Annotated in this window: 88 protein-coding genes and 1 pseudogene; 57 read left to right on the top strand and 32 right to left on the bottom strand. The window is 72.2% G+C overall.

Annotated elements, in window-relative coordinates; all coding sequences use genetic code 11:
• The first annotated feature begins 417 nt into the window (after positions 1 to 417).
• Positions 418 to 2,751, top strand: a complete 2,334-nt coding sequence (locus OO63_RS25745; RefSeq protein ID WP_030361079.1) for an FUSC family protein — start codon at positions 418 to 420, stop codon at positions 2,749 to 2,751.
• Between the two features lie 48 nt (positions 2,752 to 2,799).
• Here the strand turns inward: OO63_RS25745 and OO63_RS25740 are convergent, their stop codons facing one another.
• Genes OO63_RS25740 through rpmB form a run of 3 tightly spaced genes read right to left on the bottom strand, consistent with a single transcriptional unit; the run spans position 2,800 to position 3,916 of the window.
• On the bottom strand, positions 2,800 to 3,315 hold the full coding sequence (locus tag OO63_RS25740; RefSeq protein ID WP_030361078.1) for a hypothetical protein: 516 nt from the start codon (positions 3,313 to 3,315) through the stop codon (positions 2,800 to 2,802).
• A gap of 59 nt (positions 3,316 to 3,374) precedes the next feature.
• Positions 3,375 to 3,680 carry a 30S ribosomal protein S14 gene (gene rpsN, locus OO63_RS25735; protein WP_030361077.1) on the bottom strand — a complete coding sequence of 102 codons (306 nt, stop codon included), beginning with the start codon at positions 3,678 to 3,680 and terminating at the stop codon, positions 3,375 to 3,377.
• Complete coding sequence (gene rpmB / locus OO63_RS25730; protein ID WP_030361076.1) at positions 3,680 to 3,916, bottom strand: 50S ribosomal protein L28; 237 nt, start codon at positions 3,914 to 3,916, stop codon at positions 3,680 to 3,682. Before rpmB ends, rpsN begins: the two co-directional genes overlap by 1 nt.
• A 71-nt stretch (positions 3,917 to 3,987) precedes the next feature.
• On the opposite strand from rpmB, the gene rpmG reads away from it, so the two are divergent.
• The 5 genes from rpmG (at position 3,988) to OO63_RS25705 (ending at position 6,436) form a co-directional block, all read left to right on the top strand.
• Entirely contained in the window at positions 3,988 to 4,152 is a 165-nt protein-coding gene (rpmG, locus tag OO63_RS25725; RefSeq protein ID WP_030361075.1) for a 50S ribosomal protein L33, read from the top strand.
• 5 nt (positions 4,153 to 4,157) lie between these two features.
• Positions 4,158 to 4,406, top strand: a complete 249-nt coding sequence (locus OO63_RS25720; protein WP_030361074.1) for a type B 50S ribosomal protein L31 — start codon at positions 4,158 to 4,160, stop codon at positions 4,404 to 4,406.
• Between the two features lie 53 nt (positions 4,407 to 4,459).
• On the top strand, positions 4,460 to 5,590 hold the full coding sequence (locus tag OO63_RS25715; protein ID WP_030361073.1) for a CobW family GTP-binding protein: 1,131 nt from the start codon (positions 4,460 to 4,462) through the stop codon (positions 5,588 to 5,590).
• A gap of 2 nt (positions 5,591 to 5,592) precedes the next feature.
• Positions 5,593 to 5,871, top strand: a complete 279-nt coding sequence (rpsR, locus tag OO63_RS25710) for a 30S ribosomal protein S18 (protein WP_051811178.1) — start codon at positions 5,593 to 5,595, stop codon at positions 5,869 to 5,871.
• A gap of 325 nt (positions 5,872 to 6,196) precedes the next feature.
• Positions 6,197 to 6,436 (top strand): DUF397 domain-containing protein, encoded by a 240-nt coding sequence (locus OO63_RS25705; protein WP_030361071.1) that lies wholly within the window; start codon positions 6,197 to 6,199, stop codon positions 6,434 to 6,436.
• A gap of 106 nt (positions 6,437 to 6,542) precedes the next feature.
• Here the strand turns inward: OO63_RS25705 and OO63_RS25700 are convergent, their stop codons facing one another.
• The gene (locus OO63_RS25700) at positions 6,543 to 7,052 is read right to left on the bottom strand and encodes an ATP-binding protein (protein WP_078619357.1); all 510 of its coding nucleotides are present in this window, start codon (positions 7,050 to 7,052) and stop codon (positions 6,543 to 6,545) included.
• A 315-nt stretch (positions 7,053 to 7,367) separates the two neighbouring features.
• Here OO63_RS25700 and OO63_RS25695 point away from each other — a divergent pair, with 315 nt between their 5' ends.
• The 6 genes from OO63_RS25695 (at position 7,368) to OO63_RS25670 (ending at position 13,111) form a co-directional block, all read left to right on the top strand.
• A complete protein-coding gene (locus OO63_RS25695; protein WP_033264459.1) occupies positions 7,368 to 8,291 on the top strand; it encodes a helix-turn-helix domain-containing protein in 924 nt (307 codons plus the stop codon).
• Positions 8,292 to 8,351: 60 nt separating this feature from the next.
• Entirely contained in the window at positions 8,352 to 9,809 is a 1,458-nt protein-coding gene (locus tag OO63_RS25690; protein ID WP_030361068.1) for an aldehyde dehydrogenase family protein, read from the top strand.
• Between the two features lie 114 nt (positions 9,810 to 9,923).
• Positions 9,924 to 10,475 carry a DinB family protein gene (locus OO63_RS25685; protein WP_030361067.1) on the top strand — a complete coding sequence of 184 codons (552 nt, stop codon included), beginning with the start codon at positions 9,924 to 9,926 and terminating at the stop codon, positions 10,473 to 10,475.
• 26 nt (positions 10,476 to 10,501) lie between these two features.
• Entirely contained in the window at positions 10,502 to 11,146 is a 645-nt protein-coding gene (locus OO63_RS25680) for a PadR family transcriptional regulator (protein WP_030361066.1), read from the top strand.
• A gap of 148 nt (positions 11,147 to 11,294) precedes the next feature.
• Complete coding sequence (locus OO63_RS25675) at positions 11,295 to 12,257, top strand: daunorubicin resistance protein DrrA family ABC transporter ATP-binding protein (RefSeq protein WP_030361065.1); 963 nt, start codon at positions 11,295 to 11,297, stop codon at positions 12,255 to 12,257.
• Between the two features lie 26 nt (positions 12,258 to 12,283).
• Positions 12,284 to 13,111, top strand: coding sequence for an ABC transporter permease (locus OO63_RS25670; RefSeq protein ID WP_030361064.1), 828 nt, complete (start codon positions 12,284 to 12,286; stop codon positions 13,109 to 13,111).
• A 222-nt stretch (positions 13,112 to 13,333) separates the two neighbouring features.
• Here the strand turns inward: OO63_RS25670 and gad are convergent, their stop codons facing one another.
• Positions 13,334 to 14,746 carry a glutamate decarboxylase gene (gad, locus tag OO63_RS25665; protein ID WP_030361063.1) on the bottom strand — a complete coding sequence of 471 codons (1,413 nt, stop codon included), beginning with the start codon at positions 14,744 to 14,746 and terminating at the stop codon, positions 13,334 to 13,336.
• A 130-nt stretch (positions 14,747 to 14,876) separates the two neighbouring features.
• Here gad and OO63_RS25660 point away from each other — a divergent pair, with 130 nt between their 5' ends.
• Together OO63_RS25660 and OO63_RS25655 are read left to right on the top strand one after the other, a co-directional pair.
• Complete coding sequence (locus tag OO63_RS25660; protein ID WP_030361062.1) at positions 14,877 to 15,647, top strand: MerR family transcriptional regulator; 771 nt, start codon at positions 14,877 to 14,879, stop codon at positions 15,645 to 15,647.
• A gap of 149 nt (positions 15,648 to 15,796) precedes the next feature.
• The gene (locus tag OO63_RS25655; RefSeq protein ID WP_030361061.1) at positions 15,797 to 17,020 is read left to right on the top strand and encodes a DedA family protein; all 1,224 of its coding nucleotides are present in this window, start codon (positions 15,797 to 15,799) and stop codon (positions 17,018 to 17,020) included.
• Between the two features lie 23 nt (positions 17,021 to 17,043).
• Here the strand turns inward: OO63_RS25655 and OO63_RS25650 are convergent, their stop codons facing one another.
• Complete coding sequence (locus OO63_RS25650) at positions 17,044 to 18,696, bottom strand: threonine/serine exporter family protein (RefSeq protein ID WP_030361060.1); 1,653 nt, start codon at positions 18,694 to 18,696, stop codon at positions 17,044 to 17,046.
• Positions 18,697 to 18,855: 159 nt separating this feature from the next.
• Positions 18,856 to 19,347, bottom strand: a complete 492-nt coding sequence (locus OO63_RS25645) for an inorganic diphosphatase (RefSeq protein ID WP_030361059.1) — start codon at positions 19,345 to 19,347, stop codon at positions 18,856 to 18,858.
• 85 nt (positions 19,348 to 19,432) lie between these two features.
• Between OO63_RS25645 and dacB the strand changes: the two genes are divergently transcribed.
• The 6 genes from dacB (at position 19,433) to folE (ending at position 26,976) form a co-directional block, all read left to right on the top strand.
• Complete coding sequence (gene dacB / locus OO63_RS25640) at positions 19,433 to 20,965, top strand: D-alanyl-D-alanine carboxypeptidase/D-alanyl-D-alanine endopeptidase (protein ID WP_030361058.1); 1,533 nt, start codon at positions 19,433 to 19,435, stop codon at positions 20,963 to 20,965.
• Between the two features lie 110 nt (positions 20,966 to 21,075).
• Positions 21,076 to 22,200 carry a zinc-dependent metalloprotease gene (locus OO63_RS25635; protein WP_030361057.1) on the top strand — a complete coding sequence of 375 codons (1,125 nt, stop codon included), beginning with the start codon at positions 21,076 to 21,078 and terminating at the stop codon, positions 22,198 to 22,200.
• A gap of 176 nt (positions 22,201 to 22,376) precedes the next feature.
• The gene (gene tilS / locus OO63_RS25630; protein ID WP_030361056.1) at positions 22,377 to 23,435 is read left to right on the top strand and encodes a tRNA lysidine(34) synthetase TilS; all 1,059 of its coding nucleotides are present in this window, start codon (positions 22,377 to 22,379) and stop codon (positions 23,433 to 23,435) included.
• 65 nt (positions 23,436 to 23,500) lie between these two features.
• Complete coding sequence (gene hpt / locus OO63_RS25625; RefSeq protein ID WP_030361055.1) at positions 23,501 to 24,040, top strand: hypoxanthine phosphoribosyltransferase; 540 nt, start codon at positions 23,501 to 23,503, stop codon at positions 24,038 to 24,040.
• Positions 24,041 to 24,203: 163 nt separating this feature from the next.
• On the top strand, positions 24,204 to 26,249 hold the full coding sequence (ftsH, locus tag OO63_RS25620) for an ATP-dependent zinc metalloprotease FtsH (protein WP_030361054.1): 2,046 nt from the start codon (positions 24,204 to 24,206) through the stop codon (positions 26,247 to 26,249).
• A gap of 121 nt (positions 26,250 to 26,370) precedes the next feature.
• Complete coding sequence (folE, locus tag OO63_RS25615) at positions 26,371 to 26,976, top strand: GTP cyclohydrolase I FolE (RefSeq protein ID WP_030361053.1); 606 nt, start codon at positions 26,371 to 26,373, stop codon at positions 26,974 to 26,976.
• Between the two features lie 58 nt (positions 26,977 to 27,034).
• Here folE and OO63_RS25610 read toward each other — a convergent pair whose 3' ends face one another.
• The 6 genes from OO63_RS25610 to OO63_RS25585 form a co-directional block, all read right to left on the bottom strand.
• Entirely contained in the window at positions 27,035 to 27,523 is a 489-nt protein-coding gene (locus OO63_RS25610; protein ID WP_030361052.1) for a DUF3180 domain-containing protein, read from the bottom strand.
• 104 nt (positions 27,524 to 27,627) lie between these two features.
• Positions 27,628 to 28,224 carry a 2-amino-4-hydroxy-6-hydroxymethyldihydropteridine diphosphokinase gene (folK, locus tag OO63_RS25605; RefSeq protein WP_030361051.1) on the bottom strand — a complete coding sequence of 199 codons (597 nt, stop codon included), beginning with the start codon at positions 28,222 to 28,224 and terminating at the stop codon, positions 27,628 to 27,630.
• Entirely contained in the window at positions 28,221 to 28,580 is a 360-nt protein-coding gene (gene folB / locus OO63_RS25600; RefSeq protein WP_030361050.1) for a dihydroneopterin aldolase, read from the bottom strand. The genes folK and folB overlap by 4 nt, the downstream gene beginning before the upstream one ends.
• Positions 28,581 to 28,757: 177 nt before the next feature.
• Positions 28,758 to 29,369, bottom strand: coding sequence for a nuclear transport factor 2 family protein (locus OO63_RS25595; RefSeq protein WP_030361049.1), 612 nt, complete (start codon positions 29,367 to 29,369; stop codon positions 28,758 to 28,760).
• Positions 29,366 to 30,244 (bottom strand): dihydropteroate synthase, encoded by an 879-nt coding sequence (gene folP / locus OO63_RS25590; protein WP_078619356.1) that lies wholly within the window; start codon positions 30,242 to 30,244, stop codon positions 29,366 to 29,368. Before folP ends, OO63_RS25595 begins: the two co-directional genes overlap by 4 nt.
• Before the next feature lie 30 nt (positions 30,245 to 30,274).
• The gene (locus OO63_RS25585; protein WP_030361047.1) at positions 30,275 to 32,101 is read right to left on the bottom strand and encodes a phosphatidylglycerol lysyltransferase domain-containing protein; all 1,827 of its coding nucleotides are present in this window, start codon (positions 32,099 to 32,101) and stop codon (positions 30,275 to 30,277) included.
• 237 nt (positions 32,102 to 32,338) lie between these two features.
• On the opposite strand from OO63_RS25585, the gene OO63_RS25580 reads away from it, so the two are divergent.
• Positions 32,339 to 33,472, top strand: a complete 1,134-nt coding sequence (locus tag OO63_RS25580; RefSeq protein ID WP_030361046.1) for an alpha/beta hydrolase — start codon at positions 32,339 to 32,341, stop codon at positions 33,470 to 33,472.
• A gap of 168 nt (positions 33,473 to 33,640) precedes the next feature.
• Here the strand turns inward: OO63_RS25580 and OO63_RS25575 are convergent, their stop codons facing one another.
• Positions 33,641 to 34,804, bottom strand: a complete 1,164-nt coding sequence (locus OO63_RS25575) for an ABC transporter ATP-binding protein (protein ID WP_030361045.1) — start codon at positions 34,802 to 34,804, stop codon at positions 33,641 to 33,643.
• Positions 34,805 to 34,979: 175 nt separating this feature from the next.
• On the opposite strand from OO63_RS25575, the gene OO63_RS25570 reads away from it, so the two are divergent.
• From OO63_RS25570 to OO63_RS46050, 4 genes are all read left to right on the top strand, one after another.
• Positions 34,980 to 35,720 (top strand): ABC transporter permease, encoded by a 741-nt coding sequence (locus tag OO63_RS25570; protein ID WP_030361044.1) that lies wholly within the window; start codon positions 34,980 to 34,982, stop codon positions 35,718 to 35,720.
• Positions 35,717 to 36,397 carry an ABC transporter permease gene (locus tag OO63_RS25565; protein WP_030361043.1) on the top strand — a complete coding sequence of 227 codons (681 nt, stop codon included), beginning with the start codon at positions 35,717 to 35,719 and terminating at the stop codon, positions 36,395 to 36,397. Before OO63_RS25570 ends, OO63_RS25565 begins: the two co-directional genes overlap by 4 nt.
• A gap of 120 nt (positions 36,398 to 36,517) precedes the next feature.
• The gene (locus OO63_RS25560; RefSeq protein ID WP_030361042.1) at positions 36,518 to 37,483 is read left to right on the top strand and encodes an ABC transporter substrate-binding protein; all 966 of its coding nucleotides are present in this window, start codon (positions 36,518 to 36,520) and stop codon (positions 37,481 to 37,483) included.
• Between the two features lie 242 nt (positions 37,484 to 37,725).
• Positions 37,726 to 39,123 carry a hypothetical protein gene (locus tag OO63_RS46050; RefSeq protein WP_169786633.1) on the top strand — a complete coding sequence of 466 codons (1,398 nt, stop codon included), beginning with the start codon at positions 37,726 to 37,728 and terminating at the stop codon, positions 39,121 to 39,123.
• Between the two features lie 150 nt (positions 39,124 to 39,273).
• Here the strand turns inward: OO63_RS46050 and OO63_RS25550 are convergent, their stop codons facing one another.
• Positions 39,274 to 40,662 carry a PH domain-containing protein gene (locus OO63_RS25550; protein ID WP_234311330.1) on the bottom strand — a complete coding sequence of 463 codons (1,389 nt, stop codon included), beginning with the start codon at positions 40,660 to 40,662 and terminating at the stop codon, positions 39,274 to 39,276.
• Positions 40,659 to 41,174, bottom strand: a complete 516-nt coding sequence (locus tag OO63_RS25545) for a PH domain-containing protein (RefSeq protein WP_030361039.1) — start codon at positions 41,172 to 41,174, stop codon at positions 40,659 to 40,661. The genes OO63_RS25550 and OO63_RS25545 overlap by 4 nt, the downstream gene beginning before the upstream one ends.
• 94 nt (positions 41,175 to 41,268) lie before the next feature.
• Here OO63_RS25545 and OO63_RS25540 point away from each other — a divergent pair, with 94 nt between their 5' ends.
• Complete coding sequence (locus OO63_RS25540; protein ID WP_051811177.1) at positions 41,269 to 42,456, top strand: NADH-quinone oxidoreductase subunit D; 1,188 nt, start codon at positions 41,269 to 41,271, stop codon at positions 42,454 to 42,456.
• On the opposite strand, the gene OO63_RS25535 is transcribed toward OO63_RS25540, so the two are convergent.
• Entirely contained in the window at positions 42,457 to 43,410 is a 954-nt protein-coding gene (locus OO63_RS25535; protein WP_033264458.1) for an SAM-dependent methyltransferase, read from the bottom strand.
• Between the two features lie 172 nt (positions 43,411 to 43,582).
• On the opposite strand from OO63_RS25535, the gene OO63_RS25530 reads away from it, so the two are divergent.
• A complete protein-coding gene (locus OO63_RS25530) occupies positions 43,583 to 44,785 on the top strand; it encodes a sensor histidine kinase (RefSeq protein WP_030361036.1) in 1,203 nt (400 codons plus the stop codon).
• 178 nt (positions 44,786 to 44,963) lie between these two features.
• Positions 44,964 to 45,638, top strand: coding sequence for a response regulator transcription factor (locus tag OO63_RS25525; RefSeq protein WP_030361035.1), 675 nt, complete (start codon positions 44,964 to 44,966; stop codon positions 45,636 to 45,638).
• 91 nt (positions 45,639 to 45,729) lie between these two features.
• Here the strand turns inward: OO63_RS25525 and OO63_RS25520 are convergent, their stop codons facing one another.
• Positions 45,730 to 46,839: a DUF5937 family protein gene (locus tag OO63_RS25520; RefSeq protein WP_030361034.1), complete on the bottom strand. Its 1,110-nt coding sequence runs from the start codon at positions 46,837 to 46,839 to the stop codon at positions 45,730 to 45,732.
• Between the two features lie 265 nt (positions 46,840 to 47,104).
• On the opposite strand from OO63_RS25520, the gene OO63_RS25515 reads away from it, so the two are divergent.
• Complete coding sequence (locus OO63_RS25515) at positions 47,105 to 47,341, top strand: hypothetical protein (protein WP_030361033.1); 237 nt, start codon at positions 47,105 to 47,107, stop codon at positions 47,339 to 47,341.
• On the opposite strand, the gene OO63_RS25510 is transcribed toward OO63_RS25515, so the two are convergent.
• The gene (locus OO63_RS25510) at positions 47,301 to 48,548 is read right to left on the bottom strand and encodes a threonine aldolase family protein (RefSeq protein ID WP_078619355.1); all 1,248 of its coding nucleotides are present in this window, start codon (positions 48,546 to 48,548) and stop codon (positions 47,301 to 47,303) included. The genes OO63_RS25515 and OO63_RS25510 overlap by 41 nt on opposite strands.
• Before the next feature lie 210 nt (positions 48,549 to 48,758).
• Between OO63_RS25510 and OO63_RS25505 the strand changes: the two genes are divergently transcribed.
• The 11 genes from OO63_RS25505 (at position 48,759) to OO63_RS25455 (ending at position 58,130) form a co-directional block, all read left to right on the top strand.
• Complete coding sequence (locus tag OO63_RS25505) at positions 48,759 to 49,823, top strand: Rossmann-like and DUF2520 domain-containing protein (protein ID WP_234311331.1); 1,065 nt, start codon at positions 48,759 to 48,761, stop codon at positions 49,821 to 49,823.
• Entirely contained in the window at positions 49,820 to 50,869 is a 1,050-nt protein-coding gene (panC, locus tag OO63_RS25500; RefSeq protein ID WP_051811176.1) for a pantoate--beta-alanine ligase, read from the top strand. Before OO63_RS25505 ends, panC begins: the two co-directional genes overlap by 4 nt.
• A 142-nt stretch (positions 50,870 to 51,011) precedes the next feature.
• Complete coding sequence (locus OO63_RS25495; protein ID WP_030361029.1) at positions 51,012 to 52,715, top strand: L-aspartate oxidase; 1,704 nt, start codon at positions 51,012 to 51,014, stop codon at positions 52,713 to 52,715.
• 5 nt (positions 52,716 to 52,720) lie between these two features.
• A complete protein-coding gene (gene nadC / locus OO63_RS25490) occupies positions 52,721 to 53,728 on the top strand; it encodes a carboxylating nicotinate-nucleotide diphosphorylase (RefSeq protein ID WP_030361028.1) in 1,008 nt (335 codons plus the stop codon).
• Positions 53,728 to 54,534 carry a type III pantothenate kinase gene (locus tag OO63_RS25485; protein ID WP_030361027.1) on the top strand — a complete coding sequence of 269 codons (807 nt, stop codon included), beginning with the start codon at positions 53,728 to 53,730 and terminating at the stop codon, positions 54,532 to 54,534. The genes nadC and OO63_RS25485 overlap by 1 nt, the downstream gene beginning before the upstream one ends.
• Before the next feature lie 143 nt (positions 54,535 to 54,677).
• A complete protein-coding gene (locus OO63_RS25480) occupies positions 54,678 to 54,989 on the top strand; it encodes a hypothetical protein (protein WP_030361026.1) in 312 nt (103 codons plus the stop codon).
• Between the two features lie 463 nt (positions 54,990 to 55,452).
• A complete protein-coding gene (locus OO63_RS25475) occupies positions 55,453 to 56,112 on the top strand; it encodes a hypothetical protein (protein WP_030361025.1) in 660 nt (219 codons plus the stop codon).
• 13 nt (positions 56,113 to 56,125) lie between these two features.
• Positions 56,126 to 56,305 carry a hypothetical protein gene (locus OO63_RS25470; protein ID WP_030361024.1) on the top strand — a complete coding sequence of 60 codons (180 nt, stop codon included), beginning with the start codon at positions 56,126 to 56,128 and terminating at the stop codon, positions 56,303 to 56,305.
• Between the two features lie 154 nt (positions 56,306 to 56,459).
• A complete protein-coding gene (locus OO63_RS25465) occupies positions 56,460 to 56,963 on the top strand; it encodes a BlaI/MecI/CopY family transcriptional regulator (protein WP_193560849.1) in 504 nt (167 codons plus the stop codon).
• 9 nt (positions 56,964 to 56,972) lie between these two features.
• The gene (locus OO63_RS25460; RefSeq protein WP_030361022.1) at positions 56,973 to 57,566 is read left to right on the top strand and encodes an amino-acid N-acetyltransferase; all 594 of its coding nucleotides are present in this window, start codon (positions 56,973 to 56,975) and stop codon (positions 57,564 to 57,566) included.
• A 225-nt stretch (positions 57,567 to 57,791) separates the two neighbouring features.
• Complete coding sequence (locus OO63_RS25455; RefSeq protein WP_030361021.1) at positions 57,792 to 58,130, top strand: histone-like nucleoid-structuring protein Lsr2; 339 nt, start codon at positions 57,792 to 57,794, stop codon at positions 58,128 to 58,130.
• Here OO63_RS25455 and OO63_RS25450 read toward each other — a convergent pair.
• Positions 58,109 to 58,792, bottom strand: coding sequence for an SCO3374 family protein (locus OO63_RS25450; protein WP_030361020.1), 684 nt, complete (start codon positions 58,790 to 58,792; stop codon positions 58,109 to 58,111). The two genes, OO63_RS25455 and OO63_RS25450, sit on opposite strands and share 22 nt — an antisense overlap.
• 466 nt (positions 58,793 to 59,258) lie before the next feature.
• Between OO63_RS25450 and OO63_RS25445 the strand changes: the two genes are divergently transcribed.
• Together OO63_RS25445 and OO63_RS25440 are read left to right on the top strand one after the other, a co-directional pair.
• The gene (locus OO63_RS25445) at positions 59,259 to 61,781 is read left to right on the top strand and encodes an ATP-dependent Clp protease ATP-binding subunit (RefSeq protein WP_030361019.1); all 2,523 of its coding nucleotides are present in this window, start codon (positions 59,259 to 59,261) and stop codon (positions 61,779 to 61,781) included.
• 211 nt (positions 61,782 to 61,992) lie between these two features.
• Positions 61,993 to 63,474 (top strand): condensation domain-containing protein, encoded by a 1,482-nt coding sequence (locus OO63_RS25440; RefSeq protein WP_078619354.1) that lies wholly within the window; start codon positions 61,993 to 61,995, stop codon positions 63,472 to 63,474.
• A gap of 18 nt (positions 63,475 to 63,492) precedes the next feature.
• On the opposite strand, the gene OO63_RS25435 is transcribed toward OO63_RS25440, so the two are convergent.
• Positions 63,493 to 66,255, bottom strand: a complete 2,763-nt coding sequence (locus OO63_RS25435) for an NACHT domain-containing protein (RefSeq protein ID WP_234311329.1) — start codon at positions 66,253 to 66,255, stop codon at positions 63,493 to 63,495.
• 413 nt (positions 66,256 to 66,668) lie between these two features.
• Here OO63_RS25435 and OO63_RS25430 point away from each other — a divergent pair, with 413 nt between their 5' ends.
• Entirely contained in the window at positions 66,669 to 67,349 is a 681-nt protein-coding gene (locus OO63_RS25430) for a M23 family metallopeptidase (protein WP_030361016.1), read from the top strand.
• A gap of 58 nt (positions 67,350 to 67,407) precedes the next feature.
• Here OO63_RS25430 and OO63_RS25425 read toward each other — a convergent pair whose 3' ends face one another.
• Positions 67,408 to 67,992 carry a TetR/AcrR family transcriptional regulator gene (locus OO63_RS25425; protein ID WP_030361015.1) on the bottom strand — a complete coding sequence of 195 codons (585 nt, stop codon included), beginning with the start codon at positions 67,990 to 67,992 and terminating at the stop codon, positions 67,408 to 67,410.
• A gap of 158 nt (positions 67,993 to 68,150) precedes the next feature.
• Here OO63_RS25425 and OO63_RS25420 point away from each other — a divergent pair, with 158 nt between their 5' ends.
• From OO63_RS25420 to OO63_RS25410, 3 genes are all read left to right on the top strand, one after another.
• The gene (locus tag OO63_RS25420; protein WP_106983452.1) at positions 68,151 to 69,770 is read left to right on the top strand and encodes an MDR family MFS transporter; all 1,620 of its coding nucleotides are present in this window, start codon (positions 68,151 to 68,153) and stop codon (positions 69,768 to 69,770) included.
• Between the two features lie 60 nt (positions 69,771 to 69,830).
• Entirely contained in the window at positions 69,831 to 70,298 is a 468-nt protein-coding gene (locus tag OO63_RS25415) for a helix-turn-helix transcriptional regulator (protein ID WP_030361013.1), read from the top strand.
• A 71-nt stretch (positions 70,299 to 70,369) separates the two neighbouring features.
• Complete coding sequence (locus OO63_RS25410) at positions 70,370 to 70,816, top strand: VOC family protein (protein ID WP_030361012.1); 447 nt, start codon at positions 70,370 to 70,372, stop codon at positions 70,814 to 70,816.
• Positions 70,817 to 70,898: 82 nt separating this feature from the next.
• Here the strand turns inward: OO63_RS25410 and cseC are convergent, their stop codons facing one another.
• The 5 genes from cseC to OO63_RS25385 form a co-directional block, all read right to left on the bottom strand.
• Positions 70,899 to 72,428 (bottom strand): two-component system sensor histidine kinase CseC, encoded by a 1,530-nt coding sequence (gene cseC / locus OO63_RS25405; protein WP_234311328.1) that lies wholly within the window; start codon positions 72,426 to 72,428, stop codon positions 70,899 to 70,901.
• Positions 72,429 to 72,460: 32 nt separating this feature from the next.
• Positions 72,461 to 73,174, bottom strand: a complete 714-nt coding sequence (cseB, locus tag OO63_RS25400; RefSeq protein ID WP_030361010.1) for a two-component system response regulator CseB — start codon at positions 73,172 to 73,174, stop codon at positions 72,461 to 72,463.
• Positions 73,175 to 73,294: 120 nt separating this feature from the next.
• Positions 73,295 to 73,954, bottom strand: coding sequence for a hypothetical protein (locus OO63_RS25395; RefSeq protein ID WP_030361009.1), 660 nt, complete (start codon positions 73,952 to 73,954; stop codon positions 73,295 to 73,297).
• Entirely contained in the window at positions 73,942 to 74,499 is a 558-nt protein-coding gene (locus OO63_RS25390; protein WP_030361008.1) for a SigE family RNA polymerase sigma factor, read from the bottom strand. The genes OO63_RS25395 and OO63_RS25390 overlap by 13 nt, the downstream gene beginning before the upstream one ends.
• Before the next feature lie 301 nt (positions 74,500 to 74,800).
• Complete coding sequence (locus tag OO63_RS25385) at positions 74,801 to 75,733, bottom strand: HhH-GPD family protein (RefSeq protein WP_030361007.1); 933 nt, start codon at positions 75,731 to 75,733, stop codon at positions 74,801 to 74,803.
• A 285-nt stretch (positions 75,734 to 76,018) separates the two neighbouring features.
• On the opposite strand from OO63_RS25385, the gene OO63_RS25380 reads away from it, so the two are divergent.
• Together OO63_RS25380 and OO63_RS25375 are read left to right on the top strand one after the other, a co-directional pair.
• Positions 76,019 to 77,590, top strand: coding sequence for a sensor histidine kinase (locus tag OO63_RS25380; RefSeq protein ID WP_234311327.1), 1,572 nt, complete (start codon positions 76,019 to 76,021; stop codon positions 77,588 to 77,590).
• Positions 77,587 to 78,267: a response regulator transcription factor gene (locus tag OO63_RS25375; protein WP_030361005.1), complete on the top strand. Its 681-nt coding sequence runs from the start codon at positions 77,587 to 77,589 to the stop codon at positions 78,265 to 78,267. The genes OO63_RS25380 and OO63_RS25375 overlap by 4 nt, the downstream gene beginning before the upstream one ends.
• 408 nt (positions 78,268 to 78,675) lie before the next feature.
• Here the strand turns inward: OO63_RS25375 and OO63_RS25370 are convergent.
• Positions 78,676 to 79,278, bottom strand: a pseudogene (locus tag OO63_RS25370) (phosphatase PAP2 family protein); the annotation flags it as partial.
• Positions 79,279 to 79,537: 259 nt separating this feature from the next.
• On the opposite strand from OO63_RS25370, the gene OO63_RS25365 reads away from it, so the two are divergent.
• Positions 79,538 to 80,377 (top strand): hypothetical protein, encoded by an 840-nt coding sequence (locus OO63_RS25365; protein WP_030361003.1) that lies wholly within the window; start codon positions 79,538 to 79,540, stop codon positions 80,375 to 80,377.
• 118 nt (positions 80,378 to 80,495) lie between these two features.
• Here OO63_RS25365 and disA read toward each other — a convergent pair whose 3' ends face one another.
• Together disA and radA are read right to left on the bottom strand one after the other, a co-directional pair.
• The gene (gene disA / locus OO63_RS25360; RefSeq protein ID WP_030361002.1) at positions 80,496 to 81,620 is read right to left on the bottom strand and encodes a DNA integrity scanning diadenylate cyclase DisA; all 1,125 of its coding nucleotides are present in this window, start codon (positions 81,618 to 81,620) and stop codon (positions 80,496 to 80,498) included.
• Positions 81,621 to 81,710: 90 nt separating this feature from the next.
• Positions 81,711 to 83,120: a DNA repair protein RadA gene (radA, locus tag OO63_RS25355; protein WP_030361001.1), complete on the bottom strand. Its 1,410-nt coding sequence runs from the start codon at positions 83,118 to 83,120 to the stop codon at positions 81,711 to 81,713.
• Positions 83,121 to 83,331: 211 nt separating this feature from the next.
• Between radA and OO63_RS25350 the strand changes: the two genes are divergently transcribed.
• Positions 83,332 to 84,993, top strand: a complete 1,662-nt coding sequence (locus OO63_RS25350) for a BACON domain-containing protein (protein WP_248782216.1) — start codon at positions 83,332 to 83,334, stop codon at positions 84,991 to 84,993.
• Positions 84,994 to 85,100: 107 nt separating this feature from the next.
• On the opposite strand, the gene OO63_RS25345 is transcribed toward OO63_RS25350, so the two are convergent.
• Positions 85,101 to 86,081: a DUF3109 family protein gene (locus OO63_RS25345; protein WP_033264454.1), complete on the bottom strand. Its 981-nt coding sequence runs from the start codon at positions 86,079 to 86,081 to the stop codon at positions 85,101 to 85,103.
• A 92-nt stretch (positions 86,082 to 86,173) separates the two neighbouring features.
• Here OO63_RS25345 and OO63_RS25340 point away from each other — a divergent pair, with 92 nt between their 5' ends.
• The 5 genes from OO63_RS25340 to OO63_RS25320 all read left to right on the top strand — a co-directional run bounded on the left by OO63_RS25340 (position 86,174) and on the right by OO63_RS25320 (position 91,138).
• Positions 86,174 to 87,124, top strand: coding sequence for a Ppx/GppA family phosphatase (locus tag OO63_RS25340; RefSeq protein ID WP_030360998.1), 951 nt, complete (start codon positions 86,174 to 86,176; stop codon positions 87,122 to 87,124).
• Positions 87,125 to 87,208: 84 nt separating this feature from the next.
• Entirely contained in the window at positions 87,209 to 88,030 is an 822-nt protein-coding gene (locus OO63_RS25335; RefSeq protein WP_030360997.1) for a sugar phosphate isomerase/epimerase family protein, read from the top strand.
• Entirely contained in the window at positions 88,027 to 88,653 is a 627-nt protein-coding gene (locus tag OO63_RS25330; RefSeq protein ID WP_030360996.1) for a TetR/AcrR family transcriptional regulator, read from the top strand. The genes OO63_RS25335 and OO63_RS25330 overlap by 4 nt, the downstream gene beginning before the upstream one ends.
• 137 nt (positions 88,654 to 88,790) lie before the next feature.
• Positions 88,791 to 90,644 (top strand): dihydroxy-acid dehydratase, encoded by a 1,854-nt coding sequence (ilvD, locus tag OO63_RS25325; protein WP_030360995.1) that lies wholly within the window; start codon positions 88,791 to 88,793, stop codon positions 90,642 to 90,644.
• A 134-nt stretch (positions 90,645 to 90,778) separates the two neighbouring features.
• Positions 90,779 to 91,138 (top strand): SH3 domain-containing protein, encoded by a 360-nt coding sequence (locus tag OO63_RS25320; protein ID WP_030360994.1) that lies wholly within the window; start codon positions 90,779 to 90,781, stop codon positions 91,136 to 91,138.
• Between the two features lie 88 nt (positions 91,139 to 91,226).
• Here the strand turns inward: OO63_RS25320 and OO63_RS25315 are convergent, their stop codons facing one another.
• Complete coding sequence (locus tag OO63_RS25315; RefSeq protein WP_030360993.1) at positions 91,227 to 93,473, bottom strand: serine/threonine-protein kinase; 2,247 nt, start codon at positions 93,471 to 93,473, stop codon at positions 91,227 to 91,229.
• Between the two features lie 284 nt (positions 93,474 to 93,757).
• On the opposite strand from OO63_RS25315, the gene OO63_RS25310 reads away from it, so the two are divergent.
• Together OO63_RS25310 and OO63_RS25305 are read left to right on the top strand one after the other, a co-directional pair.
• Positions 93,758 to 94,276 carry a membrane protein gene (locus OO63_RS25310; RefSeq protein ID WP_030360992.1) on the top strand — a complete coding sequence of 173 codons (519 nt, stop codon included), beginning with the start codon at positions 93,758 to 93,760 and terminating at the stop codon, positions 94,274 to 94,276.
• 99 nt (positions 94,277 to 94,375) lie between these two features.
• Positions 94,376 to 95,212, top strand: a complete 837-nt coding sequence (locus tag OO63_RS25305) for a class I SAM-dependent methyltransferase (protein WP_051811175.1) — start codon at positions 94,376 to 94,378, stop codon at positions 95,210 to 95,212.
• The last annotated feature ends 312 nt before the right edge of the window (positions 95,213 to 95,524 follow it).

Below are 95,524 nucleotides of genomic sequence, written 5' to 3'. Positions count from 1 at the left end.
CACCCACCCACCCATTGCTGTGGGACGCGCCGTACCCCGGGGCGGCAGCCCCCGTCCCGGGACCGCCGTCCCCGCGCGGGTCTCGGCCCGTTTCTGTGGGATGCGCCGTGCCCTGGGGCGGCAGTCCCCGTCCCGTGACCGCCGTCCCCGCGCGGGCCTCGGCCCGTTTCTGTGGGATGCGCCGCGCCCTGGGGCGGCAGTCCCCGTCCCGTGACCGTCGTCCCCGCGCGGGCCTCGGCCCGTTTCTGTCGGATGCGCCGCGCCCTGGGGCGGCAGCCCCCGCCCGCGACCGCCGCCCCCACGCGGGCCCTCGCCCGCCCCAACCGGCCAAGCCGCACCCCCACCCCTCCCACCCCAAACCACCCGAACACCCCCACCCCACCCCAAACCCCCAACCCTCCCCCGTACGATCGCACCGTGACCTGGTGGCGGGCGCTGCGGCAGACGACGCGGTCGGGGCTTGCCGTGGAACGCACGCGCCTCGAACCGCTGGTCGCCCTGCGCGGAGCCGCCGGTCTCGCGGTTGTGATCGGGGTGAGCCTCGCCCTGTTCGGCCCCGCCGTCGCCGCCAGCTCGGCCTTCGGCGCGTTCCAGGCCGCCATCGCCACCTTCCAGCGCAGCTGGCGGCCCCGCCCCGAACTCGCCATCGCCTCCGGCACCAGCCTCGCGATCTCCACCTTCCTCGGCTACCTCACCGGCAGCCACCTCCTCCTCTTCCTCGCCCTCCTCGCCCTGTGGACCTTCCTCGCGGGCCTGAGCTGGTCCGCCGGCCCGACCATCGGCCTCATCGCCACCTCCAACGTGGCGATCATGCTGGTCACGATCACCCTGCCGACGTCCGTCGCCGCCGCGGCCGGGCACGCCGCGATGATGGTCGTGGGCGGCGCGGTCCAGGCCGCCCTGGTGATCGTCTTCCCGGTACGCCGCTGGGGCGCCCACCGCGACGCCCTCGCCGACGCCCTGGCCGCCGAGGCCGACTACGCCCGCCGCCTGCGCCACGACCCGGTCGCACCCTTCGACCCGGCCCCGCTGATGACGGCCCGCGCGGCCGCCCACATCACCCCGCGCCAGGCCCGCACCCGCCCCGCCGAACTGCACGGCGCCCGCGGCCTCGCCGAACGCATCCGCCCCGTCCTCGCGTCCCTCGCCGACCCGGCCCTCGGCGTCCCGGCCGAGGGCCCCGAACGCGACCGGGTCCGCGAACTCCTCGCCGCCGCGGGCGCCGTCCTCGACGCGGCCGCCCGCGCCATCCGCCACGGCACCCCGGTCGACCTCCCCCCGGCGGCGATCTCCACCTTCCGCACCCCCGACACCGGCACCATCCTCAAGGGTCCACCCCACCGCGCGGCCACCCGTCTGGGCACTCTCCTCAGAGACGTAGTGGAGGTGGCGACAGGCACCCCCGCCTCCGCGTCCACTCCGTCCACTCCGTCCACTCCGTCTGCCCCAGCTGTCCCAGCTGCCCCAGTTGCCCCAACTGCCCCGGCTGCCCCGGCTGCGTCAGCTGCGTCAGGTGTGGTCGGCGATCACGGTCCGCCCCCCTCTGTGGGCACAGCCCAGGCCGAGGGCACCGCGATGCCGGAGGAGGGGCGCCCCCAGCCCCCCACCCCGCCCGGGGGCACCCTCGTCCGCCCCGGCCTGGCGGCCCTGGTCCCCGCCGCCTCGAAGGCGATCCGCACCGACCTGAACCGCCGCTCCCCGGTAACCCGCCACGCCCTGCGCGTCACGACGGTCACCGTCACGGGCTACGCCGCCGGCACCTTCCTCCCCCTGGGCCACGGCTACTGGGCCCCCATGGCCGCCGTCATGGTCATGCGTCCCGACTTCTCCCAGACCTACGCCCGCGCGGTCGCCCGCTTCGGCGGCACCCTCGTGGGCGTGGCCCTGGCCACCGCTCTGGTCCAGCTGGCCCACCCGGGCACCTACCTCTCGGGCGCCCTCGCCGCGGCGAGCGCGGGCCTGATGTACCTCCTGATGCGCACGGGCCAGTTCGCCGCCCAGGCCTGCGTCGCCGCGTACGTGGTCTTCCTCCTGGGCATGGGCGGCGAACAGTGGACCCAGACGGTCCCGGAACGCGTCGTCCTCACCCTCATCGGCGGCATCCTCGCCATGGCGGCGTACGCCGTGTACCCGGCCTGGGAGACCCCGCGCCTGCGCACCCGCCTCGCCGACTGGCTCGCCGCGAACGGCCGCTACGCCGCAGCCGTCGTCGCCCACTACGCCGACCCCGCGGGCAAGAACTGCCCCGACGTCCGCACGGCCCTCCTCGCCGCCCGCACCGCCCGCGCCTCCTGGCAGGAGGCCCTGGAACGCGCCGAGCACGAACCCGTACGCCACCGCGGCCTCTCCCGCGCAGCGGCCGCCGACGCCGGGCAGGCCCTGTCCCAACTGGGCCGTGTCGCCATGCTCCTGGAGGCCCACCTCCCCGACCGCGGCACACCCCCGGTCCCGGCCGCCGCGGCCCTCGCGGACGCCCTGCGCACCGCCACCGAACGCGGAGCGCAGGCCGTGCGCGAGCGCCGCGTACCCGAGTGGAACGCGGTCCGCGACGCCCTCGACGCCTGGGATCCTGGCGAGGCCCCCGACCGCGTCGTCCGCCGTGGCGGCACCCTCCTCCTGCGCGCCCTCGCCGACCTCTCCGACGCCCTGGACACCGCGGCCGCACCGATGCTGGTCGACGGCACGGACACCAACGTACGGACGGGAAAAGCCGACGGGCCGCAGGGTCCGGAGGACCCCACGACCCGCTGAGCCGGTGCCCCGGCGTACCTGCCCTAGGGCCTGTCCGATGGGTCGGCTCTAGGACTGCGGAATGTCCGCCGTCGGCAGCCCCTCCGGCAGCTTCCCGCCCTTCGTCCGAAGGAACTCGTCCTTCCCGAAGCCCTCCCAGGTGACCTTCAGCGTCTCGCCGTCGACGGAGTCGATGCGACCCTTCGTGCGGTCCATGTCCCCGTCGGCGCACTTCAGCTTGATCGTCTGGTCCCCGCCGACCGCGGCGAAGCCGTTGCAGACGTGCTCGCCGACCAGCGTCGCGCGGTTCTTGGTGATCACCAGGGCGACCGGCTTGCCGCCGGTCGTGGCGACCCAGCTGCCCTCCAGGTCCTTGCCCGAGGCGCCCGCGCCGTCGGAGTCGGAGCCGTCGTCGGAGCCGGAGTCGCCCGGCGACTTGGAGGCGCTGTCCGACGCCCCCTTGTCCTTGGCCTTGTCGCCGTCGGCCTTGTCGTCGCCGTCGCTGCTGCAACCGGTCAGGACGAGGGCGGCGGCGAGCGCGGCCACCGCGGCGCCGATCGTCGTGCTGCGGACACGGGTCTGCACTGAAGTCCCCCTATGTGGAGCTCTGTTCCGGGCCGTGGCCCGTCGAATCGCGCGCCAAGCTACCAGGAGGATTTGCGGACGCCGGGCAGGAACCCCGCGTGGGCCTGTGCGCGAAGCCGCACCCTGGAGAGCCCGAACGTGCCCACGTATCCGCGGGGACGCCCGTCGACGCTGTCGCGGTTGCGCACGCGTGTGGCGCTCGCGTCCCGGGGCTGGCGTTCCAATTCCCGCCGGGCGGCGAGCCGTTCGGTGTCCGGTGTGTCCGGGCGCCGGATGATCTCCTTCAGCTCGGCCCGCCGCGCCGCGTACCGCGCGACGATCTCGCGCCGCTTCTCGTTCTTCGCGATCTTGCTCTTCTTGGCCATCAGACCTTCACCCCACGCGCACGGATCCTGGCCACAGCGGCCTCGATCCCGATGGTGTCGACGGTCTTGATCCCCTTCGCGCTCAGCCGCAGGCGCACGTACCTGCCCTCGCTCGGCAGCCAGTAGCGCTTGCGCTGGATGTTCGCGTCGAAGCGGCGCGGGGTGCGCCGGTGCGAGTGCGAGATGTGGTTGCCGAACCCGGGCTTGGCGCCGGTGAGCTGGCAGTGGGCGGACATGGTGACGCACCTCTCGGTCGGATTCGCCCCGTCCATTTGGAAACGGGATTCATTTTCATATACTAGCCCTCATGGCTCGCAATGAACTCCGCCCCGTCATCAAGCTCCGGTCCACGGCCGGAACGGGATACACGTACGTCACCCGCAAGAACCGCCGGAACGACCCCGACCGCCTGACCCTGCGCAAGTACGACCCGGTGGCCGGCCGGCACGTCGACTTCCGAGAGGAGCGCTGATCACCGTGCGACCCGGTATCCACCCGCCGTACGGCCCCGTCGTCTTCCGCGACAAGGCCGCGAACTTCGCCTTCCTCACGCGCTCCACCGCGACCAGCGACAAGACCGTCGAGTGGGAGGACGGCAACACCTACCCCGTCATCGACGTCGAGGTCTCCTCCGCGAGCCACCCCTTCTACACGGGGCAGCAGCGCGTCCTCGACACCGCGGGCCGCGTGGAGCGGTTCGAGCGGCGGTACGGGGGAGGGCGCTGATGGGCCGCCACGAGGCCGACGGCGCCCACCGGCCCCACGGCACCCCCGGCCGCATGGACGTCGCCGTCGTCGCGGGGATGCACACCGACGCCCGCGCCGCCGCCGTCGACCGGCTGCTCGCCACCGTGCCGGACAGCGTCGCCCTGCACCACGACCTGTCCACGGCCGCGGGCGGCACCGTCACGCGGACCCTGCGCGACGTCAGCGGAATCCTCGCCACCGGTGAGGCGCCGCTGGTCAACGACTGTGCCTGCTGCGCCCTTCGCGAGGATCTTGTGCCCGAGCTGGAGCGGCTCGCCGAGGGCGGCCTCACCCGGCTCGCCGTCGTCGAACTGTGGGACTCCGTCGAGCCGAAGGCGATGGCCGAGGTCATCGCCGCGCACGGCTCCGACGCGCTGCGCCTGAGCGGCGTCATCACCGCCGTCGACCCCGGCCTGCTGCTGCCCTGCCTCGCCAACGGCGACGACCTCGCCGACGCCGGGATCGCCGCGGCCGCCTCCGACCAGCGCACCGTCGCGGACACCTGGGCGCGCCAGCTCGAATACCCGCCCGTGCTCGCCGTCCTGGAGTCCGAGGTCGCCGACGAAGAGGACCGGGCCTTGCTGGCGCAGCTCCATCCGACAGCCCGCCAGGTCCCGATCGGCCACGGTGATCTGGCGGGCGCCGCCCGTGGCGGCTTCGACGTGCAGGCGGCGGCCGCGGCCCAGCACCCGGCCTGCGCGCTGCTGCCGACCGAGGCCGACGAGAGCGGGGTTGGCACGTTCGTGTGGCACCGCGAACGGCCCTTCCACCCGGAGCGCCTTTTCGCCGCCCTGGAGGACCTGACCTGCGCCGCCGCCCGCAGCCGCGGCCGCTTCTGGCTCGCCGACCGGCCCGACACGCTGCTCGCCTGGGACGCGGCGGGCGGCGCGCTGTGCGTGGAGAACGCGGGGCCGTGGCTGGCCTCGCTGCCCGACGCCGCCTGGGAGATGGTGCCGCCGGTGCGCCGGGCCGCCGCCGCCCTCGACTGGCACCCCGAGCACGGGGACTGCTGCCAGCACCTGGTCTTCACCTCGCCCGGCCTCGACCGCGACGGGCTCGCCGAGGTCCTGGAGTCCTGCCTGCTCACGGATGAGGAGTACGGCGCCGGGCGCGCCGCCTGGAAGACCCTCACCCCCGCTTTCGACGCCCTCCTGGAGGTCTGACGGTGTCCCCTTCATCTGCTTCGTCCTCTTCGTCTCCCTCGCGGTCCGCGCGCCGCTCCGACCGCGGCAAGCCGCTGAAGTCCCGCCCCAACCCGCTGGATCAGGCCGGAATCACGTACATCGACTACAAGGACACCGATCTGCTGCGGAAGTTCATCTCCGACCGGGGCAAGATCCGTAGCCGTCGGGTCACCCGGGTGACTGTGCGGCAGCAACGGCAGCTGGCCAAGGCCATCAAGAACGCCCGCGAGATGGCGTTGCTTCCGCCCGCCTCTCGCTGAAGCGCGCACCCTTTCGCCCCCGTTTGCACACGTACTCACCGCGTCTTCGGCCAAAAACGCAGCCGTTTCGCTTCCCACGGCGTCTGTACCAAGTGCACGAGGTATTCGATCCGGACAACCCGGCGCGGAACTTGACGCGGAAGATCATGGACGGGGGCCGTCGTTCGCATGTCGTGCGGGCACTGGGGAAGCGGCGGGAGGGCTGTAACCAGCTCACCACGGCGCGTGCACGTGCATCTGCCCATGCATCGGCACATGAACACGGCTATGATCCGGGACAGTTGACGGCTACAACGACAGCCACGGCACCACCGGGGAGCGACCTGTGCACCACGTGTTCAACGGCATGGCGGCCACGGATCTTCACGGGGTGGTCTGGCAGAAGAGCAGGCACAGCAACTCGCAGGGCGCCTGCGTGGAGTTCGCGAGGCTGCCGGGCGGCGACGTGGCCGTCCGCAACTCGCGGTTTCCCGAGGGCCCCGCACTCGTCTACACGCGCGCCGAGATCGAGGCCATGCTGCTCGGCATGAAGGACGGCGAGTTCGACGACCTGATCGGCGGCTGACCACCGCCGGTCCTGCTCAGCGGCTTGACCCTGCCGAGCAGGACACCGTGACGGATCGCGGGAAAGAAACGCGGGAGAGAAACGGGGGTGGGCTGTTCCCCTGGCGCTACGCCAGCTGGAACAGCGCCCACACCACCTTGCCGTTCAGCGCGCCCGCGAGCGGGTGCCAGCCCCAGCCGTCGCTGAACGAGTCCACCAGGAAGAGCCCGCGGCCCGACTCCGCGGAGAAGTCGTCCTCCGCCTCCTCGCGCGCGACCGGACTGTCGTCGCTGGGGTCCCGCACCGCGCACACGAGCCGAGAGGTCCAGCGCATCATGTGCAGCCGCACGGGCGCGTCCTCGGTGGCGCCGATGGGACACGCGGCGCGCGGGGTGTCCGCGGGCAGGGCATGCCGCAGGGCGTTCGTGACGAGCTCGGAGACGACGAGCGCGATGTCGTCGAACCGCTCCTCCAGCTCCCAGGAGACCAGTGTCTTGCGGGTGAACTGCCGGGCGCTGCCCACGGCTTCGTACCGGGCGGGAAGAGCGCAGGAGGCCGCGCTGGAGACCGCGGAGGGGTCGAGCGGAGGAAGGCCCTGCCGTAACGGCTCGAGCATGGTCGATCCATTCGTCCCCATGCGAGGCACTCCCCGGTTTTCGCGGTTCGCGGTACAAAGCGATGAAGCGGTGGCGCGGTCGGTACAGCCGGGCGGCACAGCGATGGCGCAGCGGTGACGCGCGGACCATGGTTCCGAATGCGTACAGCAGATGCAAGGGCAGATGCACGTGCACGCGCCGGACTTGACCGTTCCTAGGCTGCTTCTTGCCCATTTCTTCCCACGACTTCTTGTGCAGACCTTCCGGAGGCTTTCCCTTTCCGTAACCGAACGAGTACGGCCTGAAGCGTTTAATGGCAGACTGCGGGTCTCACACCTTGGGGAGGACTGAGCGAAGTGACCGCTGGGGAGTCGAGCGGCTCGGTGGTACGGCGCATCCTGCTGAGCTCGCAACTGAGGCGCCTGAGGGAGTCGCGGGGCATCACCCGCGAGGCGGCGGGCTACTCGATCCGCGCTTCCGAATCGAAGATCAGCCGCATGGAGTTGGGACGGGTGAGCTTCAAGTCGAGGGACGTCGAGGACCTCCTCACGCTCTATGGCGTCATGGACGAGGCCGAGCGCAACGCTCTCCTCTCGCTCGCCAAGGAGGCCAACCTGACGGGCTGGTGGCACAGTTACTCCGACGTCCTGCCCGGCTGGTTCCAGACATACATCGGCCTGGAGGGCGCCGCCTCCCTCATCCGTGTCTACGAAGTCCAGTTCATCAACGGCCTGTTGCAGACCGAGGCGTACGCCCACGCGGTCGTCGAGCGCGGCATGAAGGCCGCCGCCGCAGGCAAGGCGGGTGGAGGCGGCCGGTCCGGTCGCGCCGGGCGCGGCGGCCGCATCAACCAGGCGGACGTGGACCGGCGGGTGGCCCTGCGCCTGGAGCGCCAGAAGCTGCTCGTCTCCGAGCGCGCGCCGCGCTTCCAGTGCGTCCTCGACGAGGCCGCGCTGCGACGCCCGTACGGCGACCGGGAAGTGATGCGCGGTCAGATCCAGCACCTGATCGACATCTCGGAGCGTCCGAACGTGACGCTGCAGGTCATGCCGTTCACCTTCGGCGGACACGCGGGCGAGTCCGGGGCGTTCACGATGCTCAGCTTCCCCGAGTCCGACCTGTCCGACGTGGTGTATCTGGAGCAGCTCACCGGCGCCCTTTATCTGGACAAGCGCGAAGAAGTCGCCCAGTACGAACGCGTGATGGCCGAACTGCGTGAGGACTGTCCGAATCCGGCCGACAGCCGTGACCTTCTCCGTGGTCTACTCCAACTGACCTGAATCGTCAGTAGGATGACGTGAAATCAGGTGTCTGCTCTCTGCGGCAAGGGGTCTCGCGTCATGTCCTTCTTCACCGATCTGGCTCACCAGTACATCGACGGTGAGTGGAAGGCCGGCTCCGGTTCCTGGGACATCATCGACTTCAATCCGTACAACGGGGAGAAGCTGGCGTCGATCACCGTCGCCACCGCGGACGAGGTGGACCAGGCCTACCGAGCGGCACAGCGCGCCCAGGAGGCATGGGGTGCGACCAACCCCTATGCCCGGCGCGCCGTCTTCGAGCGCGCCCTGCGCATCATCGAGGACCGCGAGGCCGAGATCACCGAGGCGATCGTCGACGAACTCGGCGGCACGCTGGTCAAGGCCGGTTTCGAACTGCACCTGGCCAAGGAGTTCCTGCGCGAGGCGATACATCTCGCGCTCGCCCCGCAGGGCCGCATACTCCCCTCGCCCGACGACACCAAGGAGAACCGCCTCTACCGCGTCCCGGTGGGCGTCGTCGGCGTCATCAGCCCCTTCAACTTCCCCTTCCTCCTGTCGATCAAGTCGGTCGCCCCGGCCATCGCGCTCGGCAACGCCGTCGTCCTGAAGCCGCACCAGAACGCGCCGGTGCTCGGCGGCAGCCTGATCGCGAAGATCTTCGAGGACGCGGGCCTGCCCCCGGGCGTCCTGAACGTCGTCATCACGGACATCGCCGAGATCGGCGACGCGCTCATCGACCACCCGGTCCCCGGCGCCATCTCCTTCACCGGCTCCGACGCCGTCGGCCGCCACGTCGCCACCGTCTGCGCGCAGACCTTCAAGCGCTGCATCCTCGAACTCGGCGGCAACAGCGCCCTGATCGTCCTGGACGACGCGGACGTGGACTACGCCGTGGACGCGGCCGTCTTCAGCCGCTTCGTCCACCAGGGCCAGGTCTGCATGGCCGCGAACCGCATCCTCGTGGACCGCTCCGTCGAGGCCGAGTTCACCGAGAAGTTCGTCGCCAAGGTCAAGTCCCTGAAGGTCGGCGACCCGGCGTCCCCCGACACCCACATCGGCCCGCTCATCAACTCCTCGCAGGCCGACGGGGTGTCGTCGCTCGTGACGCAGGCCGTCCAGGCGGGCGCCACGGCCCTCCTGCACGGCCGCACCGAGGGCAACCTGGTCGCGCCGTCCGTCCTCACCGACCTGCCCGAGGACGCCCCGGTCCTGCGCCAGGAGATCTTCGGCCCGGTCGCCCTCATCCTGCCCTTCGACGGCGAGGACGAGGCCGTCCGCATCGCCAACGACACTCCGTACGGCCTGAGCGGCGCCGTCCACACCGCCGACGTCGAGCGCGGCGTCCGCGTCGCCCACCGCGTCAAGAGCGGCATGATGCACATCAACGACGGCACGGTCCACGACGAGCCGATCGTGCCCTTCGGCGGCGAGAAGCACTCGGGCGTCGGCCGCCTCAACGGCGACGCGACGATCGAGGCGTTCACGACGCACAAGTGGATCTCGGTGCAGTACGGGCGGTCGCGCTTCCCGTTCTGACGAATTCCCTTCATCTCCCGGGCCATCGAGGACAGCATCTGTCCTCGATGGCCCGTAGCTTCTGTGGTGTCGGACAGGCCGACGGCCCGGCAGGGCTGGAGAGAGGCGGACATCATGGTCACCCACGTCAACGCGGAAGCTCCCGGCGACGAGCGCGGCGCACTCATCGCCTTCGTCGAGGCCCAGCGCGGCGGCATCCGCCGCTCCGTGCTCGGGCTCAGCGACGAGCAGGCGTCCGGCCGGCCGAGCGCCAGCGAGCTGAACCTCGCGGGCCTGGTCAAGCACGTCGCCGAGACCGAGCTGAACTGGCTGCGCATGGCCCAGCAGAAGCCCAACGAGCGCCAGCGCACCGAGGAGACCTGGGGCGACAGCTTCCGCCTCGTCGAGGGCGAGACGCTCGCCGACGTCCTCGCGTTCTGGGCCGAGGTCGCCGCGGAGACGGACGCGTTCATCCGCGCGGTGCCGAGCCTTGACGACACCTTCCCGCTGCCGGACCAGCCCTGGTTCCCGGACGACGGCGCCGTGTCGATGCGCTGGCTGATGCTGCACCTGGTCGAGGAGATCGGGCGGCACGCCGGGCACGCGGACATCATCAGGGAGTCGCTGGACGGCAAGACGGCCTTCGAGCTGGTGGCGCTGGACCAGGGATACGCTAGTCAAAGTTGATTGGCTGTCTCGGAGAGGTGTGGTGAATGTCGGCGATCCGGCTGCTGGTCCTGGGGGCCGTCCGTCAGCACGGGCGGGCCCACGGCTATCAGGTCCGCAACGACTTGGAGTACTGGGGCGCCCACGAGTGGTCCAATGCCAAGCCGGGCTCGATCTACCACGCCTTGAAGCAGCTGGCCAAGCAGGGCCTGCTGTACGAGCACGAGACCGCGCCGTCCACGGCCGGGGGCCCGCCGCGCACCGAGTACGAGATCACGGAGAAGGGCACCGAGGAGTTCCTCGACCTGCTCCGTGAGGCGCTGGTCTCGACGTACAACCAGAAGCCCGACATGCTCTCGGCCGCGGTGGGCTTCATGGTCGATCTGCCGCGCGCGGAGGTGATCGACCTGCTCAAGCAGCGGATCAGTGGACTCGGTGACTGGCGCGCGTCCGTCACCGAGTACTACACCCCTGAGGACGGGCCCGAACAGCTCGGCCACATCGGCGAGATCATGAACCTCTGGCTGCACCAGGCCGAGGCGGGCGCGACGTGGACGCGCAGCCTGATCGAGCGCATCGAGGGCGGCGCGTACACCTTCGCCGGTGAGGGCGAGCCGTTCGTCGCGGTCCTCGCGGACGGCGAGGAGAACCCGTACGCGACGGGGGAGCGGCACGCGGGCGACGACACCTGAGGCGTGCGACAGCGCCCGAAAGTTTTCAAGATTTCTCGCTAATCAAGTTTGACGAATCGAGGAGCGGGCACTACCTTCGAGGCTCGCAAGGTAGTCAAGCTTGACTAATTGCGTGGGCTGGGCAGTGGTGAACCCCGGAGGGAGACGGATGACGGACGCGATCGTCGTCGAAGGCGCACGGAAGAGGTACGGCGAGAAGCGGGCCCTGGACGGGCTCGACCTGGTGGCCGCGCGCGGCACGGTGCACGGCGTGCTCGGGCCGAACGGCGCGGGCAAGACCACGGCGGTGCGGATCATGGCCACGCTGCTCCGCGCGGACGAGGGGCGCGTGGAGATCGCCGGGTACGACGCGGGGCGGCAGGCGGGCGAGGTGCGCCGCCGCATCGGCCTGCTCGGCCAGCACGCGGCCGTCGACGAGGAGCTGAGCGGCCACCAGAACCTGGAGATGTTCGGCCGCCTCTACCACCTGGGCGCGCCCCGCGCCCGGACGCGGGCCGACGAGCTCCTGGACCGCTTCGGCCTCGGGGACACCGGCCGCAAGGCGGTCAAGCAGTACAGCGGCGGCATGCGGCGCCGCCTGGACCTCGCCGCCTCGCTGATCACGGAGCCGGAGGTGCTCTTCCTGGACGAGCCGACGACGGGCCTCGACCCGCGCGGCCGCGCCGAGGTGTGGGACGCGGTGCGCTCCCTGGTCGGCGCGGGCACGACGGTGCTCCTGACCACGCAGTACCTGGAAGAGGCCGACCAGCTGGCCGACCGCATCTCCCTGGTCGACCACGGCAAGGTCATCGCGGAGGGCACCGCCGACGACCTGAAGGCGCGGCTCGGCGGCGACCGCATCGACGTCGTCGTGCGCGACGGGGCCGAGCTGGTGCGCGCGGCCCGGCTGCTGCCCGGCGCGGCGGACGACGTGACGGTCGACGCCGACCGGCGCCTGGCCAGCGCGCCCGTCACCGACCGCATGGAGGCGCTGACCCGGGTCGTACGGGCGCTCCAGGAGGAGGGCATCGAGGCGGAGGACATCGCGGTGCGCAGGCCGACCCTGGACGAGGTGTTCCTGCGCCTCACGGGGCGCACGGAGGACCAGGAACGCATGAAGGAGGCCGTGTGAGTACGACGACTGGCGGTACGCCGACGATGGTGGCGGGGCCCTCGGCGGGCGGCCCCGGGGCGGGCGGCTCCCGGATCGGCTGGGCCCTCATCGACTCCTGGACCATGTCCCGGCGCGAACTCGCCCACTGGGCGCGCCAGCCCGTGCAGGTCGTCGTCGGGCTCGCCTTCCCGGTGATGCTCCTGCTGATGTTCAACTACCTGATCGGGGGCGGCAAGGGCATCCAGGGCGACTACGCCGAGTTCCTCGTCCCCGGCATGTTCGCGCTGACGATGGTCTTCGGCCTGGACGCCACGATGGTCGCCGTCACCACCGACCTCAACAAGGGCGTCGTCGACCGCTTCCGGTCCATGCCGATGACCAACGGGGCCGTTCTGGTGGGCCGTTCCGTCGCCGACATGCTCCAGTCCTTCGCCTCCCTCATCGTCATGATGGGCGTCGGGCTCACCATCGGCTGGCGCTGGCACGGGTCCTTCGCCGGGGTCCTCGGAGCCGTCGGGCTCCTCATGCTCCTGCGGTTCGCCATGCTGTGGCTCGGCATCTACCTCGCCATGGTCGCCGGCAAGCCGGAGCTCGTCATGGCCGTGCAGATCCTCGTCTGGCCCGTCGGGTTCCTCTCCAACGCCTTCACCGTGCCGCAGAACATGCCCGACTGGCTCGGCGCGGCGGTCGAGTGGAACCCGATGTCCGCGGCCGCCACGGCCGTCCGTGACCTCTTCGGCAACGACCCCGGCGTGACCGGGACGTCCTGGGCCGCCGACCACGCCGAACTCCTGGCGGTCGCCTGGCCCCTGGCCCTGGTGGGGGTGTTCCTGCCGCTGGCGGTGCGGAGGTTCGGGGCGCTGAGCAAGTAGGCCGGGGGCCCTGGCGGGGCATTCCCCAACCCCGCCCCTTCCCGAAACCGGGGGCTGCGCCCCCGGACCCCCGCTGATCGGCGCTTCGCGCCTCGTCCTCAATCGCCGGACGGGCTGGAAAATCCAGCCCCTCCGGCGTTTGAGGAGCGGGGTCTGGGGCGGAGCCCCAGTTACGGGAAGGGGCGGGACTGGGGCGCACCCGCGAGGCCCACCCCCACCCCCCTAGTGATGAAACCCCGTAGCAACCCCCCGATCCCGCGTCAGCGGATGCGGCTGACGGCGCAGCTCGGGCAGGAGCCGCCCCAGGTCCTCCACGAAGAGCTGCGCGAGGTCGGACGAGAACCCGTTCCGGCAGACGACCCGCAGCACCGCCAGATCCTCCCGGTGAGCCGGAAACGTGTAGGCGGGCACCAACCACCCCCGCTCCCGCAACCGCCGGGCCACATCGAACACGTCATAGGCGCCCACGCCCGCCTCCGTGGTGAAGGCGAACACGGGCAACTCGTCCCCCCGAGTGAGCAGCCGGAAGTCCCCGAGGGCCTCGATGCGCGTGGCAAGCCCCCGGGCGACGTCCCGGGACGCCTGCTGGACGGCCCGGAAGCCCTCCCGCCCGAGCCGCAGGAACGTGTAGTACTGCGCGACGACCTGCGCCCCGGGCCGCGAGAAGTTCAGCGCGAACGTGGGCATGTCCCCGCCGAGATAGTTGACGCGGAAGACGAGTTCCTCGGGCAGCTCGGCGGGCGTACGCCACAGCGCCCACCCGACGCCCGGGTAGACGAGCCCGTACTTGTGCCCGGAGGTGTTGATCGACGAGACGCGGGGCAGCCGGAAGTCCCAGACGAGGTCCTCGTCGAGGAAGGGGGCGACCATCGCCCCGGAGGCCCCGTCGACGTGGACGGGGATGTCGAGCCCGGTCCGCTCCTGGAGGGCGTCGAGCGCGGCGCACACGTCGGCCACGGGCTCGTAGGAGCCGTCGAAGGTGGAGCCGAGGACGGCGACGACGCCGATGGTGTTCTCGTCGCAGAGCGCGGCGGCGGCCTCGGCGGAGAGGTGGAACCGGTCGCCCTCCATGGGCACCTGCCGCGCCTCGACCTCCCAGAAGTCGCAGAACTTCTCCCAGCAGACCTGCACGTTGACGCCCATCACGAGATTGGGCCGGGCCTCGCGGGAGGGGTAGCGGTCGGCGTTGCGGCGCGCCCAGCGGCGCTTGAGGGCCATCCCGGCGAGCATGCAGGCCTCGCTGGAGCCGGTGGTCGAGCAGCCGACGGCGGCGGCCGGGTCGGGGGCGTTCCAGAGGTCGGCGAGCATGGCGACGCAGCGCCGCTCCAGCTCCGCCGTCCGCGGATACTCGTCCTTGTCGATCATGTTCTTGTCCCGGCACTCCGCCATCAGGACTCCGGCCTGCGGCTCCATCCAGGTGGTGACGAAGGTGGCGAGGTTGAGGCGGGAGTTCCCGTCCAGCATGAGTTCGTCGTGGACGAGCTGGTACGCGGTCATGGGCGGCAGCGGCCCGTCGGGGAGCCGGTGCTTGGGCGGGGCCTCGGTCATGCCGCCGACGGGGTTCGCCTCGCCGTAGAACGGGTTCACCGAGAGGGCGCGGTCGTCGGGCCGGTCGGGGCCGTGGTGGAGGGGCATCGCGGGTCCTTCCGGCCGAAGCGCGGGTGCTGTCCCTTTCGGGAGGATATGGCCGGGCGTTCGGGCTTGCACCTCACGTGACGTGAGGACTCAGTCTGGGACGCGTACCGAGCAAGAGAGGGCGGAAACCATGAGCTACTCCGTGGGACAGGTCGCCGGTTTCGCCGGGGTCACGGTGCGCACGCTGCACCACTACGACGAGATCGGCCTGCTCGCGCCCAGCGAGCGCAGCCACGCGGGCCACCGGCGCTACAGCGACGGCGACCTGGACCGGCTGCAGCAGATCCTGTTCTACCGGGAGCTCGGTTTCCCCCTCGACCAGGTCGCGACCCTGCTCGACGACCCGGACGCGGACCCGCGCGCGCACCTGCGCCGCCAGCACGAGCTGCTGTCCGCCCGGATCGCCAAGCTCCAGCAGATGGCCGCGGCCGTCGAGACCGCCATGGAGGCGAGACGCATGGGCATCAACCTCACGCCCGAGGAGAAGTTCGAGGTCTTCGGAGACTTCGATCCCGACGAGCACGCGGAGGAGGTGGAGCGCCGCTGGGGCGACACCGAGGCGTACGCCGAGTCGCAGCGCCGCACCGCCGCGTACACCAAGGAGGACTGGAAGCGGCTGACCGAGGAGCTGGACGCGATCCACGCGCGCATGGGCGACCTGCTGGCCGCCGGAGCGCCCGCGGACTCCGCGGCGGCGATGGACGTGGCGGAGGAGCACCGCCTCTTCATCTGCTCCAGCTACTACGACTGCGCGCACGAGCTGCACAGCTGCCTCGGCGACATGTACGTGTCCGACGCCCGCTTCACGGCCACGTACGAGGCCATCCGGCCCGGCCTCGCCGTGTACATGCGGGACGCGATCCACGCGAACGGCGCCCGCGCGGGAGCCCGCGGCGAGTGACCACGGTTCCCGGGGGAACCCGAGGGGGGCCGGTGGAACCTGTCCGCGTCACCTCGCGTTGGTAACTTTGGGCGGCGACCGATGCCATCACACCGCACGGCCCGCCCGCAGAGCCCCACCGCCCCCCTCACCCACAGGAGCCCGGAACCGTGACGACGCTTGCGCTCGGACCAAGCTGGCTGGATCCGGACTACCTGCTGAACCAGTTCGGACTCTGGGGCCTGCTCCTGATCGTCTTCGCGGAGTCGGGCCTGCTCATCGGCTTCTTCCTGCCGGGCGACTCGCTCCTGTTCACCACGGGTCTGCTGATCACGACGAACAAGCTGGACACCCCGCTGTGGCTGGCCTGCGTCCTGATCGTCATCGCCGCGATCCTCGGCGACCAGGCCGGCTATCTCTTCGGCAAGAAGGTCGGCCCGTCGCTGTTCAACCGCCCGGACTCCAAGCTGTTCAAGCAGGAGAACGTGGTCAAGGCCCATGACTTCTTCGAGAAGCACGGACCGAAGTCCCTGGTCCTGGCCCGCTTCGTGCCGATCGTGCGGACGTTCACGCCGATCATCGCGGGCGTCAGCGGCATGCGGTACCGCTCGTTCATCACGTTCAACATCCTCGGCGGCATCCTGTGGGGCGCGGGCGTCACGCTGCTCGGCGCCTGGCTCGGCAAGCACGAGTTCGTCCACAAGAACATCGAGGCGATCCTGATCCTGATCGTCCTCATCTCGGTGGTCCCGATCATCGTCGAATTCCTGCGAGCCCGCTCCAAGGGCAAGAAGGAGGCCGCGCAGTCCCCGGCGGCCGCCACCGCCGCCACTGACGCCGCCGATGACCACGACGACTTCGGCGGCCACGGCGGCACGCAGTACGGGACGCACCAGTCCCAGCAGTCTCCGTACCCGCAGCAGCATCAGTACCCGGGCCAGCAGGGCGGCGGCCAGTACGGCGGCGCGGACGGCCAGAACTACCAGGCCCAGCAGCCGCAGTACGGCGACCACCAGACCCAGTTCCTGGGCCGCCAGCAGCCGCAGCACGTCGACCAGCACGCCCAGAACGCCCAGCACGACCAGCACGCCCAGCACGCCCAGCACCAGCAGCAGGGCTACCCGGCCCAGAACGCCCAGCCCGCGCAGCACCAGCAGTACCAGGGCCAGTACAGCGATCAGTACGGCAACCAGTACGAGGGCCAGCAGGGCGGCCAGCAGTACCAAGCCCCGTACGACCCCGCCGCCCAGCAGTACGACGGCCAGCAGTACCAGGGCCAGCAGCCTCAGCAGCCGCAGTACGGCGACCACCAGACCCAGTACCTGGGCCGCCAGCAGCCCCAGCAGCCCCCGTACCCCGAAGAGCCCCAGCAGCCCGGCAACCCCCGGTACTGACCGGAGGCGCCCTCGGACAGGCCCTAGAAGCCGCGCGTCCGCTTGGCCGCGCGGCGGCCCTTCTGACCTCCGGCCGCCCGCGGCGCCTTGAGGAAGAGGCGGGACAGCTCGCCGCCCAGGTTCACGCCGATCGCGATGGCGAGCGCCAGGGCGGCCGCCTTGGAGAGCGAGGCCAGCCCCGGGTTGAGGTTGTTCCTGGCGATCTCAAGAAGCCCGAAGTACGTGGCGCTACCGGGAAGCAGCGGCCCGATCGCCGCCGTCACGTACGGCAGCGCGGACGCGAACCGGTAGCGCGACAGGAGCTGGCCGAACAGGCCCACGAGCCCTGCCGCGACCGCCGTCGCCGCCACCGGCGAGATGCCCCCGGCGCGGGCGAGTGCGCCGAACACGACCCAGGCCACCCCGCCGTTCAGCGTCACCAGGAGCACGGTGGAACGTTCCTGCTGAAGCAGGATGGCGAAGGCCAGGCTCAGCGACATGGACGCGAGGATCTGGATCCACGGTCGGTCGGAGGAGTGGATCGACGTCTCCGGGTTGAGACCCGCGTCCAGGGTCACGCCCAGATAGAGCACCATCAGCACGCCGCAGACGATCCCGACGATCAGATACCCGACCTCCAGGAGCCGGGCGGCGGCGGTGATGTAGTAGCCGGTCAGGCCGTCCTGCACGCCCGCGACGAGCGCCCGCCCCGGGATCAGCGCGAACAGACCACCGGTGATCACCGCGGACGCCTTCACGTCCGGCAGGTCCAGCAGACTGATCGCCACACCCATCGCGGCCGGAGGCATCGCCGCGACCACGAACTGGTAGAACTCCGGCAGCCCGCGCCCCGCGCACAGCCACGCGAGCCGGTCGCCCAGCATCGCCCCGAGCGCGGCCGCCACGAACACCAGGACGTCACCGCCGACGAGCACGGCCGCCGATCCGGCGAGCAGCCCGGCCGCGCCCGTCAGCGCCCAGCCCGGGTAGGGGTGCCGGTTCCTGCGCAGCTCCGCGAGGCGCCGGTAGGCCTCCTCCAGGGAGATGTCGACGTCTTCGGAGCTGATGTCGTCCACGAGCCGGTAGACGGCCGACAGACGCGTGTAGTCGGTGCCCCGGCGGCGCACCGTGCGCGACGCCGTCACCGGGTCGTCCACGAGGGAGGGCTGGTACGAGATCGCGATCAGCGTGAACGTAACGTTCGGCTCGCACCGGTCCAGGCCGTAGGAGTGCGTGACGGCGAACATCGCCGCCTCCACGTCCTCCGCGCCCTCACCGCCCGCGAGCAGCAGCTCCCCGATGCGCAGGGTGAGGTCCAGGACGCGGGGCACGGCGGGCCCCTCGTCCTCCTCGTGCCGCTGTGTCGGCTCCGGCGCGGGGCGCTCGGCCACCGGCGTGCGCAGGATCGTGCGCATCCGGTCCTGCCAGGGCGCTTCCTTGACGAGCCGGACCACGGGGATCCCGCCGGGCGGGGTGAAGGCGGGCGGTTGCTGGGCGTCGTACGCGGGAGGTGGCGTGAACGCCGAGGACTCCTTGTCCTCGGGCAGCTGCGGGATCCGCAGACCCGTCGGGATCGTGAACTCCGATGACGGGTGGTCCTCCTCGGGCCCGGTCGCCTGGTCGACACCGCCGACGGGGGCGAAGGCGCTGTGCGCCTCGTCCGACTGCGGCTTGCGGTCCTCCTCCGCCTCTGCCACGGGTGTGATGCCTCGTTCCTGTGTACGTACGTGTCGTGCGCACCCTACGTACGTCAGTATGCGCACGAGGCACGTGAGTATGCGCACGCATCTGTCGGCGCACGCGAACGGGCCGCGTGCCCCCTAGAGGTCACGCGGCCCGTCGGCGAGGCTGGCTTCTCAGTGGCCGCCGTGGGCCTCGAAGCGCTTGTAGGAGGCCTCGATCTCGGCCTCGGCGTCGGTGCGGCCGACCCAGTCGGCGCCCTCGACGGACTTGCCGGGCTCCAGGTCCTTGTAGACCTCGAAGAAGTGCTGGATCTCCAGGCGGTCGAACTCGGAGACGTGGTGGATGTCGCGCAGGTGCTCCACGCGCGGGTCCGACGCGGGGACGCAGAGCAGCTTGTCGTCGCCGCCGGCCTCGTCCGTCATCCGGAACATGCCGATGGCGCGGCACTTGATGAGGCAGCCCGGGAAGGTCGGCTCGTCAAGAATGACCAGTGCGTCCAGCGGGTCGCCGTCCTCGCCGAGGGTGTTCTCCACGAAGCCGTAGTCAGCCGGGTAGCTGGTGGACGTGAAGAGTCGACGGTCCAGGCGGATACGGCCGGTCTCGTGGTCGACCTCGTACTTGTTCCGCGAACCCTTCGGAATCTCGATGGTGACGTCGAACTCCACGGGTGGCTCCTCCATGATCAGCACATACTTCGGGTGGTTAAGTGTCCCTCACGCAGATGTGTGATCGCGAAAGGGGCAGGTCGTCGTGGACGAGCGCAAGCCTGGGCAGCAGCTCGAGAAGCTGCTGCAGCTTCTGGGGCGGCTTGCCGTCAAGCCTCCCGCGAAACTCAGGACCTGGCAGCTCACGGCCGTCTCGGCCGCCGTCGGCCTCGTCGTCGCGGCCGTGGCGATCGCCGCGGCCGGCCCCTGGGACTCCTCCGGCCAGCGTACGGCCGAGCGGGACCTGGCGGCTTCCCTGGAAGCCGGGGGTGGCGCAGATCACGCCGGTGGGGCCGGTGGCGGAGCCCCGAACGCGGCCCCGAGCGCGCCCTCGGTGCTCGCAGGGATCGCCGGACCCGGCCGCAGCGCCCGCAAGGCGCCCGACACCGGCGGCAGGCGGCTCGCGGACGTCCTGCGCCCCCTCATGGACGACAAGAAGCTCGGCCCCGAGCGGTCCGGCGTGGTCGTGGACGTGGCCACGGGCAAGCGCCTGTACGGCAAGAGCTCGGGCCGGGCCCTGACGCCCGCGTCGACCACCAAGATCGCCACGGCGGTCGCGGCGCTCTCGGCCCTCGGCCCCGACCACCGCCTCACCACGAAGACGGTCATCCGCGGTGACTCCAGGGACTCCCGCGACGTCGTCCTCGTCGGCGGCGGCGACCCGACCCTGACCGCCCGCGGCGAGGGCCGGTACGTCGCCGAGTCCGCCAGCCTGCGCGAGCTCGCCGACGACACGGCGAAGGCCCTCAAGAAGCGCGGCGCCGACCAGGACGTCTCCCTGTCGTACGACACATCCCGCTACTCCGGTCCGCCGCAGCACCCCATCGGCCCCAACGAGAACATCGCCCCCGTCAGCGCCCTGATGGCCGACGAGGGCCGCCTGGACGACTCCTCGTCGGGGCCCGCGGCCCGCACCGCCGAGCCCGCGCGGGACGCGGCGCACAACTTCGCCAACCTGCTGCGCGAGCGCGGCATCGGCCTCAAGGCCGACCCGAAGTCCGGCAAGGCCCCCGAGAAGGCCGCCGAGCTGGCCCGGACCCGGTCGCAGCCCATGTCCGCCCTCGTCGAGCGGATGCTGACGCACAGCGACAACGACATCGCCGAGGCCCTCGCCCGCGAGACCGCCGTGGCCGGGGGCGAGCCCGCCAGCTTCGACGGCGCGGCCAGGGCGGTGCGGGCGCGGCTCGACAAGCTCGGACTGCCCCTCGACGGCGCCAGGTTCGCCGACGGCAGCGGCCTCGACCGCGACGACCGACTCTCCGCGAAGCTCCTCGCCGCCCTCCTCAAGCACGCGGCAGGACCGGGCCGCCCCGAACTGCGCTCCGCGGTCACGGGCCTGCCCGTCGCCGGCTTCACCGGCACCCTCGTCAACCGCTACCCCGACGCCTCCGCTGGCACCGGCGTCGTCCGCGCCAAGACCGGCACCCTCACCGGCGTCAACAGCCTCGCGGGCACCGTGGTCGACCCCCGGGGACGCCTCCTGGCCTTCGCCTTCATGACCACGGGGACGACGGACCCCCAGGGCGCCCAGTCGGCACTGGACGCGATGGCGTCGGCGTTGGCGGGCCGGGACGACTAGGCCCCCGCGCCCGCTGCCCCGCCACAGGGGCACCGGGCCCGTGTCCGGCCGGCCGGACAACGGCGCCCCAACCCCGTACACGGGCGCAGCCGACCACGTACCGTTGACACATGACGAGCCTCGGTGGTGCGGAGATGGTCGACTGGAATCTCGCGGTGGCGACCGCCACGCGACTCGTGCGGCCGGGCCCGGAGGTGAGCCGCGACGAGGCCCGCGAGGTCGTCGCGGAACTCCGCAGGCACGCCAAGTCCTCGGAGGCGCACGTCCGTTCGTTCACGAGGATGGGCACGGAGGACATCCACGACACCCCCGTCCTCGTGGTGGACCGCGCGGGCTGGGTCCGCGCGAACGTGGCGGGCTTCAGGGCGGTCCTGAAGCCGCTCCTGGAGAAGATGAAGGACCGCAGGGGCAGCGGCCCGGGCGGCGCGGTCCTGGGCGCGGTCGGCGGCAAGGTGACCGGCGTGGAGCTGGGCATGCTCCTGTCGTTCCTGGCCTCCAGGGTCCTCGGCCAGTACGAGACGTTCGCCCCGGCGACGAGGGAGCTGCCCGCGGCGGGCAACGGCGGCGGCCGCCTCCTCCTGGTGGCGCCGAACATCGTCCACGTGGAGCGCGAACTGGACGTGGACCCGCACGACTTCAGGCTCTGGGTGTGCCTGCACGAGGAGACGCACCGCACCCAGTTCTCGTCGGTGCCGTGGCTGCGCGACCACCTGGAGGGTGAGATCCAGTCGTTCCTCGGCGAGACCGAGGTCGACCCGATGACCGTCCTCGAACGCGTCCGCGAGGCCGCGCAGAGCCTGGCGGGCGGCCGCACGGACGGCGCGGAGGACGACGACGGCGGGCGCACGTTCGTGGAGCTCGTCCAGACCCCGGCCCAGCGCGAGATCCTGGCCCGCCTGACCGCCGTGATGTCCCTGCTCGAAGGGCACGCGGACTACGTGATGGACGGCGTAGGACCCGACGTCGTACCGTCCGTGACGGAGATCAGGGAGAAGTTCAAGGAGCGCCGCCAGCGCGGCGCGAGCCGCCTCGACCAGGCGCTGCGCAAGCTCCTCGGCCTCGACGCCAAGCTGCGGCAGTACCGCGACGGCGAGCGGTTCGTGCGGGCGGTCGTGGAGGAGGTCGGCATGGACGGCTTCAACCGCGTGTGGACCTCTCCGAACACGCTTCCCACCAAGGCGGAGATCGCCAAACCGGCGGACTGGGTCGCGCGGGTGCACCGTAAGGCAGACTGAGCGAACAGACGCGGCCGACGGCAGGAGAACGCCCCCGCAATCACCCGTCCGAGGGACCGTGAGCCATGGGTAGGCGTGCAATGCTCGGGTAACGGCTCGGTTCTGTCACCATCGACACACTCTGAGTGACTGAACCGAGGCTCACCCCCCGAACTTCATGAAGGGAACCAACCGGAATGGGTCCCCATCCTGCGGTCGCGGCGATACGCCTGGCGGTCCGCCGCGTACTTCACGACGTACTGACCGACGTAGCCACCCGGCGCACCCTCACCCCGCACCCCGGCACCCCCCACGTCCCGCACCCCCCGCACGAGCAGCCGCCCCCGCCGCTCGTGCTCGTGGCGTGCTCCGGCGGCGCCGACTCCATGGCGCTCGCCTCCGCACTGGCCTTCGAAGCCCCCAAGCTCGGCATCCGCGCCGGCGCGGTGACCGTCGACCACGGCCTGCAGCCCGGCTCCGACCTGCGCGCCGCCGAGGTCGTCACCCGCATGACCGCGCTCGGCCTCGACCCCATCGAGTCCCTGGTGGTGCACGTCGGCCGCGACGGCGGACCCGAGGCCGCCGCCCGCGACGCGAGGTACGCGGCCCTCGACGACGCCGCCGAGCGCCACGACGCCGCCGCCGTCCTGCTCGGCCACACCCGCGACGACCAGGCGGAGACGGTTCTGCTCGGCCTCGCCCGCGGCTCCGGCATCCGCTCCCTCTCGGGCATGGCCGCGGTCTCCGGGGCCGGTGGCCGGTACCGCAGGCCGTTCCTGCACCTGGACCGCCAGACCGCCCGCAAGGCCTGCATGGTGCAGTCCCTGCCGGTCTGGGACGACCCGCACAACGCCGACCCCGCCTACACCCGCTCCCGGCTGCGGCACGAAGGCCTGCCCGCCCTGGAGAAGGCGCTCGGCAAGGGCGTCGTGGAAGCCCTCGCGCGCACCGCGCAGCTCTCCCGCGACGACGCGGACGCCCTCGACGCCTGGGCCGCACAGGCCGAGTCGTCCGTGCGGGACGCCGGCGGCCTCCTGGAGTGCGCGAAGCTCTACGCGCTGCCGCCCGCGGTGCGCCGCCGCATCGTGCGCCGCGCGGCCATCGAGGCGGGCGCCCCGGCCGGCGCGCTGTTCGCCCGGCACATCGAAGAGGTGGACCGGCTGATCACCGGCTGGCGCGGCCAGGGAGCCATCAATCTCCCGGGCAAAGTGGTCGCACAGCGGCAGGGTGGCAGACTGGTCATCCGGCAAGGCTGACTGGGGAGCGTTTTCCCGACCGGCCGGTGGGACGACCGAAAGTGATACGGGTGGACGCGAACGACATGGGCACCGACCTTCAGTCGGTGCTCATCACCAAGGAAGAGATCGACGCGAAGCTGGCCGAGCTGGCCGCGAAGATCGACGCGGAGTACGCGGGCAAGGACCTGCTGATCGTCGGTGTGCTCAAGGGCGCCGTGATGGTCATGGCGGACCTGGCGCGCGCGCTGTCCACGCCGCTCACGATGGACTGGATGGCGGTGTCCTCCTACGGCGCCGGTACGCAGTCCTCCGGCGTGGTCCGCATCCTCAAGGACCTCGACACCGACATCAAGGGCAAGCACGTCCTGATCGTCGAGGACATCATCGACTCCGGCCTGACGCTGTCCTGGCTGCTCTCCAACCTCGGCTCGCGCGAGCCCGCCTCGCTGAAGGTGTGCACGCTCCTGCGCAAGCCCGAGGCCGCGAAGGTCGCGATCGACGTGGAGTGGGTCGGCTTCGACATCCCGAACGAGTTCGTCGTCGGGTACGGCCTGGACTACGCCGAGAAGTACCGCAACCTCCCGTTCGTCGGAACGTTGGCTCCGCACGTGTACGGCGGCTGACTTCCCGGGAACCCTCGGCCGCTTCCCGCCGTTGGAGCATGGAGAGGCGGGTTTGCCAGCCGTCCCGTGCGGCTTCGGGTGACAATGCTGGGGTACCGTCCGAAGAACAGTCTTTATCAATCTCACTATGGCAGGAGGTACGGAGCGTCATCGCTCCGTGTGGATGGACGTGAAGCGATACTTCCGTGGGCCAGTCATGTGGATTGTGCTGGCCGTCCTTGCCGTGGTCGTGTTGATGCAGGTCGTCGGTTCGTCCGGTGGCTACAAGACGGTGGACACCGGCCAGGTCGTGCAGGCCATCGACGACAACAAGGTCGAGTCGGCCAAGCTCACCACCGGTGACGATCACACCATCAAGGTGGAGCTCAAGGACGGCCAGAAGGTCAAGGGCAGCAGCAAGATCCAGGCGAGCTACATCGGCGACCAGGGCGTCGAGCTCGCCAAGACGCTGCAGGCCAAATACGAGGACAAGCAGATCCCGGACGGTTACACCGTCTCCCCGTCGAAGCAGAACCCCTTCGTCGGCATCCTGCTGTCCCTTCTCCCGTTCGTCCTCATCGTCGTCGTGTTCCTGTTCCTGATGAATCAGATGCAGGGCGGCGGCAGCCGGGTCATGAACTTCGGCAAGTCCAAGGCGAAGCTCATCACCAAGGACACCCCGAAGACGACGTTCGCCGACGTCGCGGGTTCCGACGAGGCCGTCGAGGAACTCCACGAGATCAAGGAGTTCCTCCAGGAGCCGGCGAAGTTCCAGGCCGTCGGCGCCAAGATCCCCAAGGGCGTGCTGCTGTACGGCCCGCCCGGCACGGGCAAGACCCTGCTCGCGCGCGCCGTCGCGGGCGAGGCGGGCGTCCCGTTCTACTCGATCTCGGGCTCCGACTTCGTCGAGATGTTCGTCGGTGTCGGTGCCTCCCGAGTGCGTGACCTGTTCGAGCAGGCCAAGGCGAACGCCCCGGCGATCGTCTTCGTCGACGAGATCGACGCCGTCGGCCGGCACCGCGGTGCCGGTCTCGGCGGCGGCCACGACGAGCGCGAGCAGACGCTCAACCAGCTGCTCGTCGAGATGGACGGCTTCGACGTGAAGGGCGGCGTCATCCTGATCGCCGCCACGAACCGCCCGGACATCCTCGACCCGGCGCTCCTGCGCCCCGGCCGTTTCGACCGGCAGATCGCCGTCGACCGCCCGGACATGCAGGGCCGTCTGGAGATCCTCAAGGTTCACCAGAAGGGCAAGCCGGTCGCCCCGGACGTCGACCTGGGCGCGGTCGCCCGTCGTACGCCGGGCTTCACGGGCGCCGACCTGTCGAACGTGCTGAACGAGGCCGCGCTGCTCACCGCGCGCAGCAACCAGAAGCTGATCGACAACCACATGCTGGACGAGGCCATCGACCGCGTCGTGGCGGGCCCGCAGAAGCGGACCCGGATCATGTCCGACAAGGAGAAGAAGATCACCGCGTACCACGAGGGCGGACACGCCCTGGTCGCGGCGGCTTCTCCGAACTCGGACCCGGTCCACAAGATCACGATTCTGTCGCGCGGCCGCGCCCTCGGCTACACCATGGTCCTGCCGGACGAGGACAAGTACTCGACCACGCGCAACGAAATGCTCGACCAGCTGGCGTACATGCTGGGCGGGCGCGCGGCCGAGGAACTGGTCTTCCACGACCCGACCACCGGTGCCGCCAACGACATCGAGAAGGCCACGGCCACCGCTCGCGCGATGGTCACGCAGTACGGCATGACCGAGCGTCTGGGCGCGATCAAGTTCGGCGGCGACAACACCGAGCCGTTCCTCGGGCGCGAGATGGCGCACCAGCGGGACTACTCGGAAGAGGTCGCGGCGCTGGTCGACGAAGAGGTCAAGAAGCTCATCGAGACCGCGCACAACGAGGCCTGGGAGATCCTCGTCGAGAACCGCGACGTTCTCGACAACCTGGTCCTCCAGCTCCTGGAGCGGGAGACGCTCGGCAAGGAGGAGATCGCTGAGATCTTCGCCCCGATCGTCAAGCGCCCGGCCCGTCCGGCCTGGACGGGCTCCACCCGGCGTACGCCGTCGACACGTCCGCCGGTGCTCTCGCCGAAGGAACTGTCGCTGACGAACGGCGCGAACGGTGCCACCCCCGCGGTGACCGCCGGAGCGACCGGAGCGACCGGCACGAGCGAGACCCCGTCCCTCGAGGTGACCCCTGAGGACCGCCCCGAGAGCTGAGTCACATCCCGTCCCGGGCGCTCCACCAGGCCCGGAATGGATGCCGCGCCCCCCAGGTTCTAGCCTGGGGGGCGCGGCTGTTTTCGGCCGCCCGCACACAGGACCCAGGAACGAGGCACAGATGACCGACCCCGTGACGCTGGACGGCGAGGGCACGATCGGTGAGTTCGACGAGAAGCGGGCCGAGAACGCCGTGCGGGAGCTGCTCATCGCGGTAGGCGAGGACCCGGACCGTGAGGGCCTGCGGGAGACGCCCGGGCGGGTGGCACGCGCGTACAAGGAGATATTCGCGGGCCTGTGGCAGGAGCCGGAGGACGTCCTGACGACGACGTTCGACCTGGGGCACGACGAGATGGTCCTGGTGAAGGACATCGAGGTGATGAGTTCCTGCGAACACCACCTGGTGCCGTTCGTCGGCGTCGCCCACGTCGGGTACATCCCGTCCTCCGACGGCAAGATCACCGGACTGTCCAAGCTCGCCCGGCTCGTCGACGTCTACGCTCGCCGTCCGCAGGTCCAGGAGCGGCTGACCACGCAGATCGCGGACTCCCTGATGCAGATCCTGGAGCCGCGCGGGGTCATCGTCGTGGTCGAGTGCGAGCACATGTGCATGACCATGCGCGGTGTCCGCAAGCCCGGCGCGAAGACGATCACGTCGGCGGTCCGCGGGCAGCTGCGGGACCCGGCGACGCGCAATGAGGCGATGAGCCTCATCATGGCGCGGTGACGTCGGGACGGCTCCGGGGCACGCCGGACGGCTCCGGTTCGCGCCGGACGGCTCCGGCTCACGCTGCCGGCGCCGCGCCCCCGTGCTCGTCGTCCCCGTCCTCCGGGAGCTTGCAGACCCGCTCCAGGAAGAAGGCGGCCGCTATCACGCCGATGCCCGCGAGGACCGAGAACCCGGCGTAGTACGCCTGGTCCCGGCGGGCGGGGATGTCCAGGAACTCCAGCATGAAGACGCCCACGCCGCCGTACATCCCGCAGACCAGGGCGGCGACCAGGGCGCTTGCCTGGCCGAAGACGACCGCGCGGGCGGCCATCAGCGGCTCGACGCCCTTCGCGCCGGGGCGCCGCTCGCGCTGGGCCTTCAGGCGGGCGCGCAGCGAGATCGCCGTGGCGAGCAGCACCACGGCGATCAGCGCGAGGACGATGGGCGCGGCCAGGGGCACCCGGGGCAGCGTGCCCACGGAGTCCCAGAGCCGGGCCCCCGCCCAGGACAGCACTCCGGCGACGGCGAAGAGGCCTGCCAGCATCCTCACGCGCAATTGCTTCATTCCGGAGGTCGCCCCTTATGTCCCTTGCCGCATTTGTTGTGCCGTTGTGCCGTGCCGTCGTGCTGTGTCCGCGGCACGCGATCCGTGTGCTGTGGACCTAACGATTACTCGGGCAGCCGGAGTTCCAGGTCGACGCGCGGCGCGACGCCCTCGCGGCCGACCCCGGCGAGCAGCTCCGCGACCGGACCGCGGCCCGCGAGCTGTGCCTCGGGCTCGACGTCGTGCCACGGGGCGAGGACGAAGGCCCGCTCGTGCGCCCGCGGGTGGGGGAGCGTCAGGACCGGGTCGTCCGAGACCACGTCGGCGTACGCGACGATGTCGACGTCGATCGTGCGCGGGCCCCAGCGCTCGTCCCTGACCCGGTGGAAGGCCTCCTCGACGGCGTGCGCGCGCTCCAGGAGCGAGGCCGGGGGGAGCGTCGTCTTCACGACCACCACGGCGTTGAAGTACGACGGCTGAGAGCCGGGCTCGACGCCCCAGGGCTCGGTCTCGTACACCGGGGAGACCGCCTTGACCCGCAGGCCGGGGGTGTCCTCCAGGGCGTCGACGGCGCCCTGGAGGGTCTCCAGGCGGTTGCCCAGGTTCGACCCGAGGGAGATCACCGCGCGCTGGGGGTTGGAGAGCGTCGTGTCGGCGGCGTCCACCTGTTCCACGACGGACGTGGGGACCGGCTGGACGGTGGGGTCGCTGTGGGGGGTCATACGCGGCTCCGGGTGATGGTGACGGTCACGTCGTCGAACGGGACGGTGATCGGGGCGTCCGGTTTGTGGACCGTGACCTCGACCTCCAGGACGCCGTCGTGCTTCAGACAGGCCTGGGCGATGCGCTCGGAGAGCGTCTCGATGAGGTTCACCGGCTCGCCCTCGACGACGGCCACGACCTCCTCCGCCACGATGCCGTAGTGCACGGTCTTCGCCAGGTCGTCGTCGGCCGCGGCCGCCCGGGTGTCCAGGCCGAGGACCAGGTCCACGATGAAGGTCTGGCCCTCCTCGCGTTCCCGCGGGTACACACCGTGGTGCCCGCGCGCCTTCAGGCCACGCAGCGCGACACGATCCACGCGAATCACTCCTGACAGTCGTCGGTATCGGCCGGTTCCGCCGAGTGCGGTCGGCACACCAGCCACATTCGAATCTACCTGCGAGCACCGACAGTGTTCGCCCGCGGGGGCCGCCGGACGGCCCTCCCACGACGGTTCGCGGGTGCCCCTACCCACTCGGCGGCAGCCCGCCACCACTCATGCGGGTGTCTCGTCGTCCTCTTCGTCACCGGATTCGGCAAGCACGGGTGACGCGTGGTGCGACCACAGCTTCCAGCCGTCGGCCGTGCGCCGGAACACGTTCGTGGCGACCACGAGCTGCCCCACGAGCGGCCCCAGCTCGTCGCCCTCCTGCGGCGCCGGGCCCCCGCTGAGGATGTTCTCCGTGCAGGTCACCAGGGCCGTGTCACCGGCCACGCTGACGCGCAGGTCGGTGAGGAAGAACTGGATGTACTCGGTGTTGGCCATGATCAGCGCGTACGACCTGAGGACCTCGCCGCGGCCTGTGAGCACCGGCCAGCCCGGGTGCACGCAGGAGATCGCGGGCCCGTCCGACGCCGCGTCCGCGCCGTCGTCGCCGTCGTCGGGGCTGTCGGGGCCCTCGGGGTGGTCCGGGTCTCCGGTGGTCACCGTGCCCGCGCCGGTGTCGCCGTCCGGGTCCTGGGGCCCGGTGTACGTCTCCGCGTCGGCGAGGTCCGCGGCGTCCAGCCACAGGTCCGAGACGCCGTCGAAGTCACCGCGTTCCAGGGCTTCGTAGAAGGCGGTGTTGGCGAGCTCGACCTGCTCGACATCCGTCCGCGCGCGCGTCACTGAGCGCCCGCCTCCCCGGCCGCACCGGTGACCGCACGCGCGACCCGCACCGCGTCCGCCGTGGCCCGCACCTCGTGCACCCGCACCGCCCAGGCGCCCTGGTGCGCGGCGATCGCGGACACGGCCGCCGTGGCCGCGTCGCGCTCCCGCGCGGGCGGCGGCGCGCCCTCGGGGCCCGCGAGGACCCGGCCGAGGAAACGCTTGCGGGACGCGGCGACCAGGACGGGCCGGCCGAGCGCGTGCAGGCGGTTCAGATGGGCGAGGAGCGCCAGGTCGTGCTCGGCGTCCTTGGAGAAGCCGAGTCCGGGGTCGACGACGATGCGCTCCGGGGCGATCCCGCCGTCGATGGCGGCCGCCACGCGCGCGTGGAGCTCGTCGACGACTTCGGAGACCACGTCCGCGTACACGGGACGGGCGTGGATGTCGGCCAGGAAGCCGCGCCAGTGCATGACCACGAACGGCGCCTGGGCGGCCGCGACCGACGGCACCATGTCCGGGTCGGCGAGGCCTCCGGAGACGTCGTTCACGAGCACCGCGCCCGCGGCGAGCGCCTCCCGGGCCACCCGGGCCCGCATGGTGTCCACGGAGACCGTGACGCCCTCGGCGGCCAGGCCCCGTACGACGGGGACGACGCGCCGCAGCTCCTCGTCCTCGTCCACGCGCGAGGCGCCGGGGCGGGTCGACTCACCGCCCACGTCGACCAGGTCGGCGCCCTGGGCGACCAGGTCGATGCCGTGCTTGACGGCGGCCGTGGTGTCGAACCACCGGCCGCCGTCGGAGAAGGAGTCGGGGGTCACGTTCACCACCCCCATGACCGCACAGCGGTCCCACTGAGGCAGCCCTGCGACCGTTCCCCGCCCGCGCAACGTACTCATGCCTCAAGCCTAGGCCCGAGCGGACGGCGGCTATGCCGCGCGTACCTCCCGCTCGGTGGCCGGGGCCGGCTGGTGCGGGCAGGGGCGGCGCTGCGCGAGGGCACGGCGCAGGAAGCGCGGCAGGCCGAACGTCACGAATCCCTCGGCCTGCATCGCCGCGAAGCCGATCCGCGGCAGGTCGCGGCTGGAGCGGTAGACGACGAAGCGGGGCTCCCAGCGCGGCCGGAACTTGGCGTTGAACTTGTACAGGGACTCGATCTGGAACCAGCGCGAGAGGAACACGAGCAGCCCGCGCCAGGCCCGCAGGACCGGGCCCGCGCCCAGCTTCTCGCCGCGGGCGAGGGCGGCGCGGAACATCGCGAAGTTCAGGGAGATCCGCTCGATGCCGAGCTTCGGCGCGGCCTGCAGGGCGGCGACGATGAGCAGCTCGTTCATGCCCGGGTCGGCCGAGCGGTCGCGGCGCATCAGCTCCAGGGACACGCCGTCCTTGCCCCACGGCACGAAGTGGATGACGGCCTTCAGGTCGCCGTAGGGTCCGGGCTTCTCGTCGGCCTTGTGGGCTGTCGCGATCAGGCAGTCGCCGTCGTTCGGGTCGCCGATGCGGCCGAGGGCCATGGAGAAGCCGCGCTCGGTGTCGGTGCCGCGCCAGTCCTCGGCGGCGCGCTGGATGCGCTCCAGCTCCTTCTCGCCGAGGTCACGGATGCGCCGTACGCGCGTCTCGTAGCCATTGCGCTCGATCCGCTTGACCATCTGGCGCACGTTGCGCATCGCGCGCCCGGACAGGGAGAAATCCGCGACATCCACCACCGCCTCGTCCCCGAGCTCCAGGGCGTCCAGGCCCGTCTCGCGGGTCCAGACCTCGCCGCCGGTCTCGGAGCAGCCCATGACGGCGGGCGTCCAGGAGTGCGCCTTGGCCTCGTCCATGAAGCGCTCGATGGCTCCCGGCCAGGCCTCCACGTCGCCGATCGGGTCGCCTGAGGCGAGCATCACACCGGAGACGACGCGGTAGGTGACGGCGGCCTTGCCGCTGGGCGAGAACACGACGCCCTTGTCGCGGCGGAGCGCGAAGTGGCCGAGCGAGTCACGGCCGCCGTGCTTGGCGAGCAGTTCGCGCAGTCGGCTCTCGTCGTCCTGGGTGAGCCGCGCCGCCGGGTGCTCGGGGCGGAAGGCGAGGTAGACGGTGGTGAGGGCGGTCAGCATGCCGAGGGCGCCGAGGGAGAAGCCGACGGTCCAGGAGGTGTTGCCGGTGTAGTCGACCGGCCCCTCGAAGCCGAACAGGCCGTACAGCACATGGGCGAGGCGCTCCGAGATGCTCGGGTCGCCGACGACCTTCTTCGGGTGGACGCTGACGATGACCAGGCCGAGCGCGATGGAGCCGGCGCCGAGGAGCACGAAGTTGGCCAGGGCGCGCCAGCGGCTGCGCGGGTCGGGCAGCGCGGCGAACTCGCTGCGGTGGCGCAGCAGCAGCGCGAGCAGCGCGAGCGAGATCGCCGCGCCGATGAAGGAGTGCCGGTACGTGAACTGCGCCACCGCGCCCGCGGGCAGCAGCACCACCGCGGCGCGCCACGCCCGGCGCTTGTGCCGCCGCAGGCCGTGCGCGAGCAGGAGCAGCAGGACGCCGCAGCTCAGCGCGAGGGCGGCCGCGAAGGGGCCGAGCGCGCCCGGCAGGACCTCCGCGAAGGTGTGCAGCCGACTGCGCCGGAAGCGGGGGAAGACACCGGCCGCGATGTTCAGCAGCGCGACCAGGGTGCAGATTCTCGCTGCGAGGACCGGGACGGCTTCGGGGCGGGGGCCGCGGAAGAACCGGCGCAGCCCCCGGTCGCTGCCGTCGTTGCCTCCTGGAACCGCACCCGACATTTCCCCATCTATCCTGACAGACATCGCATCCCGTAGTTCTGCGAGAGAGCTTCCATCCGGTGCCAAAGGTGGCGTCCGGTGATATTGCGCCCTCTAGGACGGTCCTTCGGGGACACGGGTTCACTCCCGGCCGGAAAACCGGTGTAAAGCTGGCGGAAAAGGAACGTCGCCCCTCTGGAGCCGACGGTTCCGCCCCCCGGGAAGAGAACAGGCAGAAAGCGCAGGCAGGATCATCCCATGGGTCTCACGAGCAATAATGTGCTGGCACTTGCGGTAGCGCTGGCCGTGCTGCTGTTCATCGGCACGATCTGGCTCTGGCCGCGGCTCGCACGCCGCAGCTGGCGCGCCGTCACCGGCCGCGTCGGACTGCTGCTCGCCACACAGCTGGCCGTCTTCGCGTCGGTCGGCCTCTCCGCGAACCAGGCGTTCGGCTTCTACGCCACCTGGGCCGACCTCTTCGGCCAGGAGACGGCGCAGGGCGTGGTCGTCGACCACGACGCCATGAAGGGCGAGAAGGGGCCCGTCCGTGTCGTCGACACCAAGTCCGTGGACGTACCCGGCGGCGGCATCCCCCGCGTGGGCGGACAGATCCAGAAGATCGACATCCAGGGCCGGAACTCCAAGATCGCGAGCCCGGCGTACGTGTATCTGCCGCCGGAGTACTTCCAGCCGCAGTACAAGCACCGCACCTTCCCCGCGGCCGCCGTCCTCACCGGCTACCCCGGCACCGCGGAGGCCCTCATCAAGGGCCTGCACTACCCGCAGACGGCTCACCGGCAGGTCAAGGACGGCAAGATGCAGCCGATGATCCTGGTCATGCTGCGGCCGACGGTGGCGCCGCCCCGGGACACCGAGTGCGTGGACATCCCCGGCGGCCCGCAGTCCGAGACGTTCTTCGCCAAGGACCTGCCCGACGCCATCACCGACCACTACCGCGTCGGCAAGAAGCCCGACAGCTGGGGCATCATCGGCGACTCCACGGGCGGCTACTGCGCCCTGAAGCTGGCCATGCACCACCCCGGCGTGTACGGCGCCGGAGTGGGCCTCTCCGCCTACTACAAGGCGGCCCAGGACGTGACGACCGGGAACCTGTTCCACGGGGACGAGGACCTGGAGCGCCGCGCGGACCTCATGTGGTACCTCGACCACATGCCGCCGCCCAAGACCTCCCTCCTCGTGACCACCAGCAAGAAGGGTGAGGGGAACTTCAAGGACACCAAGAAGTTCATCGACAAGGTCAAGGCGCCGACCCGGGTGTCGTCGATCACCCTGGAGAGCGGCGGCCACAACTTCAACACCTGGCGGCGCGAGATCCCGGCGTCGCTGGTGTGGATGAGCGGACGGCTGACGGGTGGGTCGGACGTGCGCTGAGAAGCGCGTACGAGCGCTGGGCGAGCTCTGAGCGGCCGGGCCCGCGTCCTGTCACGGGACGCGGGCCCGCGTGCGTGTGACGCGGGCCCGCGTGTGCGTGAGGGCCCGTGTGCGTGAGGGGCCCGCGTGTGCGTGAGGGGGGACGTACGCCTGCCGCGAGGCGGAGGCTCACACCCCCGTGACCGACGCCACCGTCTCCAGCTCCACTTCCTCGCGCGGGATGTCCCGCGCGTCCGCCGCCGTCGAGCGGCGCAGCGCCTCGTGCAGCCGGGCCGGGGTGAGCACCCCGAGGAAGCGGCCCTCGCTCTTCTCGTCGATGACCGCGATCCAGCCCGCGTCGTGCTGGAGCATCGTCGAGAACGCCTGCTTCAGGCTCGCGCCCACCGGCAGCCACGCCTCCATGCGGCGGGCGTGCTCGCGCACCGTGCCCTTGCCCACGCGCGCGTGCTCGGCGGAGAGCCAGCCGTGCAGGTTGTTCTCGCCGTCCAGGACGACGGCCCAGCGGGCGTCCGCGGCGAACTCCTTGGGCAGCGGGTCGTCCAGGTGCACGACGGGCGGCTGCTCCAGGTCGCCCTCCTCGATGGGGGTCACCGAGAGCCGCTTCAGGCCCCGGTCCGCGCCCACGAAGTCGGCGACGTACTCGGTCGCGGGCGCGCCGAGGACCGTCGAAGGGGTGTCGAACTGCTCGATGCGGCCGTGGCCGTAGACGGCGATGCGGTCGCCGAGGCGGACGGCCTCCTCGATGTCGTGCGTGACGAAGAGCACGGTCTTGCGCACGGCCTGCTGGAGGCGGAGGAACTCGTTCTGCAGATGCTCGCGCACCACCGGGTCGACCGCGCCGAAGGGCTCGTCCATCAGGAGCACCGGCGGGTCGGCCGCGAGGGCCCGGGCCACGCCGACGCGTTGGCGCTGGCCGCCGGAGAGCTGTTCGGGGTAGCGGCCGCCGAAGGTCGCGGGGTCGAGGCCGACCAGGTCGAGGAGTTCGGCGGCGCGCTCGCGGGCCTTCGCGCGCTTCACGCCGAGCAGGTGCGGGACGGTCGCCGTGTTGTCCAGGACCGTCTTGTGCGGGAACAGGCCGACCTGCTGGATGACATAGCCGATACGGCGCCGGAGTTGGACGGGGTCGATTCCGGATATGTCGTCGCCGTCGAGGAATATCCGCCCGCCGGTGGGCTCGATGAGCCGGTTCACCATTTTCATCGTCGTGGTCTTGCCGCAGCCCGACGGGCCGACGAGCGTGACCAGTTCACCCTCGCCCACCTCGAAGGACAGGTCGTCGACGGCCGTCGTGCCGTCCGCGTACCGCTTGGTCACGTTCTCGAACCGGATCATGATTCCCCATTGTGGCGCGTGTTCTGTGAAGGCCGTGTTGCGCCGGCACGAAGAGCCTCTCTGCGTCTCGGTGATTGTCAGTGCTCGGGGTTAGGGTCGCCAGACAGCGGAACATGTGGCTTTCGGCACGTGTCCGGGAGGGCATGGTGACGGGCTTTCGGGGGAGGCGGGGCGGGTGAGCAAGCGCGACTGCCTGGTGGCGAACGACTGGATCTGCGGGGAGTACGTCCGTTCCCGCAGCCAGGAATTGATCGACGCGACGGTGGAGCACGTGGCGATCACGGCCGCGTCGGTGGCGATAGGAGTGGCGGTCGCGCTGCCCCTCGCGCTGCTCGCGCGCCGCTGGCGCTTCCTCGCGGCCCCGATTCTCGGCGTGACGACGGTGTTGTACTCGATTCCGTCGCTCGCGATGTTCTCGCTGCTGCTGCCGTTCTTCGGCCTGTCGGCGTCCTTGGTCGTCACGGGCCTCGTGCTGTATTCGCTGACGATCCTCGTGCGGAACATCCTCGCGGGACTCCAGGCGGTTCCCGAAGAAGCCAGAGAAGCCGCCAAGGGGATGGGATACGGCCCGCTGCGGCTGCTCTGGGAAGTGGAATTGCCTCTCGCACTTCCGGCGTTGCTCGCGGGCGTGCGGATCACGACGGTCTCCACGGTCGCGCTCACCACCGTCGGCGCCATCGTGGACTACGGCGGCCTCGGCACGCTGATCCTCGACGGCCTCGACACCCAGTTCAAGGCGCAGGTGCTCACGGCGTCGGCGCTGTGCGTCGCGCTCGCCATCACCGCCGACCTGCTGCTCCTCGCGCTCCAGCGGCTCCTGACGCCCTGGACGCGAGCCCATCGAATACGACCGGGCCGGTTCGCGCGCAAGGCGGACCCGGCCAAGAGCGTGGCCAAGGTGGCTGAGCCCGTATGAACGCGATATCCGGTGCCTACGACTGGCTGACCACGTCCGCCAACTGGCAGGGCGAGAAGGGGGTGTGGCACCGGCTCGCCGAGCATCTGTACTTCAGCGGCGTGTGCCTCGCCGTGGCCTGCCTGATCGCGCTGCCGATCGCCATGCTGCTCGGCCACATCGGCAAGGGCGGCGCGCTCGCGGTCAACATCTCCAACGTGGGCCGTGCGGTGCCCACGCTCGCCGTCCTCATCCTGCTCACGCTCACCCCGCTCGGCGAGCACGGGGACCTGCCGACGCTCATCGCGCTCGTCCTCTTCGCGGTGCCGCCGCTGCTCACCAACGCCTACATCGGCATGCGCGAGGTGGACCGGTCGGTGGTCGAGGCGGCGCGCGGCATGGGTATGAGCGGGGGGCAGGTGTTCGCCCGCGTCGAACTGCCGCTGGCGTACCCGATGGTCATGACGGGCGTCCGGTCGGCGGCGGTGCAGGTCGTGGCCACGGCGACGCTCGCCGCGATGGCGGGGGAGGGGGGTCTCGGGCGGATCATCACGGCCGGGTTCAACCTCCAGAACACCCCGCAGGTCGTCGCGGGCGCCTTCCTGGTGGCGCTGCTCGCGCTGGCCGTGGAGGGCGTCCTGGTCCTGGCCGGGTGGGTCTTCGATCCGATGCGGGGGCGGTCCCGTGTGAGCGAGTGAGTGGCGGGGCGCTCGGTGTCGGCTCCGGCCCGCGCGGCTCCACCGGTGTCGGCTCCGCCCGTTCGGGCCGGGGCCCTGCTTGACGCTTGATGTGGAAACTCTCGAAATGGTGGTTCACCGATGAACAGCAGGACGCGTCGCGCGCGACGGATGGCAGGGGCGGCCACGGCCGTCGTGGCGCTGACCGCGGGTCTCACCGCGTGCGGCGGCGACAGCCTGGAGGACGACAAGGGGTCCGACGGCGGCGGCAAGGGCAAGATCGTGGTGGGCTCGGCGCGGTTCACCGAGCAGAAGGTCCTCGCCGAGCTGTACGCGGGCGTCCTGCGCGACGCCGGGTACGACGCGTCGGTCAAGACCGTGCAGAACCGCGAGGTCTACGAGCCCGAGCTGAAGAAGGGCACCATCGACGTGGCGCCCGAATACGCCGCCACGCTCACGGAATTCCTCAACCTGAAGAAGAACGGCGCGGACGCGAAGCCGGTCGCCTCCAGCGATCTCGACGCGACCTACGGCCAGCTCACCAAGCTCGCGGGCGGGCGCGGCCTGAAGGCACTCCCCGCAGGTGAGGCCGTGGACCAGAACGCCTTCGCGGTGACCGAGGATTACGCCAAGGAGCACAAGCTCAAGACGCTTTCCGATCTTGGAAAGTCCGGTGAGAAGGTCCGCATCGCCGCCGGTGACGAATGCGAGACCCGGCCGTTCTGCGCGCCGGGCCTGAAGAAGAAGTACGGCATCGACGTCGCCGGAATCGACCCCAAGGGCGTCGGCACCACCCAGTCCAAGCAGGCCGTGAAGAACGGCACGGACCAGCTCGTCCTGACGACGACCACGGACGCGACGCTGAAGAACTTCGGCCTCGTGATCCTGGAGGACGACAAGAAGCTCCAGAACGCCGACAACATCCTTCCCGTGGTCAACGAGAAGGAGGCGGGCGACAAGAAGATAGCCGCGGCGCTCGCCAAGGTCACCAAGACGCTCACGACCGACGATCTCATCGAACTCAACCGCAAGGTCGACGCCGAGCGGCAGAAGGAAGTGGATGTCGCCAAGGAGTATCTGGAGTCGAAGGGCCTGATCAAGAAGTAGGTCCCCGGACGGCCCGGGCGCGCGCTTCGCGCGGTCCCGGGCCAGGCCGAACTCCGGATCCCCGGGGAGCCTTCGCGGCGGAATGCGGAAGCGGCGCGCGCCGGGTTGCGGAATCCGCGCGGAGGAGGTGGAGTGACGCTTCCAGAGGAAGTGGCTCGACGGGGTGGGGAGTTGCGGTGGGGGTACCGGGAATTTGGCGGGCGGGGCACCAGACTTCGCCTACGCGCGGTAAGTTTCTGGCCATGCCACGTGGACGTCACCGCCATTCCCCACCACTGCACAGGCTGCTTCCTCCGTCGGCGGTCGCAGGCTTCTCCCTCGTCTGCGCCGGCGGCGCCTGGATGTTCGCGGAACCAGTCGTGCTGCGCGGCCTCGCCGCCGCCGCGGCCGCGAGTGCTGTCATCGGCTCGGTCGTCATGCGCCAGTGGGACCGGTCGGCGGGCAAACGCGTCGCCGAGCTGAGCCGGGCGCGGGCGAGCGACGAGTGGCGCTACGACGAGCGCATAGCCGAGGCCGAGTCCGACCTCGAGGAGTCGCGCGAGCTGCGCACCAAGCTGGAGGCCAAGCTGCGCTCCAAGCGCGCCGAGCTCGCGGCGCTCCGCAACGAGCACGCGGCGCTGCTCCGGCGGTACGCGACGGCGGAGACCGAGCGGGCCAGTGCCCTCGAAGGGCGGCGGCTGCTCGCCATCGAGACGTCCACGCCGACGCGGGCGTTGCCGCCCGGGGTGGGGGCGGACGAGGGTGAGGTCGGCGCATCCGCTGAGGTGGAGGAGGCTGCGGGGGAGGCAGAGTCCGTCGATTCGGGTTCGTCTTCGTCCTCGCCTTCGTCCTCGTCTTCGCCTTCGTCCTCGTCTTCGTCTTCGTCCTCGTCTTCGTCTTCGTCTTCGTCCTCGCCTTCGTCCTCGTCTTCGTCTTCGTCGGAGGAGTCCGTCGAGTCCGTCGAGTCCGTCGAGTCTGTCGGGTCCGTCGGGTCTGTTGACTCCGGTTCGGCCGGGGACTCCGTCGACGCGGTCGGTTCCGCCCAGGGCTCGGAGCCTTCCGAGGGCGTCCGGGTCGCGGTCCGGCCCGGCGCCAGTCCCACGCCCTCGCTGTACGGGCGCGCCAACGACGCGCTCGACCGGCTCGCGCGGGCCGAGGCGCGGCCCGCGGTGACGGAGGGCGGGCTCGACGCCGCCGACGGCTCCGATGTCGCTGACGCCGCCGAGTTCGCCGAGGACGGCGACGCCGCCGGTGACGTGGACGGCGGTGACGGCCAGGGGAAGCCCGCGGCGGTCGACGGGCACGGTCACGAGCGTGCGGCCGCCGGTCACTTCGCGGTTCCCACCGCTGCGGCCGTGGTGCCGCCCGCGCGGGTGCGGCGGCCCGCGGGAGAGGGCGGCTTCGACTTCTTCGGTACGAAGAGCACGTCCGCGAAGAGTGTGGCACCGGCCGCCCTGGAGGCCGTCCAGAACGAGGACCTCGCGGACGTCGTCGGCGAGGAGGCCCTCGCGGTGCACAAGGCGGAGGCCGAGGCCGAGTTCAGGCCGTCGGACGCGGCGACGGACGCCGAGCGCGGGGTCGGTCAGGTCATCGACCTCACGGCCCACGACGAGACGGAGCAGATCGACGTGGAGGGGCTGCGCACCGCACTGCGCGCGTAGCGTTCCCCTGACCGGGGCGCCTTGGGTCGGCCGCCGCTGCGCGGCGGCCTTTTCCCCATCCGCCCACCCGTCTCTGCCGAACGCGGGGCACCGTCCGGCACCGGCACACCTGTGTCCCCCCGGCCCCGCCGCACCCGGAGCCCACCGCGCTCAACCCCCCGCCCCACCCACCATCCACCGATCCGGCAACGCCTCCCGCCGTCCCGTCCGGGAGCGTTCCGCCTGGGCGTGCAGGAGTTCTGTGGCCTCCTCCGTGCCCCGTAGCCGTGCTGTCACCGTCTTGTTGGCGCCCGTGTCCACCTTCACGTCGGCGACGTCCTTGAAGCGCTTCCAGGCGCCCTGGGACAGCCGTACGCTCTGCACCTTCGCGTGCGGGACCAGGGAGAGGCGGCGGCGGAGCAGGCCGTGGCGGGCGGCGAAGACCGCGTCGGTGACCGTGAGGCCGTAGCCGTGCCACCACACCGGGACGCACCACGCGGCCCGTTTCGGCGGGCGCGACAGTTCGCTCGCCGCCGGTACCCGCGCCCCGGGCAGCACCCGCGCGATCACCGACTCGGCCCGCGCCCGCGGGGCGACCGGCACCAGGACGCTGTTGGACGAACCCGCCACGTCCAGCTCCACGCGCACCCAGTCCAGGCGCCGCCACAGCATCGGCTCGACCACGTGGACCGTCTGCACGCGCCCCGGCGGCACCGTCTCGTGCGCCTTGTCGAGCAGCCCGTGGTCGATGCGCAGGCCGTCCGGAGACTCGCCCACCCGCCAGTCGTACTCGGCGATGAACCGGCCCACACTGCTCGCGAACGCGCCGCCCAGCATCGGCAGCGCCGTCGCGACGACCGTCCACGCGTTGTGCGTGATCAGCCACAGCACCGTCGGCACGACCAGCGCGGCCACCAGGAGCGCCCAGGGCGCGCCGGTCAGGAGCAGCGACACGGCGAGCATGCGGGGCTCCACGTGCAGCAGGTTCCGCGCGGGCGCCTCGCCGACCTCGCGGGCCGTCTCCGGGGCGAAACCGGCCGCCCGCGCGAGCAGTTCGGCGCGCAGCGCGGCCGCGTGCCGCTCGTCGAGGTAGGCCAGCTCGTCCTTCTTCTCGGTGCCGATCACGTCCAGTTTGAGCTTGGTCACACCGATGAGGCGGGCCGCGAGCGGCTGCGTCATGTCGACGGCCTGGAGCCGGTCGAGGCGGATGTGCGCCGTGCGCCGGAACAGCAGCCCGGTGCGGATGCGCAACTCCGTGTCCGTGACCGCGTAGTGCGTGAACCACCAGCTCAGAAAGCCGTACAGGGCACCGCCGACCACCACGGCCGTGGCGCCGAGCGCGAGCGTCGTCGCGGTCAGCTCGGACAGGCGGCGCTGGGTGCCGTCCGGGTCGTGGAAGGCCCAGCCGACGAGGATTGCGACCGGCGCCCACGCGCGGCGCAGCGGTGTGACGGGATGCAGGCGCCGTTCCCGTACCTCTGTCGAGTCGAGTGCAGGCTGCGCCGGTACGTCGCCGGGCGTCCCCGCCCCGCCCTGCTCCTGCTCCCGCGCCCCGCTCACAGCCCCGCCGATCGGGCCTCGCCGAGTTCCGTGAGGCGGTCGCGCAGGCGCTCGGCCTCCTTGGGGTCGAGGCCGGGGATGCGGGCGTCCGTGGCGGCCGCGGCCGTGTGCAGCTGGACGCCGGCCAGGCCGAAGTACCGCTCGACGGGGCCTGACGTGACCTCGACGAGCTGCATGCGGCCGTACGGCACGATCGTCTCCTGGCGCCACAGCACGCCCCGGCTGATGAGGAGGTCGTCGGCCCGCTCCGCGTACCGCCACGAGCGCCAGTTGCGCCCGAGCAGCACCCAGCCCCAGGCCGTGAGCGCGAACGGCAGCGCCGCGAAGGCCGCCCACCCGGGCCCGGCGAACAGGCCGAGCAGCACGCCGAGCGCCACCCCGATCGGCACCAGCCACACCACGAGCAGCATCCGGCGCATGGTCAGCACTCCGCGCGGCAGCCCGGTCCACACGGGCGGCGCGTCGCGCTCCCCCGTGGCTCCCCCTGGCCCCGACCCCGTCCCGGTCTCCATGCACCCAAGCGTACGTACGGGATCTGACAGCGGGGCGTCCCGGCGTACGGGATCTGACCGTGGCACCGCGGCGGGCGTACGACAGACTGTGGGCATGAGCCCCACGACGGAGCACACGCACACGCCGCGGACGACGGAACCCACCGAGACCACGTTCGGCATCGGCGGTGCCGCGGAGAGCACCGACATGGTGCTCAACATCGGCCCTCAGCACCCGTCCACGCACGGCGTGCTGCGCCTGCGGCTCGTCCTGGACGGCGAGCGGATCGAGCGTGCGGAGCCGGTCATCGGCTATATGCACCGCGGCGCGGAGAAGCTCTTCGAGGCGCGCGACTACCGGCAGATCGTGATGCTGGCCAACCGCCACGACTGGCTGTCGGCGTTCTCGAACGAGCTGGGCGTGGTCATGGCCGTCGAGCGGATGCTCGGCATGGAGGTGCCCGAGCGCGCGGTGTGGACGCGCACGCTCCTCGCGGAGCTGAACCGGGTCCTGAACCACCTGATGTTCCTCGGCTCGTACCCGCTGGAGCTCGGCGGCATCACGCCCGTCTTCTACGCCTTCCGGGAGCGCGAAGAGCTGCAGAACGTCATGGAGGAGATCTCCGGCGGGCGCATGCACTACATGTTCAACCGGGTCGGCGGCCTCAAGGAGGACCTGCCCGCGGGCTGGACCACGCGCGCGCGGGCGGCCGTCGCCTCGGTGCGGTCGCGCATGGACGTGTACGACCGGCTCGTGCTCGGCAACGAGATCTTCCGGGGGCGCACCCGCGGTGTGGGCGTGCTCTCCGGAGAGGCGGTGCATGCCTACGGAGTGAGCGGTCCGATCGCCCGCGCCTCCGGAGTGGACTTCGACCTGCGCCGCGACGAGCCGTATCTGGCGTACGGCGAGCTGGGCGACGTCCTCAAGGTGGTGACCCGTGAGGAGGGCGACTGCCTGGCCCGCTTCGAGTGCCTCCTGGAGCAGACCCACAACGCGCTGGACCTCGCGGACGCCTGCCTGGACCGCGTCGCCGACCTCCCGCAGGGCCCGATCAACCAGCGGCTGCCGAAGGTCCTCAAGGCCCCCGAGGGCCACACGTACGCCTGGACCGAGAACCCCCTCGGCATCAACGGCTACTACCTGGTGTCCAAGGGCGAGAAGACCCCGTACCGGCTGAAGCTGCGCTCCGCCTCGTACAACAACATCCAGGCCCTCGCGGAGCTCCTGCCGGGGCAGCTCGTCGCCGACATGGTGGCGATCCTGGGGTCGCTGTTCTTCGTCGTCGGTGACATCGACAAGTAGTCAGGGCGTGAGTACGTCCCCCAGGGGCATGCCGACCGGCTGCGTCAGCCAGCCGAAGTCGCCGAGGCCTCCCGCCGCCGTCAGCTCGGCGGCCTGGCCCGCGCCGGCCAGCGCCCGTACGTAGCCGGTCGGGTCGCTGGAGGCGAGGGCCAGGGGCGGGCGGTCGCCGGAGACCCCGAGGGCGCGCAGGGCGGCGCGCTGGGTGAGGAGCAGGGCGTCGGGCAGGGCGCACGCGTCCAGGGCGACGTGCGCCGTGATGTCGCGGCTGCCGTCCGGGACGGGCCGCTCCTCGCGGCCTGCGCGGAAGCCCGTCAACGTGCCGAAGGGCGGCCGGTCGGCGCGCGTGTGGGCGTAGTCGACGGCGACCGCGAGGCCGCGCGTGAGCGTCGCGAGTGCCGCCGCCCACGCCTCGTCCCGGGGGCGGCCGATCTCCGCGCGCAGGCCCGCCTCCGGGCCGAGCGGCCACCAGCGCGCGAGCCACGCGGCGTCGGGCCCGGCCACCGGAGCGCCGAGCTCCTCGGTGCCGTCGGCGTGCACGAGGACCTGGCGCACGGCCCCGTCGGGGGCCCGCTCGGCCACGTCCAGGGGGACGTTGTCGAGCCACTCGTTGGCGAACAGCAGGCCCGTCACGTCGGCCGGGGGCTCCGCGCGCCACTCGATCACCGGGTCGAGGCCTTCGGGGCGCGCGGCGCGCTCCACGGCGTACGCGCGCGTACGCGCCGCCACGTCCGCCGGCAGCGCCGCGATGACGCCCGCCGTCAGCTCGCCGCGGCCCGCGCCCATGTCCACGAACGCCAGCTCCCCGGGGTGCCCGAGCGCGGCGTCGACGCGGCACAGGAGGCGGGCCACGGCGCCCGCGAACAGGGGCGAGGCGTGCACGGAGGTGCGGAAGTGACCCGCGGGTCCCTCCGGGCGCCGGTAGAAGCCCTCCGGGCCGTACAGCGCCTCCTCCATGGCTTCCCGCCAGGCGCGCGGCGCGCCGACTGGCGCTCGCGGCGCTCCCCGTGCCTCATTCGTCACAGCGAGAAGGGTATGCGGGCCTCCACCTTGGGGAGTACGAGGCGGCCCTGCGGATCGGACCTCCGGTTGACCCGAGGGGCCCGACGGGTTGCCTACGCTGGGTTACGTGCAGCGCCTCTATGACTTTCTCCGCAGACACCCGACGGGAGTCGACGCCTTCTGGGCGCTCATCCTGTTCGGGATCTCCGGGCTTGGCCTGGTGGCCGTCTCCGAGGCTGACGGCCGCGACCCGGCCCTCGCGTCGGTACCGGTCATCATCGGCCTGTGCCTGGTGGTGGCGCTGCGGCGCCGGTGGACCGACCGGATGCTGCTGCTCGCCGCCGGGATCGGCGTCCTGCAGATGCTCTTGGACGTGCAGCCAGGTCCCGCCAACTTCGCGATGCTCGTGATCATCTACACGGCGGCAGCGGACGGGCCGCCGTGGGCCTCGCGGTTCGCCCTCGGCGGCGGCCTCGCGGCGGCTCCGCTGTCGCAGCTGCGCTGGCCGGACGGGGCGTCGGGGGTCTGGGGACACCTCCTGTTCATGGTCTTCATGGTGGTGCCGTTCGCGCTCGCCTGGGTGCTCGGCGACTCCATCCGCACCCGCCGCGCCTACCTGGCCCAGCTGGAGGAGCGCGCGGACCGCCTGGAGAAGGAGCGCGAGGCGCAGTCCAAGGTCGCGGTCGCCGCCGAGCGCGCCCGCATCGCCCGGGAGCTGCACGACGTCGTCGCGCACAACGTGTCCGTGATGGTGGTGCAGGCCGACGGCGCCGCGTACGTCCTGGACGCCGCTCCCGACCAGGCCAAGCAGGCCCTCGCCACCATCTCGGGCACCGGCCGCCAGGCCCTCGCGGAGATGCGCAGGCTGCTCGGCGTGCTGCGCACCGGCGAGCCCGAGGAGAGCGGTGAGTACGTCCCGCAGCCGGACGTGGAACAGCTCGACGAGTTGATAGAGCAGGTGCGCGGCGCGGGCCTGCCGGTCGACTTCCGGGTGGAGGGCACCCCGCGCCCGCTGCCCAGCGGCGTCGAGCTGACCGCGTACCGCATCGTCCAGGAGGCGCTGACCAACACCCGCAAGCACGGCGGCGAGAACGCCGGGGCGAGCGTCCGGCTCGTCTACTTCGACGACGGCCTCGGGCTGCTCGTCGAGGACGACGGCAAGGGCGCCCCGCACGAGCTGTACGAGGACGGCGGCGCCGACGGCAGCGGCCACGGCCTGATCGGCATGCGCGAGCGCGTCGGCATGGTCGGCGGCACGCTGGACGCGGGACCGCGTCCGGGCGGCGGATTCCGCATCAGTGCTCTGCTGCCACTGAAACCCGCACACTGACACCTGTCAGTGCCGTGGTCGCCGCGCATGCCGAGCGTGCGCGGGGCGCGCCCCGCGCACGGACGCCGCACCGCAGCCCCCGCACCAGCCCCCGCTCCGTCCGCGATGATGGACGGACGACCCATCCATGAAGGCCACGCACGAAGGCCGTGCACGAAGGCCGTGAAGGGACTCCTTGATGTCGATCCGCGTGATGCTCGTCGACGACCAGGTGCTGCTGCGCACCGGGTTCCGGATGGTGCTCGCCGCGCAGCCGGACATGGAGGTCGTCGCGGAGGCCGGTGACGGCGTCGAGGCGCTGCAGGAGCTGCGCTCCACGGCGGTCGACGTGGTCCTGATGGACGTCCGGATGCCGAAGCTGGACGGCGTGGAGACGACGCGGCGCATCTGTGCCGCCGCCGAGCCGCCGAAGGTGCTGATCCTGACCACCTTCGACCTCGACGAGTACGCCTTCTCGGGCCTGAAGGCGGGCGCTTCCGGCTTCATGCTCAAGGACGTGCCGCCCGCCGAACTGCTCGCCGCCATCCGGGCCGTGCACAGCGGCGACGCGGTCGTCGCGCCGTCCACGACGCGGCGGCTGCTCGACCGCTTCGCCCCGATGCTGCCGGGCACCGGCAGCCAGCCGCACCACAAGGAGCTGGGGCGCCTCACCGAGCGCGAGCGCGAGGTCATGGTGCTCGTCGCCCAGGGCCTCTCGAACGGCGAGATCGCGGCGCGGCTCGTGCTGTCCGAGGCGACCGTGAAGACGCACGTGGGCCGCATCCTGACCAAGCTCGGGCTGCGTGACCGGGTGCAGGTGGTGGTGCTCGCCTACGAGACGGGGCTGGTGCGGGCGGGCGGCGGCACGGGCTGAGCCGGCGCCCGGCCGTCGGGGTGCGCTGAACCGGCGCCCGGCCGCCCGCACGGGCTGAGCCCGCGCGCGGGCGGCCTGCCGGCGCGTGGCGTCAGCGCAGGACGCCCTCGATGAACTCGCTGCCGAGGCGGGAGACGACGCCCAGGTCGAGCTGGTGCTGCACGTACCGCCCGCGGCGGCGGGTCGTGATCAGCTCGGCCTTCTTCAGGACGCTCAGGTGCCGGGATATCTCCGGGGCCGTCATGCCGTGCGCGTCGGCCAGCTCCCCCGTGGTGTACGACCCGCGGGCCAGGTGGCGGCACAGGCGCATCCGGACCGGGTGGGACAGCGCGGCCATGCGGCGCGTGAGCTGCTCCACGGAGGCGGGGGCGGCGAGCCCCGGGGAGTTCACCGGATACGTGATCGAGGACTGCCAGCCGAACCGGTGCAGGACCAGCAGGTGCGGCCAGCCGAGGCTGGTCGGCACCAGGACCAGGCCGCCCTCGCCCGTCCTCGTCTGGCCCACGGCCATCTTGTCGATGGTGATCCTGCGGGCCTCCTCGTCCAGGGTCACCGCTCCGGAGATGGCGTTCAGCGCCTCGCCCAGGCCCTTGCGGCGCAGCAGATCCGTCTTGTGCCGGGCGTCCGCGGCGAGCTGATGGCTGACCCGCGACCAGGTGTCGGCGAAGAAGGCCTCGTCGCAGTCCTCCATCAGCTGCCGGAACCAGGCCCGCACCGCGGGCGGGTCGTCCAGGAGCCGCTTGGTGAACCGCACCTGGTGGTCACCGCGGGCCGCGGCGAGCTCCAGGGCGTGGCGGCGCATCCCGGCGTCGTTCAGCGGGTCCGTGGCGCGCTGCGTGTCGTACGCCAGCTGACAGGTGAACTCCAGGGCCGCGTCCACGAACTGCTGGTCCGTGAGCTTGTCCAGGAGGTCCAGCTCCTCGGCGAGGGTGGCGCCGGGGAGCGTGGTCTTGCCGGGGATGCCGGCGAACGGCGCGAAGACGTCCGAGAACGTCGTCCGCCACAGGAAGTCCGCCTCGCACATGCGGTCTGCGAGGCACGGGTCGAGGCGCGTGGAGACGGCCGTCGCCCAGCCCTGCAGCCCCGGGTGGTGTCCGGGCTCGGACAGCGCGTGCAGCGCCATGCCCAGCTCGGCGAGGGGCGAGGGCACGACATGGACCCGCTCCGGCGTCAGGCCGGTGATGTCGATGCTCACGCTCATGTCCCCATGGTGCACCGTGCCACTGACAGCGCCGGCGTCGATTGACGACTGACGTCAATCGACGCGACACGGGCCGTGGGCCTCGCGCAGGTTTGTGTCGTCGCCGGTCACGCATCGGCCTGGGGCGCCGATGTCGCCGCCCCTCGACTCATGGGGCTCCGCCCCTCTCCCCCTGTTGCCGCTTCGCGGCTCGTCCTCAAGCGCCGGACGGGCTTCGTCCCCCTTGATGTCCGTTAAGTATCATTGCTCCTGAAAGGTCTACGTCATGAGCGTCACCCAGCAGTACCTTCTCGACAGCTACCGCGCCGCCCAGCTCGGGGAGCGGACGCCGCCCGCGCCCGGTGTCTGCGACTGGCAGGTCGTGCGGGAAGTGCGTGACTACGGGCGCTTCAACGCCGTCGTCCACGAGCGTCCGGCGCACGGGCGCTTCCGGGGCGCGCTCGGGCGGCTGCTGCGCGGGCTCAGGGGAGGCGGCGCACGAACTCCGCGACCGCTGCCCTGACGTCGTCGGGCGTCCACGCCAGGCCGGGTCCGGTCACGGTGACCTCCGTGACGGACAGGCCCGGCGGGCCCTCCGGGAACCAGCGCCAGAACAGCTGGGTCCCGGTCTCCTCGGCCTGCGTGAGCGCCGCCTCGTTCAGGACGTCGGCGTCGTAGGGCAGCCAGACCTGGAACTGGTGGGTGTGCGGGGGGTCGGGGTGTACGCGCGACCAGGGCACCCGTGCGGCCGTGAACCCCTCGTGCAGCGCCTGGGCGACCACGCGCGCGTGGGTGACGTACTCCGGCAGGCGCGGCAGCACGCGCTTGAGGCCGAGCAAGGCCGACACGGCGGTCGGGAACTGCTGGAACATCAGGCCGCCGTACCGGTGCCGCCAGGCGCGCGCCTCGTCGGTCAGCGTCCGCGGCCCGGCGAGCGCGGCTCCCGCGATGCCTTCGAGCGACTTGTAGAACGACACGTACACGCTGTCCGCGACCGCCGCGATCTCCGGCAGCGGGCGGCCGAAGTGCGTCGTGCACTCCCACAGGCGCGCCCCGTCGAGGTGCACGACGGCGTCCCGTTCGCGCGCCGCCGCCACCACGTCCGTGAGCTCCTGCCAGTCGGGCAGGACGAAACCGGCCTCCCGTAGCGGCAGTTCGAGCATCAGTGTTCCGAAGGGCTCCTCGAAGTCGCGCACCTCGTCGGCCGTGGGGCAGCGCGGCTCGTCCGTCGGGTGCACGGTGCGCAGACCGCTCACCACGGAGAGGGCGCCCCCCTCGTGCACCTCCGGATGCGCGCGCGGGTGCAGGGCCACGGTGGCGTTGCCCGTGCGCCCCGCCCAGCAGCGCAGCGCGACCTGCTGGGCCATCGTGCCGGTGGGAAAGAAGACGGCGTCCTCCTTGCCGAGCAGCCGCGCGACCTCGTCCTCGAGGTCGGCGACCACGCCGTCGCCGTACATGTCGCTCATCCCGTCCGGGGCCGTGACGTCGGCGACGCCTTCGGCGAGGGCTGTGACGCGCTCGGCCAGGGTCACCGTCATGGGGGAGCGGGTCAGGAGGCGGGCGGCGCCGCGGGCCGCGGCGATCCGGCGCTCGCGGCCGTCCGGTTCGGTGGGCTCGTCCGGCTCGGTGGGCTCGTCCGGTGCGGCGGGCTCGTCCGGTGTGGCGGAAACGCGTGGTTCGGCAGACTCGTCCGGCTCGCTGGGGTCGTCCGGCTTGTCGTGTGCGGTCATCCACAGATCATCGCGCGTGGTCGTACGAATGCCCACAGCCTGTGGACAGCCGACGGCGCTCCGCCGACGGATAGCGTTAGCATGACGAGAAATCGTCCGGTACCCCGAGCGGACTGGAACGGAAGGCCTCATCGCGTGAACGCATCCCACCGGCCGGAGCAGCGTCCGGAGCCCCGATCGGACCCCAGGGACCGCCCCGCGCGGCTCACCGTGGGCGTCGTCGGAGCGGGCCGCGTAGGTCCGGCGCTCGCGGCGGCGCTCCAGCTCGCCGGGCACCGCCCGGTGGCCGCCTCCGGGGTGTCCGACAGCTCCGTGCGGCGCGCCGCCGCCATGCTGCCCGACGTCCCGCTCGTCTCGCCCGCCCAGGTCCTCGAGCGCGCCGACCTGGTCCTGCTCACCGTCCCCGACGACGCGCTGCCCGGCCTGGTCGAGGGCCTCGCCGAGACGGGCGCGGTGCGCCCGGGACAGCTCCTGGTGCACACCTCCGGGCGGTACGGCGCGAAGGTGCTCGAACCCGCCCTGCGCGCCGGTGGCCTGCCCCTCGCGCTGCACCCGGCGATGACGTTCACCGGCACCCCCGTGGACGTACAGCGCCTGGCCGGCTGCTCCTTCGGCGTGACCGCACCCGACGAGCTGCGGCTCGCCGCGGAGGCGCTGGTCATCGAGATGGGCGGCGAGCCCGAGTGGATCGCCGAGGAGGCCCGCCCGCTCTACCACGCGGCCCTCGCGCTCGGCTCGAACCACCTGGTCACGCTGGTCGCCGAGGCCATGGAACTGCTGCGGGACGCGGGCGTCGAGGCCCCGGACCGCATGCTCGGCCCGCTCCTCGGCGCCGCCCTCGACAACGCCCTGCGCTCCGGTGACGCGGCCCTGACCGGGCCCGTCGCGCGCGGGGACGCGGGCACGGTCGCCGCGCACGTCGCCGAGCTGCGCAAGCACGCGCCGCAGACCGTCGCCGGGTATCTCGCGATGGCCCGCGCGACCGCCGACCGCGCCCTCGCCCACGGCCTCCTCAAGCCGGAACTCGCCGAGGATCTGCTCGGGGTGCTGGCGGGTGGGGTGAACGGGCCGGGGGGCCTTGGGGGATCGGGCCTCGGTGGTCCGGCTGGTCCGGCTGGTCCGGCTGGTCCCGGTGGTCCGGCTGGTCCCGGTGGTCCCGGTGGTCCGGCCGGTCCCGGTGGTTCGGGCGGGCCGGGCGGGCCGAGTGAGCCCGGCGGTTCGGACGGCCCGGGTGGTTCGGACGCTTCGGACGCTTCGGACGGAGGGGACCGATGAGCGAGGAGACGAACTCGCGGGGGCCGCAGGCGCCCGAGACCCCCCGCGACACCACCCTCCTGCACACCACGGCGGACCTCCGCGCCCGCCCCCGCACCGGGCGCCGTGTCGTCGTCATGACCATGGGCGCCCTGCACGAGGGCCACGCCACGCTGGTCCGCACGGCACGGCAGGCGGCAGGGCCCGGCGGCGAGGTCGTCGTCACGGTCTTCGTGAACCCGCTGCAGTTCGGCGCGGGCGAGGACCTCGACCGCTATCCGCGCACCCTCGAAGCCGACATCAAGACCGCGTCCCAGGCCGGTGCGGACGTCGTGTTCGCCCCCGCCGCGGAGGAGGTCTACCCCGGCGGCGAGCCCCAGGTCCGGGTCACTGCGGGCCCCATGGGCACCGTCCTCGAAGGGGCCACGCGCCCCGGGCACTTCGACGGCGTGCTCACCGTCGTCGCCAAGCTGCTGCACCTGACCGCGCCCGACGTGGCGCTGTTCGGGCAGAAGGACGCCCAGCAGCTCGCCGTGATCCGCCGCATGGTGCGGGACCTGAACTTCGACGTGGAGATCGTCGGCGTGCCCACGGTCCGCGAGGACGACGGCCTGGCCCGCTCCAGCCGCAACCGCTACCTGTCGCCCGAGGAACGCCGCACCGCGCTCGCGCTGTCCCGCGCCCTGTTCGCGGGCCGCGACCGGCACGCCGCGCAGGAGGCGCTGCGCGCCCGGGCCGCGCTCGCCCCCGCCACCCACGCGCGCGTGGACGGCCTGAACGCGCTGGGCGAGGCCCGCGCGGCCGCCGACGCGCACGCCGTCGCCCAGGCCGTCCCCGCGGGCCCGGCGGGTCCCGCCGCCGTCCGCGCGGCCGCCCGGCAGGTCCTCGACGAGGCCAGGCGGCTGCGCCCGCCGCTCGTCCTGGACTACCTGGCGCTGGTCGACCCGGCCGACTTCCGGGAGATCGGCCCCGACCACCGGGGCGAGGCGATCCTGGCCGTCGCCGCCAAGGTCGGCACCACCCGCCTGATCGACAACATCCCGCTGACGTTCGGAGCCCCGGCATGAGCCCGCGCCCGTACGGCGGCCTCCGCGGCCCTCACAGTCCCAGCAAGCACCGCAGTCCTCACAGTCCCCACAAGAGCCCCCGCACGAGCGCCCGCCCGTGCGCCCCCGCCGCCATCCGCCCGATCCGGATCGGAGCCCCCGTATGAGTGCCACCGGCATACGCCTGTACGCCCCCGCGCCCGGCTGGTCGCTCGACGCCGATGTCGTGGTCGTCGGCTCCGGAGTGGCCGGTCTGACCGCCGCCCTGCGCTGCTCGGCGGCCGGCCTGAAGACCGTCGTCGTCACCAAGGCACGCCTGGACGACGGCTCCACGCGCTGGGCGCAGGGCGGCATCGCGGCGGCACTCGGCGAGGGCGACACCCCCGAACAGCACCTGGACGACACCCTCGTGGCGGGCGTGGGCCTGTGCGACGAGGAGGCGGTGCGCGTCCTCGTCACCGAGGGCCCCGGCGCCGTACGCCGCCTGATCGAGGCCGGAGCACGGTTCGACGAGTCGGCCGACGGCGGCCTGGCCCTCACCCGCGAGGGCGGCCACCACCGCCGCCGCATCACGCACGCGGGCGGCGACGCGACCGGCGCGGAGATCTCCCGCGCCCTGGTCGAGGCGGTCCGCGCCCGGGGCATACCGACGGTCGAGAACGCCCTGGTCCTGGACCTCCTGACGGACGCCGAAGGACACACGGCCGGGGTGACCCTGCACGTCATGGGGGAGGGCCAGCACGACGGCGTGGGCGCCGTCCACGCCCCCGCCGTGGTGCTCGCCACCGGCGGCATGGGCCAGGTCTTCTCGGCGACCACCAACCCGTCGGTGTCCACGGGCGACGGCGTCGCGCTCGCCCTGCGCGCGGGCGCCGAGGTCTCCGACCTGGAGTTCGTGCAGTTCCACCCGACGGTGCTGTTCCTGGGCGCCGACGCGGAGGGCCAGCAGCCGCTCGTCTCCGAGGCGGTGCGCGGCGAGGGCGCCCACCTGGTGGACGCCGACGGCGTGCGGTTCATGGTGGGGCAGCACGAACTGGCCGAGCTGGCGCCGCGCGACATCGTCGCCAAGGGCATCACGCGCCGCATGCAGGAACAGGGCACCACGCACATGTACCTGGACGGCCGCCACTTCGGCGCCGACATGTGGGCGAAGCGCTTCCCGACGATCCTCGCGGCCTGCCGCAGCCACGGCATCGACCCCGTCACCGAGCCCGTACCGGTCGCCCCCGCCGCCCACTACGCCTCCGGCGGCGTCCGCACCGACCCGCACGGCCGCACCACCGTGGCCGGCCTGTACGCGTGCGGGGAGGTCGCCTGCACCGGCGTGCACGGCGCCAACCGGCTCGCCTCCAACTCCCTCCTGGAGGGCCTGGTCTACGCCGAGCGCATCGCGGACGACATCGCCGCACGGCACGCCGACGGCACCCTCCACGCGCGCGTGCCCGCCGAGCCGACGCCCCCGCAGCGGCCCGCCCACCCCCTGCTGCCCCCGGAGGCCCGCTTCACCATCCAGCGGGTGATGACCGAGGGCGCCGGAGTCCTCCGCTCCGCCGAGTCCCTCGCCGCGGCCGCCGACCGGCTCGCCGCCGTGCACGCGGACGCGGCGGGCGCGCTCGCCGACGACGGCAAGACCGCCGAGCCCGGCGTGGACGCCTGGGAGACCACGAACCTGCTGTGCGTCGCCCGCGTCCTGGTGGCGGCGGCACGGCAGCGCGAGGAGACTCGTGGCTGCCACTGGCGCGAGGACCACGCGGACCGCGACGACGCGGCGTGGCGCCGCCACATCGTCGTACGCCTCAATCCCGACCGGTCCCTCACCACCCACACCACCGACACCGCCCGTTTCCCCAGCACCCAGGAGCAGTGACCGACGTGAGCACCACCGACCTCCCCCTCGCCGACGGCACCGGCGGCTGCGGCGACGGCTGCGGCTGCGGCGACGCGGCGCACGACGCGATGGAGTGCGGCCTCGACCCGTCGCTCGTCCAGATGCTTCAGGACGCGGGCCTCGACCCCGTCCAGGTCGAGGACATCGCGCACCTCGCCATCGCCGAGGACATGGAGTTCTCGCCGGACGCCGTGGACGTCACGACGGTCGCCACCATCCCCGAGGACGCCGTGGCCACCGGCGACTTCACCGCGCGCCAGGCGGGCACCGTCGCGGGCCTGCGCGTCGCCGAGGCCGTCCTGTCGGTCGTCTGCGAGGACGAGTTCGAGGTGGAGCGGCACGTCGAGGACGGCGAGCGCGTGGAGGCCGGTGACGTGCTCCTGAGCGTCACGACCCGCACCCGCGACCTGCTGACGGCCGAGCGCAGCGCGCTGAACCTGATGTGCCGCCTGTCCGGCATCGCGACGGCCACGCGCGCGTGGGCGGACGCCCTGGAGGGCACCGGCGCCAAGGTCCGCGACACCCGCAAGACGACCCCCGGCCTGCGCTCCCTGGAGAAGTACGCGGTCCGCGCGGGCGGCGGCGTCAACCACCGCATGTCGCTCGCCGACGCGGCCCTCGTCAAGGACAACCACGTGGTCGCCGCGGGCGGCGTCGCGCAGGCCTTCAAGGCCGTACGGGAGACGTTCCCGGGCGTGCCCGTCGAGGTCGAGGTGGACACCCTGCACCAGCTGCGCGAAGTCCTGGACGCGGGCGCCGACCTGATCCTCCTGGACAACTTCACGCCCGGCGAGACGGAGGAGGCCGTCGCCCTCGTCGCCGGCCGCGCCGCCCTGGAGTCCTCCGGCCGCCTCACCCTGGAGAACGCCCGCGCGTACGCGGAGACCGGCGTCGACTACCTCGCGGTGGGTGCCCTCACGCACTCGTCCCCGATCCTCGACATCGGCCTCGACCTGCGCGAAGCGCGGGTCTCCGGAGAGGTGAGCAGCTGATGCTGCTCACCATCGACGTAGGCAACACACAGACCGTCCTCGGCCTGTTCGACGGCGAGGACGTCGTCGAGCACTGGCGCATCTCCACCGACCCGCGCCGCACGGCCGACGAACTCGCCGTGCTGCTGCGGGGCCTGATGGGCACGCACCCGCTGCTCGGCGACGAACTCGGCGACGGCATCGACGGCATCGCGATCTGCGCCACCGTCCCGTCCGTCCTGCACGAGCTCCGCGAGGTCACGAGGCGCTACTACGGAGACGTGCCCGCCGTCCTCGTGGAGCCCGGCATCAAGACCGGCGTCCCGATCCTCATGGACAACCCCAAGGAGGTCGGCGCCGACCGCATCATCAACGCGGTCGCCGCGGTCGAGCTCTACGGAGGCCCCGCGATCGTCGTGGACTTCGGTACGGCGACGACGTTCGACGCGGTGTCCGCGCGCGGGGAGTACGCGGGCGGTGTCATCGCCCCCGGCATCGAGATCTCCGTCGAGGCCCTCGGCGTGCGTGGCGCGCAGCTCCGCAAGATCGAGCTGGCCCGGCCGCGCAGCGTCATCGGCAAGAACACCGTGGAGGCCATGCAGGCGGGCATCCTGTACGGCTTCGCGGGCCAGGTCGACGGCGTCGTGCGGCGGATGGCGCGCGAGCTCGCGGGTCCTGACGCCGACCCCGAGGACGTGACCGTGATCGCGACGGGCGGGCTCGCGCCGATGGTGCTCGGCGAGGCGTCCGTCATCGACCACCACGAGCCGTGGCTCACGCTGATCGGCCTGCGCCTCGTCTACGAACGGAACGTGTCGCGCGGCTGACCGCCCGTTTCACGCCGCCGGGTGCGGCACCTCGACGCCAACTTCTCGCGTCCGCGAGACAACCAGCACCCCCGTCCAAGAGTCTGTGCTGGGAGGGGTTCTGACCGGGTGTCTGGTACGGGTGGCTGAAGAGTGTGGGGCGGATGAGGGGCAAGGCACGCCTGGGTGTCGCGACGGCGGCCGCGCTGGTGGCACTGACGGGTGCCCCGGCGGCGGCAGCGGTGCCGACGACGGACCCGGGCACGTCCGCGTCGGCGACCCTGTCGCTCCCGCCGTCCCGGACCGCCACCCCCGCCCCGACGGTGACACCGACCTCGACCACGCCCGAGGCCAACCCCACGGACCGCATGGCGGACACCGGGGCAGGCGTCATCCCCTGGATCGTGGCAGCGGCGGCAGGAGCCCTGGGCATAGGCGCAGTGGCCTTCGCGACAACCCGCCGCCGCCCGGACTGAAGGCCCACCCGGGCCTCGGCCCGATATCCAGCCCTCGGGCCGATCCCCAGCCGGCCCGGCCACTTTCCAGCCCGTCCGGCGCTTGAGGACGAGGCCGCAGGCCGATCGACGGGGCCCCGTCCCACCCGAAGGGGACGACAAGGCCATTTCAGCCCGTCCGGCGCTTGAGGACGAGGCCGCAGGCCGACCGGCGGCACCCCGTCCCACGGGAAGGAGACGACGGGGCAATTTCAGCCCGTCGTGGGGGTCCCCCCTGCTCCTTAAGAGCTTGGGGGAGCTTGAGGACGAGCGCGCAGCGCGATCCGGCGGCGCCCCCGTCCCACCCGAAGGGGACACCCACAAGGCCCACACCAACCTCGTCCCCCAAGGCCCCCAGGCCACGCCCACGTGTCCGTTAAGAGGATTTTGTTCCCTCAGCGCGTATCGTCACCCCATGCCCACGCCATACGGATCCCGGGGCGGCATGGCCTTCGGTGCGCAGGAGCTGCGAGTGCTCCGCCGTGCGCTGGCCCACGCCCTGCACCCCAGCACCGTTCGTGCCCTTGACGACCAGGCCGTGCAGGACTGCGTGCGCCTCGCCGACGACATCGACGAGGCGGTACGTGAGGGCGCCCGGCTGCGCGCCTTCCTGGTGGCCGACCTCGCGCGCTACCGGGCGGCCCTTCCCGGCACCGCGGCCGGGTATCTGGAACTCCTCGAGGACGTCCTCGCGACCGGGTACCGCCCGGGCGCGGACGACCTCGCCGCCCTGCGCGCCCTGCGCGGCAACCTGCACGCGGCCGCGCTCCTGGACCGCTGCCGGGTGCTCGCCGAACGGGCCGTACGCGCCCGCCTGGCGGCGTCGTCGGCGGCGGTCGAGCCCGGGGCCGTCCCCGAGGTGGACGAGACGGCGCGGACCGCACCCCGCCCCACCGTCCCCCCGTCCCGCACCCGTCTCCTCGCCCTGCCCGGCGGCCTCGCCGCCGCCGACGAGAAGAAGCCCGCGCCCCGACCGAAGCCCCCCGCCGAGCGCCCCGCGGCCCCGCAGGAGCGCCCCCGCCCCGTGCCGACGCCGGCCGAGGTGTTCCCGCCCAAGCGTCCGGCACGGCCCGCCGCCCCGTCGCAGCGCCTCGCGGCGGGCTAGCTACGCTGGGGGCATGGACTACGTCTCCGCGCTCGTGCCCCCCGTAGTGATGGCCGTGTTCTTCGTCGGCCTCATCGTGACGATCGTCAAGACCCAGGGCGGCGCCAACAAGGCCAAGGAGGACGCCGCCGTCGACGCGGCGATCGCCCGCACCGAGGCCGTCCGGCAGACCACGAAGACCAGCGACGCCTGAGCGACCGCCACACCACGGCCCCCTCGGCCCCACCGGGACGCGGGGCGCCGCCCGGCGCACGACTCCACCGAGTCGTGCGCCCTTTTTGTTGCGGAAATGACCGGTATGCCACGTCCATCACGCCATTAGTGGTCTCGCCCACTATTGTTCAGCTGTGCCTCGCCCCTTGGGAGAACTCGAAGACGCAGTGATGACGCGGGTGTGGAAGTGGAACCGCCCCGTGACCGTTCGAGAAGTCCTGGAAGACCTTCAGCAGGAACGGTCCATCGCCTACACGACGGTCATGACCGTTTTGGACAATCTCCATCAGAAGGGCTGGGTGCGCCGCGAAGCGGAAGGCCGGGCCTATCGATATGAGGCGGTCTCCACGCGGGCCGCGTATGCCGCCGCACTGATGAACGACGCCTGGTCGCAGAGTGACAACCCGGCGGCGGCTCTCGTCGCCTTCTTCGGCATGATGTCGCCCTCGCAGCGGGAAGCGCTCAGCGACGCCGTTCGCATGGTGGAAGGCGACACGGTTCGCCGGGAAGACGAAGCGGATCGCAAGGCCGAAGCCGAAGCCGAAGCGGATCGCAAGGCCGAAGCGGCGGAACGCGGGCCGGGAGGCGGGGAAGGACCGGAGAACCCCGGCGGCCCCGGGCCCGGGCCCGAACGATAGCGTCCGCTCATGCCAGCACAGCCCGACGAACTCCCCCCGGCGCCCGGCGAACTCGGGGCGCACGGCACGCCCCCGGCAAATGCGGTCTCCGTGCGCAGGGCCCGCACCGCCGATGTGCCCGCCGTCCGGGACCTGCTGGACTCGTACGTCCGCAGGGGCGTCCTGCTCGACAAAGCGACCGTCACACTTTACGAGGACATCCAGGAGTTCTGGGTCGCGGAACGCGCGGACGGCAACGGCAATGGGGCGACGGTGGTCGGCTGCGGCGCGTTGCACGTGATGTGGGAAGACCTCGCCGAAGTACGGACACTTGCGGTGAATCCACAGGTCAAGGGCGCGGGCGTGGGCCATCAGCTGCTCGGAAAGCTGCTTGGGACCGCGCGTTGGCTCGGTGTCCGGCGGGTATTCTGCCTCACCTTCGAAGTCGACTTCTTCGCCAAGCACGGCTTCGTGGAGATCGGCGAGACGCCCGTCGATACCGTCGACACGGATGTCTACAGCGAGCTGCTGCGTTCCTATGACGAGGGCGTCGCCGAGTTCCTCGGCCTCGAACGAGTGAAACCGAACACCTTGGGCAACAGCCGGATGCTTCTGCATCTGTGATCGTGACGGAGCTATTCCGGGCAGTCACCTGCCCAGGTGCCCTATGTCCGAAACGCGCATGTTTCCCGGGATCTCGTGCAGTCGGTCTCTCCCAGGGGTTTGTGTTTTTCCGGGAAAAGCGGTTTGCTTTCCGACGTACTGCAGTGCTGCATATAACAGGGGGCGGCGATTCGGCGGCTCACCCCGCATGGTCCGGCCCTGAAGTTATCGATGAAAGGAAATCCGGTGGCACAGAAGGTTCAGGTCCTTCTTGTCGATGACCTCGACGGCGGCGAGGCGGACGAGACCGTGACGTTTGCGCTGGACGGCAAGTCGTACGAGATCGATCTCACCACCGCCAATGCGGACAAGCTCCGCGGTCTCCTTGAGCCCTACCTCAAGGGCGGGCGCCGCACCGGCGGCCGTGCCAGCGGCCGCGGCAAGGCGCGCGCCGCTGCCGTGGGCGGCGGCAACCAGGACACGGCGGCGATCCGCGCGTGGGCGAAGGACAACGGCTTCGAGGTCAACGACCGCGGCCGCGTCCCCGCGTCCATCCGCGAGGCCTACGACAAGGCCAACGGCTGACTGCTCGCACGTCGCAGCCGGACCCGGTGGCACGCAGTGGCCGCCGTGTCCACGAGCCGTACGAGGTCGGAGCCCGCGGCGGAGCCGGAATGGGGGTCGGTTCCGCTGCCGTCCACGGCCAGAGCGACGCTCGGCGCCAGGCCGGGCAGGGCCGTCAGCGACGGCAGGTCCCGCTCCACCTCGTGGCCGGGCTCGGGGGGCCGCAGCCACACGGCGGCCCCCGAAGGGCCGACGGCTCCGGGCGGCGTCGGCGCGTCGACGAGACCGCCCGCGCCGATCGCCGCGAGGTCCAGGGGGATGTCCCCCCACTCCAGCCAGTCGAGCAGCCCCGGCAGCTCGTCCGCGCTGCCCGCGGCCACCAGGATCCGCATGGCCTCCCCGTGCAGCGCCACGGGCGCCTTCGGGCCCAGCTGCCGCAGCGCCGCGAAACCCGCCTGAGCGGGCATCTCCAGTACGTCGAAACGCAGCCCCGTGACGAGCCGGACATCCGGCCCCGGGGCCACGGCCCAGCCGAGCACGTTCTCGTACCAGCACCGCACCGCCGCCGGATCCCAGAATCCGGCCGCCGCCGCGTCCCACTGGCGCGGCACGCGCCGCCCCGCCGGATCCGACGCCGCGCGCCGGTCGGCCGGCGGCCTGGGGTGAGGAACGCTGAGGGCCATGTCCGGAGCAACAGCGCCGGGCACACTGGAGTTACGGCTCACGTCACGCTGGGTGTCGTCGCGACTGCGCACGGTGGCCGAAAAGGGGGCGTGATGGCGTACTGCGCAGCGCAAGGGTGTTCGCCCGTAGCGGAGGGAACCGGTGCGCGCTGCATGGAGTGTCAGTGCATACGGGTAAGACATCCCTAGTGGGGAGGGGCGACACGCAGCGTTCAGGCGTCTCACGTTCGCCAACGGCGTACTGATGGCGAGGGTAACTGCTTGGCCTGCGGGAACATCGTCTCGCACCATCAGGTTGGAGCATGTGTCGGCGTTGGAGTCAGGAACCGTTCCCTACGGTAGTGAGGGTGATCCGGACGGGTGTCGGCAGTTGGAATGAGCGGTCCCCGCTTGCGGGACTAAGCTGCGGAAGGACAGGGAGGGGAGCGTCCCCTTACTGCCTGACCGCTCTGAGGAGCGATTAACGATGTTCGAGAGGTTCACCGACCGCGCGCGGCGGGTTGTCGTCCTGGCTCAGGAAGAAGCCCGGATGCTCAACCACAACTACATCGGCACCGAGCACATCCTCCTGGGCTTGATCCACGAGGGCGAGGGTGTCGCCGCTAAGGCCCTGGAGAGCCTCGGGATTTCGCTCGAGGCGGTCCGCCAGCAGGTGGAGGAGATCATCGGGCAGGGGCAGCAGGCCCCGTCCGGGCACATCCCCTTCACCCCCCGTGCCAAGAAGGTCCTGGAGCTCTCGCTCCGCGAGGCCCTTCAGCTGGGCCACAACTACATCGGCACGGAGCACATCCTGCTCGGCCTGATCCGTGAGGGCGAGGGCGTCGCCGCCCAGGTCCTGGTCAAGCTGGGCGCCGATCTCAACCGGGTGCGGCAGCAGGTCATCCAGCTGCTCTCCGGATACCAGGGCAAGGAGACCGCCACCGCCGGCGGTCCTGCCGAGGGCACGCCCTCCACGTCCCTGGTCCTCGACCAGTTCGGCCGGAACCTCACCCAGGCCGCTCGTGAGTCCAAGCTCGACCCGGTCATCGGGCGCGAGAAGGAGATCGAGCGGGTCATGCAGGTGCTGTCCCGCCGCACGAAGAACAACCCGGTCCTGATCGGTGAGCCCGGCGTCGGCAAGACCGCCGTCGTCGAGGGCCTCGCCCAGGCGATCGTCAAGGGCGAGGTGCCCGAGACCCTCAAGGACAAGCACCTCTACACCCTGGACCTCGGCGCGCTGGTCGCAGGCTCGCGCTACCGCGGTGACTTCGAGGAGCGCCTGAAGAAGGTCCTCAAGGAGATCCGCACCCGCGGCGACATCATCCTGTTCATCGACGAGCTGCACACGCTCGTGGGTGCGGGTGCCGCCGAGGGCGCCATCGACGCGGCCTCCATCCTGAAGCCGATGCTGGCCCGCGGTGAGCTGCAGACCATCGGTGCGACGACGCTCGACGAGTACCGCAAGCACCTGGAGAAGGACGCGGCCCTCGAGCGCCGCTTCCAGCCCATCCAGGTCGCGGAGCCGTCGCTGCCGCACACCATCGAGATCCTCAAGGGCCTCCGCGACCGGTACGAGGCGCACCACCGCGTCTCCATCACGGACGAGGCCCTGGTCCAGGCCGCAACGCTGGCCGACCGGTACATCTCGGACCGCTTCCTGCCGGACAAGGCGATCGACCTGATCGACGAGGCCGGCTCCCGGATGCGCATCCGCCGGATGACCGCGCCGCCGGACCTTCGCGAGTTCGACGAGAAGATCGCGGGCGTGCGCCGGGACAAGGAGTCGGCGATCGACTCCCAGGACTTCGAGAAGGCCGCTTCCCTGCGCGACAAGGAGAAGCAGCTCCTGGCCGCCAAGGCCAAGCGCGAGAAGGAGTGGAAGGCCGGCGACATGGACGTCGTCGCCGAGGTCGACGGCGAGCTGATCGCCGAGGTCCTCGCCACGGCCACCGGCATCCCGGTCTTCAAGCTGACCGAGGAGGAGTCCTCGCGTCTGCTGCGCATGGAGGACGAGCTCCACAAGCGCGTCATCGGCCAGAAGGACGCCGTCAAGGCGCTCTCGAAGGCGATCCGGCGTACGCGAGCGGGTCTGAAGGACCCCAAGCGCCCCGGTGGATCGTTCATCTTCGCGGGCCCGTCCGGTGTCGGCAAGACCGAGCTGTCCAAGGCCCTCGCGGAGTTCCTCTTCGGTGACGAGGACGCCCTGATCTCCCTCGACATGTCGGAGTTCAGCGAGAAGCACACGGTCTCGCGCCTCTTCGGCTCGCCCCCCGGCTACGTCGGGTACGAAGAGGGCGGTCAGCTGACGGAGAAGGTTCGCCGCAAGCCGTTCTCGGTCGTCCTCTTCGACGAGGTCGAGAAGGCCCACCCGGACATCTTCAACTCGCTGCTCCAGATCCTGGAGGACGGTCGTCTGACCGACTCCCAGGGCCGGGTCGTGGACTTCAAGAACACGGTCATCATCATGACGACCAACCTCGGCACGCGGGACATCTCCAAGGGCTTCAACCTGGGCTTCGCCGCCCAGGGCGACACGAAGTCCAACTACGAGCGCATGAAGAACAAGGTCTCGGACGAGCTGAAGCAGCACTTCCGGCCCGAGTTCCTCAACCGCGTGGACGACGTCGTCGTCTTCCCGCAGCTGAGCCAGGGCGACATCCTCGAGATCGTCGACCTCATGATCGGCAAGGTGGACGAGCGCCTGAAGGACCGGGACATGGGCCTCGAGCTCTCCCAGTCCGCGAAGGAGCTCCTCGCCAAGAAGGGGTACGACCCCGTCCTGGGTGCCCGGCCGCTGCGCCGCACCATCCAGCGCGAGGTCGAGGACACGCTCTCCGAGAAGATCCTCTTCGGCGAGCTGCGCCCCGGCCACATCGTGGTCGTCGACACGGAGGGCGAGGGCGAGAACGCCACGTTCACCTTCCGCGGCGAGGAGAAGGCGGCGCTCCCGGACGTGCCGCCGATCGAGTCCGCCGGCAGCGGCGGGCCGAACCTGAGCAAGGAGGCGTAGCCCGCACAGGGCGCGTCGAAGGGGCTGCCCCGGACCGAGGAACCGGTCCGGGGCAGCCCCTTTTCCCATGACCTCCCCCGTTCCTCTCCACGGCTTCCACAGTCCGGCGTTTCCCGGTGGTGGGCGATCTCGTTGGGCCCCAAGGGCGCGCTCCCGCTGGGCCCAGAGGGTGCGTTCCCAACCCCCCACGCCCGATGAACGGAGACGCCCAGTGCGCATGACCGACCTCCAGCGCTGCGAGGTACGCCCCGGACGGCTCGTCGAATGGACCCTCGACCCGGCGACGGTCGACAGGGCGGCCGACCTGCCGGACGACTCCCGACGGCCGGCGTACGTCCAGGAGTCCCACGTGCGGACGGCGCGGTCCGTGCGCGCGGACGGCCTGTTCATGCCGACCTGGCTCGGTACGGCCTTCGACATTCCGGGGGCCGTCGATCTCGACGTACTCCAGGACGCCCTGCGGAACTGGACTCTCCGGCACGAGACGCTGCGCAGCGGATTCCGCTGGGCCGGTGACGAAATGCGCCGGTTCACCTTCGACGCCGAAGCCGTGTCGCTGCGCCGGGAGGTCGTCGGTGATTTCCCCGACGCGGACGAACTGGTTCAGCGTCTCCAGGATCGTTTCGACGCGGTCGCGGACGCGCTGAACTGGCCGAACTTCCTCTACACGGCGGTGGTGCGGCAGGACTGCACCAGCGTGTACCTGGCGTTCGACCACAGCAATGTCGACTCGTACTCCCTCCAGCGGATCCCCGCCGAGATCCATGAGCTTTACGCGGCGGGGCTCGAAGGCCGTGCCGTGGAGCGGACGCCGATCAGCAGTTACATCGACTTCTGCGAGAGCGAGCGCGCGGACGCGGACCGTATCGACGGAACGCACGCGATCGTCGACCGGTGGCGGGAATTCATCAAACGCTGCGGTGGAAAGCTGCCGGAATTCCCCGTCGATCCCGGTCTTGATCCGGCCGCCCGGATGCCCACACAGAAACTCATGGAGGAGAGGCTGGTGGACGCGGACGCCGCCGCCGCGTTCGAGGCCTACTGCCGTCCCTTCGGCGGGACCCTCGTCGGCGTCCTCGCCGCCACCAGCCTCATCGCCCACGAGATCAGCGGGCAGCCCGTCTACCGCACGATCGTGCCGTTCCACACCCGCGTGAAGTCGCAGTGGCTGGACTCCGTGGGGTGGTACGTCGGTGGCGCGCCGATCGAGGTGCCCGCGGCGCGGGCGCGTGACTTCGAGAGCGCCCTGCACTGTGTGCGCGGAGAGCTGCGGGCCAACAGGTCACTGGCGCGGATGCCCATCGCCCGGGTCCTGCGTCTGCTCGGCTCGGAGTTCCGGCCGACGTCGCCCGACCTGTACTCGATCGTCTCCTTCGTCGACGCCCGCGGCATCGTCGGCTCCGGACGCTGGACCGAGCTGAAGGCGTACGGCCTGGTCAGGGTGTCGTACGGGGACAAGGCGTGCGCCTGGGTCAACCGGCTCCACGAGGGCCTGCGGTTCGCGGGCCGCTACCCGGACACCGACGTCGCGGCCAAGAACATGCGGCTGTACGTCGAGCGGCTGCGGGAGACCGTCGTCGCCGTGGCCCGGCACGGCGCGCACGCCGGCGGTGGCTCAGAGGTGCCGCGGCCCCGTCGCGTCGACACCGTGTCCGTCGGGGCCTTCGGGACTGCCGGGACGGTCGAGACGTAGGAAGTCCCGGCGGGGGCGTCATCTGGTCGCGTAGCCGCTCACCCTGAGGCGGTGGGTGGACAGCGCTCCGGCCTGGGGCTCCCAACTGTGGGGGACCATCAGGTGCGCGAGGCTGGGAAAGAGTGCCGGGATGCGCTCCAGGACGGTCCGGTACGCGTCCGACGTGTGCGCGTTTGTCAGGAGCAGCTCCGTGACGCTGGGCAGGGACGGCACCTGGGCGGGGTCGTCGGCGTGCGCGGCCGGCATGGCGAGGTGCGCAACCGGGAGGACCAGGTAGGCGGGCGCGCACACGGCGAGCAGGAGGGACGTGGCCTCGGGCGACACCGACGCGCGGATGTCCAGGCTCCTGGGGTCGAGGCCGAGCCTGAGGAGTTCCTCGACCTGTTCGTCGGCGCGGAGCGTGAAGTTCGTCCTGCCGTCGTCGAGCTTGCTGACCACGCCGTCCGCGTACGACCGGCAGTCGAAGCGGCTCCAGCCCCACATCAGCTGGCTGCGTACGGCGACGGAGGGGTGGGCCGTGAACCGCGAGAGGAAGGGGATCGCCGCGTCCGAGCGGATGTGGGTCGCCGCGATCGCCACGTGCCGGGCCTCCTCGTCGGGCAGGCCGTCCGGGCCCGGCAGCAGATCGAGCACCATCGGCCCCAACGCCCCCAACTCCCGTGCCTCCTCGGGTGTATGCGGCGGAATCAGCTCGGCCGTCCTCCGCTCCACCTCCGCCCGCACCGCGGGCGCCAGCTCGGCCGCGTGTTCCAGGCAGGCCGCGGCGAGGAGGTGCGCCCGCTTGCGGGCGGGTGATCCGGCGGGGTGGGAGTCCCCGCGCGCGAGCAGGTCGCCGAGGAGTTCCGCCCGTTCCCGCGGCCGCGCCTGCGCCACCGCCATCCGGATGACGTCCCCCCACTGGTCGTCCGCCGCGTGCCCGGCGAGGACCCCGAAGTCGCCCTCCTCCACGGCGGCCCGCGCGCCCAGGAAGTCCTGGAAGGTGCGGTGCACGAACTCGACGGTGTCCGGGCCGGGTTCGCGGAGGAGGCCGCTGCGGTGCAGGAAGTGGGTGTAGACGGCCTCCGCGTCGCCGAGGGAGGCGAGTTCCGGTACGGCGGGCAGGGCGTCGCCGATGATCGTGGTGGCGCGGGTGCGGTCCATGGCCGTGCGGCCGTTGCGGATGAGCCAGTACGCGAGGCGCTGGAGGAGCTGGAGCTGGGGCTCCTCGCGGAGTTCGGGCACGTCCATGTGGCGTTCGCGGTCGCGGCGGATCAGGAGCATGGAGAGGGCGGCCGTGTAGAGGTCCTTGCGGCCGAGGGGCAGGAAGCCGCGGCGGTCGCGGTGCAGGGCGCAGACGAGGCCGCACATCAGCGGGTTGGTGGCGAGCAGGCCGAGGTCGGGCTTGGTCCGCACGGCTTCGAGGAGCTGGGCCTCGTACGCGCGCAGGGCCCGGTCGTCCTCCGCGTCGGCCCGCGCACCCGTCGCCGCCGCCGTGTGCCAGCGCCGGATGAACGCCGTCACGTCCGCGCCGCTCATCGGCGCGAGCGTCAGCTCGGTGAAGTCGTCGTCGGTGAGCCAGTCCTCCCGGACGGCGGAGGGCCGGGACGTCACCAGCCAGCGGTTGCCCGGGTAGGCCTCGATCAGGTCCGAGAGCCACGCGCGGGTGCGGGCGCGCTCGGCGTCGGGGACCTCGTCGATGCCGTCGACCAGGACCAGGGCGCGGGCCGAGGTCAGGACGCGGGCCTCCCAGCCGTCGGGCTGCGTGCCCGCGAGGGGGGAGCCGACGGCGGACAGGAAGTCCTTGGGGGCGGGGAGGCGCTCGCCGTGGCGGGTCAGGGTGCGCAGGGGCAGGACGTAGGGGACGCGGTCGTGGAGGTAGGCCATGCGGCCGTCGTCCGCGTCCGGGTCCTGGTGGGCCGCGGAGACCGCGAGCCACTGGATCAGGGTGGTCTTGCCGGAGCCCGCCTCGCCGCGCAGGAGCACCCGGTCGTGGGTGGCGAGGGCCTCGTCGGCGGGGCGGGGCGTCGGATCGAGGTGGGCCTCGAAGACCTGGCGCCAGTCGTCGCCGACCCGGACGTCGCCCAGGTGCCGTCCGCGTTCGGTGGCGGTCAGGCTCAGGTAGGCCGCGTCCAGGGGCCACTTGCCGGGCGAGTCGGCGAGGTCGATGCCGAAGATCGTGAGCTTGCCGTGCTTCTTCGCGATGTACGCGAGGTAGCGCTGCTCGAAGGCCACGTCCCGCGCGCCGGGGAGGGGGTCCCTGGCGATCAGCTCGTCGACCTTGGCAATGAGTTCCGCCTGGCGGCGGCTCTGCTCGACGAGGGTGTGGGCGACGAACGTGGACCGCTGGGTGAAGAAGTCCAGGATGTGCAGGCAGGCCGTGTCGAGGAGGCGGTGGTGGAGGTGGGCGGCGTCCGCCGAGAGGTCCCGGGTGGTGTCCCCGGCCGCCCGGCGCAGCCTCGCCGCCAGCTCCTCGTGGCCCAGGGACACCGCCTCCACGTCGGTGAGCGTGAGGGTGCCGAGGGCGAGCAGCGTCCGGGCCAGGGCGTGGCCGACGGCCTCCTCCTCGCCGTGGGGGACGGGGCGCTCGCCGGTGCGGACGGCCTGGCGGACCAGGGCGGTGACGAGGCGGCGCACGTCCTGCTCGGCGAGGTCGCGCCGCTCGCCGCGGAAGGACACCAGGGCGTCGATCCGTACGGGCTCCGTGACCAGGCCCGCGCCCGGTCCGGGGCGTACGAAGAGCTTCCTGATCAGCGGGGTGACGACACCGGACGCGAGACGGACGCCAATGGCCGCGGGATCCATGGTCGAGAGCGTAGTGGGCGTCACATTCGCGGGTGGTGGATCTTGCGCCCCGGTGACATGACGCACAGGGCATACATCACATACGAGGCGGATTAGTGGTGCTTTTCGGCGGCGGGGACGGGACTTTCGGCCTGGAACCGGCGGCTTCGGGGGCCGTGGGCGGGTGGCTCCGGCGGTGATCGCGGGCGGGCCCTGGTACGGCCGCCGCTAGTAGAGGGGCGTTTTGGGGCCGGGGCGGGGTGGGGGTTACCAAGGGATGGCCGTCCGGCATGCGCAGTGAGCGTGCCGGATTCCCTTTTGCTCGCAGTACCCCGCAACACCCCCGCAGTACCCCGCAACACCCCCCCGCAGTCCCCCCCCGTACAGCCGGTACCCCCGTACCGCGTCCCCTTGCCTTGTCCCGGAGGTTCCCCATGTCGAAGCGCGCCAAGTCCCACCATTCCGGCCCGTCCCTGCGTCGCACCCGGGCGGCCGTCCTCGCCGCCGGTGTCGGCGTGACGACGGTGCTCGGAGCCGGGGTCGCGGCCGCCGCCGACACCAAGGGCGGGGAGCGGTCCGTGACCGCGTCCTCCGTGGGCGCGCAGGCCGTCGCCCAGGCCAAGGCCGCCGAGCAGGCGAAGCAGGCCGTGGCGAAGAAGGCCGCGCAGGCCAAGCTGGCCGCCGCCAAGAAGGCCGCCGCCTGGCAGGACCCGGTCGACAACTACCGCCTGTCCGCGAGCTTCGGCCTCGGCGGCAGCATGTGGGCCAGCAAGCACTCCGGCCAGGACTTCGCCGTGCCGGTCGGCACCGTGGTCAAGGCCGTGCACGCCGGCACCGTCGTCAAGGCCGGCGGCAACGGCGCCGGTGACGGCCCCGCGTACGGCAACGCCGTGGTGATCAAGCACGCCAACGGCACCTTCTCGCAGTACGCGCACCTGTCGAAGGTCGAGGTCCGCCCTGGCCAGGCCATCACCACCGGCCAGCGCATCGCCCTGTCCGGCAACACCGGCAACTCCAGCGGCCCGCACCTGCACTTCGAGATCCGTACGACGCCGAACTACGGCTCGGCCGTCAACCCGGTCGCGTTCCTGCGCGCGCACGGCGTCCGCGTCTGATCCCGGCCCCGTGAACGGGGCGCGCGCGTCCGATCCCCCGCGGGCGGCGCCCCGGTGCTCAGGTGCCGTTGTGCGCCTGGGTCACCAGATCGATGGCGACTTCGAGGATGGCTTTCCGCTTCTCCTCGGGGTCGCCATCGTTGCCTTTGAGCACGAACATCCCGCCGTGCATCGTGAACAGCGCGCTGAAGCAGCGCACCTGCGCGGTCATCGGCACCGACGGGTCGTCGTGGGTCAGGATCTCCAGGAGTTGGAGCATCCGGTCCTTGAAGCTCTCGCCCGTCTTCAGGTCGCGCATCGTCGCCTGGTTCTCCTGCATGAAGCGGAAGAGCGGGGCGGCTTCGGTGAGGATCTCGCTGTAGCGGGTCAGGATCTCGCGCTTGGTCTGAAGCGTGCGCGGCTGCTCCTTGCCCCAGACGATGAGCTCGTCGATGGGCCGCGTCAGATCGTCGAAGATGCTGGTGAGGATGTCCTCTTTGGTCTTGAAGTGGTAGTACAGGGCCGCTTTCGTGACGTCCAGGCGCTCCGCGATCTCGCGCAGTGACGTCTTCTCGTACCCCTGCTCGGCGAAGAGTTCGAGCGCCACGTCCTGAATGCGCTGGCGGGTGTCCCCGCGGCGCCGCTGCCTGCCTGTGCTGCTCATGGTGGCGATCCTCGCACTTCTCCCCGGTACCGCCCGAACTTACTTGACGCCCGGCTAGTTAGGGGTCTACTTTCCTCTACTGTAGCCAACTTGCCGGGCGGCAAGTAAGTACGGCGGGCATAGTGTTCGAGAACAGGGGAGCGGGGACCGTGGCAGACATCGGGAAACGGACCGGGCAGGCGGCAGCCGCCGGGAACCAGGGCGCGGCGGCCGAGCCGCAGCCCCGCAGCGTACGAGTGGTGATCTTCGCCCTGATGGTCGCGATCCTGCTCGCGATGCTGGACAACATGATCGTGGCGCCCGCGATGCCGACGATCGTCGGCGACCTGGGCGGCCTGGAACACCTGTCGTGGGTGGTGACCGCGTACACCCTCGCGACTGCCGCCTCCACCCCGATCTGGGGCAAGATCGGCGACATGTACGGGCGCAAGGGCGCCTTCCTCTCCTCCATAGTGATCTTCCTGATCGGCTCCGCGCTCAGCGGACTCGCCCAGGACATGGGGCAGCTCATCGGCTTCCGGGCGGTCCAGGGGCTCGGCGCGGGCGGACTGATGGTCGGCGTCATGGCGATCATCGGAGAGCTGGTGCCGCCGCGGGAGCGCGGCAAGTACATGGGCATGATGACCGGCGTGATGGCGGTCGCCATGATCGGCGGACCGCTCGTCGGCGGCACCCTCACCGACCACCTCGGCTGGCGCTGGGCCTTCTACATCAACCTGCCGCTCGGCATCGTCGCCCTCTTCATGGTCAGCGCCGTCCTGCACCTGCCGAAGAAGCGCGCCCAGGGCCGCATCGACTACCTCGGCGCCGTGCTGCTCACCATCGGCATCACCTCGTTCGTCCTGGTCACCACGTGGGGCGGTACGGAGTACGCCTGGGGCTCGGCCGTGATCATGGAGCTGATCGGGCTCGGCGTCGCCGCCCTCGTCGGCTTCTGGTTCGTCCAGCAGAAGGCCGCGGAGCCGATCATGCCGCTGCACATCTTCCGCAGCCGCAACCTCTCCCTGATGTCCGTGATCGGCTTCCTCACCGGCTTCGTGATGTTCGGCGCGATGCTCTTCCTGCCGCTCTACCAGCAGGCGGTGCAGGGCGCCTCGGCCACCAACTCCGGTCTGCTCCTGATGCCGATGCTGCTCGCGATGATGGCGGTCTCCATGGCCGCCGGGCGGTTCACCACGGCCACCGGCAAGTACAAGGTGTTCCCGATCGCGGGCAGCGCCCTGATGGCCGTCGGGCTCTTCATGCTGGCGCAGATGGACACCGACACCTCGCGCGTCACGACCGGGATCTACATGGCCGTGCTCGGCGCCGGCATGGGCTGCCTGATGCAGATCACCATGCTGGTCGCGCAGAACAGCGTCGAGATGAAGGACATGGGCGTCGCCTCGTCCTCGGCCACGCTGTTCCGCACCCTCGGCTCGTCCTTCGGCGTCGCGATCATGGGCGCCCTGTTCAACAACCGCGTCCAGGACGAGATGGCGAAGGCCGGGGGCGGCGGCGTCGCCAAGGTCACCGAGCACTCCGCCCAGCTGGACGCGGCCAGCCTCGCCAAGCTGCCCGAGGCGGCGCGCGACGCCTACCAGCACGCGGTGTCCGCCGGTACGCACGTGGCGTTCCTGCTCGCCGCCGCGATGGCCGTGGGCGCGCTGATCGCGGCGTTCTTCGTGAAGGAGACGCCGCTGCGGGGCGCCGCCCCCGCGGACAAGAAGCCGGCCGGTGACGCGGACGGGGACTCCGCGCGCGGCGAGCGGGAGAAGACGGTGGCAGAGGCCGTCTGACCCGCTGGTCCGCCCGGCCCCACGGCCCCCCGGCACTTCGGTGCCGGGGGGCCGTTGTCAGTGGCCCGTGCCAGCATCGAGGGTGTGGAGAGACTGCGCAGGCTCCGCCTCGCGAAGGACACGATGGACCGCGACTGGGCCGACCCCGCCCTCGACCTGACCGCGGTCGCCGCCCACGCGGGCTACTCGCGCTATCACTTCCTGCGCGCCTTCAAGGAGGCGTACGGGGAGACGCCCGGGCAGTATCTGTCGCGCCGCCGCATCGAGCGGGCCGAGGACATGCTCCGCTCGGCCGACCTGTCCGTGACGGACATCTGCATGCTGGTCGGCTTCACCAGCGTCGGCACGTTCTCGTCGACCTTCAAGCGCCAGACGGGCCTCACCCCGAGCGAGTACCGCAGCAAGCACGTGGGGCGCGGCGCCGCGCTGATCCCCGGGTGCTGGGCGCTGCTGTGGGCCGGGGGGTTCCCGGCGCGGGCGGGGCTCGACGGGACGGGGACGGAGGCCGACGGAGAGCGCAATTCTTGAGAAGCGGAGCGCCGGGCCCGCTGCCTACGGTGGCCGGGCAAGCACGAAAGACCCCTCATCAGGAGCACACCATGATCAAGGGACTCGCCATTTCCACCGTCTGGGTCCTCGACCAGGACCGGGCCAAGGAGTTCTACACGGAGAAGCTCGGCCTGGAGGTCCGTACCGACATGACGCTCGGCGAGGGCGGCATGCGCTTCCTCACCGTCGGCGCCAAGGACCAGCCCGAGCTGATGCTGGCCCTGATGGTGCCGGGCGGCGCGGGCATGGACGCCGAGTCGGCCGAGGCCATGCGCAAGCTGGTCACCAAGGGCGTCCTCGGCGGCGGCGCGCTGCGCACGGACGACGTCCACGGGGACTACGAAAAGCTGAAGGCGCGCGGCGTGGAGTTCCTCCAGGAGCCGCAGGAGCGCCCCTACGGAGTGGAGGCGATCTTCCGCGACGACTCCGGCAACTGGTTCTCGTTCACCCAGGAGCGCGAGGGCGAGCTGGACCTGGACAAGGACTGGGGCTGCTGAGCGCTCCGCCGGGAGTCCGGTCTGTCGGCTGCGGGTGCGTCGTGGCTGGTCGCGCAGTTCCCCGCGCCCCTTCGGGGCGCGGCTACTTCTGCCACTTCGCGGGCTTCTCCGGCAGCTGCAGCATCGGATAGCTCCCGGTGTTCGTCGGCGCGTGCTCCGGCAGCCACAGGACCGCCACCGCCCCCTCGGCGGCCTCCTCCGGCGAGGCCCCCGGCGGCCGGATGTTGCGGAAGGTCAGGCGGGCGCCGAGCACCCGCGCCTGACCGGCCGCGATCGTCAGGCCCAGGCCGTGCCCCCGCCCCGCGCGGTCCGCGGAGCCGGTGCGGAAGCGGGACGGGCCTTCGGCGAGCAGCGCCTCGGGGAAGCCGGGGCCGTGGTCGCGCACCCGGACCACCCGGCCCTCGACGCTGACCTCGATGGGCGGCTTGCCGTGCTTGGCGGCGTTGGCGACGAGGTTGCCGAGGATGCGCTCCAGGCGGCGCGGGTCGGTGGTGACCTCCGACTCGTGCACGATCGTCACCCGCACGTCGTGGCTGAGCAGCGCCATGCGGCGGCTGACGAACTCGCCGAGCGTGATGTCCTGCAGCTCGGCCCGCTCGGACGCGGAGTCGAGGCGGGCCACTTCCAGGACGTCCTCGACGAGTGTGCGCATGGCCTGCGCCCGGTCCTTGACCAGTTCGGTCGGCCGGCCCGGCGGCAGCAGCTCGGCGGCGGTGAGCAGTCCGGTCACGGGGGTGCGCAGCTCGTGCGCGATGTCGGCGGTGACCCGGCGCTCGGCCTCCAGGCGCTGCTTGAGGGCGTCGGCCATGGCGTCCACGGCCTCGGCGAGGTCGTCGGTCTCGTCGCGCACGTGCCCGCCGATGGCGTCCCGTACGGACACGTCGGTGTTGCCCTGGGCGACCTCGCCCGCGGCCGTCGCCGCCTTGCGCAGGCGCCGGGCCATCTGGCCGCCGATGAGCACGCCGAGGGCGCAGCCGCCGAAGACGACCGCGATGGAGCCGATGACGAGGGCCTGGTCGAGGTCCTTCATGATCGTGGTGTTGCGGTCGGCGAAGCGGCTGTGCACCGACAGGACGTGGCCGTCGCTGAGCGGCACGGCGCCCCAGATGTCGGGCACGCCGTCGCCGTGCTCCTGCACGAAGGTGGCGCGGCGGCCGGTGAGGACCTTCTGCCGCAGTTCCTTCGGGAGCTGCGGGTCGTCGATCTTGGTGCCGTAGATGGCACTGGTGGTGCGGCGCGCCTCGTAGTTGCGCTGGGCGATCTGGACGCGCTCGTCCTGGAGGTCGCGGGCGTTGTCGAGCATCGACACCCAGGCGGCGTTGTGCACGACCAGGCTCAGCGCCACCGCGACGAGCGCGCCGACCAGGCCGATGGCGGCGGCGATCTTCCAGCGCACACCGGTGCGCAGCCGGGCGCCGACCAGCGTCCGCAGCCGCTCCGACCACGGCAGATCCCGCGGGTCCCGCGGACCCCGCGCCCCGCCGCCCGGCCGCTGCCGCTGGAGCCCCCGCAACCGCCCCCGAAGCCCCCGCAACCGCCCCCGAAGCCCCCGCAGCCGCGCCTGCAGCCCCTCACCGGACGCGGACCGCGCCCCGTTCATGCCCCTGCCCATGGCAGACCCCTGTGTCCCCCCACGCCGCGAGCTCACGCCTTGAGCTTGTATCCGAACCCGCGGACCGTCTCGATGCGGTCCTGCCCCACCTTCGTCCGCAGCCGCTGCACATGCACGTCGACGACGCGCGTGTCGCCGCCCCAGCCGTAGTCCCAGACCCGCTCAAGGAGCTTGTCGCGGGACAGCACGGTGCCGGGCGCGGAGGAGAACTCCAGGAGCAGCCGCATCTCCGTCGGCGTGAGCGCGACGGGCTCGCCGCCCCGGCGCACCTCCATGCCCTCGGTGTCGATCTCCAGGTCGCCGAAGCTCAGCACGCCGCCGTCGGGGCTCTGGTCCTGCTCGGCGGCGGGCGCGGCCGAGCCGGGGCCGCTGGCGTGCCCGAAGCGCCTGAGGACGGCGCGGATGCGGGCCACCAGGACGGCGCCGTCGAACGGCTTGGTCACGTAGTCGTCGGCGCCGGCCTCCAGGCCGAGGACGACGTCGATGGAGTCGGCCCGCGCCGACAGCATGATCACCGGCACCGTCGACTCGTCCCGGATGCGGCGGCAGAGGCTGACGCCGTCGAGGCCCGGCACCATCACGTCGAGCAGGGCGATGTCGGGCCGGTTCGTCCGGAACGCCTCTAGGCCCGACAGGCCGTCGGGCATGGCGGTGACCTCGAAGCCGTCGCGCTCCAGGGCGAGCTGCGTGGCCTCGCGGATGACGTCGTCGTCCTCGACGAACAGGACATGGGTGTGTTCTGCCATCGGGTGCTCTCAGTTCCGGTCTCGGTTCGGGGGCGGTCGGAGGTCGGTCGGCGGTCGGTCGGAGGTCGGTCGGTCGGGGTCGGCCCGGGTGGGACGGGCGGCGGTCAGGGCAGGTGCGCGTCAGTCCGACGACGGATCGGTCGTATCGCCGTCCGCCGTGGTGCTGTAGTTGTTGCGGGTGCGGTCCTGCTCGGTGAAGCGGCTCGTCGACCAGCGGTAGGTGATGATCTCTTCTCCCGTCGGGTCCGCCACCGAGCCGTCCTTGCCGAACATCTGCTTGCTGACGACCAGGTCGCCGCGGTCGATCTCGGCGTACACGGGCGGCTGCTCGTCGGCGAAGACATTCTCGTACCTCTTGCCTTCGGGGCGATACACGTAACTGCCGATGCCGACCCTGTCACCGCAGGTCAGGACGTTCACGACGACGTCGTCCGACGCTGCTCCGGTCAGGTTGCCGTAGGCGACGTCCACCGGATACTCGTCGGCGGCGCACGGCTTCAGGTCCCGCTTGACGGCCAGGCTGACCTTCGGGTCGTCCTTCACGAGCTGGACCGCGTCGACGCTCTTGGGGGCCGGCGAGGGGGAGGCCGACGGCGTGGTGGACGGCACGGCGCCGACGTGGGCCGGGCCCTCGTCACGGGTGCCGGAGCCGCCCGTGGAGCAGCCGGTGACGGCGAGCAAAAGGCCGAGGGCGGCGAGCACGGCCACTGCCGTACTCCCCGCCTTCCACTTCTCGGTGGCCCGGCCCGCTGGTCCGGTCCGGGCACTCAGGCCGCGCAACGCTCCCGCTCCTCACGTTCGAACATCCGCGCAGCAGGCCCTGCCGACTCGTCGGCGGCGCGGCTCTCCAGCTCCTGACGGAGCCGGGCGAGCGCGCGGTGCAGCGTGCTCTTGACCGTGCCGGCCGACATGCCGAGCGCGGCGGCCGTCTCCTCGGTGGACATCTGCTCCCAGTGTCGCAGCACCACGACGCTGCGCTGCTTGGGGGCGAGCACCTTCATGATGTCCATCAGGAGGGCGCGGTCCGCGTGCTGCTCCGTGGAGTCGTCGACGCAGGCGTCCGGCAGCTGCTCGGTGGGCACCTCTTCGAGCTTGCGGGCACGCCACCACTCGGTGCGCGTGTTGATCATGACGCGGCGCAGGTAGGCGTCCGCGAGTCGCTTGTCGGCTATGCCGTCCCAGCGGCCGTAGGTCCGTACGAGCGCCGTCTGCAGCAGGTCCTGGGCGTCGACCGGGTCCGGGACGAGCCGTCGGGCGCTGCGCAGCAGGGCGTCCTGCCGAGTGCGGACGTACTCTTCGAACTCGAGCACCTCGCCGTGCGCCATACCCAACCGCCTCCGATCCCGTTCATCCCCGGCTGCCCCCGGTCGATTCCCGGGTGCCTCTCGACCGCTGATCCCTTGCCTGTGCGGTACGGGTAAGAAGTTACGGAGGGCGTGTCACGGCGTTGTGCGGAGCAGCCAGCGACGGACGCACGGCTGTACGTAGGTTGTGTAACAGAAGTAGGCCGGACGTAAATCGGCAGGTGAGTGTGGGCGTGGATGCCCTTTTTGCACTGCTTCCTCATCGGCTCCGCCGCTGTTTCGTGTCAGCGGGCTGTGATGTGAAGGCCGGGCCCCGCGGATGTCAGGTCAGCGGCAGCCGGTAGTACCCGTCCGGCAGCGGCTCCACCAGACCGTCGGAGACCAGGCCGTCCAGCGCCCTGGCCCGCTGCACCGGCTCGTCCCACACCCGGTCGAGCGCGGACTGCGGCACCGGCGACACGGCCTCGCGCAGCACCGCGAGGAGCTTGCCGCGGACCTGGCGGTCGGTGCCCGCGTACGTCTGGCCGCGGCGGGCGGGCCCCTCGTGCGCGGGCTTCCCGGCCGCCAGCCAGGCGCACTGCGCGGCCAGCGGGCAACGCGCGCAGTTCTCGTTCTTGGCGCTGCACACCAGCGCGCCCAGCTCCATGGAGGCCGCCGCCCAGCGGGACGCGGTGCGCTCGTCCTCGGGCAGCAGCGCGCGGGCCAGCTTGCGCTCGGCGGCGGTGGTGGCGTTCGGCGGGTACTGCACGCCGGTCACGGCGCGCGCGAAGACCCGCCGCACGTTGGTGTCGAGCACGGCGTGCCGCTGCCCGTACGCGAACGACGCGACGGCCGCCGCGGTGTACTCGCCGATGCCGGGCAGCGCGAGCAGCTGTGCGTGCTGTGCCGGTACGTCGCCGCCGTGCCGCTCCGTTATGGCGACGGCCGCCCCGTGCAGGCGCAGCGCCCGCCGCGGATACCCGAGCCGGCCCCAGGCGCGCACGGCCTCACCGGGTGCCTCCTTGGCGAGGTCGGCGGGGCGCGGCCAGCGGGCGAGCCACTGCTCGTACACGGGAAGCACCCGGCTCACCGGCGTCTGCTGCAGCATGAACTCGCTGACCATCACGCCCCAGGGCCCGGCGTCCTCCCGCCGCCACGGCAGATCACGCGCGTTGGCCTCGAACCAGGCGATGACGGGGGAGTGGAACTGCTCGTCCAGCGAACGGGCGTCGGCAGTGCCGGCGGCGACGAGATCGGCGGCGAGTGCGGTCGGCATGCCGACGATCCTGCCATGGTGGCGGTGAGGGACGCGCCAACGGCGCGGGTCGGCTCCCGCCAGGGTCGCGGGGTACGGCACGGCTGTGCCCCGTCAGGGGCGCGGGAACGGCGCGGCTGTGCCCCGTCAGGGGCGCGGGGAACTGCGCGGCCAGCCACAAGAAAGCCGCAGACGCGTCTGCTCGTATCGCGGCAGACGCGTCTGCGGCTTTTCTGTGGCTGAGCGCGCAGTTCCCCGCGCCCCTGACGGGGCGGGCCCCGCCGGGCAACACGTACCGTCGAGGGAGTGAAGAGCCCCCGCACGATGGACGTCGCCCTCTGGGCGGCCCTCGCCGTGCCCGCGGTGAGCGCCGACGCGATCGGCCTGAACGAACCCCGCCCCCTGTGGGCCCAGTTCGCGGGCCTCGCGGTCCTCGCCGTGGCCACGGCGACCTGGCGCGCCCGCCCGGCCACCGCCTTCCTCCTCGCCGCCGCCCTCGGCCTGACCGCCCCCGCCCTGTTCTCCGTGTCGTACGGCCCCGCCCTCGCCGTGCTCGCGCTGCTGCTCGGCAGGCACGGCATCCGCGCCCGCCCGGCGCTGCTCGCCTTCGCGGCGGTCTGGGCGGCGGGCACGGTCAGGATCCTGGTCCGGGACGTGGACCCGGTCGTGGAGTGGCTGGTGCTCATGGGCACGCTGCTGTTCGGCGTGGTCTTCCCCTGGCTCGCGGGCCGCTACTGGCGCCAGGGCCGGGCCCTCGCCGCGGCGGGCTGGGAGCGCGCCGACCAGCTGGAGCGCGAGCAGCGCATCGTCGCCGACCGGGCCCGGCTGCGCGAACGCGCCCGCATCGCCCAGGACATGCACGACTCCCTCGGCCACGAGCTGAGCCTGATCGCGGTCCGCGCGGGCGCCCTCCAGGTGGCCGCCGACCTCCCCGCACACCACCGGGCCGCCGCGTCCGACCTGCGCGAGGCCGCCGCGACGGCCACCGACCGGCTGCGCGAGATCATCGGCGTGCTCCGGGACGAGGGCGACGAGAGCGCCCCGCTGGCCCCGCCCGGCGAGACGGTGGCGCAACTCGTCGCGCGGGCAGCGGAGTCGGGCCTTCCGGTGCGGTACGAGGACGACGGCACCGATGCGTCCGACGGCGCCGGACGCATCGCGTACCGCGTGGTCCAGGAGGCCCTGACCAACGCCGCGAAGTACGCCCCGGGCGCCCCGGTCACCGTCACGGCGACCGGCACCGGCAGCACCACGACGATCGAGGTCAGCAACGGCCCGCCCCCGCACGGCGACGCACCCCGTCCCGCCCCGCCGGACGGCGGCTCCGGCCTGGCCGACCTGCGGGCCCGGGTCGCGGCGGGCGGCGGCACGCTGACGGCCGGGCCGCGGGGCGGCGGGTTCCGCGTCACGGCGAGGCTGCCGGCGGCCGGAGCGCCCCGCCCCGCCGCACCCGAGCCGACGCTCCCGCCCCCGGGCTCCGTCCTGGCCCACGCCCGCCGCCGCACCGCCCTCACCTTCGGCGCCGCCGTCGCCATCGGAACCGTGCTCGTCGCGGGCGCGTTCACCTGGTACGCGTACACGAAGACGCACTCCGTCCTGCGGCCCGCCGACTACGCGGCCCTGCGCGTGGGCCAGCCGCGGTCCGAGGTCGCCGCCGTGCTGCCGGACCGCAGCGTCACGGACCCGCCGGTGGAGCGCGCGCCGACCCCGCCGCCCCCGGGCGCGGACTGCCGCTACTACCGCTCCAGCGGGGAGCTCTTCACCTCCCTCACGCACTTCAGACTCTGCTTCGACGACGGAAGGCTGGTGGACAAGACAGTGATCCCCAAGGCGGGCGCGGACCGGAGCATGGGCCGGGAGGCGGCGTGGGCGCGGTGATCCGGGTGCTGCTCGCGGACGATGAGGCGATGATCCGCGCGGGCGTGGGCGCCATCCTCGCGGCGGGCACCGACATCGAGGTGGTCGCGGAGGCCGCCGACGGCCGCGAGGCGGTCGACCTCGCCCGCGCGCACCGCCCCGACGTGGCGCTCCTGGACATCCGCATGCCGCGCCTCGACGGCCTGGCGGCGGCGGAGGAGATCGTGCGGACCCTGCCGGACACGGCGGTCGCCATGCTCACGACGTTCTCCGAGGACGCGTACGTGGCACGGGCGCTCGGCGGCGGCGCCACCGGGTTCCTGCTGAAGTCCGGCGACCCGCACGAACTCATCGCGGGCGTACGGGCGGTGGCGGGCGGCGCCGCGTTCCTCTCGCCGCGGGTGGCGCGGCAGGTCATCGACGGCTTCGGCGCCCGCCGCCTGGCGCGCGGGGCCGAGGCGCGCGCCCGGGTCGCGCTCCTGACGCCCCGCGAGCGCGAAGTGCTCGGCCTGGTCGGCGCGGGCCTGTCCAACCCGGAGATCGCCGCACGCCTCCACCTGGTCGAGGGCACCGTCAAGGCCTACGTCAGCGCGGTCCTCGACCGCCTGGAGGTCAAGAACCGCGTCCGCGCGGCGGTCGTCGCGTACGAGGCGGGCCTGGTGGCGGACGACGGCGCGGGGGAGCCGACGCCGGGGTGAGGCCGCCCAACTCCCGCTTCAGGAGCGGGGGTCGGGGTCCTGGGGCCGGTACTGCTGCTGGTGGCCGTAGGGGTCCTGGCCTTGGTACGAGCCCTGCCCCTGGTACGCGTCCTGTCCCTGATACGGGTCCTGTCCTTGGTACGCGCCTTGCCCCTGGTGGGAGCCCTGCCCCTGGTACGCCTGCTGCCCCTGATAGGCGTTCTGCCCTTGGTACTGGCCCTGGTACGGATCCTGGTGCGCGCCCTGGTGCGCCCCTTGGTGCGCGTCCTGGTGGCGGCGCAGCGTCATCGTCTGCTCCTGGGGCTGCTCGGCGCGCGCGGGCCGGTACGGCAACGAGTTCTCGTACGGCCCGGCCTGCGACGGCACGTACTGCCCGGTCGCCGCGGCCGGAGCGGTCGCCGGGCCCGTGCCCTCGCCCGCGAACCACCTGACCACGCCGGTCCGCGACCCCCGCATCGTCTCCGTGATCCGCGTCACGGGCCGGGTGGCGAACTTCACCGCGAGGAACACCACGACCGCGCCGAGGACCAGGCCGACGGCCACGTCGTGCGGGTAGTGCACGCCCACGAACACCCGCGAGAACGCCATGAGCACCGCCATCGGCAGGGTCAGGGCGGCGATCCGGGGCCAGGCGAGGGCGAGGCCCACGGCGGCGGCGCCCGCGATCGTCGAGTGGTTGCTCGGGAACGACCAGTCGCCGTGCGGCGGGCACTCCACGAGCGGCTTGAGCGCCCCGGACACCGCCCGGCACGGCCGCTCCTCCTCGATGAAGGACTTCACGGTCTCACTGATGACGTACGCCAGCGCCGTGCCGAGCGGCGCGAGGACCGCCACCGCGACGGCCCGCGGGTCCCCGCGCCGCGCCCGCCACCAGGCCACGACGAAGAGGACGCCGAAGAGCAGCAGCCCGAGCTCCGTCCACACCTCCGCGAGGTGCTGCACCCACGAAGGGGTGTCGTGGGCGAATTCGGTGACGTCTAGGTAGAGGCCGGAAGAATCCATGGTGTCCATGATTCCGGACCGTACGCAGTGGTCCGGCACCGTCACATCCGGCGATGGGCGCATCGTGGACCTGACGAAAGTCAGGGGTGGGTGCCGTGACGGGGCACCGGGGCGGCGCCGAGGGGCCGCCGCGAGCGCGTCGAGGAGCGCCCCGGGGACCGTTCCGGGGCCTTCGGGCGGGCCTGTCCGGGATGATGATCCGCAAAAGTTGTGGCCTGAGGCGGCGGGTGGGGCAGGACAACGCCCGGTTCTCTCGTAAGGTTTGGGCGTGGGATCTCTGCGCAATCCGATCGGGCCGCTTCCCTCCTCCATCTACTGGCGTCGGAGGGCCGTCCTGCTGTCCGTCGTCGGACTCCTCTTGCTCCTTGTCGTATGGGCCCTAGCCTCGGGCGGAGGCGGCGGGGACAACGGCGCTGACGGTCCGTCGGGCAACGGCCCCGCCACGTCCATCACGCCCGGGCCCTCCGGATCCGGGCCCGCGATCAGCGAACACCCGGGCGGCCGGGACGAGTCGGAGGGCGGCGAGGACGGCGGGGGCGACGGCTCCGGCGACTCCGACGGCTCCGGTGACGCGAAGGGCTCCGGTGGCTCGGGCTCCGGCGGCGACTCCGCGGGCGGCTCGGGCGGCTCGGGCGGCTCCGGCGGCTCGGGCGACGCGAAGGGCGGCGGCGGGTCGGGCGCGCGGCTCCCTGCCGGGTCCTCCCTCGCCAACTGCACGCCCGGCGCGGTCGAGTTGAAGCTGCGCAGCGTACGGAACTCGTACACGCCCGGGCAGAAGCCGAAGCTGGAGCTGACCGCCGTCAACAGCGGCGGCAAGGCCTGCAAGGTCGACCTCGGCGGCAAGGGCACCGTAGTGACGATCACCCTGTCCGGGGCGGGCGACGCGATGTGGTCGTCGAACGACTGCCCCGGTGCCGCGGCGACCCTGCTGTTCAAGGTGCCCGCGAACGGCCATGTGACGCACACCCTGGAGTGGGACCGCAAGGCCAGCGCCCCGCAGTGCGCGACGCCTCCCGCGGGCGGCGCGAAGGCGGGCACGTACCTGGTGGAGGCGCGGGCGGCGGGCCTGGGCAGCGACCAGGCGTCGTTCGTGCTGACGAAGGACTAGGGGCTGTACGGGGGCGGGGGTCTCCCCGGCACCGGCCCCGGCCACCGAGGCCGGGGCGCCCGGGTCCCGCGCGGCTGACGTACCGAGCCGACAGACCGCCGCCAACCGAGCCGGACGGCTACACGTACCGCTCGAGGATCGACGACTCCGCCAGCCGCGAGAGCCCCTCGCGGACACTGCGCGCCCGCGCCTCCCCGACCCCGTCCACCGTCTGGAGGTCGTCCACGCTCGCGGCGAGCAGCTTCTGCAGGCCGCCGAAGTGCTCGACGAGGCGGTCGATGATGGCGCCGGGCAGCCGGGGCACCTTCGCGAGCAGCCGGAAGCCACGCGGCGACACCGCGGAGTCCAGGGTCTCCGGGGAGCCCGTGTACCCCAACGCCCGGGCCACCGTGGGCAGTTCGAGCAGCTCGGCGTGCGTGAGGGAGTCCAGCTCGGCGAGCGCCTCGTCCACGGTGCGCGAGCGCTTGGCGGTGGGCTCCGGTACGTAGTCACGGACGACCAGCTCGCGCTCGGGCTCGACGCCCGCGATCAACTCGTCCAGCTGGAGGGTCAGGAGGCGGCCGTCCGTGCCCAGCTCGACCACGTACTCGGCGATCTCCTTGGCGATGCGCCGCACCATCTCCAGGCGCTGGGCGACCGCGGTGACGTCCCGGACCGTCACCAGGTCCTCGATCTCCAGGGCGGAGAGCGTGCCCGCGACCTCGTCGAGGCGGAGCTTGTACCGCTCCAGGGTGGCGAGGGCCTGGTTGGCACGTGACAGGATCGCCGCCGAGTCCTCCAGGACGCGGCGCTGGCCGTCCACGTAGAGCGCGATCAGGCGCATCGACTGCGAGACCGACACGACGGGGAAGCCGACCTGCTTGCTGACCCGGTCCGCCGTGCGGTGCCGGGTGCCCGTCTCCTCCGTGGGGATGGTCGGGTCCGGGACCAACTGCACGCCCGCGCGCAGGATCTTCGTGATGTCCTTGTCGAGCACGATGCCGCCGTCGAGCTTGCACAGCTCACGCAGGCGCGTGGCCGTGAACTCGACGTCGAGGACGAAGCCGCCCGTGCACATCGACTCGACGGTCTTGTCCGAGCCGAGCACGATGAGCCCGCCCGTGTTGCCTCTGAGGATCCGCTCCAGGCCGTCGCGCAGGGCCGTGCCCGGCGCGACCGCGCTCAGGGAGGCGCGCATCAGCCCGTCGGCACCGGAGCCTCCACCGGGCTTGCCGGGAACCGCTGCCCGGTCGTTGGCTGCCACTGCACTCCTCCGGTCGCAGGTTGTCCAAGCCCTCCCCCACACGCCTCGATACGCCTTGCTTCGTACGGATGGGCGAGACCAGGGCAAAGTCTACCGGCGGACTTCGTCCTGGCGTGGGGCCTCTTGACGACGCGATCTCGGAAGGACGCGCAGCGCGTCGCCCATGTCGGCGACTTCGGTGACCTTCATACCGGGCGGGACCTTGCCCGGGTCGGCGGGCACGAGCGCGTGGGTGAAGCCCAGGCGGTGGGCCTCGGCCAGTCTGCGCTGCACGCCGGTGACCCGTCTGACCTCGCCCGCGAGACCCACCTCGCCGATCGCGACGAGGTTCTTCGGCAGCGGAGTGTCGCTCGCGGCGCTGGCCAGGGCGAGCGCCACGGCGAGGTCGGCGGCGGGCTCCGACAGCTTCACGCCGCCGACCGTGGCGCTGTAGATGTCGCGCTTGCCGAGGGCGCTGATGCGGCCGCGCTGCTCCAGGACCGCCAGCATCATCGAGACCCGGGACGTCTCCAGGCCGGACGTGGTGCGGCGCGGCGAGGGGATCTGGGAGTCGACGGTGAGCGCCTGCACCTCGGCGACCAGGGGGCGGCGGCCCTCCAGCGTCACCGTCAGGCAGGTGCCGGGGACCGGCTCGTCGCGGCGGGTCAGGAACAGCCCGGAGGGGTCGGCGAGGCCCGTGATGCCCTCGTCGTGCAGCTCGAAGCAGCCGACCTCGTCCGTCGTCCCGTACCGGTTCTTCACGCCGCGGACGAGCCGGAGGCGGGCGTGCCGGTCGCCCTCGAAGTGCAGGACCACGTCGACCAGGTGCTCCAGGAGGCGCGGGCCCGCGATGGCGCCGTCCTTGGTGACGTGGCCGACCAGGAGCGTGGACATGCCGCGCTCCTTGGACGCGCGGATCAGGGCGCCCGCGACCTCACGGACCTGCGCCATGCCGCCGGGCGCGCCGTCGATCTCCGGCGAGGCGACCGTCTGCACCGAGTCCAGGATCAGGAGCGAGGGCTTGACGGCGTCCAAGTGACCGAGGACGGCGGCCAGATCGGTCTCCGCGGCCAGGTACAGGTGGTCCGCGATGGCGCTGATGCGGTCGGCGCGCAGCCGGACCTGGCTGGCCGACTCCTCGCCGGTGACATAGAGCGTGCGGTGGTCGTCCGTGGCCGCCTTCGCCGCGACGTCGAGCAGGAGCGTGGACTTGCCGACGCCCGGCTCGCCCGCGAGCAGCACCACGGCGCCCGGCACCAGGCCACCGCCGAGGACGCGGTCCAGCTCGGGCACGCCGGTGGAGCGGGCGGTGGCGCGGCGGACGTCGACCTCGCCGATGGGCACCGCGGAGGACGTGACCCGGCCGGGGGCCGTCGTGCGCACCGCGGGCGCGCCGTACTCCTCGACCGTCCCCCACGCCTGGCACTCGGGGCAGCGGCCGAGCCACTTGGCCGTCTGCCAGCCGCACTCGGTGCAGCGGTAGGACGGCCGGTCCTTACTGGATTTCGTACGGGCAGCCATGCACGAACCGTAGCCGCCACCACCGACAACCCGGGCAGCGCCGGGGGACCGGTCCGTGGGCGCCCCCTGACCCGCCGAGTCCCTCCTTCTCGAACGGGCAACGGAATCATGGCTTCCTGTCCCCTTTTGAGGGATCTGTTCACCCGTAAGGATTAAATGTGCTCAAGGGGGCAGAAGGCGCCTGCATCATGCGCCTAACTTCGCACGGGTGATGAGCAGCAGCCCGGAAACTCCCACGTACACCACCGGCGCGCACCGGGCGCATCCGGGCGCCCGCAAGCGGGTGGTGCCGCGCACGGTCGCCCAGTCGCCGGCACCTCCTTCCACGCACTTCGAACCGTTCCTGGACGGCCTGTTCACGTACTGCCTGTCGGTGCTGTGCGACCACGACGCGGCGACCGCCGCGCTCGGCGAGGTCCTGGTGCTGGCCGAGCGGCGCGGCGCCCGGCCCGACGGCGACACCCGTGCGTGGCTGTACGCGCTCGCCCGCTGGATGTGCCTGCCCCCCGGACCCCCCGCCGCCCCCGCCGCCCCCATCGACGAGACCGCCCGCGCCCGCCGCCGCGAACTGGCCCAGCTCGCCTGGCCCGAGGCCGCGGGGACCACGCCGGAGCAGCGCGAGGCCCTGGAGCTCGCCGTCCGGCACCGGCTCTCGGCCAAGGAGGTCGCCGCCGTCCTCGGCCTCGACCCGGCCGCCGCCCGTGACCTGTTGGCCTCCGCCGCCTGCGAGGTGGAGCGCACCCGCGCGGCCCTCGCCGTCGTCGAGACCGGCACCTGCCCGATCGTGGCCCGCCTCACCGGCGACAACCAGGTCCTGCTCGGCACCGCCCTGCGCCGCGAGCTCGTCCGGCACGTCGACGACTGCCCGCAGTGCCGCCGCACCGCCGAGCGCACCGGCCCCAGTGCCTGGCCCGGCACCGCCGTCACCCCGGCCGCGCTGCCCGTCATCGCCGCCCCGCGCGCGGCCCTGCACCACGCCATGGCCCACACCCCGCGCGCCAAGGGCAGGCCCCGTGGCGGCGGCCCGCGCTTCGACCGGCGCGGCTTCCCGATGGACCCCAAGGACCACGCGGCCCGCCGCGAACGCCTGCGCGCGCGTGCCGTCACCACCACGGTCGTCGCCACCGTCGTCGCCGCCCCCGTCCTCGCCCTCTGGGCGGCCTACCGCGGCGCGCCGCTCACCGGCGAGGGCCGCGACGGCCGCTCCGCGAGCGCCGCCGAGGCCGACGACGGCCCCGGCGGCCGCGGCCCCAAGGGCCGGGAGGACTACGAGAACGCGGGCAACGCCCGCACCGACCCCGACCGCTTCCGCGACGGCCGCGGCGGACCCGGTGTCTCCGTGGAGGTCATCAGCCCCGGCGGACCCGCGGGGGCGGGCCCCGGCGCCGGACGCATCGGCGTCCAGGCCCGCTCGCACGGCGGCGTCACGCTCATCACGCTGACCGGCGGCGGCAGCTCACCGGTCCGCTGGTCCGCGAGCACCGGAGCCTCCTGGCTGGCCCTCAGCCAGTCCTCGGGGACCCTCTCGCCCGGCGAGTCCGTGACGATCAGGGTGTACGTCGACGCCGACCGCGAGCCCGCGGGCCACTGGAGCGCCCGCGTCACCATCGCCCCCACCGGAGCGGTCATCTCCCTCGAGGGCTACGGGAGTTCCACCCCACCGAACCGCCCCGGCAACCCAGGCCCCCGCCCCACGGCAACCCGCCCCGGCCCGTCCAACCCGGACCCGACCCCGACCCAGGGCAACCCCACCCCGACCCAGCCCGACCCGGACCCCACCCCGACAAGCACCCCACCCCCGGACCCCACCCCGACCCCGTCGGACCCGGCCCCGACAACACCACCCCCGGGCGGTGACCCCGGCCAGGGCTGAGCCTGGGCCAGGTCTGAGGTGGGCGGCGGCAGCAGAGGGGCGCGGGGAACTGCGCGCTCAGCCACAAACAATCCCGCACCCGCCCACGGCGAATCCCTCAACGGCGACTAGGCATCCCGAGAACCGACCCGCACCGGATCGGCGGGATGCGGCGCAAGCAGCGGCAGCTGCGAGGCGAGCCGCTCCTCACACAGCTCAACCAGGCGGCCATAGCCTTCCTTGCCCATCAGCTCGATCAACTCGGGCCGATAGGACACATACACAGGATCCCCGGCGCCATGCGCCGAGGTAGCCGACGTGCACCACCAGTGCAGGTCATGCCCGCCGGGACCCCAGCCCCGCCGGTCGTACTCCCCGATGGACACCTGAAGGACCTTCGTGTCGTCGGGCCGCTCGATCCAATCGAAGGTCCGCCGGACGGGCAGCTGCCAGCAGACGTCCGGCTTGGTCTCCAGCGGCTCGCGCCCCTCCTTCAGCGCCAGGATGTGCAGCGAACAGCCCGCGCCGCCCGCGAACCCGGGCCGGTTCTGGAAGATGCACGAGCCGTTGTACGGCCGGGTCTGGCGCTCGCCGTCCTCGTCCTGCGCGACCCAGCCCGACGCGGTGCCCACGTCGTGGTGCTGCCAGATGTCCGGCGTGAGCCGCGCCACGTAACCCGCGACCCGCTTTTCGTCGTCCTCGTCGGAGAAGTGGGCACCCAGGGTGCAGCAGCCGTCGTCGGCGCGGCCGGCCTTGATGCCCTGGCAGCCGCTGCCGAAGATGCAGTTCCAGCGGGAGGTGAGCCACGTCAGGTCGCAGCGGAAGACCTGCTCGTCGTCCGCCGGGTCCGGGAACTCCACCCAGGCGCGCGCGAAGTCCAGACCCTGCTCGTCCTGGACCGCGCCGCCTCCGGCCGCCCCGGCCTTGGCGCCCTTCGCGGCCTTGTCAGCCTTGCCGGCCTTCTTCGCCTTCTCGGCCCTCCCGGCCTCCTTGGCCTTCCGCTCGGCCTTGTCAGCCTTCTCCGCCCGCTCGGCCTTCTCCGACTTCGAGGACTCCGATGACTGCGACGGCTTCGATTTGTCGGACTTCGCCTTTTTCGTCTTTGGCACGTCTCCAGGGTATGCGCGCACGTGTGTCCCCGAAGACCAGTGACGCCCGCCCGGACGCCGAGAGCGGCCCCGGGCGCAGTAGCGTTCCGTACATGAGACTCGGTGTCCTCGACGTGGGTTCGAACACGGTGCATCTGCTGGTGGTGGACGCCCACCCCGGCGCGCGACCGCTGCCCGCGCACTCCCACAAGGCCGACCTGCGCCTTGCCCAACTGCTCGACGAGGCGGGTGCCATCGGCCCCGACGGCGTCGACCTGCTCATCGCCACGGTGCGTGACGCGCTCCAGGCCGCCGAGGACAAGGGCGTCGAGGACCTCCTCCCGTTCGCCACCTCGGCCGTGCGGGAGGCGACCAACGCCGACGACGTGCTCGCCCGCGTCCGCACGGAGACCGGCGTCGACCTGCAGGTTCTCACCGGGGCGGAGGAGGCGCGGCTGACCTTCCTGGCCGCGCGGCGCTGGTTCGGCTGGTCCGCGGGCAAGCTGCTCGTCCTCGACATCGGCGGCGGCTCCCTGGAGATCGCGTACGGCATCGACGAGGAGCCCGACGCCGCGGCCAGCCTGCCGCTCGGCGCCGGCCGCCTGACCTCCGCCTGGCTGCCCACCGACCCGGCCGACCCGGCCGACGTGCGCGCCCTGCGCCGCCACGTCCGCGCCCAGATCGCCCGCACCGTCGGCGAGTTCAGCCGCTTCGGCAGCCCCGACCACGTCGTCGCCACCTCGAAGACGTTCAAGCAGCTGGCCCGGCTCGCGGGCGCCGCGCGGTCCACGGAGGGCCTCTACGTACAGCGGGAACTGAAGCGCAAGTCCCTGGAGGACTGGGTGCCGCGGCTCGCCGCCATGACCACCGCCGAGCGGGCCGAGCTGCCCGGGGTGTCCGAGGGACGGGCCGGACAGCTGCTCGCCGGGGCGCTCGTCGCCGAGGGCGTGATGGACCTCTTCGGCGTGGAGTCGGTGGAGGTCTGCCCGTGGGCGCTGCGGGAGGGCGTGATCCTGCGCCGCCTGGACCATCTGCCGGCAGATTCCAGCCCGTCCGGCGTTTGAGGACGAGGCGCGGAGCGCCGATACGGGGGTCCAGGGGGCGGAGCCCCCTGGGGGTGCACCCAGCGGGCCCCGTACGCTGTCCCCGTGGTGGAACCAATCCGCATCCCGGACGCGAAGGTCGCCCTGTCGACGGCCTCCGTGTACCCGGAGTCGACGGCGACGGCCTTCGAGATGGCGGCGCGCCTCGGGTACGACGGCGTCGAGGTCATGGTGTGGACGGACCCCGTCAGCCAGGACATCGAGGCCCTGCGCCGCCTCAGCGACTACCACCGGATCCCGGTGCTCGCCGTGCACGCCCCGTGCCTGCTGATCACCCAGCGCGTCTGGTCCACCGACCCCTGGGTGAAGCTCCAGCGCGCCCGCGCCGCCGCCGAGAAGCTGGACGCGTCGACGGTCGTCGTGCACCCGCCGTTCCGGTGGCAGCGCAACTACGCCCGCGAGTTCGTCGAGGGCATCTGGCGGATGGCCGACGAGACGGACGTGCGGTTCGCCGTGGAGAACATGTACCCCTGGCGGTACCGCGACCGCGAGATGCTCGCGTACGCCCCCGACTGGGACGTCACCAAGGACGACTACCGCCACTTCACGATCGACCTGTCGCACACCGCGACCTCCCGCGTCGACGCCCTGAAGATGGTCGACCGCATGGGCGACCGGCTCGGCCACGTCCACCTCGCCGACGGCAAGGGCTCCGCGAAGGACGAGCACCTGGTGCCGGGGCGCGGCACCCAGCCCTGCGCCGAACTGCTCGAACGCCTCGCGACCAGCGGCTTCGACGGCCACGTCGTCATCGAGGTCAACACCCGGCGGGCGATGTCCAGCGCCGAGCGCGAGGCCGACCTCGCCGAGGCGCTCGCCTTCACGCGCCTGCACCTGGCGTCGGCCGTGAAGGTGCCGCGGTCATGACCGGCGAGAGCACCGCCCCCGCGCCCCGGCGCCGGGGCCGCCCCTCCCGCACCCAGTCCGAGCAGGGCCCCGCCATGCGCGAGGTGATCCTGGACGCGGCCCGCGAGCAGTTCTCCGAGCGCGGGTACGAGAAGGCGTCCGTGCGCTCCATCGCCAAGGCGGCGGGCGTGGACTCGGCGCTCGTGCACCACTACTTCGGCACGAAGGAACAGGTCTTCGCCGCCGCCATCGAGGTGGCCTTCGCACCCGCGCTCGCAGCGCCGACGGCCGTGGCGGAGGGCTCGCTCGACGACGTCGGGGAGCGCCTGACCCGCTTCATCCTCGGCGTCTGGGAGAACCCGAAGACCCGTACGCCGCTCCTCGCCATCGTCCGCTCCGCCGTCAACAACGAAACGGCCGCCACGGTCTTCCGCCGCCTGATCTCCACCCAGCTCCTGGCCCGCATCGCCGAGCGCCTCGACCTGCCCGACGCCGAGCTGCGCGCGGAGCTGGCGGCGGCGCAGCTCGTGGGGACGGCGATGCTGCGGTACGTCATCCAGGTCGAGCCGCTGGCTTCGGCGGACGTGGAGCAGATCGTGGCGCGGGTGGCGCCGGTGGTGCAGGGGCATCTCACCGGTCCGTGACCGGCCGCGGCGGTGCCCACCGCGCATGAGACGGCCGTCCCGCCATCCGGACACCCTGTCCGGATCTTGGATGAGCGGCGTACGCTCGGCCGTAGTCACACATGCCCCGAAGCATGACTCTTGAGGAGCGAGCGACGATGCCCGAGCTGAGGTCCCGCACAGTCACCCACGGCCGCAACATGGCGGGCGCGCGCGCCCTTATGCGGGCCTCCGGGGTACCGGGCGCGGACATCGGCCGGAAGCCGATCATCGCCGTCGCCAACTCCTTCACCGAGTTCGTGCCCGGTCACACGCACCTGGCCCCCGTCGGCCGGATCGTGAGCGAGGCCATCCAGGAGGCGGGCGGCATCCCGCGCGAGTTCAACACGATCGCCGTGGACGACGGCATCGCGATGGGCCACGGCGGCATGCTGTACTCGCTGCCGTCCCGCGACCTGATCGCGGACTCCGTCGAGTACATGGTGGAGGCGCACTGCGCGGACGCGCTGATCTGCATCTCCAACTGCGACAAGATCACCCCCGGCATGCTGATGGCGGCCCTGCGCCTGAACATCCCGACGGTCTTCGTCTCCGGCGGCCCCATGGAGGCCGGCAAGACGACCCTCGTCAACGGCACGGTCCGCAAGCTCGACCTGATCGACGCGATGGTCGACGCCTCGAACGAGAACGTCTCGGACGAGGACGTCCTGCGCATCGAGGAGAACGCCTGCCCGACCTGCGGCTCCTGTTCCGGCATGTTCACCGCCAACTCCATGAACTGCCTGACCGAGGCCATCGGCCTGTCCCTGCCGGGCAACGGCTCGGTCCTCGCCACGCACACCGCCCGCAAGGCGCTGTACGAGCGCGCGGGCGCCACGGTCGTCGAGCTGACCGAGCGGTACTACGGCGGGGACGACGCCTCCGTGCTGCCGCGCAACATCGCCACCCACGCGGCCTTCGAGAACGCCATGGCCCTCGACATCGCCATGGGCGGCTCCACGAACACGATCCTGCACCTCCTCGCCGCCGCCCAGGAGGCCGAGGCCGGGTACGACCTGTCCGACATCGACGCCGTCTCGCGCCGCGTCCCGTGCCTGGCGAAGGTCGCGCCCAACGCCGCGCCGACCACGACGTACTACATGGAGGACGTGCACCGCGCGGGCGGCATCCCCGCGCTCCTCGGTGAGCTGTACCGCGGCGGTCTGCTCAACGAGGACGTGCACACGGTCCACTCCGCCTCCGTCAAGGAGTGGCTGGACGCCTGGGACATCCGCGGCGGCTCGGCCTGTGCCGAGGCCGTCGAGCTGTGGCACGCGGCCCCCGGCTGTGTGCGCTCCGCCGAGGCCTTCTCGCAGTCCGAGCGCTGGGACACCCTCGACACGGACGCCGCGAACGGCTGCATCCGCGACGTCGCGCACGCCTACTCCAAGGACGGCGGACTCGGCGTCCTCAAGGGGAACCTGGCCGTCGACGGCTGTGTCGTGAAGACGGCGGGCGTGGACGAGTCGATCTGGACCTTCGAGGGCCCGGCCGTCGTCTGCGAGTCGCAGGAGGAGGCCGTCGAGAAGATCCTGAACAAGAAGGTCGTCGAGGGCGACGTCGTCGTCATCCGCTACGAGGGCCCCAAGGGCGGCCCCGGCATGCAGGAGATGCTCTACCCCACGTCCTTCCTGAAGGGCCGCGGCCTCGGCAAGGCCTGCGCCCTCGTCACCGACGGCCGCTTCTCCGGCGGCACGTCGGGCTTGTCCATCGGCCACGCCTCCCCGGAGGCGGCCTCCGGCGGCACGATCGCCCTCGTCGAGGACGGCGACCGCATCCGCATCGACATCCCGAACCGCTCGATCGACCTCCTCGTCGACGACGCCGAACTGGACCGCCGCCGCGAGGCCCTGGGCGGCGTGTACGCCCCCAAGTCCCGCGAGCGCAAGGTCTCGCAGGCGCTGCGGGCGTACGCGGCGATGGCGACCAGCGCCGACAAGGGCGCCGTGCGGGACGTGTCGAAGCTGGGCTGACCCCCGCGGGGCCGTCGCCGAGACTGTCCTGCTTTGTCCTGCAACTGGTGTGATGCGCGGGCGCGTCTATGGTGTGAGGTACATGCCATGGGCGGCCCGCGCCGCCCGTTTCACGGGGGATATGGGGTAGCAGGATGAGCAGTGAGGAACTGACGGTGCCGGCTGGGGCAGTAGGGGCTGCCGAGCCGGACGGGACCGACATCGCGGAAGCGGGCGGGACCGACATCGCCGAGATGGACGTCGAGGCGGCGGCGGCCCGCAGCTATCCGGTCGTCGCGGACGTCAACGTCCGCTCGGGACCCGGCACGTCCTACGCCAAGGTCGGCCGCGTCCAGGCGGGCACCCGCGTCTCCATCAGCTGCCAGCGGCCCGGCGAGACGGTCACGGGCCCCACCGGCACGTCGAAGATATGGGACAAGATCGGCAGCGGCCGGTACGTGTCGGACACGTATGTGCGGACGGGGAGCAACGGGTACGTGGCGCCGCGCTGCTGAGACGGCGACCGCCGACGGCGCGAAGCCGCCGGGGCCCGGGGGATCCGGACCCCGGCGGCTTTGCCGTGTACCCCTCCACTAAGACCCGTCAATCCGACTTCGGCGGCTTCGCCGTGTCGAACGCGTACAGCAGGTTGTCCGACCCCGAGACCACCGCCACCCGCCCCGAGAGCGCCACGCGGGGGCCCGTGCGCAGGCCGCCGTCGCCGTTGATCTTCGGGTCGGTGGACCAGAGGCGGCGGCCGTCGCGCGGGGCGAGCGCGGCGACCCGGCCGCCGCTCGACCCGAAGTACAGGCCGCCCGGTCCGGCCGTCGGCCCCGCCGCGCCCTCCACACCCGTGTGCCGGGCCCACCGGAGCCGTCCGGACCCGGCGTCGACCGCGCTGACCCGGCCGCTCTGCTCCGTGAAGTACACCGTGCCGCCGACGAGCCCGGGCGTGCCGCCGTACGTCTTGGCGAGCCGGGTCGTCGTGACCTTGCCGCGCGCCGCGTCCAGGCGGAGCAGCGCGTCGTACGCGACGACGCCGATCTCCTCACCCGCCCGCTGCCGCACCAGGACGAGCCGCCCGTCCAGCGCGCCGAGCGGCTGGACCGGACCGTCCAGGGTGACGGCACGCCCGGGCCTGCCCGAGGCCGGGTCGACCGGGCGGATCGTGGCCCGCCGCGCCGGGCCGTCGGCGAGGTCGGCCTTCGGCGCGCACATCACGTACGCGCGGCCGCCGGCGCCGAGGGGCGCGCACTGGCTGCCCGCGGGGACCGGGACCGTCCACAGACTCCTGCCGGAGCGGGCGTCGCGGCCCTCGATCCGGTTGCCGTCCGCGTCGGCCGTGAGCACGGTCGCCCCGACCACCACGGCGTCCGCGGCGCCGGGACCGACGACGGACGAGGACCGGGCGCCGAACGGCGCGGACCACAGCTCCTTGCCGCGCGCGGCGTCGAGGGCGACCACCTCGTCGGTGCCCGACCCCTCGGCGGCGAAGCGGTAGCCGACGACGGTACGGCCGCCGTTAGCGAGCCCGGCGAGGGAGGTGTCCTGGACCGGTACGCCCGGCCCGCGCACGGTCCACAGCCGCTTGCCGTCGGCGACCCGGACGCGGGTGGCGACGGAGCCGCCGCCCCCGCAGTACACGGAGTCGCCGTGCGGCAGACAGCGCACCTCGTCGGGGACCTTCGCCGTTCCCGCCGGTACGTCCTGCCGCCACGGCCGGAAGCCGTCGGGCAGAGCCGGTCTTGTCGCGGCGACGTTGCGCCCCTTGTCGTCCCGCTTGGCGTCCGGGCCGTCGTCGGAGGACCGGGAGAGGAAGGCGAGGCCCGCGCCGAGGACGGCGATGGCGGCGACGGCGGCGAGGACGGGGCGCAGGCGGCGGCGAGCGGGGCGGCGGGCGGGGGAGGGCGAGGCGGGGCTGGGGGAAGCTTCCGTTCCCGTGCCCGTGCCGCTGGCGGTGTCGCGCCCGCCGCCGGTGTCCCGGGACAGATGGTGCTGGGTCCGGGTGTCGCGGGTGCGCCCGCCGCCCGCGGCGACCTCCAGGTCGGCGGGCAGGTCGCGAAGCAGGACGAGGAGTTCGTCGACGGAGGGCCGGGCGGCCGCGTCCTTGGTGAGGCACGGCTCGACGGCGCCGCGCAGGGCGTGCGGTACGTCGCCGAGGGCGGGCGGCTCGTGGACGACCTGGTAGGCCGTCATATAGGGGGAGTCCGCGTCGAAGGGCCCCTGCCCCGTGGACGCGTACACAAGGAGCGTGGCCAGTGAGAAGACGTCCGAGGAAGGACCGACCCCGCGCGGGTTCTGCAACTGCTCCGGCGACATGAACGGCGGCGTGCCGATCACGCGCCCCGTCATCGTCAGCGTCTGCTGGTCGGCCGCGCGCGAGATGCCGAAGTCGATGACGCGCGGCCCCTCCGGCGAGAGGACCACGTTGGACGGCTTCAGATCGCGGTGGACGACGTCGGCGCGGTGGATGTCGCGCAGCGCCTCGGCGAGCCCGATGGCGAGCGTGCGCAGCTCGGCGCCGCCGATCGGCCCGCGCCGAGCGATGCGCTGCGCGAGGGTCGGGCCCTCTATGTAGGAGGTGGCCATCCACGGGTGCGGCCCCTCGGGGTCCGCGTCGACGACCGCGGCGGTGAACGCGCCGCTCACCCGGCGCGCCGCGGCGACCTCCTGCCGGAACCGGATGCGGAACTCGTCGTCGTCCGCGAACTGCTGGTGGATCAGCTTGATCGCGACCGGCCGCCCCGACGCCGTACGCCCGAGGAACACGGTGCCCATGCCGCCCGACCCGAGGCGGGCCTCGAGCGGGTAGCCACCGATCTCCTCGGGATCCCCTGAGCGGAGCGACACCTTTCGACCTCCGTTCCGGTCGTCCCCCGTGCGTCATGCCTGTCCGCACAAACTAGCGGCCGGGGGGACGGGCGGGGCAAGGCGGGGGACGTCTTCGGCGTGGCCTGGCCCCTGGGCCCTGACCGGGGGTGACCATGGGGCTGCGCCCCGTTCCCCCGCCCTTGTTGGCGCTTCGCGCCTCGTCCTCAATCGCCGGACAGGCTGTGCGGGCTCCGGTGCGCGTCCGGCGAACCGTTGGGCGGGGCTGAGGGGGCTGCCCGCCTGGTCGGGGCGATAATCGACGCGTGAGTGAGCAACCGCGTGACGAACCCCGTACCGAGCCCTCGTCCGGGGGCACCGCGCCGGGGCCCCGGCCCGAGCCCATCCGCTTCTTCGGCACGAGCTGGGTCGACCACACGGACCGCTACGGCCTGCGCCGCGCCGGTGTCGCTGTCGGCGCGCTGGCCGCGGCCGTCGCGGGCTGCCTCGTGCTGCGCTTCGCGTACCAGGGCCTGGAGATCGCGGACGTGGGCGCGTTCGTGAACCTCCTCGTCGTCATCATGTTCGCGATCTGCAGCGCGATCGCGTTCCGGCGTACGTGGGAGGGCTTCGCCAAGCGCCACGACCCGCAGTCGGTGGCGTCCATGCGCAGCCTGATGATGATCGGCTTCGTCGGCTCCCTCCTCGCGTACTTCTTCCGCGCCCTGAAGGAGGCCCCCGGCGAGAAGCTGCACCGGGAGGAGTACGAGACGGCGCGGCAGGAGTACGAGAAGCGGACGTCGCGCAGGACGAAGAACCCGTCGAAGCGGAAGCGCGGGAAGTAGCAGGAGGGGCGCCCGCCTGGACGCTCGAAGAGGATCGAAAGGCGGCCGAAGTCGCGCGAACCCCGGCGAGAGGGCGGACGGCGAGGCAAGGATGACGCCATGCCGACCGACGACGACCACCTGAACGCGCCCCGCACCGACAGCGACCCGTCCACCTCTTCCCTCTCTTCCCTCTCTTCTCTCGCCCTCTCCTTCGACACGGTGGCGACCCAGTACGCGACGGCCCGCCCCGGCTACCCACCCGAACTCCTCGCCACGATCGAGGAACTGGCAAAACGCCCCCTGGCAGGGGCCACGGTGGTGGACGTGGGCGCCGGCACGGGCATCGCCACGCGCCTGCTGCGGGACCGCGGCGCGCAGGTGATCGCGGTGGAGCCGGGTCCGGCGATGGGCGCACAGCTGCGCGCGTCGCTGCCGGAGGTCCCGCTGCTGCGTGCGGTGGGGGACGCGTTGCCCCTGGCGGACGCGTCGGCGGACCTCGTCACGTACGCCCAGGCCTTCCACTGGACGGACCCGGCGAGCTCGGTGCCGGAGGCCCTGCGGGTCCTGCGCCCGGGCGGCGCGCTCGCGGTGTGGTGGAACACGCCGGACCCGGACGTCGCCTGGGCGGCCGAGCAGGAGGCCCGCCTGAAGTCCCGGCTGCCGGGCTACCACGCGAGCGGCATCAGCAGCGGCGCACCCGCGGTGATCGAGTCGGTGGCCCCGGGCCTGACCCCGACCCACCGCCGCCTCCACTGGACTCGCCGGGTCCCCCTCTCCCTGCACCTGGCCCACCTGAGCAGCCGCTCCTACTTCGCAAACCTGGGCCTGGAACGCTCGGCCCCGGTCCTCGCCGACGAACAGACCCACCTGACGAAGATCTTCCCCAACGGCGAGATAGAAGAGGCCTACGCAGTAGACCTGACCCTCGTCCGCAGGCCCGTCACGCGCCACTGACCCACTGCGTCGTCGCCTGACCCGGGTAAGGCCCCGTCGCCCCGGGCCTGACCCAGCCGCCCCCGGGCTTGGCCCGGGGGCGCTTCCCCAGCCCCCGGCACCTTCCAGCCCACCCCGGCGAAGACCTCTCAGCCCGTCGTGGGGGTACCCCCTGCTCCTTGAGAGCTCGGGGGAGCTTGAGGACGAGGCGCGAAGCGCCGATCCGAGGGCGGCCCGTCCCACGGGCACCTTCGGCCTGCCCGAGTTCAGCCCGTCCGGCGCTTGAGGACGAGGCGCGAAGCGCCGATCCGGCGGAGGACCGTCCCACCCGCC

Source organism: Streptomyces alboflavus (genome assembly GCF_000716675.1).
Lineage (GTDB): Bacteria > Actinomycetota > Actinomycetes > Streptomycetales > Streptomycetaceae > Streptomyces > Streptomyces alboflavus.
The sequence above is the reverse complement of the archived record's forward strand: the minus strand, read 5'-3'. Positions and strand labels throughout refer to the sequence as shown.

Coding starts and splice junctions, on each gene's coding strand:
- OO63_RS25660 (WP_030361062.1), top strand. CDS start 14,877: ATGAGCTACTCCGTGGGACAGGTCGCCGGTTTCGCCGGGGTCACGGTG.
- OO63_RS25520 (WP_030361034.1), bottom strand. CDS start 46,839: ATGAGCGTGAGCATCGACATCACCGGCCTGACGCCGGAGCGGGTCCAT.
- OO63_RS25685 (WP_030361067.1), top strand. CDS start 9,924: ATGGTCACCCACGTCAACGCGGAAGCTCCCGGCGACGAGCGCGGCGCA.
- OO63_RS25340 (WP_030360998.1), top strand. CDS start 86,174: ATGAGACTCGGTGTCCTCGACGTGGGTTCGAACACGGTGCATCTGCTG.
- OO63_RS25585 (WP_030361047.1), bottom strand. CDS start 32,101: ATGTCGGGTGCGGTTCCAGGAGGCAACGACGGCAGCGACCGGGGGCTG.
- OO63_RS25635 (WP_030361057.1), top strand. CDS start 21,076: ATGACGAGCCTCGGTGGTGCGGAGATGGTCGACTGGAATCTCGCGGTG.
- hpt (WP_030361055.1), top strand. CDS start 23,501: ATGGGCACCGACCTTCAGTCGGTGCTCATCACCAAGGAAGAGATCGAC.
- OO63_RS25425 (WP_030361015.1), bottom strand. CDS start 67,992: ATGAGCAGCACAGGCAGGCAGCGGCGCCGCGGGGACACCCGCCAGCGC.
- OO63_RS25715 (WP_030361073.1), top strand. CDS start 4,460: ATGGACGTCGCCGTCGTCGCGGGGATGCACACCGACGCCCGCGCCGCC.
- cseC (WP_234311328.1), bottom strand. CDS start 72,428: ATGGGCAGGGGCATGAACGGGGCGCGGTCCGCGTCCGGTGAGGGGCTG.
- OO63_RS25540 (WP_051811177.1), top strand. CDS start 41,269: ATGAGCCCCACGACGGAGCACACGCACACGCCGCGGACGACGGAACCC.
- OO63_RS25670 (WP_030361064.1), top strand. CDS start 12,284: ATGGTGGCGGGGCCCTCGGCGGGCGGCCCCGGGGCGGGCGGCTCCCGG.
- OO63_RS25535 (WP_033264458.1), bottom strand. CDS start 43,410: ATGGAGGAGGCGCTGTACGGCCCGGAGGGCTTCTACCGGCGCCCGGAG.
- OO63_RS25485 (WP_030361027.1), top strand. CDS start 53,728: ATGCTGCTCACCATCGACGTAGGCAACACACAGACCGTCCTCGGCCTG.
- OO63_RS25385 (WP_030361007.1), bottom strand. CDS start 75,733: ATGCCGACCGCACTCGCCGCCGATCTCGTCGCCGCCGGCACTGCCGAC.
- folE (WP_030361053.1), top strand. CDS start 26,371: ATGACCGACCCCGTGACGCTGGACGGCGAGGGCACGATCGGTGAGTTC.
- OO63_RS25545 (WP_030361039.1), bottom strand. CDS start 41,174: ATGGAGACCGGGACGGGGTCGGGGCCAGGGGGAGCCACGGGGGAGCGC.
- rpmB (WP_030361076.1), bottom strand. CDS start 3,916: ATGTCCGCCCACTGCCAGCTCACCGGCGCCAAGCCCGGGTTCGGCAAC.
- OO63_RS25350 (WP_248782216.1), top strand. CDS start 83,332: ATGAGCAGCAGCCCGGAAACTCCCACGTACACCACCGGCGCGCACCGG.
- ilvD (WP_030360995.1), top strand. CDS start 88,791: ATGCCCGAGCTGAGGTCCCGCACAGTCACCCACGGCCGCAACATGGCG.
- OO63_RS25610 (WP_030361052.1), bottom strand. CDS start 27,523: ATGAAGCAATTGCGCGTGAGGATGCTGGCAGGCCTCTTCGCCGTCGCC.
- OO63_RS25495 (WP_030361029.1), top strand. CDS start 51,012: ATGAGTGCCACCGGCATACGCCTGTACGCCCCCGCGCCCGGCTGGTCG.
- rpmG (WP_030361075.1), top strand. CDS start 3,988: ATGGCTCGCAATGAACTCCGCCCCGTCATCAAGCTCCGGTCCACGGCC.
- OO63_RS25580 (WP_030361046.1), top strand. CDS start 32,339: ATGGGTCTCACGAGCAATAATGTGCTGGCACTTGCGGTAGCGCTGGCC.
- OO63_RS25305 (WP_051811175.1), top strand. CDS start 94,376: ATGCCGACCGACGACGACCACCTGAACGCGCCCCGCACCGACAGCGAC.
- OO63_RS25430 (WP_030361016.1), top strand. CDS start 66,669: ATGTCGAAGCGCGCCAAGTCCCACCATTCCGGCCCGTCCCTGCGTCGC.
- cseB (WP_030361010.1), bottom strand. CDS start 73,174: ATGGCAGAACACACCCATGTCCTGTTCGTCGAGGACGACGACGTCATC.
- folP (WP_078619356.1), bottom strand. CDS start 30,244: ATGAGTACGTTGCGCGGGCGGGGAACGGTCGCAGGGCTGCCTCAGTGG.
- OO63_RS25450 (WP_030361020.1), bottom strand. CDS start 58,792: ATGGCCCTCAGCGTTCCTCACCCCAGGCCGCCGGCCGACCGGCGCGCG.
- OO63_RS25680 (WP_030361066.1), top strand. CDS start 10,502: ATGTCGGCGATCCGGCTGCTGGTCCTGGGGGCCGTCCGTCAGCACGGG.
- OO63_RS25515 (WP_030361033.1), top strand. CDS start 47,105: ATGAGCGTCACCCAGCAGTACCTTCTCGACAGCTACCGCGCCGCCCAG.
- panC (WP_051811176.1), top strand. CDS start 49,820: ATGAGCGAGGAGACGAACTCGCGGGGGCCGCAGGCGCCCGAGACCCCC.
- OO63_RS25565 (WP_030361043.1), top strand. CDS start 35,717: ATGAACGCGATATCCGGTGCCTACGACTGGCTGACCACGTCCGCCAAC.
- OO63_RS25470 (WP_030361024.1), top strand. CDS start 56,126: ATGGACTACGTCTCCGCGCTCGTGCCCCCCGTAGTGATGGCCGTGTTC.
- OO63_RS25460 (WP_030361022.1), top strand. CDS start 56,973: ATGCCAGCACAGCCCGACGAACTCCCCCCGGCGCCCGGCGAACTCGGG.
- OO63_RS25435 (WP_234311329.1), bottom strand. CDS start 66,255: ATGGATCCCGCGGCCATTGGCGTCCGTCTCGCGTCCGGTGTCGTCACC.
- rpsN (WP_030361077.1), bottom strand. CDS start 3,680: ATGGCCAAGAAGAGCAAGATCGCGAAGAACGAGAAGCGGCGCGAGATC.
- tilS (WP_030361056.1), top strand. CDS start 22,377: ATGGGTCCCCATCCTGCGGTCGCGGCGATACGCCTGGCGGTCCGCCGC.
- OO63_RS25575 (WP_030361045.1), bottom strand. CDS start 34,804: ATGATCCGGTTCGAGAACGTGACCAAGCGGTACGCGGACGGCACGACG.
- OO63_RS25475 (WP_030361025.1), top strand. CDS start 55,453: ATGGCCTTCGGTGCGCAGGAGCTGCGAGTGCTCCGCCGTGCGCTGGCC.
- OO63_RS25330 (WP_030360996.1), top strand. CDS start 88,027: ATGACCGGCGAGAGCACCGCCCCCGCGCCCCGGCGCCGGGGCCGCCCC.
- radA (WP_030361001.1), bottom strand. CDS start 83,120: ATGGCTGCCCGTACGAAATCCAGTAAGGACCGGCCGTCCTACCGCTGC.
- OO63_RS25480 (WP_030361026.1), top strand. CDS start 54,678: ATGAGGGGCAAGGCACGCCTGGGTGTCGCGACGGCGGCCGCGCTGGTG.
- OO63_RS25410 (WP_030361012.1), top strand. CDS start 70,370: ATGATCAAGGGACTCGCCATTTCCACCGTCTGGGTCCTCGACCAGGAC.
- OO63_RS25525 (WP_030361035.1), top strand. CDS start 44,964: ATGTCGATCCGCGTGATGCTCGTCGACGACCAGGTGCTGCTGCGCACC.
- OO63_RS25320 (WP_030360994.1), top strand. CDS start 90,779: ATGAGCAGTGAGGAACTGACGGTGCCGGCTGGGGCAGTAGGGGCTGCC.
- OO63_RS25510 (WP_078619355.1), bottom strand. CDS start 48,548: ATGACCGCACACGACAAGCCGGACGACCCCAGCGAGCCGGACGAGTCT.
- OO63_RS25390 (WP_030361008.1), bottom strand. CDS start 74,499: ATGGCGCACGGCGAGGTGCTCGAGTTCGAAGAGTACGTCCGCACTCGG.
- OO63_RS25690 (WP_030361068.1), top strand. CDS start 8,352: ATGTCCTTCTTCACCGATCTGGCTCACCAGTACATCGACGGTGAGTGG.
- OO63_RS25675 (WP_030361065.1), top strand. CDS start 11,295: ATGACGGACGCGATCGTCGTCGAAGGCGCACGGAAGAGGTACGGCGAG.
- OO63_RS25445 (WP_030361019.1), top strand. CDS start 59,259: ATGTTCGAGAGGTTCACCGACCGCGCGCGGCGGGTTGTCGTCCTGGCT.
- OO63_RS25560 (WP_030361042.1), top strand. CDS start 36,518: ATGAACAGCAGGACGCGTCGCGCGCGACGGATGGCAGGGGCGGCCACG.
- OO63_RS25700 (WP_078619357.1), bottom strand. CDS start 7,052: ATGGGGACGAATGGATCGACCATGCTCGAGCCGTTACGGCAGGGCCTT.
- ftsH (WP_030361054.1), top strand. CDS start 24,204: ATGGACGTGAAGCGATACTTCCGTGGGCCAGTCATGTGGATTGTGCTG.
- OO63_RS46050 (WP_169786633.1), top strand. CDS start 37,726: ATGCCACGTGGACGTCACCGCCATTCCCCACCACTGCACAGGCTGCTT.
- folK (WP_030361051.1), bottom strand. CDS start 28,224: ATGACCCCCCACAGCGACCCCACCGTCCAGCCGGTCCCCACGTCCGTC.
- gad (WP_030361063.1), bottom strand. CDS start 14,746: ATGCCCCTCCACCACGGCCCCGACCGGCCCGACGACCGCGCCCTCTCG.